Source organism: Arthrobacter sp. zg-Y769, assembly GCF_020907405.1.
Lineage (GTDB): Bacteria > Actinomycetota > Actinomycetes > Actinomycetales > Micrococcaceae > Arthrobacter_B.
This window is the reverse complement of the sequence record NZ_JAJJOE010000008.1, coordinates 397900-483608: the sequence shown is the minus strand read 5'-3', so window position 1 is coordinate 483608 and position 85709 is coordinate 397900. Positions and strand designations below refer to the sequence as shown.

Sequence of the window (85709 nt, the reverse complement as noted above, 5' to 3'; positions counted from 1 at the left end):
AACTCGACCACACCCTGCCCTGGGCCGTTGGAGGGCCAACCGAGCACGGGAACCTGGCCCACCTATGCAAGAAGCACCACCGGTTCAAGACAGTCGGGTTGTGGAAGGCATGGCAACCGGAGCCGGGCATCATCGAGTGGACTTCACCGATGGGACGGGTCTACCGAACGGACGCGCAATTACACGGCAGGGACTTCAACGGAGGGGGTTCTTCCGGGACTAAGTGGTCTGGGCCCGTTGGAACCGGCGGACCCAGCCCGGAGCCAGAGGAGAACACGCCGCCTTCCTGACGGCACCGCCGGTCGAATCGACGGCCTGCTTTTCCTGTCCAGGCTCTGCCTTCCTGTCCAGGCTCTGCCTTCCTGTCCCGGCGTCTCCCTTCCTGTCCCGGCGTCGACATCCTGCCCCTGTATCTCCCGCGGCTCCGATAATCAGGCCCGCAGCAGCTCGAGGATCCTCTTCCGCGCAGCCCTGCCCTCAGGCACGGGCAGCAGGGGATAGACATGGACTCCGCCGTCAGCGACCTGCAGCGAAACCGGGGTTCCGGCAGACTTCAGCAGTCTTTCCAGCCGGAGCACATCGGGATAGGGCAGGTCATGGGTTCCGACAAACAGGTCCGTCGGCGGCAGACCCGACAGCGTGCCGTTGACGGGACTGATCCGGGGATCGGCCAGGGGATCACCGGATGCCCAGGCGCGCGCCGCCACCCGAAGCCCGGCACGGCTTAGCCACGGATCAACTTCTTCCACCGCGCCAAGCTCCGGATTCTCCATCGCCACGTCCACCCACGGGGACAGCAGAACCAAACGCCGCGGTTGAGGCAGAGACAACTCCGTTAGCTGCTCGGCAAAGGCCAGGGCCAGTCCGCCACCGGCTGAGTCGCCCATAAAAGCCACGTCCCTGGGATCGTAGTCTTCAAGCAGCTGCCGGTACACGGACGCCAGCAGTCCGGGCGCATCACGGTGGCTGTAGTCCGGCGCCAGACCGTAGAGCGGAACCTCCACCCGGTGGCCCGCTGCCGCCAGACGGGCGATGAACCGCCAGTGCCAGGTGCTGATCGGGCTGATGTACGAACCGCCGTGCAGGTACAGGACCGCCCGGGCGGCAGTTCCGGGCACGGACGTGCCCGCGGCACGGGGCATCACCGAATAGCAGGAGAATCCCTCGACGCTCCTCTGCTCCACACGGAACTTCCGCAGCAGGCTTCGGGGAAGCGGGGCGGGCTGCCTGCCCCTCGCCAGTCTCGCTTCCGTGCGTTCCGCCGTGGCCGTCAGCGGCTTCCTGGTCAGCCGCAGAAACGGCGCCAGGAGCTGCATCGGCAGGCTTGCCATTAACTTCTCCCGGCTTCTGTGGCCCGGATAAACCGCAGGACCGGCTCAGCGAGTCCGGCACCGATTTCGTCAGGCGTGCGCTTCTGTCCGCGCACCTCAAAGGAGTGGTTCCCGCCTTCAATCCGTTCAACCCGGGCGTTCCGACCGATCCGCTCGGCCACCGGTTCCAGTTCGCCGGGCAGGGCGAAAGTGTCACGTGTGCCCTGCAGGAACAGCATCGGCAGGGTCAGGCCGTACAAGTGCCCGTCGCGCAGCTTCTCCGGCTTGCCGGGCGGATGCAGCGGGTAGCCCAGATACACCAGGCCGACGGCGGGCATGCCTTCCGCCACCGCCATGGACGCCATCCGGCCGCCGAAGGACTTCCCGCACGCCCACACCGGCCCGCCGTCGTCGCGCGCCGCCACCGTGGCCATAACGACCTTCCACGTGTCGACGGCAACGGGGGCCCGGTCCGGAAACTTCTTCCCGGCTTCGCGGTACGGGAAGTTGAAGCGCAGGGTGGCGGCGCCGCCGTCGTTCAGTGCGCGGGTGAAGCCGGTAAGGAAGGGGTGCTCCATTCCGGTTCCGGCTCCGTGGGCGACGACGACGGTCACCACGGCGTCCTCGGGGCGGGACAACACGGCGGATATGTTCCCGTCACCGACGGGAATGGAAAGGTCTTCGTGCTCAACGTTCATGTGTTCAAACGTACTGCCATCCCGGGCCCCGCACCTTGAGCACGGAAGGTAATACCAGTAGACTGGATAGCGGACAGGATCCGAAGGCCCCATAAGCGCAGCCGGTAAGTACAGCAAGCGCAGCCTCTCCTGAATTCCGCGGTCCGCCTTGGGCGACGAACCGCAACACCACCACTCCGGCGCAGACGCCACCGCTTTTCGGCACATCGATTCCGTGTGTCCGGAGTGCTATCCCATGCCTCTTGAAGGGAGCATTAAGCTATATGTTGAAGCACATCAATGCCACACGCAGCAGGACCACCACTTCACGATTCACCGCACAGATCACGGCCATTGCGGCCGGATGCGCACTGGTTGCCGGGGGAGTATCGGCAGCAGAGGTCGCAATGCTGAACGCAGAACCGGCCGCGGGCCAGGTCGTCGCTGAGGCCACCGCCTAGCGCAGAAGAGGTCTCCGCCGTCGTTCCCACCAGGGAATGGCGGCGTTTTTGCATTTTAAGGACCCCCGGCCGTGCTCTCCTAGAATGGAGAAACACCATTCCTACATCCGGGGAGCACCGTGCCCAGAGGCAAACACCACCCGCCGCGTCCGAAACCGGCAAACAGCGAGGGCATGCTCATCGCCAATGACCTCAAGAAGGAACGGGGCTGGACCGACGGGCAGATCAAAACCTTCCTGCCCGAACCCGACAAGACCGCCCGAAACCCGTTTTCCCGCAAGGCAGCCCCCATGAAGCTCTACGCCCTGGAACGCGTGGAGGCCATCGAGGCCACACCGGAGTATGCCAAGGCCCGCGAAGCCTCCCGAAACCGGCAGCTGGCGGCGCGGGAACGTGCCCTGGTGAAGAAGAAGGCGGCAGTCGCCGTCGCCGAAGCGCTGGATCTGCGCATTGTGCCCGAGCCGTGGGAAACCATGCAGCGTAAGGCGATCGAGCATTTCAACGGCCGGCTCCGCGGCAAGCAGGCTCCGGCCAGCCTCTCCACGGCACCGTCACGGCTGAACCGGCTGACCGTGAACTATCTGCGGCACCAGCAGACCTCCTATGAAGAGGAACTGAAGGAATTCAAGGGCGTGGTGGGGGTCGGGGAGGCCTATCTGGTGGTCCGCAACCGCATCCTGGACCTGATCGCCGCCACGTAACCGCAGCTGAAGGCCGAGTGCGAACGGCAGAAATTCGATGCCCCGGAACTTCCCGACGGCGTGACGCTCTAGCCGCCGGGAAGACCGGGAAGGTGACTAGTCGAAGGTGACAACTACCTTGTCGGCAGCTCCGGGGGTCTGTGCCAGGGTGAGCGCCTCCAGGGACCGCTCGAAGGGCAGCGTGTTGCTGATGATCAGCGCGTACTTCTGCCAGTTTTCAATGATGTCCTCGGTCACGTCGAAGATCTCGGTCGGGTAGCCCATGGCAAACACGATCGTGAGTTCGGTGGTGAGGATTGTGCCGAAGTCGAGCTCCACCGGCTTCTTGTGGACTGCAACGATGCCGAGTACTGCCCCCTGCTTGGCGACGTCGGCCACGGTAGCGGGGATGACGGGTGCGCCGGCCGCGTCAAGGAAGATGTCGGTGCCTGACCGGACGCCGCGGACCATCATGGTGGCTCCGTCGCCGTGCAGCTCCACCAGTCGGGCAGCCAGGTCCTCTTCCGCGGAGTTGATGACCGCGTCTGCGCCGATCTGGAGGGCCTTCTGAAGCCGGGAGGCGATGACATCGACGACGATGATGTGGGCCACCCCGCGGCGGCGGTAGCCGAGCAGGGCGCCGAGGCCGATCGGACCCGCTCCGAAGATCACCACTTTGTCGCCGGGCTTGGGATTGGTGCGGTTCACCGCATGGAGGGCCACCGCCATGGGTTCGTTCAGGGCGGCTACCTCCCACGGGATCTCCTTGGGAATGACCCTGAGCTGGCGTCCAAGGGCTGCGTCGTGAACCACCACGTACTCCGAGAGCCCGCCCTGTGCACCGCCGCTGCCGAGCAGCCCGTCAGTGAACGCCATCGTGTCAATCACCACGTGGTCGCCTACCTCGATGCCGTCCACGTCGGAGCCGACTTCCGCCACTTCGGCCGCCGGTTCATGGCCGAGAGGCGTGGCGCCCTGGCGGGGCGGGATTCCGCCGATGTGGCTGTAGAACGCGTCTGATCCGCAGATCCCGCAGGCCTTCATCTTCAGCAGGACGTCGCCGGGTCCGACCGCGGGCTGCTCAACCTCAACCCACTCGTTTGTGTCCGGGCCGGTGACGTAGACAGCTTTCATAGCAGTGTTCTCCTTAGTGATGACGGGAATCTCCCCGCTCCCGATGCTACGCGAGCGGGGGAATGAAAAACCGCCCCCGCCCGGTGAGGGGCGGAGGCGGTTCACCGGCTTCTACCAGCCGGGGCTCAGACGCTTAGACGCCGTAGTAGAGCTCGAACTCGAACGGGTTCGGGCGCAGCGCCAGCGGGAGGATTTCGAATTCACGCTTGTACGAAATCCAGCTGTCGATCATGTCCTGGGTGAACACGCCGCCGGCCTGAAGGAACTCATTGTCGTTCTCCAGGGCAACCAGTGCCTCTTCGAGCGACGCCGGAGCCTTCTGGATGTGCTTGGCCTCTTCGGGCGGCAGCTCGTAGAGGTCCTTGTCGATCGGGTCCGCCGGTTCGATGCGGTTCTTGATGCCGTCCAGGCCCGCCATCAGCTGTGCGGAGAACGCCAGGTAGGGGTTGGAGGAGGGATCCGGAGCGCGGAACTCGAGGCGCTTGGCCTTCGGGTTGGAACCGGTGATCGGGATACGGATGGCGGCAGAGCGGTTGCCCTGCGAGTAGACCATGTTCACGGGAGCTTCGAAGCCCTTGACCAGGCGGCGGTAGGAGTTGACCGTCGGGTTGGTGAAGGCAAGCACGGCGGAGGCGTGCTTGAGCAGGCCGCCGATGTACCAGCGGGCCAGGTCCGAAAGGCCGGCGTAGCCCTTCTCGTCGTAGAACAGCGGTTCGCCGCCGTTCCACAGGGACTGGTGGCAGTGCATGCCCGAACCGTTGTCACCGAAGATGGGCTTCGGCATGAAGGTGGCGGACTTGCCCCAGGAATCGGCAACGTTCTTGACGATGTACTTGAACTTCTGCAGATCGTCCGCGGCGTGCGTCAGCGTGGTGAACTTGTAGTTGATCTCTGCCTGGCCGGCGCCGCCGACCTCGTGGTGGGCGCGTTCGACTTCGAGGCCTACGTTGTCCAGCTCCACGCTGATGGCGTCGCGCAGGTCAGCCTGCTTGTCCACTGGAGCCACGGGGAAGTAGCCACCCTTGTACGGGGTCTTGTTGCCCAGGTTACCGCCCTCTTCCTCGCGGCCGCTGTTCCAGGGCGCCTCTTCGGAGTCCACCTTGTAGAAGCTGCCCTTGGGGGAGGACTCGTACTGGACGTTGTCGAAGATGTAGAACTCGGCCTCGGAGCCGAAGAAGGCCGTATCGGCGATGCCTGTGGAGGCCAGGTAAGCCTCGGCACGCTCGGCAACGCCGCGCGGGTCGCGGTGGTACGGCTCGCCGGTGCGCGGGTTCACAATCGAGAAGTTCAATGCCAGGGTCTTCTCGATGCGGAAGGGATCGATAAACGCCGTCGTGACATCCGGGATGAGCTGCATGTCGGACTCTGCAATGCCCTGGAAGCCGCGGATGGATGAGCCGTCGAACAGCTGACCGTTGACGAAGAAATCGGCATCTACGGTTTTGGCCGGCACGTTGAAGTGCTGCTGCACTCCGGGTACGTCGGTGAATCGGATGTCGACGAACTTCACTTGCTCGTCAGCGATGAACCTGAGGACTTCGTCCGCGTTCTTGAACATCGTTTATGTACTCCTATACAACTGTTTGGATGGAAGACCTCGGGCTGCAAGACCTGGCTGGCGCCGGGCCCTTTGAACGTCCGTCGCCTCACCTTGACCCTAAAGGGGCCGGGTTTCCCGGCGGTGACACATGTGTTTCCGGTACGTTACGCAGTCGATGGTCTCCCTTCCACCCTATCCGCAACCCCGGGGGACAGTGATAATGGAAGGTTTATTTTCGCCGTTGCCACCCGGGTAGTCTTTAACCGTGGTCGATAGAAGCGATATAGGTTCCTGGCTGGAAGGCCCTCCCTCCGATGAGAGTACGTGGCCGGGCAAACGCCTCGGCCGCCCGCGTACCGGCCCGGGGTCCATTGCACGCGTCGGTCCCCGGCTGGGTGCCCTGGTCATCGACTGGGCCATTGCCTCGCTCATTGCCTACTGGCTTTTCGGCGGAGATGACTTCGCGATCCTGGCGATCTTCGCCGTCGAGCAGATCCTGCTGGTCAGCCTGCTCGGTTACAGCATCGGGCACCGTGTGTTCAGCCTGCAGGTGCAGAAAATGGACGGCCGCGCAGCGGGAATTCCGGCGGCAGTGGTCCGCACGCTGCTGCTGTGCCTGGTGATCCCCGCGGTGGTGTTCGACGCCGACCAGCGCGGCCTGCACGACCGCGCCATGGGTACGCTGCTGGTGAAGGTGAAGCACTAGGCCTTCCAGCCGCCCTAAGAATCTGGCAGATTCTCAGAGTATGAAACTACTGATCCTGGGCGGAACCGCCTGGCTTGGACATGAGACGGCCGCCGCCGCAGCTGCCGACGGACACATTGTCACCTGCGCTGCCCGGGGCAGCTCCGGCGAACCGCCGGCCGGCACCACCTTTCTCCAACTGGACCGCGACGCCGACGACGGTCTCGCCGCCGCCGCGCAGCAGCACTGGGATGCGGTGATTGACGTCTCCCGCCAGCCGGGGCAGGTGCGCCGTGCCGTCCGGGACCTGAGGGATGCAGCCGGCTTCTACGTGTTCGTCTCCACAGGCAATGTCTATGCCAGCCAGCGGGAGTTCGGCCAGGACGAAGACGCCGCTCTCCTGGCCCCCTTGGCGGAAGACATCATGCGGGACATGGATAGCTACGGTCCGGCCAAGGTGGCCTGTGAGCAGGCCGTCATGGCGGGTTTCGGTGCCGATGCGTGCGCAGTGGTCCGGGCAGGCCTGATCGGCGGTCCGGGCGACACCTCCGGACGCAGCGGATACTGGCCGCTGCGGTTTGCCCGTGGCGGCCGTGTCCTTGTACCCGACGCACCGGACCAGCCCACGCAGCTCATTGACGTCCGCGACCTGGCGCAGTGGCTCATACAGATCGCACGGGAACGGACCGGCGGCGTGTTCAACGCCGTGGGGGACACCGTGCCGTTCGCGGAGCATCTGGCTGCGGCGGCTACGGCTGCTGCGGCGGCCGGGGAACCGGATGGGCGGGAAGCGGGGGCCCAAACGGCTGAAGCGGAGTCAGCCTTTCCGCAGGGCACCGTCCCGGCTCCGGCCGGGTGGCTCCGCGAACAGGGCGTCAGCGAGTGGTCCGGCCCCCGTTCGCTGCCCCTCTGGCTGGAGGACCCGGACTGGCACGGGATGAATGCACGGTCCAATGCCCGGGCACGTGCGGCCGGACTGCGCCTCCGGCCGCTGCAGCAGACCCTTGGCGACACCCTCGCCTGGGAGGAAGCCGTCGGCGTCGAGCGTCCCCGCGGGGCAGGACTCACCGGAGACGAGGAACGTGGTCTGCTGGCCCGGCTCGCGGGCTCGAAGGCGCCCCTGTCGGAAGGGTCCGTGTCGGAAGGGTCCTAGGGGGCAAAACAAAAGGGCCCCTGAAAAGGGGCCCTTTTGTGAGAGGAACGGCTAGCGTCCGCGGGTTGCCTTGCGGTCCGGGCGGGCGCGGTACGGGTCGATGCCCTTGGGAATCGGCAACCGGGTGCCGAGCGCCGAGAGCCGCTTGTTGACGGTGGCGACTTCCTGCTTGGTCAGTGCCTTGGGCAGCTTCTTGGCCGTGGTTGCCACCTTGGACAGCGGAACCTGGCCTTCCCCGCGACCGGTCTGGATGACGGTAACCGGAACCTTGGGAACGACCCGGTTCATGCGCCGGCGTTCGCCGTCGGCCAGTGCCTTGGCACGTGCGGGGGAGCCTTCGGTGACCAGGACGATGCCGGGGCGGCCGATGGCGCGGAACACGGCTTCCTGGGTGCGCGGGTTCACGGCGACGGGCTGTTCCTCAAGGATCCAGCCGCGGCGCAGCACGCTCAGGGCGGCGCCGGATGCTCCGGCCTGGCCTTCAATCTGCGTGAACGCCGCCCGTTCGGCACGGCGGGACAGGATGAATACTGCGGCGAGCAGGCCGAGCGGGATGGCGATGATGAGCATCGTGATCCAGTTGTCGATCAGGAACCCGATCAGCAGGCCCACGGCGATAACGCCGAGGAACGCGCCAATCATCAGCCAGACAACGCTGGGATCGTTGCGCCGGGTCATTTTGAAGACCTGGGCAATCTGCTTCATGCGCCCGTCCTTCTTGGGCTTCTTTTCCCCCTTGGGCTTGCGGGAAAAGACGCCTTTGCGGGCGCTCTGGGATGCGTCTGAATCGGTGCTTTTGGCCATAATGACTTCATTCTACGTGATGTAAGGCGTGCGGTTAGGAAGGTTGCGGGAGTAAGGCAGGACAAGGGTGGCACAGGTGCAGTGCCCGGGCATCGGGGGGGCCGTCACCCCCGGGCAAGGATGGAAGAGGCTTCCTGCAGCGTTGTGCCGGAATCCTCGATATGCGCCAGCTGCGGAGGCAGCTCGCGCCCCTTGCGGCGCATGGCGCCGGCCCAGAGCCGGCCGGCACGGTACGAGGACCGCACCAGCGGTCCGCTCATCACGCCGAGGAAGCCGAGTTCCTCGGCCTCGGTGCTGATGTCCACGAATTCCTGCGGCTTGACCCAGCGGTCCACCGGAAGGTGGCGTTCGCTGGGACGCAGGTACTGGGTGATGGTGATCAGGTCGCAGCCGGAGTCCCGCAGGTCCTTCAGCGCTCCGGAGATTTCTGCTCGTGTTTCGCCCATGCCCAGGATCAGGTTGGACTTGGTGACCATGCCCATGTTCTGTCCCTGGGTGATGACGTCTAGGGAGCGTTCATAACGGAAGGCGGGGCGGATGCGCTTGAACAGGCGCGGGACCGTTTCCACGTTGTGGGCGAAGACCTCGGGCCGGGCTTCGCAGATGTCGATGATGTGCTCCACCTTTCCGGAAAAATCGGGAATCAGGATCTCGACGCCGGTGCCGGGGTTGAGCTCGTGGATTTTCCGGATGGTCTCGGCATAGAGCCAGACACCCTCGTCCTCCAGGTCGTCGCGGGCGACCCCGGTGACGGTGGCGTAGCGCAGGTTCATCTGCTGTACAGAGCGCGCCACCTTGGTGGGCTCCATCAGGTCCACCGGCGAGGGCTTGCCGGTGTCGATCTGGCAGAAGTCGCAGCGCCGGGTGCACTCGGAGCCGCCGATCAGGAAGGTTGCCTCACGGTCCTCCCAGCATTCGAAAATGTTGGGGCAGCCGGCCTCTTCGCAGACCGTGTGCAGCCCCTCCTTCTTCACCTGCTTCTTCAGCTCCACGAACTCCGGGCCCATGTTTACCTTGGCCTTGATCCATTCGGGCTTGCGTTCCACCGGAACGGCCGCGTTGCGCTGTTCGATGCGCAGCAGGCGGCGTCCTTCAGGGGCGAGGGTCACAGCAGGGCTCCTTTCGGCCGGCCGGAGGCAGGAACGACGCCGGTGCCGGAGTGGTCTTCGAGGGCGATGGTGCCGGTCAGGTCCGTTTCCCGGGAGGCCAGTTCGTCCTCCACGCGGGAAACGACGTCGCCCGGCGACACGGTCTGTCCGGTCTCCGCACTGACCGAGGTGGTGCCGGCGTCGGCGATGCCGCACGCAATGATCTGGCTGTAGGGTGCCGGATCGTTGCTGCAGTTCAGGGAGAACCCGTGCATGGTGACCCCCTGGTGGACACGGATTCCGACGGCGGCGATCTTGCGGTCCGGAACGCCGAAGGGCTGCCCGTCTCCCCGGACCCAGACACCGGAGCGTCCTTCGACCTGCTCGCCTGCAATGCCATAGTCCCGCAGCACGGAGATGACGGCCGACTCGAGGGCACCGACGTACGCCTTGACGGAGGAGGGATCGGCCAGTTTCAGGATCGGATACGCGACAAGCTGGCCCGGACCATGCCAGGTCAGCTTGCCTCCGCGGTCCACATTGATCACCGGGGTGCCGTCGAACGGACGCTCGTGGGGTTCGGTGCGCCGTCCCGCCGTATAGACCGGTGTGTGCTCAAGCAGCAGCACGGTGTTAGGTGCCTTGTCCTCGAGCACCCGTTGGTGCAGCTGCTGCTGGAGGTCCCAGCCGGTTGAATAGTCCACGTAGTGCGGAGCCAGGCCTACGCGGGTGAACTCCAAAGCCATGGCCCCTAGCCTAGACCCCCGCAGACGTAATGTGGACCACACTTTCACCGGGGTCCGGTTGGGCTGCATCGAGCGCTTGCCGAAGGCGCACTACCCTGTGGATAACTGCTTCGCGCCGCGGGTGCGGGCTAAGACTGTTGTTCCATGGACACGACCCCGCCACCAGGCTCCCCGGACGAAGATCCCGCACTGCGCGGCGGCATCCCGGTACCTCCTGCGCCCGCGGTGCCGGGTTTCCGGGTGGACCGGCTGCTGGGAGTGGGAGGCAGTGCCGCTGTTTGGCTGGTGCGGGATGACGACGGCGCGCCGTTCGCCCTGAAAGTCCCGGCCTGCAGGGGTGAAGGGGCACTGAGTGCCTTTGAAGCCCGACGGGAGGTAAACATCCTTGCCCGGCTGGAGCATCCGCATCTGCTGCAGGTGCACGCGGTGGTCGAGACGAACCAGGGGGCGGCCCTGCTCAGCGGATATGCGGCCGGCGGCAGCGCTGCGGGCCTGGTGGCAGCGCGGGGCCCGGTCCAGCCGGGAGAAGCGGTCAGCATACTCGTGGGGATTGCCCGGGCCCTGGCCTACGTCCATTCCCGGGGCACGGCCCACGGGGACGTGTCGCCCGGGAATATCCTGTTCACTTCCGAGGGCAGGCCGTTGTTGGCGGACTTCGGTTCAGGGCGGCTGCTGGGCGAACCGGAGGGACAGCGGCCGGGGACCCCCGGGTTCACTGCGCCGGAGAGCACGGGCGGCGGGGAGCCAGGGCTGGGTGCAGCAGCGGATCTGTACGCGCTGGCCGCCGTGGGCTGGTTCCTGCTGACCGGGAGCGTCCCTCCACCCCGCCGGGACCGTCCTCCGCTTTCGATCCTGGTTCCCGGCGTGGGCAGGGAACTGCCGGCCCTGCTGGAGGCGGGACTGGCAGAGGATCCTGCCCGGCGTCCTACTGCTGACGATTTCGCAGCTGCGGCGTACCGGGGGGCCTCCGCCTTGCCCGTGGACCTGCTGGCCGCCGTCCATCCGGATGTCCATCCCGACCTGCTGACGCGCCGGACCGGGTCCGCCGGTTCCGGCACCGGGAAACGGAGGCGTAGGCGTAGGCGTAGCCGCGGGGCATCGGAAGGTGTCGCGGGACGGGGACGGGGATGGGGATGGCGATGGGGACGGGGATGGGGACGGGGATGGGGACGGGGTACCGGGGACAGTGCCGGGCGGGAGCGGCCCCTGACGGGCCAAAGGAACGACCGGCCTACCGGACGCCGTCGGCGGCCCGGCAATCCTGCCGCTGGAGGCCTGGTGCTTCCGGTGGCAGCCACATTGGTGGTTACCGCCGTCCTGATACTCGCCGGTATAGCGCTCGCCGCCCCTGATCTCCTGCAGGTGCGGGGGACCGCCGCTGATGCCCGTGCCGGGTCGTCCAGCGGTTCCCCGGACACTGTCCGGGGTCCATCCCTCCCGCCGGGACCGGAGGCTTCCCCCGCCGCCCCCGCAGCTCCCTCGGCACCCGGGGCGGATGGCGCCGGGACGGGTGCACCCGAACGAACCGTGGAATCACTACGGGCGGAAACCGCAGCCGAGGACCCGGCCCGGGCGCTGCCGGCGCTCGCCGAACTGCGGAGCAGGGCCTTCACCACTGCAGACCCGGCCCTGCTCGAATACGTCAATGTTCCCGGGTCCGAAGCACACCGCGCCGACCACGAGCAGGTTGGCCGCCTGGCAGTGCAGGGACATTCCCTGGCCGGCCTGGTCACGGAGGTAGCCGTGATGGACGGCTCCGGGACTGTTCGGTCCGCAGAAGCAGCACCGCGGGACCAGCCCGCGCAGCAGGGACCGCTGCCGGAAACAGCGACGGCCGAACTTCGGGTCCGGATGCAGGTTTCCGGGTATACCGAGATGGACGGCGCCGGTGCGGTGCTGCGGCACGGCCAGGCGCAGCAGCAGGAGGTGCTGCTGGTGCTGGTGCGAAGCGAGGGAATATGGCGGATCAGCAGGATTCTGGCTCCGCAATGAAGCGCCAGGCTACACGGACAAGTCAGTGGCGAAAGATAGGATCGTCACATGAGTCCTACTGCATACCTCCGTTACCCCGACCTGCACGGGAACCTTGTCACCTTTGTCGCCGAAGACGACGTTTGGATGGCTCCCGTGGACGGCGGCCGCGCCTGGCGGGTTTCCGCAATGCAGCTGCCCGCCCGCAGCCCCAAGTTCTCGCCCGACGGCACCCGGCTGGCATGGCAGGTGGTCCAGGGCGGCGCACCGGAAATCGTCACCGCCAACGCCGACGGCGGCGACTTCCGGCAGCTGACTTACTGGGGGAGCCAGAGCACCCGCCTGAAGGGATTCAACAAGGCCGGCCAGGTCATCGCCACGTGCTCCGTAGAGCAGGAAGACAACCGGCTGCGCTGGGCGTTCGCCGTTCCCCTCGACGGGACGGCACCGGTCAAGCTTCCGTACGGCCCGGTGGAAACCATCGCCGAAGGACCCGCAGTGGGCGACGAGCGTCCGATGGTGATCGGCAGCATGCTCACCCGCGAGCAGGCATGGTGGAAGCGCTACCGCGGCGGCACCGCAGGAAAGCTCTGGATCGACGCAGACGGCAACGGAGAATTCCTGCGCCTCGTGCCCGAATTGGACGGCAACCTCTCGGACCCGATGTGGATCGACGGCAGGGTGGTCTTCCTGTCAGACCACGAAGGCTACGGGAACCTCTATTCCGTGACTCCCCGGGGCACGGATCTCCGCCGGCATACGGACTTCGAGGGCTTCTATGTCCGGCACGCGTCCTCCGACGGCAGCCGGATCGTCTTTGAATCCGCAGGACGCATCTGGCTCCTGTCCTCGCTGGACGCTGAAGCCGAGCCCCTGGATATTGTCCTGGGGTCGGCCGGTACTGCGCGCCGCCCGCGTCCGCTTAATGTCGCAAGGCACCTGTCAGAAGTTGCCCCGGACACCAAGGGGATGGCAAGCGTGGTGGAGACCCACGGCACCCTTCACTGGCTCACCCACCGGGACGGACCGTCCCGCGTGATCGAAGCCGACTCAGCCGTCCGCACCCGTCTGGGCAGGCCGCTGGACGGGTCCCGGGCCGTGTTCGTTGCGGACCGCGACGGTGAAGAGGCGATCTACATTAAGGACGTCTTTGCAGACCTCGCCGCGGGCGGGGCCGGCCAGGCCCCCGTGGACGGAGTCTCCGGAGGCAAGGAAGACGCCGGCGAGAGCAACGGCCTGGTGCTGCCCAGCCCGGTGTCCGTCTCCGGCGCTCCCGTTTCGGTGCCTCAGGGGAGCGGTACGGGGGAGTCCGCGGACGGGACGGGCGCCGTCCATGCAGCCGGTACGGGACAGCAGGAAGCGTCGGCAGCGAGCGGTACCGTCCGGGTAGGGTTCGGCCGTCCCACCCGCGTCAGCCAGCTGGTGCCGAGCCCGGACGGACAGCGCGTGGGCGTGTCCACGGAATCCGGTGAAGTGTTTGTGCTTGAGGTGGCCAAGGCGGAGCTGGTCCCCGTTGCAACCTCCGACTTCGGCGCCGTGGACCAGCTGGCCTTCTCGCCGGACTCGCAGTGGCTTGCATGGGCGGAACCGTCCAGCGGCGAGGGAAGGTCCCGGCTCCGCCTGCGATCCGTGCTGGACACGGCTGCCCCGGTCATCGATGTGACAGACGGCCGGTTTACGGATCATGATCCGGCCTTTACCACCGACGGCCGTTACCTGGCGTTCCTTTCCGAGCGCAGCTTTGACCCGGTATATGACACGCACCGGTTCGATCTCAGCTTCCCGTCCTCCACCAAACCCTTCCTGGTGGCACTGGCCGCCGGGACACCCTCGCCGTTCGGACCGTCGGTATCCGGTACCTCCGTAGCTGCACCCAAAGACGCAGCGCAGACCGGAACAGCGGAGGAAGCGTCGCAGGACACGGTGCCGTCCGTGCAGGTCGACGCCGAGCGGATCGGTGACCGGTTGATCGCCGTCCCCGTGCCCCAGGGCCGGTACCGGAAGCTCCGGGCTGCTCAGGGAGGGCTGCTGTGGCAGTCTTCGGACGTTTACGGGGTTACCGGCGACGGCCGGGCATCGGCAGCGGACCGCGATCCCGCCTCACGGCTGGAACGCTTCGACCTGGAAAAGAAGGACGTCTCGGTCCTGGTTTCGGCGCTGGATGACTTTGAGGTCAGCGGCGACGGCACCAAGGTGGTGCTGCGGCACGAGGGCAGCGTCCGCATGGTTCCGGCAGCGGCACGGGTGGACGAAGACTCTCCCGAGAACATCCGGGTAGACCTGGAACGCATCCGTGTCCGGATCGATCCGGTCAAGGCGTGGGGACAGGCCTTCGATGAGGCCTGGCGCCTGCAGCGTGACTTCTTCTGGGCTCCGGACATGGGCGGGCTGGACTGGGAAGGCGTCCACGCCAGGTACCGTCCACTGGTGCAGAACCTCGGCAGCCATGACGACCTCGTGGACCTCCTTTGGGAAATGCACGGCGAACTCGGCACCTCCCATGCCTACGTCAACCCCATCCCTGTCACCGAACAGGGATCAGGCGGCCAGGGCTTCCTCGGAGCCGATCTGCGCCCCGGCGCCGGTGGCTGGGAAGTGGTGCGGATCCTCGGCGCTGAATCCTCCGATCCCGAGGCTACTTCCCCCTTGAGCGCCCCGGGTGCCGACGTCCACCCCGGTGATGTCATTGCCGCAGTGGATGGCCGGCCGGTTCCGGCCAACGAGGGACCTGCAGTCCTGCTCGCGGGTGCCGCCGGCCGGACCGTCGAACTGACGGTTGTGTCCACCGGAGGGGACGGCGCCCCGGAACAGCGGCGGATCGCCGTCGTGCCGCTGCGCAGCGAGGAGCGCCTCCGCTACCAGAACTGGGTGAGTGCCAACCGCCGCATTGTGCGTGAAGCATCCAACGGCGAGTTCGGCTACCTGCATATTCCGGACATGATGGCCAACGGCTGGTCGCAGCTGCACCGGGACCTGGATCAGGAGGCATCCCTGCGGGCGCTGGTGGTTGACGTCCGGCGGAACCGGGGCGGTCATACCTCCCAGCTGGTTGCCGAGCTGATCGGACGGAAGGTCAGCGCGTGGAGCGTTCCCCGCGGCGGCACCCCCACCCCCTACCCGGCACACGCTCCGCGCGGTCCCGTAGTGATCCTGACGGATGAATTTGCCGGGTCCGACGGCGACATCGTCACCCAGATATCGAAGCTGAGGGGCATCGGCCCCGTGGTCGGCACCCGTACCTGGGGCGGCGTCGTCGGCATCGACGGACGCTTTAACCTGGTGGACGGAACCATGGTGAACCAGCCCCGCTACGCGTACTGGTTTACGGGCGGTGTCGGCTGGGACGTGGAAAACCGGGGCGTGGAGCCGGACATTGAGGTTGCCTTCCCGCCGCACGCCTATGTGGCCGGGGATGACCCGCAGCTGGAACACGGTGTGGGCATCCTGCGCGAAATGCTGTCTGAGCTGCCTACGGACGAACCGCCGGCACTCTCGGGGTACCGCAGCCTCCAGCCTGCTCCGCTGCCGCAGCGGCCCCAGGGCCGGCAGGAGGAGGGTCGGCAGGAGAGCATTGACCTGTCCATCCCGGCCCCGGTATCGGCCGGCACGGGCAGCACTGACGGAACCAAGGAGAGCCGGCACTGACAACCACACCGAAGGCCCGGATCCGCGGGGCCGGGCTTTCGGCGTACACCCGGGAGGCCCGACCCGGTACGGCCGACGGCGCCTGGCCGATCGTGCCGCCGGGCCCTCCGGCGGCGTCTATCCCAGCCGGTCAGCCGATCGGAGGTTTGCCGGCGTTGAAGGCGGGTGGCCCCGGGAGTACCGCCGGAAAGATGGGCGCTCACTCGGATTCCCCACAGAAGCACCCGGCCGTCGTCGGCGTTTCCCCCGGCCAGCGGCAGCATGTGGTCCTGCAGGCCGCCCGCTTCGCCGCTGACGTCCTCGTGGTCCCCGCCCGCGCCATCGGGGCCGGCGCCACCGGGCCGGGGACCAGAGAATGAGCGCCGGCGTCCGCCCGCCGCACCTTCGCTGGGCACCTATCGCCCTCGTCTTCCTCGGCGGCGGTGCCGGTGCGGCCGGCCGCGAGGGCCTCTCGCTGCTCATCCCGAACCTGGGCGAGGTGCCGGTGGCGATCCCGATCATCAACGTGGTCGGCGCCTTCCTGCTCGGTTACCTCTACGAGGCGGTCACACGCACGGGCAGCACGCCGACCGGCAGGAACCTCAAGCTGCTGCTCGGCACCGGCTTCTGCGGCGGCTTCACCACCTACAGCTCGCTGGCGACCGACACCGCCGTGCTCTTCCGCGACGGCTTGCCCTGGGCCGCGCTGATCTACGCCTTTGGCACGGTGCTCGTCGGCGCCTGCGCCACCTGGGCCGGCATCGCCGCGGCGAGCGGCATCAACGCCCGGGGCTCCGGCCGGCGGGACAATGGCGGGCAGGAGGCTGCTACATGACCCCCGGGATTTTCCTGTTGCTGGCGCTGGCCGGCGGGTTCGGCGCCGCGGTGCGGTTCATCGTGGACGGGCTCATCCGAGACCACCTTAAGACGGATTTCCCGTGGGCAACGACGATCATCAACGTCTCCGGCTCCCTCGTGCTCGGCCTGCTCACCGGCGTCGTTTTCGTGCACCTGGTGCCGACCGACCTCAGCTATATCATCGGCACCGGGTTCCTCGGCGGTTACACCACGTTCGGCGCCGCGAGCTACGAGACGGTACAGCTGATCAAACAGGGCCGGCACGGCGCGTCGTTCATCAGCGGTGTGGTGATGCTCGTGCTCTCAGTGGCGGCCGCCGGCGTCGGACTCTGGGTGGGGGCGGCGCTCTAAAAGTCCCGCTCACGTGCGCCTGGCTGCCGGAAGGTAATGGGCGATGATCAGGAACACCCAGGGCTATTTCCTTGGGAGTGAGGTTCATACCTTCACCTTCAGACGCAGTTGCGATCGTATCGAAACCGCTCCCTTGGGGTACTGGCCAAGCTCGCTTACAGAAAACCGTACGCGCACCTATTGGCCACGACCACCGTTCCCAGCCATCTATGCCCGTACCCGGCAAAAGGTGACCCGGCCCGTCCCGCACCAAAGGGGGTCCCTGTTCCGGCCGGACCAGGGACCCCCTTTGCTGCGGTGAGCCGGCTCCTAGGACTCCAGCGTGGCGTCCAGGGAGATCTTGATGCCGGCGAGTGCCTGTGACACGGGGCAGCCGCTCTTGGCAGCCTCAGCGATGTCCGTGAACTCCTCCGCGGTCAGGCCGGGAACCACCGCGGTAACTTTCAGGCGGCTTTCGGTGATGCCGGTGCCGGGAACAAAGGTGACGTCGGCGGACGTTTCGATCCGTTCGGCGGTCTTTCCTGCTTCGGCCAGACCGTTGCTGAAAGCCATGGAGAAGCAGGCCGAGTGGGCCGCGGCAATAAGCTCTTCGGGGCTGGTCTTGCCGTTCGCCTCTTCGGCGCGGGCCTTCCACGTAACGTCATAGGTACCGAGGCCGGAGGAGTCGAGGGTGACGTCGCCCTTGCCGTTGAAGAGGTCGCCGTTCCAGACGGTGTGGGCTGAGCGGACTGTAGCCATGGGGGGTCTCCTTAAACAGTGATGGGACGGGGCCGGCAGCAAGCCGGCACACCATCCCATCCTATTTCCGCTGTTGTGCAGACTACCACATGGTGGCTACGGCAATATTGACGATCGCGAGGATACCGACGCTGTTGGCCAGTGCGGAGGAGACGTTCTCATCCTTCTTGTACCGGCGCTGGCCGATGAACGCCAGCACGGCAATCACCAGGGTGATCAGCAGCTTAATGCCCACCTTCAGATGGTTGACGTCGCCGTCGCCCATCTCGTTGAGGGCCACCAGTGCCAGGCCCGTGACGAGCTGCAGCAGGGCGCCGTGGAACTGGCCGGGCAGTACGGTCGGGTTCTTGATGCGGGCGAACCAGATACCGACAATGATGGCTGCACCCAGAATGTGCAGGAAGACAAGAAAGTTGTGAAGGAAATCCATAGTTCGAGTTTATCGACGGTGCGCCAGCGCCTTCGGCCGAACGGGTAACTTTTCTACAACATGTAGAGAAACCCCGACCGGAGGGGTTCCGTGAACGGCGAAGGGCGCCCTCCCGGAAACGGGAGGACGCCCTTCGGAGCCGGGGCCGGGACTAGAGACCCAGGTCCGCCTCGAAGTTGCCTTCTTCCAGACGTGCCTTCAGCGTCTGCAGGAAGCGGCCTGCATCGGCGCCGTCCACCAGGCGGTGGTCGTACGTCAGGGAGAGGTACATCATCGAACGGATGGCAATGTTGTCATTGCCCTCCGCGTCGGTGACCACCATGGGACGCTTGACGATCGCGCCGGTGCCCAGGATGCCGACCTGCGGCTGGTTGATGATCGGCGTGTCGAAGAGGGCTCCGACGCTGCCGATGTTCGTGATGGTGAACGTGCCGCCGGAGAGCTCGTCGGGGCCGATCTTGTTGTTGCGGGTGCGGCTGCCGACATCGGCGATCTTCTTGGCCAGGCCGGTGATGTTCAGGTCACCGGCATCGTTGATGACCGGAACCAGCAGGCCCTTCTCGGTGTCCACGGCAATCGCGAGGTGCTCGGCATCGTGGTACGTGATTTCCTGCGTCTCGTTGTTGTACGAGGCGTTGAGGACCGGGTGCTGCTTGAGGCCTTCGACAACTGCCTTGGCAATGAACGGCAGGAAGGTGAGCTTCGCGCCGTTCTGCTGCTGGAAGTTGTTCTTGGCCTTCTGCCGGAGTGCGGCAATGCGGGTCATGTCGACCTCGTGTACCTGGGTCAGCTGTGCCGACTCCTCCAGGGATTCACGCATACGGCGTGCAATCGTCTGGCGGATGCGGGGGGCCTTGACCGTGGTGCCGCGCAGCTTGGCGCTGGCTTCGCTGACCTGCGCCGGGGCCGCCTTTTCGGACGCAGCGGGGGCGGAAGCAGCGGAAGCGGCAGGCTGCTGCGAGGCGGCCTTCTTGGCCTCGGCGGCTTCAAGCACATCCTGCTTGCGGATGCGCCCGGCAACGCCGGAACCCTTGATGCTGGAGAGGTCCACGCCGTGCTCGTTGGCGAGCTTGCGCACCAGCGGGGTTACATAAGTGCCACCGTCGTTGGAGCCGGCGGACGCTTCCTGCTTCGGAGCCTCGGCCTTCGGGGCTTCCTGCTTCGGAGCCTCAGCCTTCGGGGCTTCCTGCTTCGGAGCTTCGGCCTTGGGAGCCTCAGCCTTCGGGGCTTCCTTCTTTTCCGGCTCGACGGCCGGAGCTTCACGCTCGTCCTTGGAGGCAGCCGCTACGGGCTCGGCACCCTTCGGCTCGGCCTTGGCGGGAGCGCCGGCACCGGAACCGATGACGGCCAGTACGGAGCCGACCTCGGCAGTGTCGTCCTCATTGACCCGGATTTCCAGCAGCTTGCCGGCTACCGGGGAGGGGATCTCGGTGTCGACCTTGTCGGTGGAAACCTCGAGCAGCGGCTCGTCCATTTCGACGTCGTCGCCTACGGCCTTGAGCCAGCGGGTAACGGTGCCTTCGGTGACGGACTCGCCGAGGGCGGGGAGGGTGACCTCGGTGCCTTCGCCGGAGCCGCCGGCTGCCGGTGCTTCGTCGGCGGGAGCTTCTTCGGCTGCCGGTGCTTCCTCGGCAGGGGCCTCTTCGGCCGGAGCTTCCTGGGCCGGTGCTTCCTGGTTGGCGGCGCTGCCGCCGTCGTCCAGCTGCTCGCCGGAACCGGAGCCGTCACCGATGCGCACGAGCGCAGCGCCGACCTCGGCGGTTTCGTCTTCGGCCACGAGGATTTCCTCGATCACGCCGGCAACGGGGGAGGGGATTTCCGTATCGACCTTGTCGGTGGATACCTCGAGCAGCGGCTCGTCGACCTCGACGCGGTCGCCCACGTTCTTCAGCCAGCGGGTGACGGTGCCTTCGGTGACGGACTCGCCGAGGGCTGGTAAGTTCACGGTTTCAGACATATTGTCCCCGTTTCTCCTTGATAGATCTTTTGTGACCAGCCGTGCCGCTGGTGCTGGTGATGATTTCCCCCGGGCCGCAGCCGCAAGGCGGAATGCGGCCCGGGGAAGTGAATCTTAGGTGTTAACCGTGAAGGGGCTTGCCGGCCAGTGCCATAGCGGCCTCGCCGATCGCCTCGTTCTGCGTCGGGTGGCCGTGGATCAGGCTGGCAATATCCTCAGGGTACGCCTCCCAGTTCACGATCAACTGGGCTTCGCCGATCTGCTCGCCGATGCGGCCGCCGATCATGTGCACACCCACGATGGGGCCGTCCTTCTCGCGGACCATCTTGATGAGGCCGGAGGAGCCGAGGATGGAGGTCTTGCCGTTGCCGGCCAGGTTGTACTCCTGGACCTCGACGTTCTCGGCACCCAGCTTGTCCTTGGCCTTTGCCTCGGTCAGGCCGACGGAGGCAATTTCCGGCTCGCAGTAGGTGACCTTGGGGATGTTGACATCGTCAACCACAACGGGCTTCAGGCCGGCGATTTCCTCGGCAACGAAGATGCCCTGCTGGAAGCCGCGGTGGGCCAGCTGCAGGCCGGGAACGATGTCGCCCACGGCGTAGATGTTGCCGACCCCGGTGTGCAGGCGGTCGTTGGTGATAACGAAGCCGCGGTCCATGGTGAGGCCCGCTTCTTCGTAACCGAGGTTGGCGGTGACCGGGCCGCGGCCAACGGCCACGAGCAGCAGATCGGCTTCGAAGGTCTTGCCGTCGGCGAGCGTGACGACGACGCCGTCGTCGTTCTGCTGGACGTTGTCGAAGAAGATGCCGGTGCTGAACTTGATGCCGCGCTTCTTGTACGCGCGTTCCAGCTGCTTGATGATGGCCGCGTCTTCGTTGGGGACCAGGGAGGGCAGGCCCTCGACAATGGTGACGTCCACGCCGAACGAGTTCCAGACCGAGGCGAATTCGACGCCGATGACGCCGCCGCCGAGGATGACCGCGCTCTTGGGCACGGTGTCCATCTTCAGGGCCTGGTCGGAGGTGATGACCTTGCCGCCGATTTCCAGGCCCGGCAGTGAGCGGGAGTAGGAGCCGGTGGCCAGGATGATGTTCTTGCCGGTGTAGGTCTCACCGTTGACCTCGATGGTCTTTTCGCTGGTGAGTTTGCCCTCACCCTCGATGACCGTGATGCCCTTGGACTTGATCAGGCCCTGGAGGCCGCGGAACTTGCCCGCAATGATGTTGTCCTTGTAGGCGTTCACTGCGGTCATGTCGATGGAGTCGAAGGTGGCGTTGATGCCGTACTTCGAGGCCGTCTTGGCGTTCTCCGCGATTTCGGCGGAATGCAGCAGCGCCTTGGTGGGGATGCAGCCGTTGTGCAGGCAGGTCCCGCCCAGCTTCCCCTTTTCAATGAGACCTACGGAGAATCCCAGCTCCACGGAGCGCAGTGCCGCGGCGTAGCCGCCGCTGCCTCCGCCGAGGATCAGGATGTCGAACTCTTGCGCAGCTGCCTTATCGGCCACTTGGACGCTCCCTCGCGTTTTCGTTGACGCGCCCATGCGCGCCGATGAGTTATTGGGCGTTTGTGATCAGTCCTCACCCTATCGCCCCCTACCACCAGCATCCACTTGAACACAGGCAGCAAGGGGCGAAGTGTAATGAGAAACACCTGCCACAAGCGTCAGTTCCGTTTCGCGGAACCGGATTGGATGCTATGAGGCCCGCGCCACTACGTCTTCGGCGTAGGCCACCAGGGTGCGGACGGCGACGCCGGTGCCTTCCTTCGGCGTGTAGCCGTAGGGGGCGCCGTCGTTGAATGCCGGGCCGGCAATGTCCAGGTGGGCCCACGGGATCTTGGTTCCGTTGACCTCGCCGACGAATTCCTGCAGGAACGTGGCAGCGGTCATCATGCCGCCGAAACGCTCGCCGTGGTTGGCGATATCGGCCACCTGCGAATCCAGGCTCGCCCGCAGCTCTTCCGGAATGGGCATCGGCCAGAACAGCTCGCCCGCCCGGTCCGCGGCAGCCTTGACGGCTTCCCGGACTCCTTCTTCACCCATCACTGCCGACACCCGGTTGCCGAGGGCAATCATCTGGGCCCCGGTCAGGGTGGCGACGTCGATGATCGCGTCGGGCGCTTCCTCGCTGGCAGCCACCAGGCCGTCAGCCATGACCAGCCGGCCCTCGGCGTCGGTGTTCAGCACCTCGACAGTGCGGCCGCCGTAGGTGGTCATCACGTCGGAGGGACGCTGGGCGGTGCCCGAGGGCATGTTCTCGGCAATGCACAGCCAGGACGTCACCTTGATGGGCAGTCCCAGTTCGGCGATGGCCAGCAGGGCGTTCAGCACGACGGCGGCACCGCCCATGTCCGACTTCATCGCCTGCATGCCGGCGGCCGGCTTCAGGGACAGTCCGCCGGAATCGAAGGTGATGCCCTTGCCGACGAGGGCCAGCTTGGCCTTTGAGCGCAGCGGCGCGTATTCGAGCTTGACCAGGCGCGGGGGACGGGCCGAACCCTTGCCGACGCCGAGGATGCCGCCGAAGCCTTCGCGTTCAAGCTTCTTCTCGTCCATCACGGTGACCTTGACGGGCAGCGACTTGGCCAGGTCCTTGGCGGCTGCCGCAAAGGTCTCCGGGTAGAGGTGGCTCGGCGGCTGGTTGACCAGGGTGCGCGTGGCGTTGACGGCGCGGCCGAGGATCCGGGCGCGTTCGAGGGCAGGCTTCAGTGCCTTCTCGTCAGCGGCAGCAGTAATGACCGTGATCTCGGAGACCGGTGCCGGAACACTGTCCACGGTGGCGGCACTGCGGTGTTCGGTGAAGCTGTAGGCACCCAGCAGGGCACCCTCGGCGACGGCGGCGGCGTCTGCCACGGTTCCTGCCGGCAGTGCCAGGGCCACCGACGCGGTGCCGGCGATCTGGCGCACGGCGGATCCGGCCGCGCGGCGGAGGGCTTCCTCGGTCAGGGCGACGCCGGCCGAAACCTTGCCCAGACCCGTGAGGACCAGCATGTCGGCGTCGGCCTCGGGCAGGCCGGGCAGGCGGTGGACTTCGTCCGCGGCGCCGGTGATGCCCAGCAGCGGCAGTGAAGCAGTCAGGGCAGCCGAGGCCTTGGGGGAAAGCGGACTTTCAATCAGGACGGGACCGTCGGGGGTCTGTCCCACGCCGATCACGAGTGCACTGGCGGCGACCTTGCGTCCGTCCCTGGATACTGCCGACAGGCTGGGCTCACTGGCTTTGTTCACGAAGCTGTTTCCTCACGTTTCTGTGTTGCTTTGCGTCTACCACACCGATCGTAGTCTGAAGAACGCCCGGGCGCCGCAACGTTGCGCCTTAGCTGCTGCACCGGGGCGGGGTCAGTGCAGTCCCCGGAATGAAACGCACGTGCCCCGGCGTTTACCCTTGAGTAAGGGCACAGCAACGGTTTTAAGCAGCCGGCAACACCGGCGGACACCATCCTGTGCCAACAGTGCACGTGAGTTCCCGGGAGGGGTAAGACATGCTTGATCCGTTGACCCTGTTTAATCTGAATCCGGAGGTCACGGAATCCGGGGACCTGTCCGGCCTGAAGCTCCTTGCCGGTTTCACCGGCTTCGCCGAGGCCGGCCACGTGGTCAGCCAGATCCGGGATGAGCTCTTCGATGCCCTGGACCATGACCTGGTGGCAACGTTCGACGCGGACCAGCTGATTGACTACCGCAACCGCCGGCCGCAGATTTCCTTCATCGAGGACCATCTCAGCGACTACGAGCCGCCGAAGCTTGAGCTGCACCGCATGTATGACGGGCTGGGCGAGCCCTTCCTGTTCCTGACCGGCTTCGAACCCGACCTGCAGTGGGAGCGGTTCACGGCCGCGGTCCTGCACCTGGTCAAAACCTTCGACGTGAGCCTGGTCTGCTGGATCCATTCGATCCCCATGCCCGTCCCGCACACCCGCCCGATCGGGGTCACTACGCACGGCAACCGGCCCGACCTGGTGGAGGGGATCAGTTCCTGGACCCCGATCGCCCAGGTGCAGGCCGCCGTCGGGCACGTCCTGGAACTGCGGCTCGTGGAGGCAGGGGTCGACGTCGTCGGGCACGTGGTGCATGTACCGCACTACCTGGCCGAGGCTGAGTTCCCGCCCGCAGCCGTCGCCGGACTCGAATACCTTGGTGCCGCCGCCTCACTGGTGCTGCCCACCGACCGGCTCCGCGAGGCCGGCCGTGACGTGGACCGCCAGATCACCGAACAGGTGGAGGCCTCGGCCGAGGTAAAGGGCGTGGTGGCCACGCTGGAGAAGCGTTACGACCAATACACCGAAAGCACCGTTCGCCGCTCCCTGCTGGTCAAGGGCAACGACGAACTGGCAGACGCCGAGGAAATCGGAGCCGCGGTGGAGGCCTATTTGGCCAGCCCGCAGGCCGAGGAGGAATCCGAAGCGCTATGGCCCGAAAACCAGCACCCGGGCACGACCGGACCACATGATGACGCGGATCAGGAGATTGCACCAAATGCCACCGAGGGCACGGGCAATGGCCACGGCAGCGACGACGGGGACGGGCGGCCCGGAGCGGCTTAGCGCGACACAGGCCGGCCCGGGGCAGGTGTGCCGGTGAACGGCACACGGGCCTGGATCGTCTGGGGTGTAGGCGTTTTTGCCTACATGGTGGCGGTCACCCAGCGGACCACGTTCGGAGTGGCCGGCATTGAAGCCACCGAGCGCTTCTCCGCATCCGCTTCCGTGTTGTCCGTCTTCACGGTGGTGCAGCTGCTGGTCTATGCCGGGCTGCAGATCCCCGTGGGTGTCTTGGTGGACAGGTTCGGTCCGCGGCTGCTGATCGCCGGGGGTGCGGTGTTGATGCTCGCGGGCCAGTTCCAGCTGGCTACCGCGGAATCCGTCGGCACCGGCATCCTTGGGCGCTCCCTCGTTGGTGCGGGGGACGCACTGACCTTCATCTCCGTGCTGCGGCTGCTTCCGGCCTGGTTCCCGGGGCGGAAGATTCCCGTCCTGACCCAGTACACGGGCATAGTCGGCCAGCTGGGGCAGATAGCCAGCGCCATTCCCTTTGCCTACGTGCTGCACCGCTTCGGCTGGAGCACGGCATTCGTGTCCGCGGCGTCGCTCTCCCTGCTTGCCCTGGTCCTGACGCTGGCCTGTGTGCGGAACCGGCCCGAGGGCGGCGAGGCACCCGTGCCCCTGCCGCTTCGGCAGACCGGCACGTCCCTCGCGCAGGCGTTCGCCCAGCCGGGAACGCGGCTGGGCATGTGGACCCACTACACGGTGCAGTTTCCGGGCACGGTTTTCGTGATGATGTGGGGCTTTCCGTATCTGGTGAGCGCTGAAGGCGTGTCTTCCACTACGGCGTCGGCCCTGATGGCCTTCTTCGTGGTGGTTGCCATCATCTGCGGGCCGTGGATGGGCTCGTGGGTGGGCAGGCACCCGCTGCGCCGGTCCACCATGGTCCTGCTGATTGCCGGCGCCATGGCCGCCGGGTGGGCCGCCGTCCTGCTCTATCCCGGACCGGCGCCGCTCTGGCTGCTGGTGCTCCTCGTGGCGCTGCTGGCCATCGGCGGGCCGGGGTCCATGATCGGGTTCGACTTTGCCCGGACCTACAACCCCAGCGCGCGGCTGGGCACCGCCACGGGGATTGTCAATATCGGCGGCTTCATTGCCTCGCTGGTCAGCATGTACCTGATCGGCGTGGTGCTGGACGTGCTGAATAACAGCGGTTTCTCCGACGGAAACCTGTACGCCCTGAACTCCTTCCGGATTGCCCTGTCGGTGCAGTTCGCCGTGATGGCGGTGGGCGTCGCGGGCATCCTGCGGACCCGGGGGCAGGTCCGCGCACGGCTGGCCAGGGAAGGATCTCCGCTGCCGCCGCTTCGCGCAGCGCTGGCCAGGGAACGGCAGCGGCGCCGCGGGGAGCGCGGCGACGCCTGACCGGGGTATTCCGGTCCCTGCCGCGCTTCCATGTGTCCCGGACTAACGGCAACCGCAGCCGCAACAGGCAACAGCTCGCAGCACCCTTGACCCTGCTGCCGCAGGGCCCCCAGAATTGTCCGCATGACCAGGGCGCACGTGCCCGCCGGCACCGTGGTAAGCGTGAGCGGGCTCTCCAAGGCTTTCCGGAATGTCGTGGCGCTCGAAGACGTCACGTTGTCCATCGAGGCGGGTGAAGCCTTCGGCATCCTGGGCCCCAACGGGGCCGGAAAGACAACAACCGTGGAGTGTGTGGCGGGCACTCTGCGGCCCGACGGCGGGCGGGTCACGGTGCTGGGAGTGGACCCCGCCGCGGACCGGGCAACGGTGCGCGGGCGCGTCGGCTACCAGCTCCAGGCCGCCGCCCTGCCGCCCGCCCTGCGCGTGGAAGAGGCCCTGCGGCTGTTTGCCGCCTTTTACCCCGAACCTGCCGATGTGCCGGAACTGCTGCGCATCGTCGGGCTGCACGAACACCGCAAACGGCCCTTCGACAAGCTCTCGGGCGGGCAGAAGCAGCGCCTTTCGATTGCCCTGGCTCTCATCGGCGATCCCGACGTGGTCGTATTCGATGAGCTGACCACGGGACTCGACCCCCAGGGCAGGCGCGACATCCGGCAGCTGATTCAGCGGGTGAAGGATGACGGCATCACGGTTGTCCTCGTCACCCACTACCTCGACGACGTCGAGCGCCTGTGTGACCGGCTGGCAATCATCGACGCCGGCCGGACACGGTTTGTCGGCACCCCGGCGGAGCTGCTGGCTGTCTCCGGCACCGGCCCCGGCGGGCACGGCTCCCTGGAGGATGCCTATCTGGCCTTCATTGAGCAAGCGCCTGCCGAGTGAGGTGAGACCATGCGCGCCCTGGGAGCCCTGACCCGCACCGAAGCAACCCTGTATCTGCGCAACCCGCTGAGCGTTTTCATGGCCTTGGTGCTGCCCTCGGCGATCCTGCTGCTTCAGGGGTTCGTCATCCCCGGCACCAGGGTCCCGATGGGAGGCACGGATCCCGTCTACGCCGCCCTGCGCCCCATTGACCTGCTCGTGCCCCTGTCCATTGCGGTGGCATTGTCCAGCGTGGCGGTAACCAACTATCCGTCCGCGATCAGCGGCTACCGGGAGAGCGGCGTGCTGCGCCGCCTCGGCGTGACACCCGTCGGGGCGCACCGCATCCTGTTCGCCCAGTGGATTGTCAGTGCCGTATCGCTCGCCGTTGCGGTGACCGTCACCGTCCTGCTGGCCCGGATTGCCTTTGACAGCCTCATGCCGGACAGCCTTCCCCTGACCGTCGTCGTACTCATCTTCGGTGTCGGCGCCATGATGGCCGTGGGTTCACTCATTGCCGCCGTGGCCGGGACCGCCCAGAACGCCTACGGCATCGGGTTCCTGGTGTTTATGGTGTGCATGTTCACTGCAGGATTGTGGACGCCGGGACCGCTGATGCCCGAGGGAGTCCGCCAGGTCGCAGGCTTTACCCCGCTCGGTGCCATGACCCAGGCGCTTACCGCAGCCTGGTACGGAGGGTCCGTCACGGCGGCTCCCTTTCTGGTCATGCTCGGCTGGACCGTTCCGTGTGCCGCAGTGGCCGCAAAGGTTTTCCGCTGGAAGTAAGGCCGGTATGGCGGGGCGGTGCACGTACGCACCTCGGGGCCACTCTTCCTCCACCGCCGGGATGCGGGACTGGACGCCAGCGCGGGATGCACAGGCGCCGGGCAGGGTCTGCGGCGAACACCTGTCCCCGGGGAACCTTGGGCCATGAGCACAGAACCGGCCGCCGGCACTCCCGGCAACCCCTACCGCGTCAACGCCCCGGCAGACATCCTTAGCCTGGTTCCCCACACCCTGGGCTTCGAGCCGCGCAATTCCCTGGTCCTGATGGCGCTCTGCGGCGGCCGCCTGGGAGCAACGCTGCGCCTTGACCTTCCGCCCGGACAGGCGGCCAGGGCCGGGACGGCAGAGTATGCCGCCACCGCCTGCCGGTTCCTGGCATCGGACACCGGGGCGGACGGAGCGCTCCTGGCCATGTACACGGACGCGCCCTGGCGGGATCCGGCACACCCGCCCTACCGGCAGCTGGTGCGCCGGCTGGAGAAGGAACTGGCCGCGGCCGGCCTACCGCTGCAGGACGGATGGCTGGTAGGGCCGGATTCCTGGCGGGACTATTTCTGCACCCGGCCGGACTGCTGCCCCTGGCCCGGGATGCCCAGGTCGCAGATCGCGGACAGCATGCTCAATACGGAACTTGTGTACCGGGGGAGCGCTTTCGCCGCGACGCTTGAACGCGCGGTGGGGGAGTCCTTCCCCGGACAATGGCCCAACCGGGACGAGGTAACGCAGGCGCAGGCACACTTCGCCGGACAGTTGGCAGGGCACTGGTGTGAACGGGAGCAGTTCCGGTGCACCCTTGCACTGTGGACCGAGTGTATTGCGGGGAGCGGCCATGCTGCCGGTGCTGCCCCGTATGCCGACGACCTGGTTGCCCCGGAGGCCCTGAGCAATGACCGGCCGCACCGCGGGGCGGAATGTGCAGGATTCCTCCTGGCCAGTCTCGGTGACCGCGGGATCCGGGATGCCCTGCTGGTCCTGGCTGCCGTCGGGGAAGAATCAGCCGTCCGCGGCGCAGAAGCGAACGGCCTGGTCCGCCGGCAGGATCATCCCCTGGTCCTTCCCGGGAACGCACAGCCGGGGGCATTCATCCGGGGACCCGGCGTCGTTCCCCTGGTACCGCGCCCCCGAAGGCAGTCCAAGGCCGCCGCGGATTTCCGCAGCATCCTCGTCGGCAGGGGTTCCGGCACCCCGGACTGGGATCTGCTCGACCTGGCACATGCCGTGTTCACCGACCTTGTGCCCGTGGCGGACGGCGAAGCAAAGGCCGCCCTGCTTTCGCTGCTTGCCTGGATGGAATGGGCAAGGGGACGCGGCTCCCGGGCACATGTTTATCTTCAGTCCGCGCTCGAGGCCTGCCCCGGATACCGCTTGGCGCTGCTCCTGCATGAACTGCTGGGCACGGGGATCCTTCCGGACTGGGCCCGCTCGCGGGACGGTTCGTGGCCCGGCATCCCGGGCGATTAAACCAGGGGGCGCGCCCGAACCGGCGGCGGACTCCGTGCTGTGGCGAAACGGAAAACGTGCGACAATGGGAACCGAGACCCGGTCGGGTTCGTGTATCAAGTGTCCTTTGAACTGCCAGTCCCAGTGGCCAGCGGAACAAAACACCGGCACGGTGTGTTCTACCAAGGACAGCCAAGCCTGGACACTTGGAAAGAATCACGGACTTGACAGGGTCATAGTGGTGTTGCCCCCAATGGCGGTGCCACAACCCGCCGTATGAAAGGTTTTCTGTGTCGCCGAGAAAGACAACTGCAGTCGAAGAGACTGACACTGCAAATAAGCGCACTGCCGCAACTGAGGCCCCGTCCGCGGCGGCCGCCAAGGAGGCCGCTTCCGGCGAAAAAACCGCTGCCAAGACGGCGCGGAAGCCCGCTGCCGCCCGTAAGGCTCCGGCGAAGGCCGGCACCACTGCAGCTGGACGTAAGACCGCTGCGAAGACCAAGGCTGCCAAGGCCGAGGTCGATGAAGAAGTTGAGAGCACGGACGTCGAGCCCGACGCAGACGCCGCCGAGGCCTCGGACGCCGCAACCGCACCCACGGGATCGGGTTTCGTATACTCGGACGCCGACGACGACGACGCACCTGCCCAGCAGGTCGTGTCCGCGGGCGCCACTGCCGACCCGGTCAAGGACTACCTGAAGCAGATCGGCAAGGTCGCCCTGCTGAACGCCGAGCAGGAAGTCGATCTCGCGCTGCGGATCGAAGCCGGCCTGTATGCCGAAGAGAAGATGGCAGCCGATCCGGACATGGATCCCAAGCTCAAGCGTGAGCTGCAGTGGGTTTCCCATGACGGCAAGCGTGCGAAGAACCACCTGCTCGAGGCCAACCTGCGCCTCGTGGTGTCCCTGGCCAAGCGCTACACCGGCCGCGGCATGCTCTTCCTGGACCTGATCCAGGAAGGCAACCTGGGCCTCATCCGTGCCGTCGAGAAGTTCGACTACACCAAGGGCTTCAAGTTCTCCACGTACGCCACGTGGTGGATCCGCCAGGCGATCACCCGTGCCATGGCAGACCAGGCCCGCACCATCCGCATTCCCGTGCACATGGTGGAAGTCATCAACAAGCTGGCCCGCGTCCAGCGCCAGATGCTCCAGGACCTGGGCCGCGAGCCCGCTCCCGAAGAACTGGCACTGGAGCTGGACATGACCCCTGAAAAGGTTGTGGAGGTGCAGAAGTACGGCCGCGAGCCGATCTCCCTGCACACCCCGCTGGGTGAAGACGGCGACTCGGAATTCGGCGACCTCATTGAGGATTCCGAAGCCGTGGTCCCGGCCGACGCCGTCAGCTTCACGCTGCTGCAGGAACAGCTGCACTCCGTGCTGGACACGCTGTCCGAGCGCGAGGCAGGAGTTGTTGCCATGCGCTTCGGCCTCACCGACGGCCAGCCGAAGACACTGGACGAGATCGGCAAGGTTTACGGGGTTACCCGTGAGCGCATCCGCCAGATTGAATCCAAGACGATGTCCAAGCTGCGCCACCCGTCCCGGTCCCAGGTCCTGCGGGATTACCTGGACTAAGACACCACGCCCTCCGGCCGGACAGCCGGACCAACAGCACCCCGTTCCGCGTTCGCGGGACGGGGTGCTGTTGTTTAGGTGGCACGGCCCGGGGGCCAGCGGTGAGGCTGCATCAAAGGCCGCACAAAAAAAGAAGTCCCCTTCCGATCCGGAAGGGGACTTCTTCAAGCTTGGTACGACGCGTCGCCTGCGGACGTTGGTCCGTGGGCTTCGCTGACCGAACAGGCGACTGCGTGTTTACTCTGCAGAGACCGGCGCCTTCTCGTTCAGGCGAGAGGTCTCATCCTGCCATTCCGAGGTGAGCGGACGAAGGTTCGCCTCCACCGCCCGGGCGTGGTGCCCGCAGAAAAGCAGTTCCCCACCGGAGGATTCCAGTACGGCACGTACGTATGCCTGTGCGCCGCAACGGTCGCAGCGGTCCAGGCTGTTCAGCTCACGGGTTGCTACTGCTGCTGTCATGAGTTGCCTCCTCAAGGGTGTTGATACTTCATATAACCACCTTTGACACCCCGTCCTTCGCAGGTTGGGCCGCCTTTCGCTCTACGCGTACCCCTCCGGCGCAGCCTCCGTGGGCAAACTCACGGAACTGAGTCGTTGGGCGGAAGTGTCACCGCCGGGGATTAACCTTGTAGGAGTCCCTGATTGTTCCCGGATATCTCTGCCGGCAAAACAGCCGACACCAAGGAGTTTCAACGCACGTGGCGCCCCCTAGTTCTGATTACACTGCCCGGCACCTGTCCGTCCTGGAAGGACTGGAGGCCGTCCGCAAGCGTCCCGGCATGTATATCGGGTCCACCGACTCCCGCGGCCTGATGCACTGCCTGTGGGAGATCATTGACAACTCCGTCGATGAGGCCCTCGCAGGCTTCGGCCAGAGCATCAAGGTCATCCTCCACCCGGACGGTTCCGTGGAGATCCATGACGACGGACGCGGCATCCCCGTGGACATCGAGCCTAAAACCGGCCTGTCCGGCGTCGAGGTCGTGTTCACCAAACTCCACGCCGGCGGCAAGTTCGGCGGCGGATCCTATGCAGCCTCCGGCGGCCTTCACGGCGTGGGCGCCAGCGTGGTCAACGCGTTGTCGTCGCGGCTCGACGTGCAGGTGGACCGAGCCGGCAAGACGTACCAGATGGCGTTCCGCCGCGGCGAGCCCGGTCACTTCGACGACACGGGCAAAAAGCCCGGCCCCGAGGCCAGGTTCTCCCCGTTCCTGGACAGCTCACGGCTGGAAGTGGTCGGCAAGGCCAAGCGCGGTGTCACGGGAACACGCATCCGCTACTGGGCGGACCGGCAGATCTTTACGCCTGACGCCAAGTTTTCCTACACCGAACTGCAGGCGCGCGCCCGCCAGACCTCCTTCCTGGTCCCGGGGCTGCGCATCACCCTGCGCGATGAACGGCGCCTGCCCGGAACACCGGGCGAGAACGGCCCGGTGGAGGAAGTCTTCCACCACGACGGCGGGATCGCCGAGTTCGTCGACTACCTGGCCGCCGATGCCGCCGTCACCGATATCTGGCGCCTGCATGGCTCGGGCAAGTTCAAGGAATCCGTGCCTGTACTGGATGAGAGCGGGCACAGCAGGATCACCGAGATTGAACGCGAGGCGGAGGTGGACATCGCCCTGCGCTGGGGGATCGGCTACGAAACCACCATCCGTTCATTCGTCAACATCATCGCCACCCCCAAGGGCGGAACGCACCAGACCGGCTTCGAGCAGGGCCTGCTGAAGACCTTCCGCAAGGTCATTGAAGCCAACGCCCGCAAGCTCAAGGCCGGCAACGACAAGATCGAAAAGGACGATGTCTTCGCCGGACTCACCGCCGTGCTGACCGTCCGCCTGGCCGAACCGCAGTTCGAAGGCCAGACCAAGGAAATCCTGGGCACCTCAGCCGTCCGGGCCATCGTCAGCAAGGTCGTGGAGAAGGAAATCACCGCCCGGCTGAATTCCACCGCGCGCGCCGATAAGACACAGTCCTCGCAGCTGCTGGAGAAGGTGGTGGCGGAGATGAAGTCCCGGATCTCCGCGCGGGTGCACAAGGAGACCCAGCGGCGGAAGAACGCCCTCGAAACCTCCACCATGCCGGCGAAGCTGGCGGACTGCCGGATTGATGACCAGGAACGCTCGGAACTGTTCATCGTGGAGGGCGACAGCGCCCTCGGCACGGCCAAGCTCGCCAGGTCCTCGGACTATCAGGCGCTGCTGCCCATCCGCGGCAAAATCCTGAACGTACAGAAGGCGTCCGTGGCGGACATGCTCTCCAACGCCGAGTGTGCAGCCCTGATCCAGGTGGTGGGGGCGGGCTCGGGGCGCAGCTTCCAGCTGGACGCTGCCCGGTACGGCAAGGTCATCTTCATGACGGACGCCGACGTCGACGGCGCCCACATCCGCACCCTGCTGCTCACGCTGTTCTTCCGCTACATGCGCCCCCTGGTGGATGCCGGGCGGGTCTATGCGGCGGTTCCGCCCCTGCACCGCGTAGAGGTCATCAACGCAGGCTCGAAGAGCAACGAGATGGTCTACACCTACAGCGAAAAGGAACTGCACCAGGTGCTTGCCCGCCTGGAAAAGGAAGGCAAGCGGTACAAGGAACCGATCCAGCGCTACAAGGGCCTGGGGGAGATGGACGCCGGTCAGCTGGCCGAAACCACCATGGACCCCCGGCACCGCACCCTGAGGCGGGTCCGGATTTCCGAGGCAGCCGCTGCCGAGCAGGCATTCGAACTGCTGATGGGCAGCGACGTGGCGCCGCGCAAGGACTTCATCATCGCCGGTGCGGCCATGCTGGACCGGGACCGCATTGACGCCTAGCGGAAAAGATCCGGCCCTGCCACCGACCTAGTCCAGCAGCCCCGGGGCGATGAGCAGTGTTGTCGGTACCGCCAGCAGCAGGATCGAGAGGCACAGGACGGCCCACTGCTGCCAGCGGGGCAGCGGAGGCTGCGGCGTCAGCAGCCGGCTGAGCCTGCCGGCAGTGCCCAGCGGTTCCGAACCCTCCGCGCCGGGGAGGGTAAGCGGCGGGTACTCCCGCGGACGGTCCGGCTGCGCTGCCAGGGGCTTCAGTACTCCGGATGTATCTGCCGGGCGGGTTCCCGAGCCGACAATCGCGACTGCCCGGACCAGGGTCATCCGGTCCACCTCTCCCAGCGCCTCGTCGTCGGCGAGCATTTCGATGAGTTCGTTGACCGAGCGCTGGGCCAGCAGTGATGTGGGCAGCCAGGGAAGCGCGGCACGCCAGGCGGCGAAGGCCCACAGCAGCAGGTGGTGGTGCTGGGCCAGGTGGGCCCGCTCGTGCGTGAGGACCGCTGACAGCTCCTCCTTGGAGAGCATGTTCAACAGCCCGTCGGACAGCACGGTGACCGACCGTGCTCCGCCCGGCAGGCAGTAGGCGACCGGCGTTGGATGCTGGATGACCAGGGTGGCAGGGGTGTCCGCCGAAGGCGAGCTGAGCAGATTGAGCATGTCCCGGTGGCGGTGCCGACCGCGCAGGATCCGGTAGTACGTCAGCAGCAGGGTGAACACCAGATGGGCGCCCAGCAGCATTGCGGCGCTGAGGGCAAAAACGTGGACCAGGCCGAGCGTGCTGGCCGGAGCGCCGTCGACGAGGATGCGCCGCAGGCCGTCCAGTCCGTCCAGAAGGTTATTGCCGAGGGGTTCGAGGCCCCAGGTGAGCATGGCACCGATCATTGACAGGCCACCCGCGAGGGCGATTGCCTGCCAGAGGACCATGGCGGTGAACGGGGAGCGGGCGGGCCACTTTGCCCGCGAAAGGATCACGGGAACGGGCCACGCCAGCACAATCGCCAGCGCAGCAAGTGCGTAGGAGGCCCAGAACACCCGCGGTGCCGGTGGCTAGGCGCCGAGCAGCCTGCGCAGCATTTCAGCCTCGGTGTCGGAGACGGAGCCGACGAACCGGGCCAGCACGGCTTCCCGGTCATTCGCGGTACCCAATGCTTCGTGCATGAGTTCGGCGGTGTGCTCGGCGCGGGTGGTCACGGCACGGTAGCGGTGGGGGCGGATGTCGCGTTCACGCTGAACCAGCGACTTCTTCTCCAGGCGGGAGAGTACGGTCAGCACGGTGGTGACGGCGAGGCCCTTGCCGTCCGCAGAGTCCCCACGCTGCGCCAGCTTCTCGCGCAGTTCATTGGCGGTTGCTGCTTCGTCAGATTCCCACAGCAGATCCATCATCGCGCGTTCCAGCTCACCGAGCGTAGCCATGTGCATCCTTTTTCGATCGAGACCCCGGTGGACCCCCGTATCAGGTCCAGACTTACTAATGTACAACGTTTCGCCCACTTGTTCTACATCACGTAGAAATCTGGTCCGAGTTGTTCTACGCTGTGTAGAAGTAAGGAATTCTACGACGCGTAGAACTCGTTCCTCAAGTTGAAGGACATGTAAGCGTGGAAGCACTGGATATCGCCCGGTGGCAGTTCGGCATCACGACCGTCTACCACTTCCTCATGGTCCCGCTGACCATTGGGCTGGGGATCGTGGTGGCAGCCATGCAGACAGCCTGGGTGCGCACCGGCAAAGAGCAGTACCTTCGAATGACGAAGTTCTGGGGCAAGCTGTTCCTCATTAACTTCATCCTCGGCCTGGCCACCGGCCTGGTCCAGGAGTTCCAGTTCGGGATGGCGTGGAGCGAATACAGCCGGTTCGTCGGCGACGTCTTCGGCGCCCCGCTGGCGCTGGAATCCCTGCTGGCCTTCTTCACCGAATCGGTGTTCCTTGGACTGTGGATCTTCGGCTGGAAACGGCTGCCGAAGAAGGTCCACCTGGCCTGCCTGTGGATCACCACGCTGGCCTCCATGCTCTCGGCCTACTTCATCCTTGCCGCCAACTCCTGGATGCAGCACCCCGTGGGCGTGGAGATGGTGGACGGCCGCCCGGTCATGAATGACATCTGGGCCGTCCTGACCAACAACACCCTCCTCGTAGCCTTCCCGCACACCATCTTCGGCGCCTTCGCCGTGGCCGGAGGGTTCCTGATCGGCATCGCCTGGTACCACCTCTGGAAGCGGCGCCGGGACGGTATCGACACCGTGGATGCCAAGGGCAACGTGGTGGTGGGGGAACGGGTCGAAATCGGCCGCGACAAGACCGACCATGCCGTCTGGCTGCGGTCCCTGCGCATCGGTGCCGTCGTCGCCATGATCTCCTTTGCCGGCGTCGCGGTCAGCGGCGACCTGCAGGGCAAGCTGATGTTCGAACAGCAGCCCATGAAGATGGCCGCGGCGGAGGCAGCGTGCCATGACGGCACCGGCTTCTCGGTCCTGTCCATCGGCGACCCGGGCGCGGAGAACTGCGAAGACGTGAAAACGCTGGTCGAAATCCCGGGCATGCTTTCCTTCCTCGCCAACGGTGACTTCGACACCGAAATCCGTGGCGTGAACACGCTGCTGGAGCAGTACCAGGACGACTACGGCACACATCTGCCCGCTGATGAAATGTACGGCGTCAACTCCGGCGCCGAAATCGACTACACGCCGAACTTCGCCGTCACCTACTGGGGCTTCCGCATCATGATCGGTTTCGGCGGCATCGCCGCCGTTGCCGCAGCCTTCGCCCTCTGGGTGGTCCGCAAGGGCACCGTCCCCGAATCCAAGTGGCTCATGCGCCTGGCGGTGTTCGGCATCCTGGCACCGTTCGGCGCCAACTCCGCCGGCTGGATCTTCACCGAAATGGGCCGCCAGCCGTTCGTCGTGGCGCCGAACCCCACCGGTTCCGACGGCGTGTTTATGTTCACCGCGGCAGCCGTCTCGCCCGGTGTGAGCCTGGGGGAGCTGCTGTTCTCCGTCATCACCTTCACCGTCGTGTACCTTGCCCTGCTGATCGTGGAGGTGATGCTGCTGTTCAAGTTCGTCCGCGGCGGTGTCCCGGCCGCGATGCCGGACCTGCTGGGAGGCGACGACGGCGCCACGGGCGGAATGAATTCCCCCGGCGGCGATCCGGACGGCACCCCCGGAAAGAAGCAGGACGATGTCCTCGACTTCGCCTACTGAGTTTCCCCGGAGGGGAACCGTGCGAACGGATCCCCTCCGGACCCTGTCCGACCACCCTGCAATCTGCCGACTGCCGGCATTTCTGGAGCTCTGAAAGTAATGTCGCTACCGCTGTTCTGGTTTATCGTGATTGCCTTCCTATGGGTCGGGTACCTTTTCCTGGAGGGCTTCGACCTGGGCGTGGGCATGCTTATGAAGCTCATGGCCCGCGATGAGAAGGACCGCCGGGTACTGCTGAACACCATCGGTCCGGTGTGGGACGGCAACGAAGTCTGGCTCATCACCGTCGGTGCCATGACTTTCGCGGCCTTCCCCATGTGGTACGCCTCGTTGTTCTCCGCCCTGTACCTTCCGCTGGTTTTGGTGCTGCTGGGGCTCATCTTCCGGGCTGTATCCATCGAGTACCGCGGCAAACATGACAGTGACAGCTGGCGCAACCGCTGGGACTGGGGCATGGCCCTCGGCTCCTTCGCAGCTGCGTTCGGCGTCGGCGCCGCCCTCGGACTCACCACCACCGGCCTGCCGCTGAATGAGAACGGCGACCGCGTGGGCGGCGCGTTTGCCTGGCTGACTCCGTACGCCGTGCTGGGCGGAGTGGCCGTGGTGGCCTTCAGCCTGATCCATGCCTGCGTTTTCCTGATGCTCAAGACCGACGGGCAGATCCGTGACCGCGCCCGGCGCATCGTAACGCGCTGGCTGCCCCTGGGCATCCTGCCCCTGGCGGCATGGGCCATCATCGTGCAGTTCATGAACGCCAAGGTTCAGACCCTGCCCCTGCTGGTGATTGCGGTGGTGGGAGCCCTCCTGGCCTGGATCTATGCCCGCCGGGGCCGGGACGGCCTGAGCTTCATCAGCCTTGGCGTGTTCCTGGTGGCCGGAGCGGCGACCATCTTCGCCGCCATGTACCCCGTGGTCCTGCCCTCCACGCTGGACGCCGCTTGGAACCTGACGGTGGAAAACGCCTCCGCTTCCCCCTACGCCCTGAAGGTCATGAGCTGGGTAGCCCTGTTCGGCCTGCCGGTTGTGGTGCTGTACCAGGGCTGGACCTACTGGGTGTTCCGTAAGCGGGTCACCACCGAGTCCATCCCCGCCCCCCACAGTTTCAAGCACCAGTGAAACCGGTCCTGCCGGTCAGCGCCACGAGCCGCCGGGCGCTGTACCTCCTGGGGCTGCTCGCCGCCGTCAAGGCGGCGGGGCTGGTCCTGCTGGCCGACGCCGTCGCACACGGAATCGCCGGTCTGGCCGCAGGCGGCCCGGACTGGAACCGTGTCTTCGCCCTCGGCGTCGTCGGCGCCGTGCTGCGGTCCGTGGCTGTGTGGGGCCAGGACACCGTAGCCCAGCGCGCAGCAGCCGGCGTGAAGGACGAACTGCGCCGGCAGCTGTCCGTGCGGGTGCTGGCCGACGGCGGCACCGTCCCCGGGATGGGCAGCGGCGCCTTGAGCGTCCTGCTCACCCGCGGCCTGGACGGGCTGGACAACTACTACTCGAAGTACCTGCCCGCCCTGGTGACCTGCGCCGTCGTCCCCCTGCTGGTGGGCGCCCGCATCCTCGCCGCGGACTGGATCAGTGCCGTCACCATTGTGCTGACGGTTCCCCTCATCCCGGTGTTTATGATCCTGATCGGCCTGCACACCGAGGACAAGACCGCCGCGGCAGTGGATGCACTGAACCGGCTGTCGGACAACATGCTTGAACTGGCCAAGGGCCTGCCCGTGCTGGTGGGCCTCGGCCGGGCCCGCGCCCAGACCCGTGCGCTGCGCGACGTGGCCGACCGCTACCGCATCACCACGCTGGCGACCCTGCGGGTGGCGTTTATGTCCTCGCTCGCCCTGGAACTGATCGCCACGATCTCGGTGGCGCTGGTGGCCGTGTTCATCGGCGTACGGCTGGTCCACGGCGGCATGCCGCTGGAACTGGGGCTGCTGGCCCTGATCCTGGCGCCGGAGTGCTATCAGCCGCTGCGGGACCTGGGCACCGCCCACCACGCCAGCGAGGACGGCCTCGAAGCCCTGAACCGGACCAACGCCGTACTTAACGCACCGGCGGCCGTGCCGCTGGCGGACCAGGCAGCCGGGACCCCGGAGGCCACCGGGTCGGCACTGCAGGTCCGGGACCTGACCATCGCGTACGAAGGGCGCCCGCAGCCGGCAGTCGCGAATCTCAGCTTCACTGTGCCCGCAGGTAGTATTGCCGCACTGACCGGCCCCAGCGGGGCAGGAAAAACCTCCGTGCTGGAAGTCCTGGCCGGACTGCGGCGCAACGGCGGAGACACCCGGCTGGAGGGCTCCGTACAGGGGATTAGCCCCGGCTCGCAGGCCTGGATACCGCAGCACCCCGTGCTCGTCGAAGACACCGTTGCCGAGGAAATCGCGCTCTACGCCGGCTTCCCTGCAGCACGAACCAACGCAGCCGGAACCGACGCTGCCGGAACCAACGCTGCCGAAGGCCACGGCAACCCGGGCCGGACCGCCGCCCGCTCGGCCCTGGAGCGGATCGACGCCGCACACCTCCTCGATTCCGACACCTCGGACCTCAGCCCGGGAGAGCAGCGCCGGGTGGCCGTGGCCCGTGCCCTGGCCCGCATCGACGCCAATCCCGAGGTCCGGATCCTCCTGGCGGACGAACCCACCGCACACCTGGACGCGGTCAGCGCCTCGGCAGTCAGGGCAGCACTGAAGGCACTGCACGGCCGGACAACCGTGCTGCTGGTGGCCCACGACGCCGATACCGCAGCAATTGCCGACACCGTTATCCCTGTCGGGGCAGGAGCCGCCGGAGCTCCGTCCCCGGACCGCAGCAGGGGCAGGCATGCCGCGTCCCTCGCAGCCGCCGTCGGCGTGAACCCCGCGAATCGTCCCGCGGGCCTGTTCCCGGCACCTGCCTCCGGTGCTACCCCAGGTCCCGCGGCGCACAACAGCGCGGCATCGGGCAGCGCGGGCAGCGCGACGTCCAACAGCGTCGCGGGCGCGGCTCCGGACCGGAAGGCCTCCGCGGACCCGACGCCCGCCCGGCATGAGCCGCTGTGGAAGAACCTGCTCGTCCTGAAACCCTGGAGCAGGCAGTTTGTCCTGGCATTGGTGCTGGGCACCGGCGCCACCATGTTCGCCGTGGCCCTGACGGCCCTGTCCGCCTGGCTGATCGTGCGGGCGGCGGAGCAGCCGCCGATCCTGTACCTGCTGATGGCGATTGTTGGCGTGCGGTTCTTCGGCATCGGCCGGGCGCTGCTGCGTTATCTCGAACGCCTCTCCCTGCACGACGCCGTCTTCCGGGCCACCAACACGCTGCGGGTACGGCTCTGGAACGGACTGCTGCAGCGTCCCGAAGGCTGGCGCCGGGTGGCAAGGGGGTCGGGTGCCCTGGAGCGACTGGTGGGTGACGTGGACGAACTGCGGGACATAGCGCCCCGTGTGGTCTTTGCACCCCTGACCGGCCTGCTGACCGCCGTCGGCGCCTGCGTGGTGACCTGGCTGCTGGTTCCGGAGGGCCTGGCGGTGCAGGTGGCGCTGGTGGTGGTGGGGATGGTTATTGCCCCGCTGCTGGCCCTGTTCGCCGACTCCGCTGCCCGCGCCGCCACCGTGGACCTGCAGGCCCGGTCCATGTCTTCGATGACACGCCTGCTTTCGGCTGCCTCCGACCTCGAGGCCAACTCAAGCTCGGCACCGGTCCTGGCCCGGCAGGAACGGCTCGAGGCTGCGGCGGCCAAGGCGGTCCGGCGCAGTGCCTGGGCCCAGGGCCTCGCCAATGCGCTCACCGCCCTGGCCTGCTCCCTGGCCGGGCTGTACATGATCGGGGCGGCGCAGGACGCGCCGGCCACCGTGGCCGCCGTCGTCGTCCTGGTCCAGCTCGCCCTGATCGAACCGTTTGTTGCAGTCAACGGCTCCATCCAGCAGCTCACCGCCTGGCGGACCCTGGGGGACAAGGTCCTGCCGGACCTGGGCACCGAAGACGTGGCCGGCGAAGACACCGCCGGGGAAACCGCTGCCCGGAAGAGTTTCGGCACAGTGCGGAGCCTCGAACTGGACAACATCCGCTACCGCTATCCCGGGGCCGCCGAAGACGTGCTGGCCGGGGTGGACCTGCACGTCTCGGCAGGGGAGTGGGTGGCCGTCACCGGTCCGTCCGGCAGCGGAAAATCCACGCTCCTCGGCGTGCTGCTGGGCTTCCTGCCGCCCCGCAGCGGTTCCTACCGGATCAACGGGGTCCCCGCGGAGTCGGTGCCGCCGGCGGCACGCCGGATGGCATGGTGCCCGCAGGAAGCGCACCTCTTCGACTCCACCCTGCGCGGCAACCTGCTCCTGGCCCGCGACCGCGCCCTCGCCCCGACGGAAGCGGAAATGACCGGATCCCTGCGCGCCGTCGGCCTGGGACCGCTGTTCGACACGCTGCCCGATGGACTGGATACCCGCATCGGTGCCGGCGGGCATTTCCTTTCCGGCGGCCAGCGCCAGCGGCTTGCCGTGGCCCGTGCCCTGCTTGCGGCAGCCGACGTCGTCCTCCTGGACGAACCGACCGCCCACCTGGATGCGGAGGCGGGAGCGCAGCTGATGGCCGACCTGAAATCGGGACTCCGGGGCAAGGCCGTTGTGGTGGTCACCCATAATCGCGCCGATGCTGCCTGGTGCGAACGGGAGGTCTCACTGGGAGCGGTGCTGATGTCCTAGGGTGGATGGATGCAGACGCCTTCCCCACCCCTGTTCCCCGGGCCGGAAACCGGCCTCCGCTGGCGCTCGATCGGAGCCGACGACGTCGACGCCTGGTACGCGCTCATCCGCAGGATGGCGGAGGCGGACAAACCCGGATGGGTGGAGGACCGCCGGGACCTGGAACAGGCGCTGGAGACCACTTCCGGCAACCCTGCCCAAGACACGCTGATCGGCCTCGATAAAACCGGCGCAGCAAGGGCCTACGGCCGGATTGCGCTGAACCCCGGTTCTGAAACCGGTTCCGGCTTCGGCGGTGTGGATCCGCAGTGGCGGCGCCGCGGGATCGGCGCGAAGGTCTACCGCTGGCAGGAAACCCGCCTGCGCCAGCGGCTGTTTACCGAACACCGGAAACACGGGGTGCTGCGCACCTACGCCGAGGAAGCCAACGCCTCCCAGGTGGCACTGCTGGAGTCCGAGGGGGCCCAGGTGGTCCGGTACTTCACCGAGATGAGCCGGCCGCTGGCCGGAGACCTGCCCGACGCCGGGCTGCCGGAGGGCATGGAGTTCCGGACCTTCAATGCAGAGATTTCGGACGCCGTGCGCCGGGCGCACAACGAAGCATTCAAGGACCACTGGGGGAGCGAGCCGCGGAACAAGGAACGCTGGGGCTTCACCGTGGACCATCCGCAGTTCCGGCCGGAATGGAGCTTCGCCGTGGTGGATACGGGCACCGGGGAGGTCGCCGCCTACCAGCTGGCCAGCTTTGATCCGGAAAGCAAGGACATTCACGGCTACAAAGAGGGCTACACCATGCTGCTCGGAGTGCGGCGGGGCTGGCGGGGCAGGAAACTGGCCCCGGCGATGCTGGGCGAGGCCATGCGGCGGTTCCGTGACGGCGGCATGGACAACGCCGGGCTCGGCGTCGACACGGAGAACCCCTCGGGTGCCCTCGGCCTGTACGAAAGCCTTGGCTATCGGCCCACGCACCGGGAAGTCGTTTTCGACAAGACGGTCCTGTAGGCGTGCGGGCGCGCTAGGAAGCCGGGGGAGCGGCCGCGTCCGGAACCTCGAGGATCCAGATGGCCTCCGCCGCCGGCAGGCCCAGGTCCAGCGGATGTCCGCCGGCCTCGATGGTGAGCGTGCCGGCATAGGGCTGGCGCTGGACCACGGACACCATGGTGTCCAGGTGAAGTCCCAGCCCCGCCAGGTAGCGAAGCAGCTCCGGCTCATTGTCCGAAACGCGGGCCACGAGGCCGCGGGTCCCGGGTTCGCAGCGGCTCAGCCGCTTTGCGTCCAGGACCGGGAAACGGCCGTCGCGTGCCGGGATCGGATCCCCGTGCGGGTCGCGTACGGGGTTGCCAAGTCGTGCAGCCAGGGCATCCACCATCTTGTCCGATACGGCATGTTCAAGGTGTTCGGCTTCGTCGTGCACCTCGTCCCAGCGGTAGCCCAGGTACTCCACCAGGAACGTTTCAATCAGCCGGTGCCTGCGGACCATGCCGACAGCTGCCGTCTCACCCGCGGTGGTCAGGGCAATGGAACCGTAGCGCGCGTGGGTCACCAAACCCTGGTTCGTCAGTTTCTTCACGGCTTCCGAGACCGACGACGGCGAGAAACCCATGTGGGCAGAGAGCGCCGAAACGGTCAGGGGTTCGTCTGTCCACTCCTGGGCGGTCCAAATGACCTTCAGGTAGTCCTGGGTTGCTGTCGACAGCTCACTGTGTGCCACGGATTCCACCTTACTGGAACCGCCCCGCCCGATCCCGGAAAATACCCCCTGGGGGTACTTGACCCATACCCGGTGGGGGTATAACTTCGAACTGACGGATTGGAGTACCCCATGGAAGCAAACACTGCAGGGATTCCGGAAATCCCCGGGATTCCGGAGACTGCCGGGGACCACGAAGGCCCGCATGGTTACACGTCTGATAAAGATGCCTATCTCCGGCGGCTGCGCAGGATTGAAGGACAGGTGCGGGGCATTGCCCGCATGGTCGAGGAAGACAAATACTGCATCGACATCCTCACCCAGGTCGCAGCCATCAATAAGGCACTGCACGCTGTCAGCCTTGGACTGGTCCAGGACCACATGTCGCACTGCGTCGTCGGGGCAGCACAGGAAGCCGAGCGCACCGGCAACCCCGAGATTGTCTCCGCGAAGGTGCAGGAAGCCGCTGATGCCATCGGCAGGCTGCTGCGCTAGGACCACCGGCACGGCCCCATCCATCAACAGAAAGAAGAGTGACATGGAAACCACCACACTGAACATTTCCGGAATGACCTGCGGACACTGCGTCGCGTCGGTGACTGAAGAGCTCGAGGCGCTCGACGGCGTCGACACGGTTTCGGTGGACCTGAACGCAGGCGGAGTCTCGACCGCGACGGTCACCGCGAACCGAACCCTGACCGCTGCCGAACTCGGCGAAGCGGTTGCGGAAGCCGGCTACCGGATGGTCGGCGCCGACGCGTAGGAGCTGCACCAAAGTATTTGCCCCGGGCAGGAACACTGGCAGGAAGCAGGGGAAGGGAAACATCATGGACACTCGCGAACAAGCGGTATCCAGGGCAGTCGAGCTCGATATCCAGGGCATGACCTGCGCTTCCTGCGTCGCGCGGGTGGAACGTAAGCTCGGAAAGATCGACGGGGTGCAGGCATCCGTCAACCTGCCGCTGGAAAGCGCAAAGGTCACGGTGCCCGCGACGGTTACCGACCAGCAGATCGTCGACGCCGTGAATGCGGCCGGTTACACCGCACGCCTGAAGAACCGGACCTCCACGCGCCCCCACGGGCAGGGGGCGCACCACGCGGACACGTCCGGGACGCCGTCTCACCAAGAGCACATGTCCCATGAAGGTGACATGTCTTCCGGTGAAGACCACGTGTCCGGTGAAGACCACATGTCCCACGGGGGAACCGCGGCACAGCTGCGTCCCCGGCTGATCCTTGCCGCTGTCCTCAGCGTTCCGGTCCTGCTCATTTCCATGGTTCCCGCACTGGCATTCCCGCACTGGGGGTGGGTGGTGGCGCTGCTCGCCCTGCCCGTGGTGACCTGGTCCGCGTGGCCCTTCCACCGGGCCGCGGCCGTCAATGCGCGGCACCTTGCCTCGACCATGGACACCCTGGTCTCCATCGGCGTCGCGGCCGCGTACCTGTTCTCGGTGGGCCAGCTGGCCTTCGATCCGGGCCTTACGGCGGATCCGGGCATGGGATCGGACCCGCACCTGTACTTCGAAGTGGCCTCGGTAGTGGTCACCTTCCTGCTGCTGGGGCGCTATCTGGAGGCCAACGCCAAAACCAAGGCAACGGATGCGCTGAAGGCACTGCTGAACCTTGGTGCCAAGGACGCGGCGGTGCTGCGCGACGGGCAGGAAATACGCGTCCCGGCGGACCGGCTGGAAGTGGGCGACGTGTTTGTTGTCCGTCCCGGAGAGAAGATTCCAGCCGACGGCATTGTTGTTCAGGGACGCTCGGCGGTGGATGCCTCGCTGATCACCGGAGAGTCCCTGCCGGTGGAAGTGGATGTGGACAGCCCGGTTACGGGCGCCACCATCAACACCTCCGGCCGCCTGCTGGTCCGGGCCACCCGAGTGGGCAGCGAAACCACCCTGGCGCAGATGGGCCGCCTCGTCAGCGACGCCCAGTCTTCCAAGGCACCGATTGCCCGGCTGGCGGACCGGATCAGTGCCGTTTTCGTCCCGGTGGTCCTCGGGATCGCCGTCCTGACGTTCCTGCTGTGGCTGGTCCTCACCGGTGACCTGCAGGCCGCCTTCACCGCCGCCGTCGCCGTACTGGTGATTGCCTGCCCCTGTGCCCTCGGACTCGCCACCCCGGTGGGCCTGCTGACGGGAACCGGCCGCGGGGCACAGCTGGGCATCCTCATCAAGGGCGCCCAGGTCCTCGAGGACACCCGCACCGTGGACACGATCGTGCTGGATAAGACCGGCACCATCACTTCGGGAAAGCTGTCGGTGGCCCGCGTCCGGCTGCTGGACGGTGCGGCAGCGGACCTTACGCCGGAAAGCCTGCTGCGGCTGGCCGGCTCCGTCGAGGACGCCGGTGAACACCCGATTGCCCGGGCCATCGCTGCGTCCGCCCGCTCCGGACCCGGTACGGCCCCGGTCACGGAGTTCGATTCGGCACCGGGCGGGGGAGTCCGCGGCACCGTCGAGGGCAGGCTTATTGCCGCAGGCCGTCCGGCCTGGCTGGACGAAAACGGCGTCGACCTGCCGGATGCCGCCTACGCGGCACTGCGGGAAGAGCAGGAAGCCGGAGCCACCGCGGTCCTGGTGGCAGTGGATAGCCGCCCGGCGGGCATCATCAGCCTGCAGGACACCGTCAAGGAAGGCTCGGCAGCTGCGATTGCACGGTTCCGCAGCCTGGGCCTGCACCCGGTGCTGCTGACCGGTGACAACGCGGTGGTGGCCGCCCGGGTCGCGGAGCAGGTGGGAATTCCGGCGGAGGATGTGCTGGCCGATGTCCGTCCCGAAGGCAAAGTCGACGCCGTCCGTCGCCTCCAGGCGCAGGGACGCACGGTGGCGATGGCCGGGGACGGCGTGAACGACGCCGCGGCGCTGGCCCAGGCAGATCTGGGCATTGCCATGGGATCGGGCACGGACGTGGCCATGGAAGCAGCGGACCTGACCGTGATGGGCAGCAGCCTGGGACAGGTGGCCACCGCCGTCGAACTCTCCCGCCGGACGCTGCGGACCATCAAGACCAACCTGTTCTGGGCGTTTTTCTACAACGCGGTGGGCATCCCGGTTGCCGCCTTCGGACTGCTGAACCCGATGATCGCGGGGGCGGCGATGGCGGCGAGCTCGGTTCTGGTGGTCGGCAACTCGCTGCGGCTGCGCAGCTTCGGCAAACAGGCAAACTAATAGGCAGGCCGGTAGGTAGCCAGCAGGAAAAAGGGCCGGGCGGTGGAGCATTCAGCTCCGCGGCCCGGCCCGTTGTTTACAGCCGGCGTCAGCCCTGGCTCGGACCGACGGCGTCCACCGCGTTGGCCAGCGGCACGCCGGACCCGTCGCGGCGTCCGTGCTCGGTGGGCAGCGCACGCGCCACGCCGTTGGCCGCGGATGCCTTCGCGGGACCGTGTCCGGCCCAGGCCACCGACAGGGAATCTTCGCCCTTCAGGAAGCGGTGCGCGCGGACACCGGCGGTGGCCCGGCCCTTCGCCGGGTACTCCGCAAACGGTGTCACCTTCACCGAGCCGCCGGGGGTGCCCGGCAGCGCCTCGGTGGTGGTGGAAACCGTGACGACGACGGCGTCGGGATCCTCGGCAGCGACGGCACCGAAGAACACGGCGGCGTCGCCGGCTGCCAGCTTGATCCCGGCTACGCCGCCGGCCGTGCGGCCCTGGGCGCGGACCGTGGAGGCAGGGAAGTGCAGCAGCTGCGCCGAGCGGGTGATGAAGACCAGTTCATCCGTCTCATCGGCAGCCACGGACACCCCGATGACCTCGTCCTTGGGCTTGAGCGTGATTGCTTCCCAGTCGTCACGGTTCAGCGGGTAATCGGGATTGACGCGCTTCACCACACCGTTGCGGGTACCGATGGCCACCACGGAGTTCAACGGAACGAGTCCCACCAGCTTCTCGCCCTTGCCCAGGGTCATGAATTCCTTCACCGGCACACCGCCGGCCAGGTTGGGCAGGCCTGCTGTCGAAGGCAGCGCGGGCAGGTCCAGGACGGAGATGCGGATCATCCGGCCCGAGGAGGTCAGCGCACCGATCTCGCCCCGGGCGGTGGTCTTTACCACCGAGCGGAACACATCGTGGCGCACCCGCTGCCCGCCTTCGGCGAGCGGCTCCTGGTCCGAGGTCCGGGCCACCTGGCCGGAGGCGGACAGGATCGCCCAGCAGGGGTCATCGGGAATTTCCAGCGGCAGGACCGCCTTGGCGCCCTTGCCCGCAGCGCCCGCAGCGGCGGTCACCGCCGCCCCCTTCAGCGGAGAGGCGGCCTCGGACTCGAGCAGCACGGTACGCCGCGGCGTCGCATATTTTGCCGCCACCTCGCCCAGTTCATCCGAGACCAGGGAGCGCAGGCGCTGCTCCGACCCGAGGATCGCCTCGAGCTCCTCGATGGCCTTCCGCAGCTCGTCCTGCTCCTTTTCGAGCTCGATCCGGGAGTACTTGGTCAGCTGCCGCAGGCGCAGCTCGAGGATGTGGCTGGCCTGCACTTCGGTCAGGTCGTAGACCGCCATCAGCCGTTCCCGGGCCTGGGCGGTTTCATCCGAGGACCGGATGATCTGGATGACTTCGTCAATGTCGACAATGGCGATCAGGAGGCCCTCGACCAGGTGCAGCCGGTCCTTCTTCCGGCTCAGCCGGTAGGCGGTGCGGCGGCGGACCACGCCGAGACGGTGCGCAACGTAGACCTGCAGCAGCTCAACCAGGCCCAGGGTCCGGGGCTGGCCGTCCACCAGCGTGACGTTGTTGATGCCGAAGGAATCCTCCATGGGCGTGAACTTGTAGAGCTGGGCGAGTACCGCGTTGGGGTTGAACCCGTTCTTCAGCTCGATCACCAGGCGCAGGCCGTGGCTCCGGTCGGTGAGGTCCACAATGTCGGAGATGCCCTGGAGCTTCTTGGACGTTACGGCGTCCTTGATCTTTTCAATGACCTTTTCCGGGCCGACCATGTACGGCAGCTCGGTCACCACCAGGCCGGTGCGGCGGGCGGTGAGCTGCTCCACCTCCACCTTGGCGCGTGTCTTGAAGGAACCGCGGCCGGTGGCGTAGGCGTCGCGGATACCGTCCAGGCCGACAATCCGTCCGCCCGTGGGCAGGTCCGGCCCCGGGATGAACCGCATCAGCTCATCCAGCCCGGCATCGGGGTTGGCGATCAGGTGCTGCGTGGCGGCAATAACCTCGCCGAGGTTGTGCGGGGCCATGTTCGTGGCCATGCCCACGGCAATACCCGTGGCACCGTTGACCAGCAGGTTGGGGAAGGCGGCCGGCAGCACTTCGGGCTGCTGGAGCTGGTTGTCATAGTTCGGGACGAAGTCCACCACGTCTTCGTCGAGGTGGTCCGTCAGGGTCAGGGCAGGGGCCGCCAGCCGGGCTTCGGTATAGCGGGCGGCAGCCGGGCCGTCGTCGAGCGAGCCGAAGTTGCCGTGGCCGTCAATCAGCGGCAGGCGCAGCGCCCAGTCCTGTGCCATGCGCACCATGGCGTCGTAAATCGCCGTGTCTCCGTGCGGGTGGAGCTTGCCCATCACCTCACCCACCACGCGGGCGGACTTCACATGCCCGCGGTCCGGCCGCAGCCCCATGTCCGACATCATGTACAGGATGCGCCGCTGGACAGGCTTCAGGCCGTCGCGTGCATCGGGCAGGGCACGCGAATAGATCACCGAGTAGGCGTATTCGAGGAAGGAGCCCTCCATCTCGGTGGTGACATCTATCTCGATGATGTTCTCGGCGATCTTTTCGCCGGGTACGGATTTGGAGACGGGTTGGCGCCGGGCCATGCTGTTGTCGAATCCTTGCAGTGTTAGGGAATAGGATTCCGCGCCGTACGTAATCGCCGCGGTATGGAACCACGCTGTACGGAGCGGGTAGATGACTATGTGGAAGATTGCCCACTACTCTGATTCTATGGTGGAGCAGGGACATTACCCCGAATATTGGGAAGCCGACGTCGTGTTGCGCGACGGAGGCACCGGCCATTTACGCCCGGTTTCCCCCTCGGACGCAGACGCGCTGCAGGCCTTCCACATGCGCCAGTCGCAGACCTCCATCTACCTTCGCTTCTTTACCTACAAGGCCAAGCTCAGCAACAAGGAGCTTGAGCGCTTCACCAACGTGGACTACCGGGACCGCGTGGCGTTTGTCATCACCATTGGTGATGAAATCATCGGCATCGGTCGCTACGACCGCCTCGACGACCCCACCGAGGCAGAGGTTGCCTTCAACATCGCCGACGGCCACCAGGGACGCGGCCTGGGGTCCATCCTGCTGGAACACCTGGCCGCCGCCGCCCGGGAGAACGGCATCCGCCGCTTCTCCGCCGAGGTCCTGCCCGAGAACCGCAAAATGATCGGCGTCTTCGCCGACGCCGGATACGAGGTAAGCCGGCACTTCGACGACGGCGTGATCGCCTTGGACTTCAACATCGACCCCACGGAGAAATCGCTCGCGGTCATGGAAGCACGCGAGCACCGCGCCGAAGCGCGCAGCGTGGCGGACCTGCTCTCGCCGTCGTCCATCGCCGTGATCGGAGCCAGCCGGGAATGGGGCTCGGTGGGCTACCAGCTGCTGGAGCACATCATCGAGGGCGGCTTCAAGGGCGCCGTCTATGCGATCAACCCGGAAGCCTTCGAACTTGCGGGCATGATTTCCTATGCCGGGATTACGGAAGTTCCGGAAACCGTCCAGCTGGCCGTCATAGCGGTGCCTTACGAGCAGGTCCTGGAAGTCGCGGACGAATGCGCCGCCGCAGGAGTGAAAGCCCTGCTGGTGGTCACCGCAGGTTTCGGGCCGAAGGGCCCGGAGGGACTGGCCCGCCAGCGTGCCCTGGTCCGGCGGGCACGGGCACACGGCATGCGGGTGGTGGGACCGGCGTCGCTGGGTTTGATCAACACCCGGCCGGATGTTTCCCTGAACGCCTCCATGGCACCGGCGCTGCCCCGCCGCGGGGGACTGGGGCTCTTCAGCCAGTCCGCCGCCATCGGCGTCCTGCTCTACGCCACCGCCCAGCGCCGCGGCCTGGGGCTGTCCTCCACCATCTCGGCCGGCAACCGGGCCGACGTCTCCGGCAATGACGCGATGCAGTACTGGGAGGACGACGCCGATACGCGCGTGGTGGCGATGTACCTGGAGTCGGTGGGAAACCCGCGTAAGTTCTCCCGCCTGGCCCGCAGGCTGGCACGCACCAAACCCGTGATCGTCGCCAAATCCGATGTGACCGGCCTCCAGCTTCCGCCCGGCCACGCCGTACGGACCACCCAGGCTCCACCCGGTGCCCTGGACGCGATGCTCCGCCAGTCCGGCGTGATCCGCGTGAGCACCAACGAGCAGCTGATCGACGTGGCGCAGATCGCCGTCAGCCAGCCGCTGCCGCGCGGGCGCCGGGTCGCGGTCTTCAGCAATTCGGCGGCGCTGGGCCGGGTCCTCGCCGATGCGTGCACCGGCCTGGACCTGGACATCACGCGCCTTGAGACGGAACTGGCGCTGGACACCGGGATGAGCGTAGCCCTGCCGCAGCTGCGCCGGACGGTCATTGAGGTGCTTTCCGACGACGCCGTGGACGCCGGCGTCGTCGCGATCCTCCCGGCACCCGGGCTGAGGACGGAAGCGATAGCCGCCGCGCTGGCCGAATGCGTGCAGGAGACCGGCAAACCGCTGGTCGCTGCATTCACCGGGATCGTGGATCCGCGCACGCACGTGGAAGGCCTGCTCGCGGCGGACCCCGATGTCCCCGGGGATGGACTGCCGTGCTTCAGCAGCCCCGGAGCAGCGGTCGCCGCCCTGGCATCAGTGGTCCGCTACACCGAGTGGGCCGGCCGGGACCACGGCAGCTTCGTGGAACCCGCCGACGTCGACACCGAAGGTGCGGCGGCCTACATCGACTCGCTGATGGACCGGGTGGAAGGTGACACCCTCACCCGGCTGGACTCCGGGCAGACCGCCACGCTCCTGGACTTCTACCGCATCCCCGTGCTGCCGTCCGTCAGCTTCTCCACGCCGGACGAGGCAGTGGCCGCCGCCGAACAGCTCGGCTGGCCGGTCGCAGTCAAGACCCGTGAAGGGCACCTGCGCCACCGCCTGGACCTGGGCGGGGTACGGCTGAACATTTCCACGCCGGAGGCGCTCCGGACCAACATCGAGCAGATGCACCAGGCACTGCGCCGCTACGGCGAATTCGAAATGGAAGTCCAATCCATGGCCAACAGCGGGCAGGGGTGCCGCATCAGGGCCATCGAGGATCCGCTGCTGGGACCGGTGATCTCCTTCGGACTCGCCGGTGACGCCACCAGCCTCCTGGATGACTGGGCGCACGGCGTTCCCCCGCTGACGGACCGGGACATTGCCGATCTGGTACGCAGCCCCCGGGCCGCTGCCAAGCTCTTCGGTTACCAGGGACTGCCCGAAGCCGACATCGCGGCGCTGGAGGACCTGATCGCCCGGCTGGCCGTCCTGAAGGACGAGCATCCGCAGATCGCCCTGATCGAAATCAATCCGGTCCTGGTTTCCGCGGACGGCGTCACCGTGCTGAGTGCGGACGTCCGGCTGGGCAACCCGCAGCGCCGCACCGACAGTGCCAGGCGCGCAATGCGGGACTGATCTTTTCCACCACCCGCGCGCCATTTAGGCATGAAGGGGCGGTCTGGGGGAAACTGGAATCATGTCGCCGTTACTTTCCGCTGAACGCCGCAGCCTTGACGCATCCATGGAACGGGCAGGCTTCTATCCGACGCTTTTGGCCGACGTGGTCCACGATGCCCTCGACGGCCGCGAACCGCTGTCCCACCTGATCCACCTGGAGACGCATTTTGAGCGTACCGAGGTGCACCGCCACATCACGGTCCTGGTACTGACCGAGGACATGCTCGTCATCACCCACGTGGATGACCAGCAGCTGGACGAGGCCGGCGAGCAGATGATGGCGCAGGTCTCCACCGAATCGGTTCCGGTGACACAGATCCGCTCCGTGGTGCTGGGCTACATGTATGCCCAGCCGCAGAATTACAAGCCGTCCGACCCGGTGCGGGAAATGACGCTTGCCATTGCCTGGTCCGGCGGACAGCGGCTGGACATGGGGCCGGCCGGCTGCTCCGACCCGCAGTGCGAAGCCGACCACGGGTACACCGGCACCGTTGCCCAGGAGGACATTGTGCTGCGCGTCAGCGCCGAAGCCGACGGCGCCCAGGCAGTCCAGAACGCCAAGGCCTTCGCCCGTGCCCTGCGCAAGGTCAACACGGATACCACGGCGGTTCCCCGTCCGGTGGAGGGCAGCGACCCGCGCCAGCGGATGCCCGGCATCGGCGGACGCTTCAACCGTGCCCACCCGCAGCGCTAGCACCGTGGCATCAACCCCCGCCGCCCCTGACCTCCTGCCGGCAGCACCGGCATACGGAACACGATCCGTAGCGGACGTGCTGTCCAGCGCAGCTGCCGTGCTGGGCGTTCCGGGCTACGAAAACCTGCTGTCCCTTCCCGCAGCCCGCCGCGTCTGCGTGGTGATGGTGGACGGGCTGGGCCTGTCCCTGCTCCGGAAGCGCGGCGGCCATGCACCCTTCCTGAAGGGGTTCCTTCCCGCCGCCCGTACGCTCAGTGCGTCCTTCCCCACCACCACGGTGGCGTCGCTGGCGTCCCTGGGCACGGGGCTTCCTCCCGGCCGGCACGGCCTGGTGGGATACGACGTCCTGGATCCGGACCAGGACAAAGTAGTGAATATGCTCGGTTCCTGGGATGCGGAGGTGGACCCGCTCCAGTGGCAGCCCTATCCCACCGTCCTGGAGACAGCGGCCGGGCACGTGCCGGTCGCCACGGTCAGCCTGCCCCGCTTTGCCGATTCCCCGTTGACCCGCGCCGCGCTCCGGGGCGGCACGTTCATCCCCGCAACCGGGGTCCACGCCCGCGTCTCCGCCGCCGTGGATGCCCTTGCCGGAGCGGACCGCATGCTGATGTACCTGTACTGGAACGAGCTGGACAAGGCAGGGCACCGCTACGGTGCAGCGTCCTCCGAGTGGGGCAACCAGCTCGAGGAACTCGACAGCGCCCTGAAGCGGCTGGTGGCCAGGGTGCCGGCCGGCACCCTGGTGGTCCTGACCGCGGACCACGGCATGGTGGATGTACCGGTGTCCCAGCGGTTCGATTTCAGTGCGCAGCCGGACCTGATCGAGGGAGTCCGGCACACGGCGGGCGAGCCGCGCATGGTCCATCTGTATCTTGAGCCGGACGCCGGCGACGACGCACTCGGGCGCCTTAAAGCCGCCTGGCAGGCCGCGTACGGCACCCGCGCATGGATTTTCACCCGGGACGAGGCCGTGCGCGCCGGTTACTTCGGCCCCGAGGTCGACGCAGCCGTCCTGCCGCGCATCGGGGACCTGATGGTCGCCGCCCGCGAGCCGATCGCCTTGTTCGACACGCGCCGGGTGGCTGCCTCGGCGCTTGAGGTCACCGGCCAGCACGGGTCGCTCACTAAGGCGGAGTGCGAGGTTCCCCTCCTCATCCTGGCCCGGCCCGAAACAGGCAAAGCCAAGTCCTCCACGACGCAGGGCGGAAAGTAGCCATGGCGGAACTCGTCTTTTTCTCCGGCACCATGGACTGCGGCAAATCCACGCTCGCCCTCCAGATGGACTACAACCACAGTGCCCGCGGCCGCGGCGGCATCCTGTTCAGCCGCAATGACCGGGCGGGGGAGTCCATGATTTCCAGCCGCCTCGGCCTGCAGACTCCGGCAGTCGAAGTCCGTGACGATACGGACTTCTGGGCCGAGGTGCTGCGCTGCCGAGCGTCCGGGCACAACGTGGACTACGTCATCTGCGATGAGGCGCAGTTCTACAGCGCCGCACAGGTTGAACAGCTGGCCTCCATCGTGGACGAGATGGACATTGACGTGTTTGCCTTCGGCATCACGTCCGACTTCAGGACGCGGCTCTTCCCCGGGTCGCAGCGCCTCGTGGAGCTGGCGGACCGGATGGAGGTCCTCCAGGTGCGGGCCCTGTGCTGGTGCGGGCGCCGCGCCACCCACAACGCGCGTACGGTCGACGGCGTGATGGTGACGGAAGGGGACCAGGTAGTAGTGGGGGACGTCGAGTCCCGCACCCCGGCTTCGGCCGCTGCCGCCCAGGCCGGGCAGCCGCCGGTTGAGGAAGTGCCTTTGTTCGAGGACCGGCCCCTGTTCGACGACCAGCCCTTGTTCGACGCCGATGACCTGCTGGGTGCCGAAGGCCCGGGAACTTTTGCGGAGGCCGCCGGCCCCGTCATTGGTTATGAGACGTTATGCCGCCGGCACTACATGCGCAGGGTTACCGCGCAGCAGGCAGCCACGCTGGACCAGGACCAGGAGTCGGCGTCGGTATGCTCCGTGGAGTCCCGACCGGAACCGTTCCGGCGCTAGGCGCCCAACGCGATTAGCCGTCCGTCCCGCCAAGCCACGTAATTGTTGAACCAGAGCCCTCCCGGGACCAGGGGAGGGCTGGCCTCCCCTTACCCGACCGGAAGCCGGCGGCAGGGGCTAGTCGCCCTTGGTGCCGAAGACGATCTCATCCCAGGAGGGGACAGAGGACCGTTTCGGCTTGATGGCGCGCCGTTCCTGGGCGCCGTCGTCCTTGCCGTCGGATTTATCGGCGTTGGACTCATCCAGCCGCTGGTCCTTACCACCGTTGGGCAGGCGGTCCCAGGGGAAATCGCGCCCGGCATTCTTTCGGGCTGACGGCTCTTCGGAAACCGGTGCTTCGTCCGGAACGGCTGCACCCGTCTCAGCGGCCGGGTTGGGCTTGTCCTCGGCAGGGGCGGCCGGCTCTTCGGTACGGGCCGTACGCCGGCGGAACGGGCGGGCAAGAACACTGATTTCCCGGGTCTGGGTGACGCTTCCGGGGAGGGTGACCGGATCCACCGGATCATCACCGTCCACCGACTCGACCGACGGTGCCAGGGTCAGACGGCCGGTGCGCGGACGCTTGACGTTGTCTTCGTCCTCGGTGTCCGGGGTGCCCTCCCGCGGGTGCGCCGCGGGGACGCTGCCCTTGGACAGCAGGGTTGCCAGGGCATCGTCGCCGTCTTCATCGCTTCCCAGCCGCTGGCCGCGGCGCGACCGGAGGGCTTCGAGGATGTTGTCGGTTTCGTCGGCGGGCTCCTGGGGGCCGCCTTCCGCTTCGAAGTCGAAAACCCGGTCCGCGACGGCGGCCAGCCGGCGGGTGGGCACGGGTGTGTCCAGCGGTTCCAGCTCGCTGAGGACCTGCGCCCAGCGGTTGGTGTTGGTCACGCTCTTGCGCAGCGGGCTGAAAATCCAGCGGGCGGGCGGCTCTTCGCCGATGGCTACCCGGGACTTCTCGGTGAGCGCGAAACGGGCCACCACCTCCCAGGTTCCATCCGGACGGCGCCAGGCATCCCACTCAACGGAGTCGGGATCGACGCCGAAGGAGCGCAGCCGGTGCAGCACCATGTCACCGAGATTTACCGGATTCTCACCGAAGGCACTGCGGTAGCCGTCATGGGTGGCGGACATCGGTGCAGCAACCTCGACGCCCTGCGCCTGGCGTGCAACGTATTCACGTTCAGCGAGGACGGGGCCTTCGTAGCGGCGGATGTGTGCAAGGTCGTGGCCGGAAAGTTCGGCCACCTCTTCGGCGCTGGCACCGGAACGGATGCGGGCCTGGATATCCCGCGGACTCATGCTGGTGCCGGCGGCCGGAGCAGCCTGCGGCGCGGACCGGTGTGAGGGGCGCGACGCCGCCACCCGGAGTGCTTCATCGATCCGGAGACGGAAGGTTTCCCCGCCCTTGCCGCTTAACAGCAGATGTTCGCCACCTTCATGGACACCCACCAGCCGTAGATCCTGCATCAAAAAGTCCTCCACCCGATTGCAATTCCTTCTTGAAACAATGCCATCCCCGGCGTCGAAAACCTAAGCTTTGCCCGGGTGTGGCGCATTTGGAACGGGCGGCCGACTGCCGTCCTGACGCGGAGGGGTGGGCCCTGGGCGGAGGCCGGTTCGCTTTTTAGCCGCAGGTAGGTAAAAATCTCTGCTTTACGGGCACAAAACAGGTATCCGTGGCGTTGATATCTCAGAGTCACCGACGCGGATCCCGGGCAGCCGGTCCGGTGCCGGGCTCGGGCAGCAGCGAAACCATTTAGCGGACGGCGAGATAAGACACTATGGCGACAGATTACGACGCGCCGCGCAAGACCGAGGAAGCTATCGGCGAGGCATCGCTGGAGGAGCTCAAGACCCGGCGCACCGATCCGCAGTCGGCCGTCGTGGACGAAGACGAGGCCGAGGCTGCTGACGGGTTTGAACTCCCAGGCGCGGACCTCTCCGGCGAGGAGCTGCTGGTACGGGTACTGCCGGCCCAGGCGGACGAGTTCACCTGTGCCTCGTGCTTCCTGGTCCGTCACCGCTCACAGATCGCCCTGGAGAAGAACGGGATGCTCTACTGCGTGGACTGCGAGGGTTAGGTCAGCGTCCGGAGGTGAGGGCTTCGACCAGTTTTTCCGGGCGGCGGGTGGACGTGAGCCAGTACGGGGTGCGGTCCGCCGGATCAGTGATTTCGATTCGGACAACCGGGGAGATCCAGCCCCGGATGCACATGTAGGCCGTGGCATTCAGTGCCGGGCCGCGCTGCATGGTGGCGTCTTCGCCGCGGAAGGCCTCGACCTTGCCGATGAAGCGGCGCTCGATCTGCGCCCGCCCAACCTGCAGGGTTTCCGGGGTCACCCGGATCTGGGGGGTGGATATCACCAGGAGTACCGCCAGGATAACGGCGGCAACTACGGCACCGGTGATTCCGGCCGCCAGGCTGATGGGTACAAAGACCAGGATGCAGGCGGCGGCAAGGAGGGCAGCCACGAACCAGATCCCGAAGGAAGGCGTGAGGCGTTCGGAGTACAACACGGTGCCGGCGGAGCTCTTTGCAGAAGGGCTCTTTGAAGAAGGGGATGACATACCCCCAGCTTTTCACCTTTGGCGGGGCATTTCATCCCGCGCCGTGCCGGGTATGGGATGCCCGGCGGCCGTCAACGCGCTAAAGTGTGGTGGTTGGCCCGGCGGGAGTGCCTGAGCGGCAGTTCGTAAACGGCAGTTCCTGAGCGGCTCATCCGCCGGGATGCTTCCACACCCCCGCACAGCCGCCCGGGCTGCTGCTGTTGGAAATCTATTGAAACCGGAGAAACTGGTGCAAGGTGCAGGGACCACGCTGAAGGTACAGCTCAAGATGCTCGACGACGGGCTGGAACCGCCGTCGTACGCGCACCCCGGCGACGCCGGAGCCGACCTTCGCTCCCGGATCGATTTCACCCTGGCGCCGGGGGAACGGCAGCTGATTCCCACGGGTGTTTCGCTGGCGCTGCCCTTCGGCTACGCAGCTTTTGTCCACCCCCGGTCCGGGCTTGCGACCAGGCACGGCATCAGCATCGTCAATGCGCCCGGAACCGTGGACGCCGGCTACCGCGGAGAAATCTCCGTCACCCTGATCAACACTGACCGGACCGAGCCGGTGACGCTGCGGCGCGGCGACCGGATTGCCCAGCTGGTGATCCAGCGCGTGGAAACGGCCGAGTTTGTTCCAGTCGATGAACTTCCGGACTCCGTCCGGGGTGCCGGCGGGTTCGGGTCGACCGGAGGATTCACCGCCGTTCCGGCCTGACCCGCGACTGACTCCCGTTGCGCCCCGCGGCCTTGCTAACCGGTCCGGAGCCGTCAGCCTTACTAAGAACTTGCAGACAAGAGAAAAGGAACTTCGGTCATGGCATTTGGGCGCCGTAAGAAAACCAACGCAGAGGAAACCGCCGGGGCGGAAGCAGTAACGGAGGATGCATCCGTGACGTCCCCGGGAACGGCCGACGCCGGCACCGGCAGTGATGCCGTGCAGGCTCCCGCCGCGGGCGGCCCCTACGACCTCAGCGAGCGGCCCTCCGAGGAGGGCTACGTTGACCTCGGTGCGCTCCGGATTGCCGCATCCCAGGGACTGCAGCTGCGGCTGGAAGTCGAGGAGAAGACCCAGCGCGTGGTTGCCGTGACCCTGGACCTGGAAGGTTCCAGCCTTCAGCTGCAGGCATTCGCGGCTCCGCGGTCCGAAACCCTTTGGGACGATATCCGGGAACAGATCGGCAAGTCCGTGGCATCGCAGGGCGGCACGGTGGATGAGCTCTCCGGCACCTTCGGCACCGAGCTGCTGGCCCGGGTGCCGGCGCAGGCACAGGACGGGTCCAAGGGATACCGGGTGGCCCGCTTCGTCGGCGTCGACGGTCCCCGCTGGTTCCTCCGCGGCGTCTTCGGGGGTCCTGCCGCAATGAATCCCGACGCCGCCGGCCCCCTCGAGGAAGTCTTCCGCAACGTAGTAGTGGTCCGGGGCGAGCAGCCGCTGCCGCCGCGCGACCTGCTGCAGCTGCGCCTGCCCCGCGATGCTTCCCCGCTCCCGCGCCCCGCCAAGGCTGAAGCCAAGCCTGCCGCGCCCGAGCGCGGCCCGGAAATCACGACGATCGGCTAACCTGTGCCAGCTGTCACCGCTTCCACGCACTGCGTGAGCATCAAGTCCCTGCCGGAGCGCGGCCGCGCGTACTGCCGCGGCTATGTTTCGGCTATCACCGTGGTCCCGGCCAATGATCCGCCGCGGTTTACCGCAGTGGTCGAGGACACGATGGCCGCGTACCGGGAAAGCCCCCTGACCTCCCGGGCCAAGGTACGCCTGGTCTGGGTGGGCCAGCGCCGGGTGCCCGGAATCGAGGCGGGAACCTATCTCGCTTTCGAGGGCATGGTGTCGAATGTCGACGGCCGCCCTACGATCTTTAATCCGCGATACGAAATCATTGGACGCCCGGAGGCCGACGCATGAGCACACCGAAGCATTCGGAGGACGGCCAGCCGGACCTGAACGAGCTGGCGGGCCAGTACGCCGCCAGGTCCGGCGTCGAACGCCGCGACGACGGACAGATCGACGTGCTCAAGTCCGTAGGCGGTGTCCGGGGGCTGGCCGAGGCGGTCGTTCCCGGGCTCCTGTTCACCCTGCTCTATACGATCGGGGCCGAACTGAACCTCTCGCTGGGGGCGGCAGTGGCCGCGGCAGCCGTATTTTCGGTGGCGAACCTTATCCAGCGGCGCCCGCTGATGCAGTCCCTGACCGGCGTGGCCGGCGTCGCCATCTGCGCCTTCGTAGCGCTGCGCAGCGGCGACGGCGCCACGTACTTCGTCCCCGGGTTCTACCTGAACGCCGCCTACATCCTGGCCTTCCTGGTTTCCATCGCCGTGAAATGGCCGGTTGCCGGGCTGCTGTTCGGCGCCATCCGGGGCGAGAACATTCAGTGGCGGGCCGAACCGGTGCGGCTGAAGGCCTACATCTGGGCCAGCTGGATCATAGTTGCGGTCTTCGCCCTCCGGCTGGCCGTCCAGCTCCCGCTTTTCCTGGCCGGCAACGTGGCCGCGCTGGGCACCATGCGCCTGGCCATGGGCGTACCGCTCTACGCGCTGGGGCTCTGGCTGGCGTGGGTGGTCTCCCGGCCGTCGGCCGTCGTTCCCCCCGAAGCCGGAAGCGGGTCCGGGTCCTCCGCAGCCGCAGGGGACTGAGCCCCCGGAGCTTCCACGGCATCCGACTCGGCGTCGAGGGATTCCCGGCGCGCGTGGGCGGACGCCTCAGCCGCGGCCGGGGACAGGACTGCCCGCAGTTCGTCCTCGGCTGCGATGGTGGTGATGAAGAACAGCTCGTCGCCGGGCTCCACGACGTCGTCGTTGCTCGGCGTGATGGGTGCGTCATCGCGCAGGATGGCAACCACCGTGGCGTCCAGCGGCCAGTCGATCGACCCCAGGGTCCGGCCCGTGAGGTGCGAATCGGCGGGTACGGTGAACTCCACCATGGAGGACACCCCGGTCTGCAGGCTCAGCAGCCGGACCAGGTCGCCGATCTCCACTGCTTCCTCGACCAGGGCGGTCATCAGGCGGGGAGTGTTCACGGCTACATCCACACCCCAGGAATCGTCGAACATCCAGTCGTTCTTCGGGTTGTTCACCCGGCCGACCGTCCGCGCAACGCCGAATTCGCTCTTGGCCAGCAGTGAGACCACAAGGTTGACCTTGTCATCGCCGGTGGCGGAAACAACGACGTCGGCCTCCTCCAACTGTGCATCCTTCAAGGTGGTCAGCTCGCAGGCATCGCCGATCAGCCACCTCGCTCCGCGCAGTCCGCTGCGTCCCACACACTCGGGCTTCTCATCAATCAGCAGTACATCGTGGCCGTGGGACAGCAGTTCCTTGGCAATGGACGAGCCCACGCTGCCGGCGCCGGCAATCACAACTTTCACAGGGACTCCTTGACTGGTTCCTTGGACAGGATCTTGCTGATTTCGGCGGTCCGGTCCACGGACATCATGGCGTGCAGGACGTCACCCTCCTGGTAACTGCTGTCCGGGCGCGGGATGATCCCTTCCCCGAACCGGGTGACGTAGGCAATCCGGACACCCGCGGCAGTCTCGATGCTGCCCAGCGACCGGCCCAGCCAGCCCTCATGCAGGGACAGCTCGCCCAGGATCAGGCGGCCGGAGGACTCCCGGAAGTCGCCGTTGATGCTCTGTTCGGGCAGGATCCGGCGCAGCACCTGGTCCGCGCTCCACCGAACGGCCGCGACCGTGGGGATGCCGAGGCGCTGGTAGATTTCCGCGCGTCCCGGATCATAGATGCGCGCGACGACGTGCCCTACATGGAAGGTCTCGCGCGCCACGCGGGTGGCCAGGATATTGGAATTGTCGCCGCTGGAAACGGCAGCGAATGCATAGGCTTCTTCGATGCCCGCGGCCTTCAGTGTGTCCCGGTCGAAACCGACGCCGGTCACCCTGCGTCCGGTGAAGGTCTGCCGCAGGCGACGGAACGCGCGCTCGTCCTGGTCGATAATGGCGACCGAATGGCCGGCATTGTCCAGGGTATGGGCGAGGCTGACGCCTACACGCCCGCATCCCATGATCACGTAATGGGCCAACTGCCCTACCTCGGTTTCGGTTTTGGTCCTCTGGCGAACTGCCCGCCCGGAGGGCGGCTGCGCAGGTGCGCCGGACTGTCAGGTCCGGCTGTCCGCGCGTATAAAAACAATCAACGCCAGCTTAGTCCCGACGGCGGCCCAAATAGCACCGCGCTCGGCTCCCGTGGTGAGATGGACTTTTAGGCCCCTTGAAGGAAGTACAACCACCCCATGTCTATTGAACTCACCATCGGCGCCCCGGCCCACGGCGGCCACTTCGTTGCCCGGCACGAAGGGCGGGTCGTTTTTGTCCGGCACGGCCTGCCGGGGGAGCGGGTCCGGGTCCGGCTCACGGAATCCGGCGACGACGCCAAGTTCTGGCGTGCCGACGTCGTCGAGGTCCTGGAAGCAGCCCCGGGGCGCCGGGAGCATTTCTGGAAGGACGCCGATGCCCTGCGCGCGGCGGCACGGGGAAAGCTGCCCGTCGGCGGTGCCGAGTTCGGCCACATCGAGCTGCCGGTCCAGCGCCGCCTGAAAGCCGAGATATTCGCCGAGCAGCTGCGCCGGCTCGGCGGCACCGACCTGGTCCCCGAGGTTGAACCCGCCCTGGAGGAAAGCGGCGACGGACTGGCCTGGCGCACCCGGGTCAGTTTCTCGGTGGCACCCAGCGGACGGCTGGCGATGCATGCCCACCGCTCCGACGAGCTGATTCCGGTCGAGGCCATGCCCCTGGCCACGGAGCAGATCAACGCCCTGCGGTTGTGGGAGACGGATTTCACGGGAATGGACCGTGTGGAGGTAGCCGCTCCGGCAGCCGGCGGACAGCCGCTGGTCCTGCTGATCCCCGCGCCGGGAACCCATCCGCGGATGCCGGCCCGGATTGCCCAGAACCTGCCCGACGGCGTGTCCGTGGCGGCCTGGGATCCGGATAGCCACGAACTCACCCGCCTGAAGGGGAGGACCTGGGTGCAGGAAACGGTGCTGGGCCACGACTACCGGGTCACCGGTGCCGGGTTCTGGCAGATCCACCGCTCCGCGCCGCAGACCCTGGCTTCCGCGGTCCTCGAAGGCCTGGACGTGCAGTCCGGGGAATCCGTGGCGGACCTGTATGCCGGGGCCGGGCTGTTCACCGCACCGCTGGCCGAAGCGGCCGGGGAATCCGGCCGGGTGCTTTCGGTGGAGGGTTCCCCGGGAGCCAGCCGTGACGCCCGCAAGAACCTCTTCGCCGCACCCCAGGTACAGATCAGCCAGGGCAGGGTGGACAAGATGCTCCGCGACGCCGGGGACCTCGACGTCGTGCTGCTGGATCCGCCGCGTGCCGGCGCCGGGAAGACGGTGGTGGAGCAGATCGATGCCGCCGCGCCCCGCGTGGTTGGCTACGTGTCCTGCGATCCGGCGTCGTTCTCCCGCGACCTGGGCTATTTCCGCAGCGCCGGGTGGGACCTGGACAGCCTGCGGGTCTTCGACCTGTACCCGCACACCCACCACATGGAGTCCTTCGCCGTCCTGCGCAAGCGCTAGGGAAACCGCCGGGCGGCCGTTCCGAAGCCGCCCCGAACGCCGCCGGCGATCCCCGTCACGACGCGTCGTGGCCCATATCTCCTCCGGTCGCCCCTGTAAAGGCTAGGATGGGAAGCAGTTGTCCAGTCCTGCGCCTTTATGGGGGTTTCCCGGGGGAGTTTCCCGCTTTCGAGCGGGAATTGTCCAGGCAGGGGGCATGTGTCGGCAGGGAAATGAACCACCGGTTTCCCTGCCGCCCCCTTTGCCCGACTCTTAGGGATACCTAAGTGGCGGGCAGTTGTGACGTGGACAAAGATAACAAGGTGGCGAGAGGAGTCCTGTTATGACTAATGTGGACAGCTTTGGATCCAAGGGCGTCTTAGACGTCAAAGGTTCCGAGTATGAAATTTTCCGGCTGAATTCCGTCGAAGGCGCCCAGAGCCTTCCGTTCAGCCTCAAGGTGCTGCTGGAGAACCTGCTCCGCACCGAAGACGGTGCAAACATCACCGCGGACCACGTACGCGCCCTGGCGCAGTGGGATGCAGACGCAGAGCCCAGCACCGAGATCCAGTTCACCCCGGCCCGGGTGATTATGCAGGACTTCACCGGCGTTCCCTGCATTGTTGACCTGGCGACCATGCGGGAGGCCGTCGCCGATCTCGGCGGCGACCCCAAGCGCGTGAACCCGCTGGCACCTGCCGAAATGGTCATTGACCACTCCGTGCAGATCGATGCCTTCGGAAACTCCGGCGCCCTTGAGCGCAACATGGAGATTGAGTACCAGCGCAACGGCGAGCGGTACCAGTTCCTGCGCTGGGGCCAGACGGCCTTTGATGACTTCAAGGTCGTTCCCCCGGGAATGGGCATTGTGCACCAGGTCAACATTGAGTACCTGGCACGCACCGTGATGACCCGCGAAGTTGACGGCGTCCTGCGTGCCTACCCGGACACCTGCGTCGGCACCGACTCCCACACCACCATGGTCAACGGCCTGGGCGTGCTCGGCTGGGGCGTGGGCGGCATCGAAGCCGAAGCAGCAATGCTCGGCCAGCCCGTCTCCATGCTGATCCCGCGCGTCGTCGGCTTCAAGCTGACCGGTGAGATCCCCGCCGGGGCAACCGCCACCGACGTCGTCCTGACGATCACCGAAATGCTGCGCAAGCACGGTGTGGTCGGCAAGTTCGTGGAGTTCTACGGAGAAGGCGTCGGCGCTGTACCGCTCGCCAACCGCGCCACCATCGGCAACATGAGCCCGGAATTCGGTTCCACTGCGGCGATCTTCCCGATCGACGACGTGACGCTGGAATACCTGCGCCTCACCGGCCGCTCCGAAGAGAACGTAGACCTCGTCGAGGCCTACGCCAAGGAGCAGGGCCTTTGGCACGATCCGTCCAAGGAGATCAAGTACTCCGAGTACCTGGAACTGGATCTGTCCACGGTGGTTTCCTCCATCGCCGGACCGAAGCGTCCGCAGGACCGCGTGGAACTGACCAACGCCAAGACGCAGTTCCGCAACGACCTCAAGAACTACGTCCACGAGACCGTCGAGGCCGAGAACGGCACCGTCGACGAGACGCTGGAAGAGACCTTCCCGGCCTCCGACGCACCCTCGTTCAACGCCAATGCCACCACGGTTGAAGACCACGAGCACGACCTGGTTGCCGAAGCGGATGCTCCCGCAGAGCGCGCCACCAACTCCGTGCCGGTCACCATGGCCGACGGCCGCACCTTCGACCTGGACCACGGCGCAGTAACGATCGCTTCGATCACCTCCTGCACCAACACGTCCAACCCCTCCGTGATGATGGCCGCCGCCGTGCTGGCCCGCAACGCGGTGGACAAGGGCCTGGCGTCCAAGCCGTGGGTCAAGACCTCGGTGGCCCCGGGCTCCAAGGTTGTTACCGACTACTACGAGAAGTCCGGCCTGATCCCGTACCTCGAGAAGCTCGGCTTCTTCGTGGTCGGTTACGGCTGTGCCACCTGCATCGGCAACTCCGGTCCCCTCGAAGAGGAAATCTCCGAAGCGATCAACGAAGCCGACCTGGCGGTCACCGCAGTGCTCTCGGGCAACCGCAACTTCGAAGGCCGCATCAACCCGGACGTGAAGATGAACTACCTGGCCTCCCCGCCGCTGGTAGTCGCCTACGCCCTGGCCGGCACCATGGACTTCGACTTCGAGAATGACCCGCTGGGCCAGGACGAAGCCGGCAACGACATCTACCTGAAGGACATCTGGCCGAACCCGGTCGAGGTCCAGCAGATCATTGATGCCTCCATCGACCAGAAGATGTTCAGCGACAGCTACAACACCATCTTCGAAGGCGACGAGCGCTGGAAGTCCCTTCCCACTCCCGAAGGTGCAACCTTCGAGTGGGATGCGGAGTCCACCTACGTCCGGAAGCCCCCGTACTTCGAGGGCATGAAGGCCGAGCCGGAACCCGTCACGGACATCTCCGGCGCACGCGTGCTGCTGAAGCTGGGCGATTCGGTCACCACCGACCACATTTCCCCGGCCGGTTCCTTCAAGTCCGACACCCCCGCAGGCAAGTACCTGCTGGAACACGGTGTGGCCCGCAAGGACTTCAACTCCTACGGCTCGCGCCGTGGCAACCACGAAGTCATGATCCGCGGCACCTTCGCCAACATCCGCATCAAGAACCAGCTGCTCGACGGCGTTGAAGGCGGGTTCACCCGTGACTTCAGCCAGGCCGACGCACCCCAGGCTGCCGTTTACGATGCCGCGATGAACTACCAGGCTGCCGGCACCCCGCTGGTTGTCCTGGCCGGCAAGGAATACGGATCCGGTTCCTCCCGTGACTGGGCTGCCAAGGGCACCGCACTGCTGGGCGTCAAGGCAGTTGTAGCCGAGAGCTACGAGCGTATCCACCGCTCCAACCTCATCGGCATGGGCGTCCTTCCGCTGCAGTACCCGGCCGGCGTCAACGCCGAGTCCCTGGGCCTCACCGGCACGGAAACCTTCTCGGTTGAAGGCGTCACCGAACTGAACAACGGGACTACGCCCAAGACCGTCAAGGTCACGGCCACCCCCGAAAACGGCGAAGCCATCACGTTCGACGCGGTCCTCCGCATCGATACCCCGGGCGAAGCCGACTACTACCGCAACGGCGGCATCCTGCAGTACGTACTGCGTCAGATCTCCGCGAAGTAGCAGTAAACGCACCACGTTCAGGGCTCCGTTTCCCCGATCCGTCCAAGAGGCGGAGGAGGGAAACGGGGCCCTGAAGCGTTAGGTAGGAACCGCGGAGTGCACGCTGCGCGTTAGAGTTAATCCATTGCGACGGTGTGTAGTGCCGCCGATTACGACTCAAGGGAGGCACCCCTGTTGGGACTTCTGGAAACAATCCGGGATCCTCGGGACCTCAGCAGGCTTTCGCTGACACAGCTGAAGCGGCTTGCTGAAGAGATCCGTTCATTCCTGATCACCAACGTCGCGCAGACCGGCGGACACCTGGGCCCGAACCTGGGCGTGGTGGAACTGACCATGGGCATTCACCGGGTCTTCGATTCCCCGCGGGACAGCATTGTCTTTGACACCGGGCACCAGTCCTATGTGCACAAGGTCCTCACCGGCCGCCAGGACTTCGCCACGCTGCGCCAGCAGGGCGGTATGTCCGGCTATCCCTCGCGCGCCGAGTCCGTCCACGACATCGTGGAAAGCTCCCACGCCTCGTCTTCGCTTTCCTGGGCGGACGGCATTTCCCGTGCCCGCCAGCTCAGCGGCGAAGGCGACCGGTACACAGTGGTGATGGTGGGCGACGGCGCCCTCACCGGCGGCATGGCCTGGGAAGCCCTCAACAACATCGCCGCCGACCAGCGGCGCCGCGTAGTGATTGTGGTCAACGACAACGGCCGCTCCTACGCTCCGACCATCGGCGGCCTGGCCGACTACCTGGCATCCCTGCGGCCCACCATTGACGCGGTGCGCACGCACCACGCCTATGAGAACACCCTCGGCTGGTGGCGCGACCGCCTGCAGCAGGGCGGTCCTGCGGGCCGGTTCGCCTACCGGAGCCTGCACGCCGCGAAGAAGGGCATCAAGGACTGGTGGACCCCGCAGGGCCTCTTCGAGGACCTCGGCATGAAATATGTGGGACCCATCGACGGCCACGACCTCGACGCCGTCGAACGCGCCCTGCACAAGGCGAAGAATTACGCCGGCCCGGTGATCGTGCACGCCATGACCGAGAAGGGCCGCGGCTACGCACCGGCGCGTGCCCACGAGGCGGACCAGTTCCACGCCGTCGGGATCATCGATCCGGAAACCGGCGCTCCGGTGGAGCCCGGCGGCAAGGAGTCCTGGACGTCCGTGTTCGCCACGGAAATCGCCGAAATTGCCGACGAACGCACCGACATTGTCGGGATCACCGGTGCCATGCTTATCCCGGTGGGCCTGCACCGCTTCGCCGAGCGGCACCCGGACCGGGTGTTCGACGTCGGCATCGCCGAGCAGCACGCCCTCACGTCCGCGGCAGGCATGGCCTTCGGCGGGCTGCACCCGGTAGTGGCGCTGTACGCCACCTTCCTGAACCGGGCCTTCGACCAGCTGCTGATGGATGTTGCCCTCCACAAGGCCGGCGTGACGATTGTCCTGGACCGGGCGGGCGTGACCGGCCCGGACGGTGCCAGCCACCACGGCATGTGGGACATGTCCATGCTGCAGATTGTCCCCGGGCTGCATCTCGCTGCCCCGCGCGATGCCACCCGGCTGAAGGAGGAACTGCGCGAAGCCGTCGCCATCTCCGACGCCCCCAGCGTGGTGCGTTTCTCCAAGGGCACCGTGGGCAGCGACATCGATGCCGTGGAGCGGACCTCCGACGGGGTGGACATCCTGGCCCGCCGCCCCACCGGGGACAGCTCCAATGACGTCCTGATTGTCAGCGTGGGCGCCATGGCGGACATGGCCCTCGACGTTGCGGACCGGCTCGGCGCGCAGGGCATCAGCTCCACAGTGGTGGATCCGCGCTGGGTGTTGCCCGTGCCGGATTCCATCATCCGTATTGCTGCCGACCACCGGATTGTCATCGTGATCGAAGACGGTGTCCGGGCCGGCGGCGTGGGCTCGCGGATCCGGCAGGAAATGCGGGCGGCCGGCGTCGACACCGCGCTGAACGAGGTAGGGCTGCCGGCGGAGTTCCTGGACCATGGCAGCCGCAGCGAGGTGCTGGAGCGGGTAGGACTGACGGCCCGGCAGATCGCCAACGACGTCGTGGCCCAGGTCCTGGGCACGAAGGTACCTTTTGCCCGCCCGCTGCCCGGCTCCGAAATGCCGACGGGGCAGGTGCCGAAGATCCAGTAGCCGCGCCAGGTCCGGGATCCGGACCGCAAGGAAGGGGTGTAAGCCATGGCGGATAACGTTCCAGCCCTCGCCGTTACGGGAGCGACCGGCGCCCTGGGCGGCGCCGTCGCCCGGCTGCTCGCGGAGGCGGGGGTCCGTCAGCGGCTGCTCGCGCGGCACACCGCCCGGCTGCCGGAACTGGCGGATACCCCTGTGTTCGCGGCGTCGTATCTGGACGGTCGGCAGGCGGCCAGCGCGCTGCGCGGCGTGCAGACGCTGTTTATGGTGTCCGCGGACGAGAGCCCGCACCGGGTCGAGGACCACTGCACCTTCGTGGATGCGGCGGTAGGGGCCGGTGTGCAGCACATTGTGTACACGTCCTTCATGGGGGCGGCACCGGATGCAGTGTTCACCCTGGCACGGGACCACGCCGCCACCGAGGAGTACATCGCGTCCCGGGAAGGGCTTGCCCACACCTTCCTGCGGAACTGCCTGTACCAGGATGTACTTCCCACCTTCGTCCAGCCCGACGGCGTCATCCGCGGTCCGGCGGGGGAGGGCCGCTTCGCTCCGGTGGCGCGGACCGATATTGCCCGCACCGCCGCGAAGATCCTCCTCGCCCCGGAACAGCACAGCGGCCGGGCCTACACGCTCACCGGCCCCGCCGAGCTGACTATGGACGAGGTTGCGGGCATCCTCACAAGGGCGACCGGACGCCGCGTGCTCTACCAAGTGGAAACCTACGAGGAGGCCATGGCGTCCCGGATCAAAGCCGGTGCCGCCCGGTGGCAGGCCGAAGCCTGGACCAGCAGCTACCAGGCCATTGCCGCAGGGCAACTGGCACCGGCCAGCACGGACATCGAACAGCTCACCGGCGTTCCGCCGCTGGGGTTTGAGGACTACCTGCTGCGGGCCCGGAAGTAACCGTTCCGGGGGACTGCCGGGCAGGGTGAGCAGGGGATAGGGTCGTAGGTATGGCTCAGGACATACTGCCGGAAATCCACCGGTTTCTCGCCGAGTGCACCGTAGGCGATCTGGATGACGAAGCAACCCCCGTCGCCGACCTCTACGGTATGTACATGATCTGGAGCGAGCGGCAGGGAACACAGCCGCTGTCCATGCAGGTGTTTTCCGCCGCGGTCCGGGGCGAGGGGATCGAAGCCGAGCGCCGGCGCAGCGAGCAGGTTTACACCGGGTTGCTTCCCACCGGCGCCATCCCCATCCAGTACATCCTGGAAACCGACAAGGCGCCGGGCCCCAACAGCACACTGGACACCTTCCCGGGCTAGCGCGTTCTGCTGCCGGTTTGGGATCCTGCTTCCGGTTTGGGAAATCCCTCCGCTGCGCAGCGGCCGGGATTTCCCAAACCGTACGGGTTTTCCCAAACCGTACGGGTTTTCCCAAACCGCAGGGATTCGAGGGATTTCCCGTCGGCTTTCCGGCGCTGGACCGTGCAGGTCGCGTTTGGGGGCCTCCTGTGCCAACCACCACCCTGGACAACTTCCCGGGCTAGCGCGTTCTGCTGCCGGGTTGGGACTTTGCTGCCGGTTTGGGAAAATCCTCCGCTGCGCAGTGGCAGGGATTTCCCAAACCGTACGGATTCTCCCAAACCGCAGGGATTCGAGGGATTTCCCGTCCCCCGGCGCTGGGCTTCCGACGGGAGTCCGAATCCCTGCGGTTTGTCCGGATCCCCGCGCCGCGCGGAGCAGGGATCCGGACAAACCGAGGGATTCTGCGCAAACCGCAGGGATCCGGGAGACGCACAAGGAGAGCGGTTCACGGGAGTACCGTAGCTTGCATGACTTCTTACAACAGACTCGGAAATTCCGGCCTGACCGTCTCCACGGTCGGGCTCGGCTGCAACAACCTGGGCCGGCCGGGAACACCCACTGAATCGCAGGAGGGCACCGACGCCGTCGTCCATGCCGCGATCGACGCCGGCGTCACCCTGTTCGACGTGGCCGATACCTACGGGCGCACACCGGGGCTGAGCGAGGAAATGCTGGGCAAGGCGCTGCGCTCGCGGCGCGACGACATTGTGCTGGCCACCAAATTCGGAATGGACATGCAGGGCGTCAACGGTGCGGACTTCGGTGCCCGGGGCTCGCGCCGGTACATCGTGAAGGCTGCGGAGGCTTCCCTGCGCCGCCTGAACACGGACTGGATTGACCTGTACCAGTTCCACACCCCGGATCCGCTCACCCCCATCGAGGAGACCCTTGCCGCACTCGATGACCTGGTGACCAGCGGAAAGGTCCGCTACATCGGACACTCCAACCGGACGGGCTGGCAGATTGCCGAAGCCGAGTTCACGGCCCGGATGGGCGGGTACACCCCGTTCATCTCCGCCCAGAACCACTACAACCTGCTGGACCGCCGGGCCGAGCTCGAGGTTACTCCCGCTGCCGAAGCCTACGGTCTGGGCGTGCTGCCCTACTTCCCGCTGGCCAACGGCCTGCTCACCGGCAAGTACAGCAGCGGTAAGGCGCCCGAGGGAAGCCGCCTCACGCATTCGCGCAAGAACCTGCTGGAGAATGCGGACCTGGAGCAGCTGGCCGAGTTCGGCCGGTTCGCCTCCGAGCGCGGACTGACCGAAGTGCAGGTGGCGTTCTCCTGGCTCGCCGCGCAGCCGTCGGTCGCATCGGTCATTGCCGGTGCCACCAAGGTGGAGCAGGTCCAGCAGAACGCCGAAGCCGTGTGCTGGGAGCCGTCGGAGAAGGACCTGGAAGAACTGGACCGGATCTTCCCGAAGACGCCGAAGGTTGCTTTGTTCTAAGTTCTGCATCAACGGTGCGTCGCCTTGGGTGCACCTCCTTGGGTGCGCGGCTGCGCCGGTGGGTCCGGAACGGCGGCAACGAAAATCCCTTGCTCGCAGAGCTCGCAGGGATTATTAAAGCCGCCTAACCCGGACCCTCCGGCGCCTAGCCCGGGCCCGCCTGACCCTCCAGTGCCCCGGGCCCTCCCGGATCTCCAGCGCTTCCGGGTTTGGTTGCCTTGCCGTCGAGCCAGAGGGTTTCGGATTCGTCGCGGTGGGTTCCTGTTGTGCCGACGTGTTTCTTGTCGATCTGGGCCCCGTTTCTGATGACATGGACGAGTGCCATGCCGTGTCCGCGTCCGATGGCGTAGTCGGTCTTCAGCCACTCGAGGATTTCCCCTGCCTTGACGTCCCCTCCGCTGAACCCTTTGGCTGCGGCAACATCCACAAGCTGGCGGGGTGTTAGTCCCGTTTTCTCCTCGATGGCGTCGAGATAGGCCTGGAAAGACATTTAGCTGTCCCTTTCCTGTTCATGCCAGTAATCGTCACGCTGCTGCAGGAAGAAGCTTGCCAGCAGCCCGATGAAAGCCGCGCCCAGCACCAGGAAAAGCCCAACCAACAGCCAATTCCAGGGCTCATCGAACGGCAACAGGAGAAGCAGCCAGAGAGAGACGCCGGCACTGAGTATGACCACCACCATTCGCTTGGCATGCTTCTGCGACCAGGTTGGGTCCTCGCTCATGCAGGGAGGCTAGCGCAGCCGCTGCACCCTGACCAGACCGAATCGAAATGCGCCGGGACGGACACGCAAAAGCGCCGGACGGACCGGGTGAGGCGGCTTTGATAATTCCCGCGAGCTGAAGCCAGCAAAGGATTTTCGTTGCCGCCGTTCCGGTCCGCCCGGCGCGGACAAGCGCGGGCGATGCCTAGGGCTACAAGCTACGCAGCCGGAGCAGCAACCCCTGACTCATGGAACTTCTTGCCGTTCACGCGCTCGGACGCACCGACGCGGTCCAGGTACGGCGTGATGCCGCCCAGGTGCATCGGCCAGCCGGCACCGAGGATCATGCACAGGTCGATGTCCTCCGGAGCTGCCACAACGCCCTCGGCAAGCATGAGCCCGATTTCCTCGGCCAGGGCGTCCTGCGTGCGGCGCAGGACCTCCTCGGAGGTGGAGGGAGTGGTGCCGAAGTCCAGCATCGCCAGGGTTTCCTCGGGGATGTAGGCCTTGCCGTCCTCGTCCTTCTGCCACAGGGACTTGATGCCGGCGTCGATGATCTTCTGCGAGTTCTTCGAGAGCCAGAAGCGCTCACCGAAGGCCGAGTGCAGAGATTCCTGCACATGCTGTCCCACCGGCAGGCCCACGAGGGCGAGCAGGGTGAACGGGGACATAGGCAGGCCCATCGGGCGCAGCGCGTTGTCCGCGGTGGCGGCGTCGGTGCCCTCGTCGAAGACCATGGTGATCTCGCCGAACATGCGGCCCAGGATGCGGTTCACCACGAAGGCGGCGGCGTCCTTGACCAGCACAGCGGTCTTCTTCAGCTGCCTGGCCAGCACAAAGGCGGTGGCCAGCACGGCGTCGTCGGTCTTGGGAGCGCGCACGATTTCCAGCAGCGGCATAACGGCGACCGGGTTGAAGAAGTGGAACCCCACTACCCGCTCCGGGTGCTGCAGGTCCGCGGCCATTTCCGTCACGGAGAGGGAGGAGGTGTTGGTGGCCAGGATGCATTCGGGGGAGACCACGGCCTCCACCTCGGCGAACACCTGCTTCTTGACCGAGAGTTCCTCGAAGACGGCCTCGATGACGAAGTCGGCGTCGGAGAACGCTTCCTTGGAAACCGAACCGGTGACCAGGCCCTTGGTGCGGTTGGCGGCGTCGGGGGAGATGCGCTTCTTGGCCAGGAGCTTGTCCACTTCGGCGTGCACGTAGCCCACGCCCTTGTCCACGCGGGCCTGGTCGATGTCCGTCATCACCACGGGCACCTTCAGCTGGCGGGCGAACAGCAGGGCGAGCTGGCTGGCCATCAGGCCGGCGCCGACCACGCCCACCTTGGTGACCGGGCGGGCCAGCTTCTTGTCCGGAGCGCCGGCGGGACGCTTGCCGCGCTTCTGGACCAGGTCCAGGAACGCGTAGACGGTGGAGCGGAACTGCGGGGTCTGCATCAGTTCGGCCAGGGCATTGCACTCGGCCTCGCGGGATTCCTCCCGGGTCCAGGTCTTGCCGGCTTCGAGCAGGTCCAGGACCAGGGCCGGGGCGGGGGCTGCGTTGGAGGTCTTGGCCTCCACAAACGCGCGTCCCTTGGCGACGGCGGCATCCCAGGCTTCGCCGGCGTCGGCGGGTTCGACGGCGTTGGGCCGGGAAACCTGCTCCTCGCCGCGGATCACGCGGGAGGCCCAGGTGAGGGACTGCTCCAGGAAGTCCGCCGGCTCGAACAGGGCGTCGGCGATGCCCAGCTTGTAGGCGGCAGCCCCGGAGAGGGTGCGGTTGTTGCTCAGCGGGTTCTCGATCATCACCTTCACGGCGTTCTCGGGACCGATCAGGCGCGGCAGCAGGTACACACCGCCCCAGCCCGGCACCAGGCCGATGAACGCCTCGGGCAGCGAGAGCGCACCGGCACCGGTGGAAACCGTGCGGTAATCGGACTGCAGGGCAATCTCCAGGCCGCCGCCGAGGGCAACGCCGTTGATGAAGGCGAAGCTGGGCACGCCCAGGTTGCCGAGCTTGGCGTACACGTCATGGCCCAGATGGGCCATCGCCACGCCGTCTTCGTATTCGGAGATGGACTTCACTGCCGAAAGGTCGGCGCCGGCAACGAGGTAGAACGGCTTGCCGGTGACGCCGACGCCGACGATCTCGCCGGCCTCCGCGCGGACCTTGAGCTCGTCCAGCTTCGCACCCAGCTCCAGCAGGGTGTTCGGACCGAGCGTGGTGGGACGGGAGTGGTCGACGTCGTTGTCCAGGGTGATCAGCGCGAAGGTGCCTGCGTTGCCGGGGAGCTGGATGTCGGAGACGTAGGAGTGGGTGACAACCTCGGTGGGGAACAGTCCCGCGAGGCGCTGGTAGTCAGGAGCAGACATTACTTCGTGGCCTCCGTGGAATCGGTGTTGTAGTCGGGGTGGTTCGGGTTTTCCCAGATGACGGTGGCGCCCATGCCCAGGCCGATGCACATGGTGGTCATGCCGTAGCGGACGGTCGGGTCTTCCTCGAACTGGCGGGCCAGCTGGTTCATCAGGCGTACGCCCGAGGAAGCCAGCGGGTGCCCGACGGCGATGGCGCCGCCGTAGCGGTTCACGCGGGGATCCTCGTCGTCGATGCCGAAGTGGTCCAGGAACGCCAACACCTGGATGGCGAAGGCCTCGTTGATTTCAAACAGTCCGATGTCCTCGATGGACAGGCCGGTCTGCTCCAGTACCTTTTCGGTGGCGGGAACCGGGCCGTAGCCCATGACCTCGGGCTCGACGCCGGCGAAGGCGTAGCCGACCAGGCGCATCTTGACGCCGAGGCCAAGTTCCTCGGCGGCTTCGGCGGAGGCCAGCAGCGCGGTGGTGGCGCCGTCGTTCAGGCCGGCAGCGTTACCGGCCGTGACCCGGCCGTGCGCGCGGAACGGGGTGCGCAGGGAGGCAAGGTCTTCAACGGTGGTGCCCGGGCGCGGCGGTTCGTCCACGGTGTTCAGGGTCCAGCCGGTGCCCGGCTTCTTCGTGGCCACCGGCACCAGGTCCGGCTGGATGGAGTTGGCGGCGTAGGCCTTGGCCAGCTTCTCCTGGCTCGCAGCGGCGTACGCGTCGGTGCGGTCCTTGGTAATGTGCGGGAAGCGGTCGTGCAGGTTCTCCGCAGTGTTGCCCATGTTCAGGGCGGCCGGGTCCACCAGGCGCTCGGTCATAAAGCGCGGGTTCGGGTCGGCATCCTTGCCCATCGGGTGGTTGCCCATGTGCTCCACGCCGCCGGCAATGACGACGTCGTAGGCGCCGAAGCCGATGCCGGACGCGGTGGTGGTCACGGCCGTCATGGCGCCGGCGCACATGCGGTCGATGGCGAAGCCCGGCACGGTGCGCGGCAGACCGGCCAGGAGCGCGGCGGTGCGCCCGATGGTCATGCCCTGGTCGCCGGACTGGGTGGTGGCGGCAATGGCTACTTCATCGATGCGTTCCGGAGGAAGGGACGGGTTGCGGCGCATCAGTTCGCGGATGCACTTGACCACCAGGTCGTCGGCACGCATTCCGGCGTAGATACCCTTTTCGCCTGCTTTGCCGAAGGGGGTCCGCACTCCGTCAACGAAAACTACGTCCCTGATCTGCCGTGATCGGCTTTGTGGGCTCACGTACTTACTCCTCTTTGAGATATGAAACGGAACAGCGTCCGAGTCGATGTTACTCGCGAGTAACATAGGCCGCAAGGACGCCTGCGGGCAGCTGTGGACTGATCCGCTATGGCGTGGATCACGCCGGTCCCGAATCGACCCTACCCACATACCGCCGTTCGAGAAACCCGGTGTTACGTTGGCCGGATGGATTCCGTAGCCGACCCCGGACTGGCCGCCTGGCTGCAGGAGATCCGCCGCAGCGAAGGTCCCGCCCCCTCGCTGGAGCAGATCCAGCGGCTCCGCGGTCCCCGCCCGCGCGCTGCCGGGCCCGGGCTGGCCGAAGTGAAGGACCTGGTGGTCCCCGGGTCCGTGCCGGTGCGGGCGCGGTTGTACCGCTCCAGTGCGGCGGCCCAGCACCTCACAGTATTCGTTCACGGCGGGGGCTTCGTATTCGGCGGCCTGGCATCGCATGACCGCCTGTGCCGCCGGCTGGCGCTGCTGGGTGGAACGGCGGTACTGGCGGTGGATTACCGCCTGGCGCCCGAGCATCCGGCCCCGGCGGCGGTCGACGACGTCGCGGCGGTGCTGGACTGGGCGGCGGGGGGACTCCAGGGGCGGGTTCCAGCGGAACTGGGACAGCTACTGCCCGGCGTCGGATTGGCGGGGGACAGTTCCGGCGGGCTTATCGCTTTCCTCGCTGCCCGCAGGCTGGCAGCCGCTTCGGCCCGGCCGGACCTTCTTTTCCTGGCCTATCCCAATGCGGACCTGACGCTCAGCCTGCCCAGCATCCGGCAGAAGGGGGAGGGGTGGGGCCTGTCGGCGCGGGACCTGGCCTATTACATCTCGCTGTGGGTTCCGGATGCCTCGCCCGGGACGCTTGCCGGGTTGAGTCCCGTCCACGGGTTCACCCTCCCGGGTTCCGGTATGCCGGTACCCGCCATCGTGGCCACCGCGGAGCATGATCCACTGCGGGATGAGGGGAAGCTGCTGGCGGAGAGGCTGGCGGCAGCGGGGGCGGACGTGGAGTATGTGCCGCATGCCGGGCTTGTCCACGGCTTCCTGACACTGGATGCTGTTTCACCGGCCGCACGGCGGGCGGGGGACGCATTGCTGGGGCAGTACGGCGTTTCCCTGAGACGGGTGGCTGACGGCGGCGTCTGACCGCCGGGTGGCTGGATGGCCATCGAGGGTGCTGATCTGCGGCCGCCCTGATGGCGGGTCGGGACGGCCGCAGCGAAAAGCTGCGTCAGTATTTCATCTGACGGAGTTCATCCTGCTTAATCTTGCGGCGCCACAGGTGCATGCAAACCACGAGGGCCGCTGCGAGCGCGGGGAGAATCAAGGTGCCAATGATCCCGCCTACAAGGAAGGCGCCACCTTCCGTTTCGGCTTCTACGAACAATTCCGCCAGTACCGACGGAACAACGAGGAGGAAAAGACTCCCCAGGACATAGCCGATGACCAGGAAAATCATGCTGGTCACCCGTTTTCCCGTCTGCTTCACCGGCTGGGGTACACCGTAGCCCAGCCCCGCGGCGGGGGCACCGGGGTACTGCTGCCCGGGGTACTGCTGGGTGCCGGGGTACTGCTGCGCGGGATACTGCTGGGCGCCGGGGTACGGCGGATTCTGCTGGGCGCCGGGGTACGCCGGGTACTGCTGGGCGGGATCCTGCTGCGCGCCGGGGTACGCCGGGTACTGCTGGGCGGGATTCTGCTGCGCGCCGGGGTACGCCGGGTACTGCTGCTCTGCGGGCTGCGCCTGGTACTGCGGGGGCGTTCCCTCCTGGCCGGTGGATGGCGGCTGCCACGGCTCCGGTGACTGCTGATTGTTGCTCAAAGTTCCCCCATGTGAATTCAATTGCCGAAATATCATTGTTTACTGCCGCTGCACAGGACGTTCCGTCCATTCCTTCGGCAGAACATACCTGTGTGCCGTATTTTAGACCAGCATTCCGGTCCCTCGCTGCGCGGCGAACCGTCCGTATGAAACCGCCTGCACGGCACGGCTGTCAGGACTTGTGGCTGTGCTGCCCGCCGCGGCGCCGGGCCGCGGGCGTCTGCGCAACGGCGGCCCCGGCGGCCGTGCACACCCAGAGAATGAGTGCCGAGAGGATCCAGTCGCCGATGCCGTTGATGCTTACCCCGCCCGGGAACAGGCCGGCAATGATCAACGCCAGCAGTGCAGCGGCCAGCCCCGTTCCGCCCAGGAATGCAGGCGCATACCGCCGGGCGGCATGGACGGCAAGCGGCGCCATGGCCGCCTGGGCAACAACCACTACAAGCACCGCCACAACGAAACCGGGCCACTGGATGGTGAACCCGGAAACCCACCACAGACTCAGCAACAGGCCCGCACAGGCCGCGAGGAGTTGGATGCCGATGGTTATCAGTAGGTTTTTCATGGGACTCGACCGCCCGAGAAAGATGGTGTGCCAACCCCACCAGACTAGGCCGGGTCCGCGTCCGCGGAGGTGTCTTCCCGGATCCAAGGCGGTCCGCGGGCAAAGTCCACCCGATATGGGTGAGCGTGCATCTCATCCGTGATGCCGCCCCGCGGCGGCAGACCGGTACCGGCGCAGGCGACAGCCTGCGCCGGTTGCGGTTACCCGGCCGCCGGCGAATCAGGGAAGACGCTGCAGTGGGGTGCGACGTAAGGTTCCGTGGATGTTTCTTCGGACATCACTTCGCCGTCAACGGTGATTGTGCAGGTGATGGTCGTTGCGTCTTCCGCGGGGGAGGGGGATACGGAGTAGTAGGTTTCATACTCCCCGTCGTTGGTTTCCGTGAACTCCTTGGAAAAAGGCAGCGGCACCTCCGTGAGATGTTCCTTTTCACCGGTGCTTGCCTCCGTCACCAAGATGACGGAGGTGGCCGTTGCACCGTCACTGGTCACTTCGTAGAGGATGGTGTGCTCCTGGTTGCCTTCCGCTGCCGACGTCTCTTCCTGCCCCGCGGTTTCGGAGGTGTCCGCACCTCCGCATGCGGACAGGGACGCTGCCAAAAGCAGGACGGCGGCGGTTGCAAGTGTCTTTTTCATGGATCCCCCAGTGTTCTTGAATGTGCCTGTGAACCCTATCACCGGGTTGTGACGGTTCCGGCAGGCGGGGAGGCCTACCCAGCCGGCGGTGAACGTGCGGTCCGGCAGCTCACGCTCTAGGCGGAAAGCAGGCTTACGGTTTAGTACCGTTGGAGAAGCCTCGGTAACCTAAAGATGATGAGTAGCGCGAAAACTTCCCCGGAATCTGCCCCCAATATGCTTGCCAGCGGTATGGTGCGCGTGCGCGGAGCGCAGGAAAACAACCTTCGCAACGTCGACGTCGACATCCCCCGGGACGCGATTGTCGCCTTCACCGGCGTTTCGGGTTCCGGCAAGTCCTCCCTGGCCTTCGGCACCATCTACGCCGAGGCGCAGCGGCGCTACTTCGAGTCGGTGGCCCCCTACGCGCGCCGCCTGCTTTCCCAGGGATCCAACCCCAAGGTGGAGGAGATCGCCGGGCTGCCGCCCGCCGTCGCCCTTCAGCAGCGACGCGGTGCGCCCAGCTCGCGCTCCACTGTCGGCACCCTCACCACGCTCTCGAACTCGATGCGCATGCTGTATTCGCGCGGCGGCACCTATCCGGCAAACGCCGAACCCGGCAGCCTCGACTCCGATGCCTTCTCGCCCAATACGGCGGCCGGCGCCTGCCGGGAGTGCTCCGGACTCGGGATTGCCCATACCGTCACCGAGGACTCCCTGGTTCCGGATCCCACCCTCAGTATCCGGGACGGCGCGATTGCGGCCTGGCCCGGCGCGTGGCAGGGCAAAAACCTGCGCGACATCCTGATCCAGCTGGGCTACGACGTCGATGTGCCCTGGAATCAGCTGCCCAAGAAGGACCGCGACTGGATCCTCTTCACCGAGGAACAGCCGGTGGTGATGATCACCCCGCAGCGTGACCGCGTGGCCAAGCCGTACAAGGGCCGGTTCTGGAGCGCCAAGAGCTACGTGATGCATACCCTTGCGGATTCCGGCAGCGCGCAGATGCGTGAACGGGTCCTGGCCTACATGGTGTCCGGTCCCTGCCCTGTCTGCGGGGGAGCGGGACTGCGCCCCGAGGCGCTCGCCGTAACGTTTGCCGGCCGGAACATCGCCGAGCTGAACGGCGCCACGCTCGCTGAGCTGGCGGAAATCATCCGGCCGACGGCGGAACTGAAGTCCGCGGGCACCGCCTCCCGTGCGGCAGCCTCCAATGAGGACACTGAAGTGGCCGTGACCATCACCCGGGACCTGCTGGGCCGGCTGGAGGTGCTGATCGGGCTGGGCCTGGGCTACCTGAGCCTTTCCCGTGGCACCCCCACCCTCTCGCCCGGTGAGATGCAGCGCCTGCGGATCGCCACCCAGCTGCGCTCGGGGCTGTTCGGGGTCATCTACGTCCTGGACGAGCCCTCCGCGGGGCTGCATCCGGCCGACGCGGAGCCGCTGCTGACCGTGCTGCAGGAACTCAAGGATGCCGGCAACTCGGTGTTTGTCGTGGAGCACAACATGGACGTGGTGCGCAGCGCCGAATGGATTGTGGACGTCGGTCCGCAGGCCGGCGACGGCGGCGGAACCGTGCTCTACAGCGGTCCCGTGGCCGGACTCGCGGAAGTTGAGGAAAGCGCCACGCGTCCGTTCCTGTTCGGCGAAGCCGAAACCGAAAAGCCCGCCCGCCGCACCCCCGACCGGTGGCTGAGCCTGAAGGGAATCACCAGGCACAACCTGCGCGGCCTGGACGCCGAGATTCCGCTGGGCGTGTTCACCGCCGTGACCGGCGTTTCGGGATCCGGCAAGTCGACCCTGGTCAGCCAGGTCCTGGCCGAAACCGTAGGGCGCCAGGTCAACGGCGTGCCCACCGAAGCCGAGGATCCCGAGGCGCCGGAAGAGCAGGATCCGGGGGCACACGTGCGCAGCATCGCCGGCCTGGAGCACCTGGACCGGCTGGTACGGGTGGACCAGCGCCCCATCGGCCGCACCCCGCGCTCCAACCTGGCCACCTACACCGGCCTCTTCGACGCCGTGCGCAAGCTCTACGCCGGCACCGAGGAAGCCCGTGCCCGCGGCTACAACGCCGGACGCTTTTCCTTCAACGTGGCGGGCGGCCGCTGCGAAACCTGCCAGGGTGAAGGCTTCCTCGCCGTCGAACTCCTGTTCCTGCCCGGCACCTACGGACCCTGCCCTGTCTGCCACGGCGCCCGCTACAACGAGGAGACCCTCGAAGTCACCTACCGCGGCAAGAGCATCGCCGATGTGCTCGGAATGCGGGTGGAAACCGCCGCCGAGTTCCTGGCCGATGTGCCTGCCGCGGCCCGCAGCCTGCGGACACTGCTCGACGTCGGACTGGGCTACCTGCGCCTGGGCCAGCCCGCCACCGAACTCTCCGGCGGAGAAGCCCAGCGGATCAAGCTCGCCACCGAACTGCAGCGGGCCCGCCGCGGCCACACCCTGTTCCTGCTCGACGAGCCCACCACCGGCCTGCACCCGCAGGATGTGCAGCTGCTGCTGCGCCAGCTGAACCGGCTGGTGGATGCCGGCAACACCGTGGTGGTGGTGGAGCACTCCATGAATGTGGTGGCGTCCGCGGACTGGGTCATCGACATGGGTCCGTCCGGCGGCGAGGAAGGCGGCCGGATCATCTGCGCCGGCACAGCCGACGACGTCGCCGCGTGCGATGCCAGCCGGACGGCACCGTACCTGTCGGCGGCGCTTAAGCTGCTCCCGTAAGCCGGCCGGCTTACGTCGCGGCCCGGAACCGGCTAACCAGCCCTGGTGAGCCGGGCGGCCGATGTCCTAGCCTCGGGATGAGTCCGAACGGCGGAAGCGGACGTAGCTGTAGGCAATAAGTGCCAGGCCGATGCAGCCCGAAGCAATCAGGGTTGCACCGGTAACCCAGCCGCCCGGCAGCCACCAGGAATCCTGCAGCGGCCACCAGGGCGGTACCTGCCGCCAAAGGCCCCAGATCACGCCGGCGGCCATGACGGCGAGACCGCCGCAGACAGCAGCGACAATCCGGGGCACGGTCTGCACCCCCTGTGCCGCAGCACGGAAAGCACGCGCCTTGACGGGATGGAGCCAGCGGTGGGCCCAGGCATAGCGCAGGGAAAGGACTGCCAGCCCGGCCACCACCATAAGCAGTCCCGGTCCGGGGAGCACCAGGGCAGCCAGGCCCAGGACAACGAGGGACCATCCGGCCACCTCGATGCCGGTGCGGCGCAGCCACGCTGGAATCCGTTCCGTCCTGTTCATTTCGCCAGCTTTCCACACCAACCTGCGAGTTGGCCGCGCTGCCCCCGCATCGACCCCGGGGAGGGTTGCGGGTCTGGGCGGCAGCTGCCGGCGTTGGCTGGCTAATCCGGTGATCACCCTGCTTTCGGGACACCGGGAGCTGGGGGCCGCGTCCAGGTAGCTCCGCCCGCCGCTTCGGGTAGAGGCCCGGAGGCGACGCGCGGCCGTATCCGCTTTTCCATGTGACCGGGACCACGGGAGCTACGCTGAAGTGTGCTCAGCGAACCTCTTCCCGCCCCACAGCTACTGCACGGTATCCGGCTCCGGGTCGCGGACCTGTCCGATGCCGAAGCGCTCGCCGCCGCCTACCAGCGGAACCGGAGTTACCTGGCGCCCTTTGAACCGCTTAGGGAGGACACGTTCTTCACCCCGGCCGGCCAACGCGCGGTCCTGAGGTCGAAGCTGGTCCAGCATGCCGCGGGTACGGAGGTTCCCTGGGTTCTGGCCCATCACGAACGGATCGTCGGCACCATTACGCTCAGCGGGATCGTTGGCGGTCCCTTCCAGTCGGGAAACCTCGGCTACTGGGTCGACGGCGACTACGCCGGACGGGGGATCGGCACCGCGGCGGTGGAGGCCGTCGTCGAACTGAGCCGAAGCGAGCTGGGGCTGCACCGGGTCCAGGCCGCCACCCTGCTGGACAACGAAGCGTCGCAGAAAGTCCTGGCCCGCTCCGGGTTTGAGCGGATCGGCATGGCGCCGGACTACCTTCGAATTGCCGGGGAATGGCGGGACCATCTGCTCTTCCAGCAGATCCTTTAGGCCCGGCAATGAATGGAACCCTTCGCGCTGCGTTGATCGCCACTGAGCGCTTCACGCTGGAGCCCCTGGGCGTACATCATGCGGCGGAAATGACGGAGGTGTTGGCCGGCTCGGCTCTCTACAAATACATCGGCGGGACGGCACCGACAGCGCAGATCCTGGCGGCGAGGTACGCGGCACAGGCCCTCGGAACCTCTCCGGACGGACGGGAAATCTGGCTGAACTGGATTATCCGCGAACAGGGCCGGAGCATCGGATTCGTCCAGGCGACAGTGGAGGCGGACGGGCCGGCGTCGGACCTTGCCTGGGTGGTGGGCGAGGCATTCCAGGGCAGGGGTGCTGCCACCGAGGCCGCCCGCGCAATGGTCGCCTGGCTGCGCCTCCAACACCCACCGGTCCGCATCACGGCGTCCATCCATCCGGAAAACACTGCTTCATCGGCTGTCGCCCGCCACCTGGGCCTCACCCCATCCGGCCATCTCGACGCGGACGGCGAAGAGCAGTGGAATGACTCCACCCCAACGCCTTAAGGACGAAGCAACAACGAAAAGGCAGGGCCTCGGAGCGTACCGGTGCCCTGCCTTTTTTCTCTTGTGTGGTGACGCTGCGAGGGTAGCCGTAGGGGCCTGGCGGAGGCGGCTTTAATATTCCAAGCGAGCTCTGCGAGCTCTGGAATATCGTTGCCGCCGGAGTCGGGCCCCGCGAAGCGAGCGAGGCCCAGAGCAATAAGCCTCTAGTTCACCCGCACCGTCATCATGCCCTTCGGATTACTGTTCACCACGGTAATCTTCGTGCCCGTCCCTGCCACCACCACGCTGGCCTGCGGGTTGGCGGGATCGTAGTAGGCGTTCGGATTGGTGTCATCGAATACCGGCACGCCGGGACGGGCCGGAGCCTTCAGCGTGGTCATCCCGGCTGCGGTTTCGCGGTGCAGGGAAACCGGATCGGTGGCGTCCTTGCCGAAGGTCGCATCGAAGCTCTGGATGCGGTTGCGGGCAATGGTGCCGTCGGACCACCGCAGGGTCTGCGGATTCGCGTCGACCGGCAGGACCAGGCCCGCACCCGGGTGCTGCAGGGTGTTGTTGTTCCGCTGCCCGGCGTTCCAGTACGTGATCAGCAGGCCGTCCTGGTATGGGTAGTGTTCCACCCGGTCCGGGGCGCTGAGCGCCCAGCCGAAGTTGTACGGGCCGGTCCGCAGTGTGTCGTCATAACTCATGTACTGCCGGTTTTCGGCAATGTAGTAGCGGCCGTTGCCGGCGGCATCCCGGGGCAGCGTGACCACCAGGGCCTGCTGCTTCTTGGTCGCGTGGAAGGACGGGCCGAGCTTGTGCGTGGACTTCGCGCCGGCAGCCGCGGTGTCATAGTCCAGCCACCCGAGCTGCAGCTTCTCCCAGGCGCCCATGTGGTTGGGCGTGGTGCCGATTGTTCCGTTGCCGTGGCCCAGCCAGGAACCGGAACTCATCAGGGTCCAGAAGCCGGTGCTGTTTTCGCCGCCGCTGGTGTCGTAGAGATCCGGAAGCCCGAGGTCGTGGGCGTACTCGTGGGCAAAAACGCCGAGGCCGCCGTTTTCCGGTTCCGTGGTGTAGTCCCGGATCCAGACCTTCGAATCGCCGATCCGGATGCCGCCGAACGGGTTGGTCGCGGGTCCCTGCGTGCCGGTGCCGGCCTGGCCGACCGACCACCGGTGGGCCCAGATGGTCGACGTCGGAGCGCCGGCTTCCTCGCCTTCGCCTGCGTGGATGGCCTGGAAGTGGTCGATGTAGCCGTCGGCTTCATCGAAGTTGCCGTTGTTGTTGTAGTCGTAGCGGTCCCACTGGTCAAACCCGGCCAGGTAGGCGTCGATGTCCGCAGCACTCTTACCGGCCGCGAGCTGCGCGTCGTACCAGGCATCCGCCGCGTCCTGCACGAAGCGGGTCATGTCCGTCTGGCTCTCGGTCTCTCCGTAGCTGGCGGAGTTGTAAGGAACCGTGACCCAGTCGCTGACATCGCCGTCGACCGTGTAGCGGCCGCTGGACATTTCCTCATACAGGGTCTTCAGCGACTCTTCCTGCGGATCGAAGAACATGTCCAGGTAGTGCTGCCGGTCAAAGTCCGGTTCCCAGTAGGTTGAGTTGTCCACGGCGCGGTTGGGCTCGGGAATCTCGTTGTGCTGCGGGCCGGCCGGCGCTGTCGGGAAGCGCGGATCCACCTGGTCGCCGAAGTCGATGAGGAAGGACAGGATCTGGTCGCTGTCCTCCAACCCGTATTCGGCCCACTGGCCCGGAGCCACCTGTACGGATTTTGAACCTCCCCGGGATTGAACGGGCGCTTCACCGCGGACAACTTTCTCAATTGCCTGCTGGTTCAGCTGGCGGCGTTCGTCGGCTGCCGGATCGGAACGGTCGTCGGATTTGGCGGCGTTCCCGTCCGGCCCCGGTGCGCCGGAGAACCCACTGGGAGCCGGCGCCACCTTGGCCGGGGCGGCAACGGCGGCCACCGGGGAGAGGAGGACGGAACTGCCAACTGCCAGCGCCAATGCGCACCGGAAACTCCGGCGTCTCATGTCAATTTTCAAAGCATCCCCTTAGTGCAGCGTGTGAGTGAGGTGGGATTACGCTACATTTTCCGGTCGGCTGCGACGCACGACATGTCTGTTCTTTTGTGATTATGACGAAAAGCGGAAGCGAAGGAACCCCGGGGTCTTCCGTAACGGTCCCTTACCCTGTAAGGGTGCCTAAGGTCACATTTTCCGCACTATGAGGAGTTGTTGAGATTGATGCATCCATCCGCCCGACGCCGGGGTGCTGCCACCGCAGTCACCGCGGCCGTGGCAGTAACACTCGTGTCGATGACGCCGGCAGCAGCCGCGCCGCCGGAGCATGCCGGCAAGGACCAGAAGACCAGCGTCACGGTTATGGGAACCTCGGACCTGCACGGCTATGTCGAGAACTGGGACTATTTCAACGACGTCGAATATGACGACGCCGCGCACAATGATGTGGGATTGGCGAAGATCTCCACCCTGGTAAATTCGGTACGGGCCGACCGGGGACCGGAGTCCACCATGCTGATCGACGCCGGCGATACCATCCAGGGCACGTCCCTGACCGATTACTTCGCCAACACGGAGCCGATCACCAAAACCGGAGAAATCCATCCCGTGGCAGCGGCCATGAATTCCATGGACTATGACGCCGCCGCGCTGGGTAACCACGAATTCAACTACGGCCTCGAAATGCTGCGCACATTCGAGTCCCAGCTGAACTTCCCGCTGCTCGGGGCAAACGCAGTGGACTCCGCCACGGACAAACCGGCCTTTACCCCGTACATCATCAAGACCGTCAAGACCAAGGGCAACAAACCCGTGAAGGTCGGCATCCTGGGGCTTACAAATCCCGGGGTAGCCATCTGGGACAAGAACAATGTTGACGGGAAGCTTGAGTTCCCGGGCATTGTGGAGCAGGCACAGAAGTATGTGCCGGAAATGAAGGCCCGCGGTGCTGACGTTGTCGTGGTCAGTTCGCACTCCGGCACCTCGGGAACCTCGTCCTACGGGGACGAGCTGCCCCTGGAGAACGCCTCCACCCAGCTGGCGGAAACCGTGCCCGGGATCGACGCAGTCCTGGTGGGGCATGCCCACCAGGAAATTCCGGAGCGCTTCGTGACCAACAAGACCACCGGCGAGCAGGTCCTGCTGACCGAGCCGTTGAACTGGGGCATGCGGCTGTCCGTCATGGACTTTGAACTGACCAAGGTCCGCGGCCAGTGGGACGTGACGTCGGCGTCGGCG

73 protein-coding genes (1 of these 73 running past the window's edge) are annotated in these 85709 nt (G+C 66.6%); 44 read left to right on the top strand and 29 right to left on the bottom strand.

Features of this window, described 5'->3' with window-relative positions:
* Positions 1-431 precede the first annotated feature (431 nt).
* On the bottom strand, positions 432-1331 hold the full coding sequence (locus LOC60_RS08915; protein ID WP_230024474.1) for an alpha/beta hydrolase fold domain-containing protein: 900 nt from the start codon (positions 1329-1331) through the stop codon (positions 432-434).
* A complete protein-coding gene (locus tag LOC60_RS08910; protein WP_230024473.1) occupies positions 1331-2008 on the bottom strand; it encodes an alpha/beta hydrolase family protein in 678 nt (225 codons plus the stop codon). The genes LOC60_RS08915 and LOC60_RS08910 overlap by 1 nt, the downstream gene beginning before the upstream one ends.
* A gap of 263 nt (positions 2009-2271) precedes the next feature.
* Between LOC60_RS08910 and LOC60_RS08905 the strand changes: the two genes are divergently transcribed.
* Both LOC60_RS08905 and LOC60_RS08900 read left to right on the top strand, forming a co-directional pair.
* Positions 2272-2448: a hypothetical protein gene (locus LOC60_RS08905; protein ID WP_230024471.1), complete on the top strand. Its 177-nt coding sequence runs from the start codon at positions 2272-2274 to the stop codon at positions 2446-2448.
* 119 nt (positions 2449-2567) lie between these two features.
* Entirely contained in the window at positions 2568-3149 is a 582-nt protein-coding gene (locus LOC60_RS08900; RefSeq protein ID WP_230024470.1) for a hypothetical protein, read from the top strand.
* A gap of 96 nt (positions 3150-3245) precedes the next feature.
* On the opposite strand, the gene LOC60_RS08895 is transcribed toward LOC60_RS08900, so the two are convergent.
* Both LOC60_RS08895 and glnA read right to left on the bottom strand, forming a co-directional pair.
* Positions 3246-4262 (bottom strand): zinc-dependent alcohol dehydrogenase, encoded by a 1017-nt coding sequence (locus LOC60_RS08895; protein WP_230024469.1) that lies wholly within the window; start codon positions 4260-4262, stop codon positions 3246-3248.
* A 133-nt stretch (positions 4263-4395) separates the two neighbouring features.
* Positions 4396-5820 carry a type I glutamate--ammonia ligase gene (glnA, locus tag LOC60_RS08890; protein ID WP_230024468.1) on the bottom strand — a complete coding sequence of 475 codons (1425 nt, stop codon included), beginning with the start codon at positions 5818-5820 and terminating at the stop codon, positions 4396-4398.
* A 247-nt stretch (positions 5821-6067) separates the two neighbouring features.
* On the opposite strand from glnA, the gene LOC60_RS08885 reads away from it, so the two are divergent.
* Together LOC60_RS08885 and LOC60_RS08880 are read left to right on the top strand one after the other, a co-directional pair.
* Complete coding sequence (locus tag LOC60_RS08885; protein WP_230024467.1) at positions 6068-6508, top strand: RDD family protein; 441 nt, start codon at positions 6068-6070, stop codon at positions 6506-6508.
* Positions 6509-6548: 40 nt separating this feature from the next.
* The gene (locus tag LOC60_RS08880) at positions 6549-7640 is read left to right on the top strand and encodes an NAD-dependent epimerase/dehydratase family protein (RefSeq protein ID WP_230024466.1); all 1092 of its coding nucleotides are present in this window, start codon (positions 6549-6551) and stop codon (positions 7638-7640) included.
* Positions 7641-7691: 51 nt separating this feature from the next.
* Here the strand turns inward: LOC60_RS08880 and LOC60_RS08875 are convergent, their stop codons facing one another.
* From LOC60_RS08875 to lipB, 3 genes are all read right to left on the bottom strand, one after another.
* The gene (locus LOC60_RS08875; protein WP_230024465.1) at positions 7692-8444 is read right to left on the bottom strand and encodes a DUF4191 domain-containing protein; all 753 of its coding nucleotides are present in this window, start codon (positions 8442-8444) and stop codon (positions 7692-7694) included.
* Positions 8445-8548: 104 nt separating this feature from the next.
* A complete protein-coding gene (lipA, locus tag LOC60_RS08870) occupies positions 8549-9553 on the bottom strand; it encodes a lipoyl synthase (RefSeq protein ID WP_230024464.1) in 1005 nt (334 codons plus the stop codon).
* Positions 9550-10278, bottom strand: a complete 729-nt coding sequence (gene lipB / locus LOC60_RS08865; RefSeq protein WP_230024462.1) for a lipoyl(octanoyl) transferase LipB — start codon at positions 10276-10278, stop codon at positions 9550-9552. Before lipB ends, lipA begins: the two co-directional genes overlap by 4 nt.
* 144 nt (positions 10279-10422) lie before the next feature.
* Between lipB and LOC60_RS08860 the strand changes: the two genes are divergently transcribed.
* From LOC60_RS08860 to crcB, 5 genes are all read left to right on the top strand, one after another.
* Positions 10423-12270, top strand: a complete 1848-nt coding sequence (locus tag LOC60_RS08860) for a protein kinase domain-containing protein (RefSeq protein WP_230024461.1) — start codon at positions 10423-10425, stop codon at positions 12268-12270.
* A 48-nt stretch (positions 12271-12318) separates the two neighbouring features.
* Complete coding sequence (locus tag LOC60_RS08855) at positions 12319-15894, top strand: S41 family peptidase (RefSeq protein ID WP_230024460.1); 3576 nt, start codon at positions 12319-12321, stop codon at positions 15892-15894.
* A gap of 191 nt (positions 15895-16085) precedes the next feature.
* Positions 16086-16253: a hypothetical protein gene (locus LOC60_RS08850; protein ID WP_230024459.1), complete on the top strand. Its 168-nt coding sequence runs from the start codon at positions 16086-16088 to the stop codon at positions 16251-16253.
* Entirely contained in the window at positions 16250-16708 is a 459-nt protein-coding gene (locus tag LOC60_RS08845; RefSeq protein WP_230024458.1) for a fluoride efflux transporter FluC, read from the top strand. Before LOC60_RS08850 ends, LOC60_RS08845 begins: the two co-directional genes overlap by 4 nt.
* Positions 16705-17082, top strand: coding sequence for a fluoride efflux transporter CrcB (crcB, locus tag LOC60_RS08840; protein WP_230024502.1), 378 nt, complete (start codon positions 16705-16707; stop codon positions 17080-17082). Before LOC60_RS08845 ends, crcB begins: the two co-directional genes overlap by 4 nt.
* 309 nt (positions 17083-17391) lie before the next feature.
* Here the strand turns inward: crcB and LOC60_RS08835 are convergent, their stop codons facing one another.
* The 5 genes from LOC60_RS08835 to LOC60_RS08815 form a co-directional block, all read right to left on the bottom strand.
* A complete protein-coding gene (locus tag LOC60_RS08835) occupies positions 17392-17820 on the bottom strand; it encodes an OsmC family protein (RefSeq protein ID WP_104054652.1) in 429 nt (142 codons plus the stop codon).
* Between the two features lie 82 nt (positions 17821-17902).
* Positions 17903-18250 (bottom strand): hypothetical protein, encoded by a 348-nt coding sequence (locus LOC60_RS08830; protein WP_230024457.1) that lies wholly within the window; start codon positions 18248-18250, stop codon positions 17903-17905.
* A 151-nt stretch (positions 18251-18401) separates the two neighbouring features.
* Positions 18402-20207, bottom strand: a complete 1806-nt coding sequence (sucB, locus tag LOC60_RS08825; protein WP_230024456.1) for a 2-oxoglutarate dehydrogenase, E2 component, dihydrolipoamide succinyltransferase — start codon at positions 20205-20207, stop codon at positions 18402-18404.
* Between the two features lie 121 nt (positions 20208-20328).
* Positions 20329-21711 carry a dihydrolipoyl dehydrogenase gene (lpdA, locus tag LOC60_RS08820; protein ID WP_230024454.1) on the bottom strand — a complete coding sequence of 461 codons (1383 nt, stop codon included), beginning with the start codon at positions 21709-21711 and terminating at the stop codon, positions 20329-20331.
* A gap of 189 nt (positions 21712-21900) precedes the next feature.
* Positions 21901-23430 (bottom strand): leucyl aminopeptidase, encoded by a 1530-nt coding sequence (locus LOC60_RS08815; protein WP_230024453.1) that lies wholly within the window; start codon positions 23428-23430, stop codon positions 21901-21903.
* Positions 23431-23684: 254 nt separating this feature from the next.
* Between LOC60_RS08815 and LOC60_RS08810 the strand changes: the two genes are divergently transcribed.
* The 6 genes from LOC60_RS08810 to LOC60_RS08785 all read left to right on the top strand — a co-directional run bounded on the left by LOC60_RS08810 (position 23685) and on the right by LOC60_RS08785 (position 30772).
* On the top strand, positions 23685-24746 hold the full coding sequence (locus tag LOC60_RS08810) for a PAC2 family protein (protein WP_230024452.1): 1062 nt from the start codon (positions 23685-23687) through the stop codon (positions 24744-24746).
* Between the two features lie 33 nt (positions 24747-24779).
* Complete coding sequence (locus tag LOC60_RS08805; RefSeq protein ID WP_230024450.1) at positions 24780-26108, top strand: MFS transporter; 1329 nt, start codon at positions 24780-24782, stop codon at positions 26106-26108.
* 123 nt (positions 26109-26231) lie between these two features.
* Positions 26232-26990, top strand: coding sequence for an ABC transporter ATP-binding protein (locus tag LOC60_RS08800; protein ID WP_230024449.1), 759 nt, complete (start codon positions 26232-26234; stop codon positions 26988-26990).
* 9 nt (positions 26991-26999) lie between these two features.
* Positions 27000-27755, top strand: coding sequence for an ABC transporter permease (locus tag LOC60_RS08795; RefSeq protein ID WP_230024448.1), 756 nt, complete (start codon positions 27000-27002; stop codon positions 27753-27755).
* A gap of 144 nt (positions 27756-27899) precedes the next feature.
* Complete coding sequence (locus tag LOC60_RS08790) at positions 27900-29216, top strand: DUF4192 domain-containing protein (protein ID WP_230024447.1); 1317 nt, start codon at positions 27900-27902, stop codon at positions 29214-29216.
* A 269-nt stretch (positions 29217-29485) separates the two neighbouring features.
* The gene (locus LOC60_RS08785) at positions 29486-30772 is read left to right on the top strand and encodes an RNA polymerase sigma factor (RefSeq protein WP_230024446.1); all 1287 of its coding nucleotides are present in this window, start codon (positions 29486-29488) and stop codon (positions 30770-30772) included.
* Positions 30773-31009: 237 nt separating this feature from the next.
* Here LOC60_RS08785 and LOC60_RS08780 read toward each other — a convergent pair whose 3' ends face one another.
* Positions 31010-31231 (bottom strand): DUF7455 domain-containing protein, encoded by a 222-nt coding sequence (locus LOC60_RS08780; protein WP_146362357.1) that lies wholly within the window; start codon positions 31229-31231, stop codon positions 31010-31012.
* A gap of 239 nt (positions 31232-31470) precedes the next feature.
* On the opposite strand from LOC60_RS08780, the gene LOC60_RS08775 reads away from it, so the two are divergent.
* Positions 31471-33582 carry a DNA gyrase/topoisomerase IV subunit B gene (locus LOC60_RS08775; protein ID WP_230024445.1) on the top strand — a complete coding sequence of 704 codons (2112 nt, stop codon included), beginning with the start codon at positions 31471-31473 and terminating at the stop codon, positions 33580-33582.
* Between the two features lie 27 nt (positions 33583-33609).
* Here the strand turns inward: LOC60_RS08775 and LOC60_RS08770 are convergent, their stop codons facing one another.
* Together LOC60_RS08770 and LOC60_RS08765 are read right to left on the bottom strand one after the other, a co-directional pair.
* A complete protein-coding gene (locus tag LOC60_RS08770) occupies positions 33610-34608 on the bottom strand; it encodes a M56 family metallopeptidase (protein ID WP_230024443.1) in 999 nt (332 codons plus the stop codon).
* Positions 34609-34623: 15 nt separating this feature from the next.
* Complete coding sequence (locus LOC60_RS08765) at positions 34624-34989, bottom strand: BlaI/MecI/CopY family transcriptional regulator (protein ID WP_230024442.1); 366 nt, start codon at positions 34987-34989, stop codon at positions 34624-34626.
* Between the two features lie 185 nt (positions 34990-35174).
* Between LOC60_RS08765 and LOC60_RS08760 the strand changes: the two genes are divergently transcribed.
* The 4 genes from LOC60_RS08760 to LOC60_RS08745 all read left to right on the top strand — a co-directional run bounded on the left by LOC60_RS08760 (position 35175) and on the right by LOC60_RS08745 (position 42439).
* On the top strand, positions 35175-36776 hold the full coding sequence (locus LOC60_RS08760; RefSeq protein WP_230024441.1) for a cytochrome ubiquinol oxidase subunit I: 1602 nt from the start codon (positions 35175-35177) through the stop codon (positions 36774-36776).
* A gap of 99 nt (positions 36777-36875) precedes the next feature.
* Positions 36876-37892: a cytochrome d ubiquinol oxidase subunit II gene (gene cydB / locus LOC60_RS08755; RefSeq protein ID WP_230024440.1), complete on the top strand. Its 1017-nt coding sequence runs from the start codon at positions 36876-36878 to the stop codon at positions 37890-37892.
* Positions 37889-41437, top strand: coding sequence for a thiol reductant ABC exporter subunit CydD (cydD, locus tag LOC60_RS08750; protein ID WP_230024439.1), 3549 nt, complete (start codon positions 37889-37891; stop codon positions 41435-41437). The genes cydB and cydD overlap by 4 nt, the downstream gene beginning before the upstream one ends.
* Positions 41438-41446: 9 nt before the next feature.
* Positions 41447-42439: a GNAT family N-acetyltransferase gene (locus LOC60_RS08745; protein ID WP_230024438.1), complete on the top strand. Its 993-nt coding sequence runs from the start codon at positions 41447-41449 to the stop codon at positions 42437-42439.
* Positions 42440-42452: 13 nt separating this feature from the next.
* Here the strand turns inward: LOC60_RS08745 and LOC60_RS08740 are convergent, their stop codons facing one another.
* The gene (locus LOC60_RS08740) at positions 42453-43148 is read right to left on the bottom strand and encodes a metal-dependent transcriptional regulator (protein ID WP_230024436.1); all 696 of its coding nucleotides are present in this window, start codon (positions 43146-43148) and stop codon (positions 42453-42455) included.
* Positions 43149-43259: 111 nt separating this feature from the next.
* Here LOC60_RS08740 and LOC60_RS08735 point away from each other — a divergent pair, with 111 nt between their 5' ends.
* The 3 genes from LOC60_RS08735 (at position 43260) to LOC60_RS08725 (ending at position 46297) form a co-directional block, all read left to right on the top strand.
* A complete protein-coding gene (locus LOC60_RS08735) occupies positions 43260-43622 on the top strand; it encodes a metal-sensitive transcriptional regulator (protein ID WP_230024435.1) in 363 nt (120 codons plus the stop codon).
* A gap of 43 nt (positions 43623-43665) precedes the next feature.
* Positions 43666-43890, top strand: coding sequence for a heavy-metal-associated domain-containing protein (locus LOC60_RS08730; RefSeq protein WP_230024434.1), 225 nt, complete (start codon positions 43666-43668; stop codon positions 43888-43890).
* 64 nt (positions 43891-43954) lie between these two features.
* Entirely contained in the window at positions 43955-46297 is a 2343-nt protein-coding gene (locus tag LOC60_RS08725; RefSeq protein ID WP_230024433.1) for a heavy metal translocating P-type ATPase, read from the top strand.
* Between the two features lie 88 nt (positions 46298-46385).
* On the opposite strand, the gene LOC60_RS08720 is transcribed toward LOC60_RS08725, so the two are convergent.
* Positions 46386-48884, bottom strand: coding sequence for a DNA gyrase/topoisomerase IV subunit A (locus tag LOC60_RS08720; RefSeq protein ID WP_230024432.1), 2499 nt, complete (start codon positions 48882-48884; stop codon positions 46386-46388).
* A 127-nt stretch (positions 48885-49011) separates the two neighbouring features.
* Here LOC60_RS08720 and LOC60_RS08715 point away from each other — a divergent pair, with 127 nt between their 5' ends.
* The 4 genes from LOC60_RS08715 to LOC60_RS08700 all read left to right on the top strand — a co-directional run bounded on the left by LOC60_RS08715 (position 49012) and on the right by LOC60_RS08700 (position 54481).
* Positions 49012-51699, top strand: coding sequence for a bifunctional acetate--CoA ligase family protein/GNAT family N-acetyltransferase (locus LOC60_RS08715; RefSeq protein ID WP_230024501.1), 2688 nt, complete (start codon positions 49012-49014; stop codon positions 51697-51699).
* Between the two features lie 61 nt (positions 51700-51760).
* Complete coding sequence (locus LOC60_RS08710) at positions 51761-52435, top strand: DUF5998 family protein (protein ID WP_230024431.1); 675 nt, start codon at positions 51761-51763, stop codon at positions 52433-52435.
* Between the two features lie 4 nt (positions 52436-52439).
* Positions 52440-53648, top strand: coding sequence for an alkaline phosphatase family protein (locus LOC60_RS08705; protein ID WP_230024430.1), 1209 nt, complete (start codon positions 52440-52442; stop codon positions 53646-53648).
* Positions 53649-53650: 2 nt separating this feature from the next.
* On the top strand, positions 53651-54481 hold the full coding sequence (locus tag LOC60_RS08700) for a thymidine kinase (protein ID WP_230024429.1): 831 nt from the start codon (positions 53651-53653) through the stop codon (positions 54479-54481).
* A 117-nt stretch (positions 54482-54598) separates the two neighbouring features.
* On the opposite strand, the gene sepH is transcribed toward LOC60_RS08700, so the two are convergent.
* Positions 54599-55927 carry a septation protein SepH gene (gene sepH, locus LOC60_RS08695; RefSeq protein ID WP_230024428.1) on the bottom strand — a complete coding sequence of 443 codons (1329 nt, stop codon included), beginning with the start codon at positions 55925-55927 and terminating at the stop codon, positions 54599-54601.
* A 314-nt stretch (positions 55928-56241) separates the two neighbouring features.
* On the opposite strand from sepH, the gene LOC60_RS08690 reads away from it, so the two are divergent.
* The gene (locus tag LOC60_RS08690; protein WP_230024427.1) at positions 56242-56541 is read left to right on the top strand and encodes a DUF4193 domain-containing protein; all 300 of its coding nucleotides are present in this window, start codon (positions 56242-56244) and stop codon (positions 56539-56541) included.
* Position 56542: 1 nt separating this feature from the next.
* Here LOC60_RS08690 and LOC60_RS08685 read toward each other — a convergent pair whose 3' ends face one another.
* On the bottom strand, positions 56543-57028 hold the full coding sequence (locus tag LOC60_RS08685) for a DUF3093 domain-containing protein (RefSeq protein WP_230024426.1): 486 nt from the start codon (positions 57026-57028) through the stop codon (positions 56543-56545).
* Between the two features lie 211 nt (positions 57029-57239).
* On the opposite strand from LOC60_RS08685, the gene dut reads away from it, so the two are divergent.
* The 4 genes from dut to LOC60_RS08665 all read left to right on the top strand — a co-directional run bounded on the left by dut (position 57240) and on the right by LOC60_RS08665 (position 59644).
* Entirely contained in the window at positions 57240-57728 is a 489-nt protein-coding gene (gene dut, locus LOC60_RS08680; protein ID WP_269440169.1) for a dUTP diphosphatase, read from the top strand.
* A gap of 99 nt (positions 57729-57827) precedes the next feature.
* Positions 57828-58571, top strand: a complete 744-nt coding sequence (locus tag LOC60_RS08675; RefSeq protein WP_230024425.1) for a DUF3710 domain-containing protein — start codon at positions 57828-57830, stop codon at positions 58569-58571.
* 33 nt (positions 58572-58604) lie between these two features.
* Entirely contained in the window at positions 58605-58916 is a 312-nt protein-coding gene (locus LOC60_RS08670; RefSeq protein ID WP_230024424.1) for a hypothetical protein, read from the top strand.
* Positions 58913-59644 (top strand): DUF3159 domain-containing protein, encoded by a 732-nt coding sequence (locus tag LOC60_RS08665; RefSeq protein WP_230024423.1) that lies wholly within the window; start codon positions 58913-58915, stop codon positions 59642-59644. Before LOC60_RS08670 ends, LOC60_RS08665 begins: the two co-directional genes overlap by 4 nt.
* Here the strand turns inward: LOC60_RS08665 and LOC60_RS08660 are convergent.
* Both LOC60_RS08660 and LOC60_RS08655 read right to left on the bottom strand, forming a co-directional pair.
* Positions 59539-60375: a potassium channel family protein gene (locus tag LOC60_RS08660; RefSeq protein ID WP_230024421.1), complete on the bottom strand. Its 837-nt coding sequence runs from the start codon at positions 60373-60375 to the stop codon at positions 59539-59541. The genes LOC60_RS08665 and LOC60_RS08660 overlap by 106 nt on opposite strands.
* Complete coding sequence (locus tag LOC60_RS08655; protein ID WP_230024420.1) at positions 60372-61046, bottom strand: potassium channel family protein; 675 nt, start codon at positions 61044-61046, stop codon at positions 60372-60374. Before LOC60_RS08655 ends, LOC60_RS08660 begins: the two co-directional genes overlap by 4 nt.
* A 210-nt stretch (positions 61047-61256) precedes the next feature.
* On the opposite strand from LOC60_RS08655, the gene LOC60_RS08650 reads away from it, so the two are divergent.
* The 6 genes from LOC60_RS08650 (at position 61257) to LOC60_RS08625 (ending at position 70597) form a co-directional block, all read left to right on the top strand.
* Entirely contained in the window at positions 61257-62546 is a 1290-nt protein-coding gene (locus tag LOC60_RS08650) for a class I SAM-dependent RNA methyltransferase (protein ID WP_230024419.1), read from the top strand.
* Positions 62547-62868: 322 nt separating this feature from the next.
* Positions 62869-65694 (top strand): aconitate hydratase AcnA, encoded by a 2826-nt coding sequence (gene acnA / locus LOC60_RS08645; protein WP_230024418.1) that lies wholly within the window; start codon positions 62869-62871, stop codon positions 65692-65694.
* A gap of 174 nt (positions 65695-65868) precedes the next feature.
* Positions 65869-67842, top strand: a complete 1974-nt coding sequence (gene dxs / locus LOC60_RS08640) for a 1-deoxy-D-xylulose-5-phosphate synthase (RefSeq protein ID WP_230024417.1) — start codon at positions 65869-65871, stop codon at positions 67840-67842.
* A gap of 45 nt (positions 67843-67887) precedes the next feature.
* On the top strand, positions 67888-68745 hold the full coding sequence (locus LOC60_RS08635) for an SDR family oxidoreductase (RefSeq protein ID WP_230024416.1): 858 nt from the start codon (positions 67888-67890) through the stop codon (positions 68743-68745).
* 50 nt (positions 68746-68795) lie between these two features.
* A complete protein-coding gene (locus LOC60_RS08630; protein ID WP_230024414.1) occupies positions 68796-69110 on the top strand; it encodes a hypothetical protein in 315 nt (104 codons plus the stop codon).
* 509 nt (positions 69111-69619) lie between these two features.
* Positions 69620-70597 (top strand): aldo/keto reductase, encoded by a 978-nt coding sequence (locus LOC60_RS08625; RefSeq protein WP_230024413.1) that lies wholly within the window; start codon positions 69620-69622, stop codon positions 70595-70597.
* Between the two features lie 145 nt (positions 70598-70742).
* Here LOC60_RS08625 and LOC60_RS08620 read toward each other — a convergent pair whose 3' ends face one another.
* From LOC60_RS08620 to LOC60_RS08605, 4 genes are all read right to left on the bottom strand, one after another.
* Positions 70743-71087: a DUF4287 domain-containing protein gene (locus tag LOC60_RS08620; RefSeq protein ID WP_230024412.1), complete on the bottom strand. Its 345-nt coding sequence runs from the start codon at positions 71085-71087 to the stop codon at positions 70743-70745.
* Entirely contained in the window at positions 71088-71318 is a 231-nt protein-coding gene (locus tag LOC60_RS08615) for a hypothetical protein (RefSeq protein WP_230024411.1), read from the bottom strand.
* Positions 71319-71515: 197 nt separating this feature from the next.
* Complete coding sequence (locus LOC60_RS08610; RefSeq protein WP_230024410.1) at positions 71516-73654, bottom strand: 3-hydroxyacyl-CoA dehydrogenase NAD-binding domain-containing protein; 2139 nt, start codon at positions 73652-73654, stop codon at positions 71516-71518.
* A complete protein-coding gene (locus LOC60_RS08605) occupies positions 73654-74895 on the bottom strand; it encodes a thiolase family protein (RefSeq protein WP_230024409.1) in 1242 nt (413 codons plus the stop codon). The genes LOC60_RS08610 and LOC60_RS08605 overlap by 1 nt, the downstream gene beginning before the upstream one ends.
* A 186-nt stretch (positions 74896-75081) precedes the next feature.
* On the opposite strand from LOC60_RS08605, the gene LOC60_RS08600 reads away from it, so the two are divergent.
* Both LOC60_RS08600 and LOC60_RS08595 read left to right on the top strand, forming a co-directional pair.
* Positions 75082-76038, top strand: a complete 957-nt coding sequence (locus LOC60_RS08600) for an alpha/beta hydrolase fold domain-containing protein (protein WP_230024407.1) — start codon at positions 75082-75084, stop codon at positions 76036-76038.
* 136 nt (positions 76039-76174) lie between these two features.
* Positions 76175-76696, top strand: coding sequence for a hypothetical protein (locus LOC60_RS08595; RefSeq protein WP_230024406.1), 522 nt, complete (start codon positions 76175-76177; stop codon positions 76694-76696).
* Between the two features lie 190 nt (positions 76697-76886).
* Here the strand turns inward: LOC60_RS08595 and LOC60_RS08590 are convergent, their stop codons facing one another.
* Both LOC60_RS08590 and LOC60_RS08585 read right to left on the bottom strand, forming a co-directional pair.
* Complete coding sequence (locus tag LOC60_RS08590; protein WP_230024405.1) at positions 76887-77279, bottom strand: hypothetical protein; 393 nt, start codon at positions 77277-77279, stop codon at positions 76887-76889.
* Positions 77280-77479: 200 nt separating this feature from the next.
* On the bottom strand, positions 77480-77914 hold the full coding sequence (locus LOC60_RS08585) for an MmpS family transport accessory protein (RefSeq protein WP_230024404.1): 435 nt from the start codon (positions 77912-77914) through the stop codon (positions 77480-77482).
* 177 nt (positions 77915-78091) lie between these two features.
* Here LOC60_RS08585 and uvrA point away from each other — a divergent pair, with 177 nt between their 5' ends.
* Entirely contained in the window at positions 78092-80617 is a 2526-nt protein-coding gene (gene uvrA / locus LOC60_RS08580) for an excinuclease ABC subunit UvrA (RefSeq protein ID WP_230024403.1), read from the top strand.
* Between the two features lie 66 nt (positions 80618-80683).
* Here uvrA and LOC60_RS08575 read toward each other — a convergent pair whose 3' ends face one another.
* Positions 80684-81139 carry a PGPGW domain-containing protein gene (locus tag LOC60_RS08575; protein ID WP_230024402.1) on the bottom strand — a complete coding sequence of 152 codons (456 nt, stop codon included), beginning with the start codon at positions 81137-81139 and terminating at the stop codon, positions 80684-80686.
* A gap of 252 nt (positions 81140-81391) precedes the next feature.
* On the opposite strand from LOC60_RS08575, the gene LOC60_RS08570 reads away from it, so the two are divergent.
* The gene (locus tag LOC60_RS08570; protein WP_230024401.1) at positions 81392-81940 is read left to right on the top strand and encodes a GNAT family N-acetyltransferase; all 549 of its coding nucleotides are present in this window, start codon (positions 81392-81394) and stop codon (positions 81938-81940) included.
* Positions 81941-81948: 8 nt separating this feature from the next.
* A complete protein-coding gene (locus LOC60_RS08565; RefSeq protein WP_230024399.1) occupies positions 81949-82470 on the top strand; it encodes a GNAT family N-acetyltransferase in 522 nt (173 codons plus the stop codon).
* Positions 82471-82673: 203 nt separating this feature from the next.
* Here LOC60_RS08565 and LOC60_RS08560 read toward each other — a convergent pair whose 3' ends face one another.
* Positions 82674-84482, bottom strand: a complete 1809-nt coding sequence (locus LOC60_RS08560) for an immune inhibitor A domain-containing protein (RefSeq protein ID WP_230024398.1) — start codon at positions 84480-84482, stop codon at positions 82674-82676.
* A gap of 213 nt (positions 84483-84695) precedes the next feature.
* On the opposite strand from LOC60_RS08560, the gene LOC60_RS08555 reads away from it, so the two are divergent.
* Positions 84696-85709 carry the 5' portion of a bifunctional metallophosphatase/5'-nucleotidase gene (locus LOC60_RS08555; protein ID WP_230024499.1) on the top strand. The gene runs 780 nt beyond the window's last position, so 1014 of the gene's 1794 nt are visible here — the first part of the coding sequence; it begins with the start codon at positions 84696-84698; the stop codon falls past the right edge of the window.

Bases quoted from the DNA above. Each gene is read 5' to 3' on its own strand.
- LOC60_RS08675 (WP_230024425.1), top strand. From the start codon at position 57,828: ATGGCATTTGGGCGCCGTAAGAAAACCAACGCAGAGGAAACCGCCGGG.
- LOC60_RS08600 (WP_230024407.1), top strand. From the start codon at position 75,082: ATGGATTCCGTAGCCGACCCCGGACTGGCCGCCTGGCTGCAGGAGATC.
- sepH (WP_230024428.1), bottom strand. From the start codon at position 55,927: ATGCAGGATCTACGGCTGGTGGGTGTCCATGAAGGTGGCGAACATCTG.
- LOC60_RS08845 (WP_230024458.1), top strand. From the start codon at position 16,250: ATGAGCGCCGGCGTCCGCCCGCCGCACCTTCGCTGGGCACCTATCGCC.
- LOC60_RS08800 (WP_230024449.1), top strand. From the start codon at position 26,232: ATGACCAGGGCGCACGTGCCCGCCGGCACCGTGGTAAGCGTGAGCGGG.
- LOC60_RS08910 (WP_230024473.1), bottom strand. From the start codon at position 2,008: ATGAACGTTGAGCACGAAGACCTTTCCATTCCCGTCGGTGACGGGAAC.
- LOC60_RS08895 (WP_230024469.1), bottom strand. From the start codon at position 4,262: ATGAAAGCTGTCTACGTCACCGGCCCGGACACAAACGAGTGGGTTGAG.
- LOC60_RS08585 (WP_230024404.1), bottom strand. From the start codon at position 77,914: ATGAAAAAGACACTTGCAACCGCCGCCGTCCTGCTTTTGGCAGCGTCC.
- LOC60_RS08905 (WP_230024471.1), top strand. From the start codon at position 2,272: ATGTTGAAGCACATCAATGCCACACGCAGCAGGACCACCACTTCACGA.
- LOC60_RS08730 (WP_230024434.1), top strand. From the start codon at position 43,666: ATGGAAACCACCACACTGAACATTTCCGGAATGACCTGCGGACACTGC.
- LOC60_RS08790 (WP_230024447.1), top strand. From the start codon at position 27,900: ATGAGCACAGAACCGGCCGCCGGCACTCCCGGCAACCCCTACCGCGTC.
- LOC60_RS08560 (WP_230024398.1), bottom strand. From the start codon at position 84,482: ATGAGACGCCGGAGTTTCCGGTGCGCATTGGCGCTGGCAGTTGGCAGT.
- LOC60_RS08725 (WP_230024433.1), top strand. From the start codon at position 43,955: ATGGACACTCGCGAACAAGCGGTATCCAGGGCAGTCGAGCTCGATATC.
- LOC60_RS08850 (WP_230024459.1), top strand. From the start codon at position 16,086: ATGGGCGCTCACTCGGATTCCCCACAGAAGCACCCGGCCGTCGTCGGC.
- acnA (WP_230024418.1), top strand. From the start codon at position 62,869: ATGACTAATGTGGACAGCTTTGGATCCAAGGGCGTCTTAGACGTCAAA.
- LOC60_RS08860 (WP_230024461.1), top strand. From the start codon at position 10,423: ATGGACACGACCCCGCCACCAGGCTCCCCGGACGAAGATCCCGCACTG.
- LOC60_RS08615 (WP_230024411.1), bottom strand. From the start codon at position 71,318: ATGAGCGAGGACCCAACCTGGTCGCAGAAGCATGCCAAGCGAATGGTG.
- LOC60_RS08590 (WP_230024405.1), bottom strand. From the start codon at position 77,279: ATGAAAAACCTACTGATAACCATCGGCATCCAACTCCTCGCGGCCTGT.
- LOC60_RS08795 (WP_230024448.1), top strand. From the start codon at position 27,000: ATGCGCGCCCTGGGAGCCCTGACCCGCACCGAAGCAACCCTGTATCTG.
- LOC60_RS08880 (WP_230024466.1), top strand. From the start codon at position 6,549: ATGAAACTACTGATCCTGGGCGGAACCGCCTGGCTTGGACATGAGACG.
- LOC60_RS08875 (WP_230024465.1), bottom strand. From the start codon at position 8,444: ATGGCCAAAAGCACCGATTCAGACGCATCCCAGAGCGCCCGCAAAGGC.
- LOC60_RS08665 (WP_230024423.1), top strand. From the start codon at position 58,913: ATGAGCACACCGAAGCATTCGGAGGACGGCCAGCCGGACCTGAACGAG.
- LOC60_RS08720 (WP_230024432.1), bottom strand. From the start codon at position 48,884: ATGGCCCGGCGCCAACCCGTCTCCAAATCCGTACCCGGCGAAAAGATC.
- sucB (WP_230024456.1), bottom strand. From the start codon at position 20,207: ATGTCTGAAACCGTGAACTTACCAGCCCTCGGCGAGTCCGTCACCGAA.
- LOC60_RS08610 (WP_230024410.1), bottom strand. From the start codon at position 73,654: ATGTCTGCTCCTGACTACCAGCGCCTCGCGGGACTGTTCCCCACCGAG.
- LOC60_RS08830 (WP_230024457.1), bottom strand. From the start codon at position 18,250: ATGGATTTCCTTCACAACTTTCTTGTCTTCCTGCACATTCTGGGTGCA.
- LOC60_RS08810 (WP_230024452.1), top strand. From the start codon at position 23,685: ATGCTTGATCCGTTGACCCTGTTTAATCTGAATCCGGAGGTCACGGAA.
- LOC60_RS08620 (WP_230024412.1), bottom strand. From the start codon at position 71,087: ATGTCTTTCCAGGCCTATCTCGACGCCATCGAGGAGAAAACGGGACTA.
- LOC60_RS08780 (WP_146362357.1), bottom strand. From the start codon at position 31,231: ATGACAGCAGCAGTAGCAACCCGTGAGCTGAACAGCCTGGACCGCTGC.
- LOC60_RS08745 (WP_230024438.1), top strand. From the start codon at position 41,447: ATGCAGACGCCTTCCCCACCCCTGTTCCCCGGGCCGGAAACCGGCCTC.
- uvrA (WP_230024403.1), top strand. From the start codon at position 78,092: ATGAGTAGCGCGAAAACTTCCCCGGAATCTGCCCCCAATATGCTTGCC.
- LOC60_RS08855 (WP_230024460.1), top strand. From the start codon at position 12,319: ATGAGTCCTACTGCATACCTCCGTTACCCCGACCTGCACGGGAACCTT.
- LOC60_RS08835 (WP_104054652.1), bottom strand. From the start codon at position 17,820: ATGGCTACAGTCCGCTCAGCCCACACCGTCTGGAACGGCGACCTCTTC.
- LOC60_RS08625 (WP_230024413.1), top strand. From the start codon at position 69,620: ATGACTTCTTACAACAGACTCGGAAATTCCGGCCTGACCGTCTCCACG.
- LOC60_RS08630 (WP_230024414.1), top strand. From the start codon at position 68,796: ATGGCTCAGGACATACTGCCGGAAATCCACCGGTTTCTCGCCGAGTGC.
- LOC60_RS08710 (WP_230024431.1), top strand. From the start codon at position 51,761: ATGTCGCCGTTACTTTCCGCTGAACGCCGCAGCCTTGACGCATCCATG.
- lipB (WP_230024462.1), bottom strand. From the start codon at position 10,278: ATGGCTTTGGAGTTCACCCGCGTAGGCCTGGCTCCGCACTACGTGGAC.
- LOC60_RS08635 (WP_230024416.1), top strand. From the start codon at position 67,888: ATGGCGGATAACGTTCCAGCCCTCGCCGTTACGGGAGCGACCGGCGCC.
- LOC60_RS08685 (WP_230024426.1), bottom strand. From the start codon at position 57,028: ATGTCATCCCCTTCTTCAAAGAGCCCTTCTGCAAAGAGCTCCGCCGGC.
- LOC60_RS08735 (WP_230024435.1), top strand. From the start codon at position 43,260: ATGGAAGCAAACACTGCAGGGATTCCGGAAATCCCCGGGATTCCGGAG.
- crcB (WP_230024502.1), top strand. From the start codon at position 16,705: ATGACCCCCGGGATTTTCCTGTTGCTGGCGCTGGCCGGCGGGTTCGGC.
- LOC60_RS08765 (WP_230024442.1), bottom strand. From the start codon at position 34,989: ATGGCTACGCTCGGTGAGCTGGAACGCGCGATGATGGATCTGCTGTGG.
- LOC60_RS08650 (WP_230024419.1), top strand. From the start codon at position 61,257: ATGTCTATTGAACTCACCATCGGCGCCCCGGCCCACGGCGGCCACTTC.
- LOC60_RS08690 (WP_230024427.1), top strand. From the start codon at position 56,242: ATGGCGACAGATTACGACGCGCCGCGCAAGACCGAGGAAGCTATCGGC.
- glnA (WP_230024468.1), bottom strand. From the start codon at position 5,820: ATGTTCAAGAACGCGGACGAAGTCCTCAGGTTCATCGCTGACGAGCAA.
- LOC60_RS08915 (WP_230024474.1), bottom strand. From the start codon at position 1,331: ATGGCAAGCCTGCCGATGCAGCTCCTGGCGCCGTTTCTGCGGCTGACC.
- LOC60_RS08715 (WP_230024501.1), top strand. From the start codon at position 49,012: ATGGTGGAGCAGGGACATTACCCCGAATATTGGGAAGCCGACGTCGTG.
- LOC60_RS08700 (WP_230024429.1), top strand. From the start codon at position 53,651: ATGGCGGAACTCGTCTTTTTCTCCGGCACCATGGACTGCGGCAAATCC.
- cydB (WP_230024440.1), top strand. From the start codon at position 36,876: ATGTCGCTACCGCTGTTCTGGTTTATCGTGATTGCCTTCCTATGGGTC.
- LOC60_RS08575 (WP_230024402.1), bottom strand. From the start codon at position 81,139: ATGAACAGGACGGAACGGATTCCAGCGTGGCTGCGCCGCACCGGCATC.
- LOC60_RS08565 (WP_230024399.1), top strand. From the start codon at position 81,949: ATGAATGGAACCCTTCGCGCTGCGTTGATCGCCACTGAGCGCTTCACG.